Source organism: Achromobacter sp. ESBL13 (genome assembly GCF_036668755.1).
GTDB lineage: Bacteria > Pseudomonadota > Gammaproteobacteria > Burkholderiales > Burkholderiaceae_B > Achromobacter.
This window is the reverse complement of record NZ_JAZEVT010000002.1, coordinates 282,306-394,244: the sequence shown is the minus strand read 5'-3', so window position 1 is coordinate 394,244 and position 111,939 is coordinate 282,306. Positions and strand designations below refer to the sequence as shown.

107 protein-coding genes and 4 tRNA genes (2 of these 111 running past the window's edge) are annotated in these 111,939 nt (G+C 61.9%); 41 read left to right on the top strand and 70 right to left on the bottom strand.

Features of this window, described 5'->3' with window-relative positions:
* The 4 genes in view from V6F88_RS10595 to V6F88_RS10580 are tightly spaced (at most 10 nt apart) and all read left to right on the top strand, a layout consistent with a single transcriptional unit that may run on beyond the window.
* On the top strand, positions 1 to 446 hold the 3' portion of the coding sequence (locus V6F88_RS10595; RefSeq protein ID WP_332609402.1) for an ABC transporter ATP-binding protein. 325 nt of this gene lie to the left of the window's left edge; the window shows 446 of its 771 coding nt (coding positions 326–771); its start codon lies off the left edge, out of view; it ends in the stop codon at positions 444 to 446.
* Positions 443 to 1,195 (top strand): ABC transporter ATP-binding protein, encoded by a 753-nt coding sequence (locus V6F88_RS10590; RefSeq protein WP_332609400.1) that lies wholly within the window; start codon positions 443 to 445, stop codon positions 1,193 to 1,195. Before V6F88_RS10595 ends, V6F88_RS10590 begins: the two co-directional genes overlap by 4 nt.
* Positions 1,192 to 2,202: a branched-chain amino acid ABC transporter permease gene (locus V6F88_RS10585; RefSeq protein WP_332609398.1), complete on the top strand. Its 1,011-nt coding sequence runs from the start codon at positions 1,192 to 1,194 to the stop codon at positions 2,200 to 2,202. The genes V6F88_RS10590 and V6F88_RS10585 overlap by 4 nt, the downstream gene beginning before the upstream one ends.
* A 10-nt stretch (positions 2,203 to 2,212) precedes the next feature.
* Complete coding sequence (locus V6F88_RS10580; RefSeq protein ID WP_332609396.1) at positions 2,213 to 3,280, top strand: branched-chain amino acid ABC transporter permease; 1,068 nt, start codon at positions 2,213 to 2,215, stop codon at positions 3,278 to 3,280.
* 59 nt (positions 3,281 to 3,339) lie between these two features.
* Here the strand turns inward: V6F88_RS10580 and V6F88_RS10575 are convergent, their stop codons facing one another.
* From V6F88_RS10575 to V6F88_RS10500, 16 genes are all read right to left on the bottom strand, one after another.
* Positions 3,340 to 3,780: a hypothetical protein gene (locus tag V6F88_RS10575; protein ID WP_332609395.1), complete on the bottom strand. Its 441-nt coding sequence runs from the start codon at positions 3,778 to 3,780 to the stop codon at positions 3,340 to 3,342.
* Positions 3,781 to 3,932: 152 nt separating this feature from the next.
* Positions 3,933 to 4,418, bottom strand: a complete 486-nt coding sequence (locus V6F88_RS10570; RefSeq protein ID WP_332609394.1) for a hypothetical protein — start codon at positions 4,416 to 4,418, stop codon at positions 3,933 to 3,935.
* A 110-nt stretch (positions 4,419 to 4,528) separates the two neighbouring features.
* Positions 4,529 to 4,810 carry a 30S ribosomal protein S17 gene (gene rpsQ, locus V6F88_RS10565; RefSeq protein ID WP_006216549.1) on the bottom strand — a complete coding sequence of 94 codons (282 nt, stop codon included), beginning with the start codon at positions 4,808 to 4,810 and terminating at the stop codon, positions 4,529 to 4,531.
* A 2-nt stretch (positions 4,811 to 4,812) separates the two neighbouring features.
* A complete protein-coding gene (gene rpmC, locus V6F88_RS10560) occupies positions 4,813 to 5,004 on the bottom strand; it encodes a 50S ribosomal protein L29 (protein ID WP_003806912.1) in 192 nt (63 codons plus the stop codon).
* An 11-nt stretch (positions 5,005 to 5,015) separates the two neighbouring features.
* Positions 5,016 to 5,432 carry a 50S ribosomal protein L16 gene (gene rplP / locus V6F88_RS10555; RefSeq protein ID WP_006216552.1) on the bottom strand — a complete coding sequence of 139 codons (417 nt, stop codon included), beginning with the start codon at positions 5,430 to 5,432 and terminating at the stop codon, positions 5,016 to 5,018.
* Positions 5,433 to 5,434: 2 nt separating this feature from the next.
* Positions 5,435 to 6,229, bottom strand: a complete 795-nt coding sequence (gene rpsC / locus V6F88_RS10550; RefSeq protein ID WP_006216553.1) for a 30S ribosomal protein S3 — start codon at positions 6,227 to 6,229, stop codon at positions 5,435 to 5,437.
* Between the two features lie 9 nt (positions 6,230 to 6,238).
* Positions 6,239 to 6,568 carry a 50S ribosomal protein L22 gene (gene rplV / locus V6F88_RS10545; protein WP_006227021.1) on the bottom strand — a complete coding sequence of 110 codons (330 nt, stop codon included), beginning with the start codon at positions 6,566 to 6,568 and terminating at the stop codon, positions 6,239 to 6,241.
* A gap of 3 nt (positions 6,569 to 6,571) precedes the next feature.
* Entirely contained in the window at positions 6,572 to 6,847 is a 276-nt protein-coding gene (gene rpsS, locus V6F88_RS10540) for a 30S ribosomal protein S19 (protein WP_006216555.1), read from the bottom strand.
* A gap of 12 nt (positions 6,848 to 6,859) precedes the next feature.
* Complete coding sequence (rplB, locus tag V6F88_RS10535) at positions 6,860 to 7,687, bottom strand: 50S ribosomal protein L2 (protein WP_006216556.1); 828 nt, start codon at positions 7,685 to 7,687, stop codon at positions 6,860 to 6,862.
* A complete protein-coding gene (gene rplW, locus V6F88_RS10530) occupies positions 7,688 to 7,984 on the bottom strand; it encodes a 50S ribosomal protein L23 (RefSeq protein ID WP_006216557.1) in 297 nt (98 codons plus the stop codon).
* On the bottom strand, positions 7,981 to 8,601 hold the full coding sequence (gene rplD, locus V6F88_RS10525) for a 50S ribosomal protein L4 (RefSeq protein ID WP_006216558.1): 621 nt from the start codon (positions 8,599 to 8,601) through the stop codon (positions 7,981 to 7,983). The genes rplW and rplD overlap by 4 nt, the downstream gene beginning before the upstream one ends.
* Before the next feature lie 4 nt (positions 8,602 to 8,605).
* Positions 8,606 to 9,295 carry a 50S ribosomal protein L3 gene (gene rplC / locus V6F88_RS10520; RefSeq protein WP_052946063.1) on the bottom strand — a complete coding sequence of 230 codons (690 nt, stop codon included), beginning with the start codon at positions 9,293 to 9,295 and terminating at the stop codon, positions 8,606 to 8,608.
* A gap of 385 nt (positions 9,296 to 9,680) precedes the next feature.
* Complete coding sequence (locus V6F88_RS10515) at positions 9,681 to 10,448, bottom strand: ABC transporter permease (protein WP_332609391.1); 768 nt, start codon at positions 10,446 to 10,448, stop codon at positions 9,681 to 9,683.
* Entirely contained in the window at positions 10,449 to 11,237 is a 789-nt protein-coding gene (locus V6F88_RS10510) for an ABC transporter ATP-binding protein (RefSeq protein ID WP_332609389.1), read from the bottom strand.
* Positions 11,230 to 12,237, bottom strand: coding sequence for an ABC transporter substrate-binding protein (locus tag V6F88_RS10505; protein ID WP_332609387.1), 1,008 nt, complete (start codon positions 12,235 to 12,237; stop codon positions 11,230 to 11,232). The genes V6F88_RS10510 and V6F88_RS10505 overlap by 8 nt, the downstream gene beginning before the upstream one ends.
* A gap of 81 nt (positions 12,238 to 12,318) precedes the next feature.
* Positions 12,319 to 12,918 carry a cupin domain-containing protein gene (locus V6F88_RS10500; protein ID WP_332609385.1) on the bottom strand — a complete coding sequence of 200 codons (600 nt, stop codon included), beginning with the start codon at positions 12,916 to 12,918 and terminating at the stop codon, positions 12,319 to 12,321.
* Positions 12,919 to 13,201: 283 nt separating this feature from the next.
* Here V6F88_RS10500 and V6F88_RS10495 point away from each other — a divergent pair, with 283 nt between their 5' ends.
* Together V6F88_RS10495 and V6F88_RS10490 are read left to right on the top strand one after the other, a co-directional pair.
* Positions 13,202 to 14,107, top strand: coding sequence for an alpha/beta fold hydrolase (locus V6F88_RS10495; RefSeq protein WP_332609383.1), 906 nt, complete (start codon positions 13,202 to 13,204; stop codon positions 14,105 to 14,107).
* A 174-nt stretch (positions 14,108 to 14,281) separates the two neighbouring features.
* A complete protein-coding gene (locus V6F88_RS10490; RefSeq protein WP_332609381.1) occupies positions 14,282 to 15,091 on the top strand; it encodes an aspartate dehydrogenase in 810 nt (269 codons plus the stop codon).
* 104 nt (positions 15,092 to 15,195) lie between these two features.
* Here V6F88_RS10490 and rpsJ read toward each other — a convergent pair whose 3' ends face one another.
* The 6 genes from rpsJ to V6F88_RS10460 form a co-directional block, all read right to left on the bottom strand.
* Positions 15,196 to 15,507, bottom strand: coding sequence for a 30S ribosomal protein S10 (rpsJ, locus tag V6F88_RS10485; RefSeq protein ID WP_003806903.1), 312 nt, complete (start codon positions 15,505 to 15,507; stop codon positions 15,196 to 15,198).
* A gap of 74 nt (positions 15,508 to 15,581) precedes the next feature.
* Positions 15,582 to 16,772 carry an elongation factor Tu gene (gene tuf / locus V6F88_RS10480; protein ID WP_006221899.1) on the bottom strand — a complete coding sequence of 397 codons (1,191 nt, stop codon included), beginning with the start codon at positions 16,770 to 16,772 and terminating at the stop codon, positions 15,582 to 15,584.
* Positions 16,773 to 16,847: 75 nt separating this feature from the next.
* Complete coding sequence (fusA, locus tag V6F88_RS10475; protein WP_332609378.1) at positions 16,848 to 18,950, bottom strand: elongation factor G; 2,103 nt, start codon at positions 18,948 to 18,950, stop codon at positions 16,848 to 16,850.
* A gap of 18 nt (positions 18,951 to 18,968) precedes the next feature.
* The gene (gene rpsG / locus V6F88_RS10470) at positions 18,969 to 19,439 is read right to left on the bottom strand and encodes a 30S ribosomal protein S7 (RefSeq protein WP_006216561.1); all 471 of its coding nucleotides are present in this window, start codon (positions 19,437 to 19,439) and stop codon (positions 18,969 to 18,971) included.
* Between the two features lie 166 nt (positions 19,440 to 19,605).
* Positions 19,606 to 19,983 (bottom strand): 30S ribosomal protein S12, encoded by a 378-nt coding sequence (gene rpsL, locus V6F88_RS10465; protein WP_005017264.1) that lies wholly within the window; start codon positions 19,981 to 19,983, stop codon positions 19,606 to 19,608.
* Positions 19,984 to 20,527: 544 nt separating this feature from the next.
* Positions 20,528 to 21,229 carry a response regulator transcription factor gene (locus tag V6F88_RS10460; protein ID WP_332609375.1) on the bottom strand — a complete coding sequence of 234 codons (702 nt, stop codon included), beginning with the start codon at positions 21,227 to 21,229 and terminating at the stop codon, positions 20,528 to 20,530.
* Between the two features lie 259 nt (positions 21,230 to 21,488).
* Here V6F88_RS10460 and V6F88_RS10455 point away from each other — a divergent pair, with 259 nt between their 5' ends.
* From V6F88_RS10455 to V6F88_RS10445, 3 genes are read left to right on the top strand one after another with little or no spacing between them, the layout of a single operon-like run.
* Positions 21,489 to 22,205, top strand: a complete 717-nt coding sequence (locus V6F88_RS10455) for a response regulator transcription factor (protein ID WP_332609373.1) — start codon at positions 21,489 to 21,491, stop codon at positions 22,203 to 22,205.
* 33 nt (positions 22,206 to 22,238) lie between these two features.
* Positions 22,239 to 23,348 carry a FecR domain-containing protein gene (locus tag V6F88_RS10450; protein WP_332609371.1) on the top strand — a complete coding sequence of 370 codons (1,110 nt, stop codon included), beginning with the start codon at positions 22,239 to 22,241 and terminating at the stop codon, positions 23,346 to 23,348.
* A gap of 9 nt (positions 23,349 to 23,357) precedes the next feature.
* Complete coding sequence (locus tag V6F88_RS10445; protein ID WP_332609369.1) at positions 23,358 to 25,706, top strand: CHASE2 domain-containing protein; 2,349 nt, start codon at positions 23,358 to 23,360, stop codon at positions 25,704 to 25,706.
* Between the two features lie 18 nt (positions 25,707 to 25,724).
* Here the strand turns inward: V6F88_RS10445 and V6F88_RS10440 are convergent, their stop codons facing one another.
* The gene (locus V6F88_RS10440; protein WP_442880305.1) at positions 25,725 to 27,023 is read right to left on the bottom strand and encodes a serine/threonine protein kinase; all 1,299 of its coding nucleotides are present in this window, start codon (positions 27,021 to 27,023) and stop codon (positions 25,725 to 25,727) included.
* 154 nt (positions 27,024 to 27,177) lie between these two features.
* On the opposite strand from V6F88_RS10440, the gene V6F88_RS10435 reads away from it, so the two are divergent.
* A complete protein-coding gene (locus V6F88_RS10435; RefSeq protein WP_332609365.1) occupies positions 27,178 to 27,573 on the top strand; it encodes a TssQ family T6SS-associated lipoprotein in 396 nt (131 codons plus the stop codon).
* Positions 27,574 to 27,682: 109 nt separating this feature from the next.
* Here V6F88_RS10435 and rpoC read toward each other — a convergent pair whose 3' ends face one another.
* The 20 genes from rpoC to V6F88_RS10335 all read right to left on the bottom strand — a co-directional run bounded on the left by rpoC (position 27,683) and on the right by V6F88_RS10335 (position 50,396).
* Positions 27,683 to 31,927: a DNA-directed RNA polymerase subunit beta' gene (gene rpoC, locus V6F88_RS10430; RefSeq protein ID WP_046806048.1), complete on the bottom strand. Its 4,245-nt coding sequence runs from the start codon at positions 31,925 to 31,927 to the stop codon at positions 27,683 to 27,685.
* On the bottom strand, positions 31,927 to 36,039 hold the full coding sequence (gene rpoB, locus V6F88_RS10425) for a DNA-directed RNA polymerase subunit beta (RefSeq protein ID WP_050450098.1): 4,113 nt from the start codon (positions 36,037 to 36,039) through the stop codon (positions 31,927 to 31,929). Before rpoB ends, rpoC begins: the two co-directional genes overlap by 1 nt.
* 161 nt (positions 36,040 to 36,200) lie before the next feature.
* Entirely contained in the window at positions 36,201 to 36,581 is a 381-nt protein-coding gene (gene rplL, locus V6F88_RS10420; RefSeq protein ID WP_006216571.1) for a 50S ribosomal protein L7/L12, read from the bottom strand.
* 81 nt (positions 36,582 to 36,662) lie between these two features.
* Complete coding sequence (rplJ, locus tag V6F88_RS10415; RefSeq protein WP_006216572.1) at positions 36,663 to 37,187, bottom strand: 50S ribosomal protein L10; 525 nt, start codon at positions 37,185 to 37,187, stop codon at positions 36,663 to 36,665.
* A gap of 255 nt (positions 37,188 to 37,442) precedes the next feature.
* On the bottom strand, positions 37,443 to 38,144 hold the full coding sequence (rplA, locus tag V6F88_RS10410; RefSeq protein WP_006392088.1) for a 50S ribosomal protein L1: 702 nt from the start codon (positions 38,142 to 38,144) through the stop codon (positions 37,443 to 37,445).
* Between the two features lie 2 nt (positions 38,145 to 38,146).
* Positions 38,147 to 38,578, bottom strand: a complete 432-nt coding sequence (gene rplK, locus V6F88_RS10405; RefSeq protein ID WP_046806050.1) for a 50S ribosomal protein L11 — start codon at positions 38,576 to 38,578, stop codon at positions 38,147 to 38,149.
* A gap of 63 nt (positions 38,579 to 38,641) precedes the next feature.
* Positions 38,642 to 39,175 carry a transcription termination/antitermination protein NusG gene (nusG, locus tag V6F88_RS10400; RefSeq protein ID WP_006216576.1) on the bottom strand — a complete coding sequence of 178 codons (534 nt, stop codon included), beginning with the start codon at positions 39,173 to 39,175 and terminating at the stop codon, positions 38,642 to 38,644.
* A 9-nt stretch (positions 39,176 to 39,184) separates the two neighbouring features.
* Complete coding sequence (secE, locus tag V6F88_RS10395) at positions 39,185 to 39,565, bottom strand: preprotein translocase subunit SecE (protein ID WP_046806052.1); 381 nt, start codon at positions 39,563 to 39,565, stop codon at positions 39,185 to 39,187.
* Between the two features lie 64 nt (positions 39,566 to 39,629).
* Positions 39,630 to 39,705: transfer RNA gene (locus tag V6F88_RS10390), tRNA-Trp, on the bottom strand.
* Between the two features lie 140 nt (positions 39,706 to 39,845).
* Positions 39,846 to 41,036, bottom strand: coding sequence for an elongation factor Tu (gene tuf, locus V6F88_RS10385; RefSeq protein WP_006221899.1), 1,191 nt, complete (start codon positions 41,034 to 41,036; stop codon positions 39,846 to 39,848).
* 56 nt (positions 41,037 to 41,092) lie between these two features.
* Positions 41,093 to 41,167: transfer RNA gene (locus V6F88_RS10380), tRNA-Thr, on the bottom strand.
* A gap of 12 nt (positions 41,168 to 41,179) precedes the next feature.
* Positions 41,180 to 41,253, bottom strand: a tRNA-Gly gene (locus tag V6F88_RS10375).
* A gap of 149 nt (positions 41,254 to 41,402) precedes the next feature.
* Positions 41,403 to 41,489, bottom strand: a tRNA-Tyr gene (locus V6F88_RS10370).
* 112 nt (positions 41,490 to 41,601) lie between these two features.
* Positions 41,602 to 42,765, bottom strand: coding sequence for an iron-containing alcohol dehydrogenase (locus tag V6F88_RS10365; RefSeq protein ID WP_332609357.1), 1,164 nt, complete (start codon positions 42,763 to 42,765; stop codon positions 41,602 to 41,604).
* 38 nt (positions 42,766 to 42,803) lie between these two features.
* The gene (locus V6F88_RS10360) at positions 42,804 to 44,192 is read right to left on the bottom strand and encodes an aldehyde dehydrogenase family protein (protein ID WP_332609355.1); all 1,389 of its coding nucleotides are present in this window, start codon (positions 44,190 to 44,192) and stop codon (positions 42,804 to 42,806) included.
* A 37-nt stretch (positions 44,193 to 44,229) separates the two neighbouring features.
* Complete coding sequence (locus V6F88_RS10355) at positions 44,230 to 45,615, bottom strand: glutamine synthetase family protein (RefSeq protein WP_332609353.1); 1,386 nt, start codon at positions 45,613 to 45,615, stop codon at positions 44,230 to 44,232.
* 194 nt (positions 45,616 to 45,809) lie between these two features.
* Positions 45,810 to 46,850: a Bug family tripartite tricarboxylate transporter substrate binding protein gene (locus V6F88_RS10350; RefSeq protein ID WP_442880277.1), complete on the bottom strand. Its 1,041-nt coding sequence runs from the start codon at positions 46,848 to 46,850 to the stop codon at positions 45,810 to 45,812.
* A 170-nt stretch (positions 46,851 to 47,020) separates the two neighbouring features.
* Positions 47,021 to 48,616 (bottom strand): rhodanese-like domain-containing protein, encoded by a 1,596-nt coding sequence (locus tag V6F88_RS10345; RefSeq protein ID WP_442880304.1) that lies wholly within the window; start codon positions 48,614 to 48,616, stop codon positions 47,021 to 47,023.
* Between the two features lie 8 nt (positions 48,617 to 48,624).
* The gene (gene metC / locus V6F88_RS10340) at positions 48,625 to 49,806 is read right to left on the bottom strand and encodes a cystathionine beta-lyase (RefSeq protein ID WP_332610241.1); all 1,182 of its coding nucleotides are present in this window, start codon (positions 49,804 to 49,806) and stop codon (positions 48,625 to 48,627) included.
* Between the two features lie 2 nt (positions 49,807 to 49,808).
* Positions 49,809 to 50,396, bottom strand: a complete 588-nt coding sequence (locus tag V6F88_RS10335) for a cysteine dioxygenase family protein (RefSeq protein WP_332609347.1) — start codon at positions 50,394 to 50,396, stop codon at positions 49,809 to 49,811.
* Positions 50,397 to 50,513: 117 nt separating this feature from the next.
* On the opposite strand from V6F88_RS10335, the gene V6F88_RS10330 reads away from it, so the two are divergent.
* Complete coding sequence (locus V6F88_RS10330) at positions 50,514 to 51,407, top strand: LysR substrate-binding domain-containing protein (protein WP_332609345.1); 894 nt, start codon at positions 50,514 to 50,516, stop codon at positions 51,405 to 51,407.
* An 11-nt stretch (positions 51,408 to 51,418) separates the two neighbouring features.
* Here V6F88_RS10330 and V6F88_RS10325 read toward each other — a convergent pair whose 3' ends face one another.
* The 6 genes from V6F88_RS10325 to mnmG are packed head-to-tail and all read right to left on the bottom strand — an operon-like array spanning position 51,419 to position 57,642.
* Positions 51,419 to 52,423 carry an asparaginase gene (locus V6F88_RS10325; RefSeq protein WP_332609343.1) on the bottom strand — a complete coding sequence of 335 codons (1,005 nt, stop codon included), beginning with the start codon at positions 52,421 to 52,423 and terminating at the stop codon, positions 51,419 to 51,421.
* Positions 52,416 to 53,339, bottom strand: a complete 924-nt coding sequence (locus V6F88_RS10320; protein ID WP_332609341.1) for a ParB/RepB/Spo0J family partition protein — start codon at positions 53,337 to 53,339, stop codon at positions 52,416 to 52,418. The genes V6F88_RS10325 and V6F88_RS10320 overlap by 8 nt, the downstream gene beginning before the upstream one ends.
* 44 nt (positions 53,340 to 53,383) lie before the next feature.
* Entirely contained in the window at positions 53,384 to 54,205 is an 822-nt protein-coding gene (locus V6F88_RS10315) for a GNAT family N-acetyltransferase (protein WP_332609339.1), read from the bottom strand.
* A gap of 10 nt (positions 54,206 to 54,215) precedes the next feature.
* Entirely contained in the window at positions 54,216 to 55,016 is an 801-nt protein-coding gene (locus V6F88_RS10310; protein ID WP_046806063.1) for a ParA family protein, read from the bottom strand.
* On the bottom strand, positions 55,013 to 55,726 hold the full coding sequence (gene rsmG / locus V6F88_RS10305) for a 16S rRNA (guanine(527)-N(7))-methyltransferase RsmG (protein ID WP_332609336.1): 714 nt from the start codon (positions 55,724 to 55,726) through the stop codon (positions 55,013 to 55,015). The genes V6F88_RS10310 and rsmG overlap by 4 nt, the downstream gene beginning before the upstream one ends.
* Positions 55,723 to 57,642: a tRNA uridine-5-carboxymethylaminomethyl(34) synthesis enzyme MnmG gene (gene mnmG / locus V6F88_RS10300; RefSeq protein ID WP_332609333.1), complete on the bottom strand. Its 1,920-nt coding sequence runs from the start codon at positions 57,640 to 57,642 to the stop codon at positions 55,723 to 55,725. Before mnmG ends, rsmG begins: the two co-directional genes overlap by 4 nt.
* A gap of 1,604 nt (positions 57,643 to 59,246) precedes the next feature.
* Here mnmG and V6F88_RS10295 point away from each other — a divergent pair.
* Entirely contained in the window at positions 59,247 to 59,693 is a 447-nt protein-coding gene (locus tag V6F88_RS10295) for a hypothetical protein (RefSeq protein ID WP_332609331.1), read from the top strand.
* 273 nt (positions 59,694 to 59,966) lie between these two features.
* Here V6F88_RS10295 and V6F88_RS10290 read toward each other — a convergent pair whose 3' ends face one another.
* The gene (locus tag V6F88_RS10290) at positions 59,967 to 60,173 is read right to left on the bottom strand and encodes a cold-shock protein (protein WP_094809336.1); all 207 of its coding nucleotides are present in this window, start codon (positions 60,171 to 60,173) and stop codon (positions 59,967 to 59,969) included.
* 246 nt (positions 60,174 to 60,419) lie between these two features.
* Positions 60,420 to 61,445 carry an AbrB family transcriptional regulator gene (locus tag V6F88_RS10285; RefSeq protein ID WP_332609323.1) on the bottom strand — a complete coding sequence of 342 codons (1,026 nt, stop codon included), beginning with the start codon at positions 61,443 to 61,445 and terminating at the stop codon, positions 60,420 to 60,422.
* Between the two features lie 122 nt (positions 61,446 to 61,567).
* Between V6F88_RS10285 and V6F88_RS10280 the strand changes: the two genes are divergently transcribed.
* Positions 61,568 to 62,734 (top strand): pyridoxal phosphate-dependent aminotransferase, encoded by a 1,167-nt coding sequence (locus tag V6F88_RS10280; RefSeq protein ID WP_332609321.1) that lies wholly within the window; start codon positions 61,568 to 61,570, stop codon positions 62,732 to 62,734.
* Between the two features lie 99 nt (positions 62,735 to 62,833).
* Here the strand turns inward: V6F88_RS10280 and V6F88_RS10275 are convergent, their stop codons facing one another.
* From V6F88_RS10275 to V6F88_RS10255, 5 genes are all read right to left on the bottom strand, one after another.
* A complete protein-coding gene (locus V6F88_RS10275) occupies positions 62,834 to 64,360 on the bottom strand; it encodes a tripartite tricarboxylate transporter permease (RefSeq protein ID WP_332609319.1) in 1,527 nt (508 codons plus the stop codon).
* Positions 64,357 to 64,794, bottom strand: coding sequence for a tripartite tricarboxylate transporter TctB family protein (locus tag V6F88_RS10270; RefSeq protein WP_332609317.1), 438 nt, complete (start codon positions 64,792 to 64,794; stop codon positions 64,357 to 64,359). Before V6F88_RS10270 ends, V6F88_RS10275 begins: the two co-directional genes overlap by 4 nt.
* Before the next feature lie 120 nt (positions 64,795 to 64,914).
* Positions 64,915 to 65,862: a Bug family tripartite tricarboxylate transporter substrate binding protein gene (locus V6F88_RS10265; protein ID WP_332610240.1), complete on the bottom strand. Its 948-nt coding sequence runs from the start codon at positions 65,860 to 65,862 to the stop codon at positions 64,915 to 64,917.
* Positions 65,863 to 66,031: 169 nt separating this feature from the next.
* Positions 66,032 to 67,528 (bottom strand): sensor histidine kinase, encoded by a 1,497-nt coding sequence (locus V6F88_RS10260; protein ID WP_442880276.1) that lies wholly within the window; start codon positions 67,526 to 67,528, stop codon positions 66,032 to 66,034.
* Positions 67,518 to 68,195, bottom strand: coding sequence for a response regulator (locus V6F88_RS10255; protein WP_332609315.1), 678 nt, complete (start codon positions 68,193 to 68,195; stop codon positions 67,518 to 67,520). Before V6F88_RS10255 ends, V6F88_RS10260 begins: the two co-directional genes overlap by 11 nt.
* A 510-nt stretch (positions 68,196 to 68,705) precedes the next feature.
* Here V6F88_RS10255 and V6F88_RS10250 point away from each other — a divergent pair.
* The gene (locus tag V6F88_RS10250) at positions 68,706 to 70,079 is read left to right on the top strand and encodes a ClcB-like voltage-gated chloride channel protein (RefSeq protein ID WP_332609313.1); all 1,374 of its coding nucleotides are present in this window, start codon (positions 68,706 to 68,708) and stop codon (positions 70,077 to 70,079) included.
* A 117-nt stretch (positions 70,080 to 70,196) separates the two neighbouring features.
* On the opposite strand, the gene V6F88_RS10245 is transcribed toward V6F88_RS10250, so the two are convergent.
* The 3 genes from V6F88_RS10245 to V6F88_RS10235 are packed head-to-tail and all read right to left on the bottom strand — an operon-like array spanning position 70,197 to position 71,142.
* A complete protein-coding gene (locus V6F88_RS10245; protein WP_332609311.1) occupies positions 70,197 to 70,640 on the bottom strand; it encodes a hypothetical protein in 444 nt (147 codons plus the stop codon).
* Positions 70,640 to 70,915, bottom strand: coding sequence for a hypothetical protein (locus tag V6F88_RS10240; protein WP_332610279.1), 276 nt, complete (start codon positions 70,913 to 70,915; stop codon positions 70,640 to 70,642). The genes V6F88_RS10245 and V6F88_RS10240 overlap by 1 nt, the downstream gene beginning before the upstream one ends.
* Complete coding sequence (locus V6F88_RS10235) at positions 70,870 to 71,142, bottom strand: helix-turn-helix transcriptional regulator (protein WP_332609309.1); 273 nt, start codon at positions 71,140 to 71,142, stop codon at positions 70,870 to 70,872. The genes V6F88_RS10240 and V6F88_RS10235 overlap by 46 nt, the downstream gene beginning before the upstream one ends.
* A 975-nt stretch (positions 71,143 to 72,117) precedes the next feature.
* Between V6F88_RS10235 and V6F88_RS10230 the strand changes: the two genes are divergently transcribed.
* Positions 72,118 to 73,110: a hypothetical protein gene (locus V6F88_RS10230; RefSeq protein ID WP_332609307.1), complete on the top strand. Its 993-nt coding sequence runs from the start codon at positions 72,118 to 72,120 to the stop codon at positions 73,108 to 73,110.
* Positions 73,111 to 73,113: 3 nt separating this feature from the next.
* The gene (locus tag V6F88_RS10225; protein ID WP_332609304.1) at positions 73,114 to 73,788 is read left to right on the top strand and encodes a hypothetical protein; all 675 of its coding nucleotides are present in this window, start codon (positions 73,114 to 73,116) and stop codon (positions 73,786 to 73,788) included.
* Between the two features lie 2 nt (positions 73,789 to 73,790).
* On the opposite strand, the gene V6F88_RS10220 is transcribed toward V6F88_RS10225, so the two are convergent.
* Both V6F88_RS10220 and mnmE read right to left on the bottom strand, forming a co-directional pair.
* Entirely contained in the window at positions 73,791 to 74,993 is a 1,203-nt protein-coding gene (locus tag V6F88_RS10220) for a tyrosine-type recombinase/integrase (protein WP_332609302.1), read from the bottom strand.
* Positions 74,994 to 75,174: 181 nt separating this feature from the next.
* Positions 75,175 to 76,527, bottom strand: coding sequence for a tRNA uridine-5-carboxymethylaminomethyl(34) synthesis GTPase MnmE (gene mnmE / locus V6F88_RS10215; RefSeq protein WP_332609300.1), 1,353 nt, complete (start codon positions 76,525 to 76,527; stop codon positions 75,175 to 75,177).
* A gap of 115 nt (positions 76,528 to 76,642) precedes the next feature.
* Between mnmE and V6F88_RS10210 the strand changes: the two genes are divergently transcribed.
* The 10 genes from V6F88_RS10210 (at position 76,643) to V6F88_RS10165 (ending at position 87,438) form a co-directional block, all read left to right on the top strand.
* Positions 76,643 to 78,229 carry an ABC transporter substrate-binding protein gene (locus V6F88_RS10210; RefSeq protein WP_332609298.1) on the top strand — a complete coding sequence of 529 codons (1,587 nt, stop codon included), beginning with the start codon at positions 76,643 to 76,645 and terminating at the stop codon, positions 78,227 to 78,229.
* Positions 78,230 to 78,251: 22 nt separating this feature from the next.
* Positions 78,252 to 79,226, top strand: a complete 975-nt coding sequence (locus V6F88_RS10205; protein WP_332609296.1) for an ABC transporter permease — start codon at positions 78,252 to 78,254, stop codon at positions 79,224 to 79,226.
* Positions 79,223 to 80,152: an ABC transporter permease gene (locus tag V6F88_RS10200; RefSeq protein ID WP_332609294.1), complete on the top strand. Its 930-nt coding sequence runs from the start codon at positions 79,223 to 79,225 to the stop codon at positions 80,150 to 80,152. Before V6F88_RS10205 ends, V6F88_RS10200 begins: the two co-directional genes overlap by 4 nt.
* 11 nt (positions 80,153 to 80,163) lie before the next feature.
* A complete protein-coding gene (locus V6F88_RS10195) occupies positions 80,164 to 81,174 on the top strand; it encodes an ABC transporter ATP-binding protein (RefSeq protein WP_332609292.1) in 1,011 nt (336 codons plus the stop codon).
* Positions 81,171 to 82,190 (top strand): ABC transporter ATP-binding protein, encoded by a 1,020-nt coding sequence (locus V6F88_RS10190; protein WP_332609290.1) that lies wholly within the window; start codon positions 81,171 to 81,173, stop codon positions 82,188 to 82,190. Before V6F88_RS10195 ends, V6F88_RS10190 begins: the two co-directional genes overlap by 4 nt.
* A gap of 130 nt (positions 82,191 to 82,320) precedes the next feature.
* Positions 82,321 to 83,520, top strand: a complete 1,200-nt coding sequence (locus V6F88_RS10185) for a M20 aminoacylase family protein (RefSeq protein WP_332609288.1) — start codon at positions 82,321 to 82,323, stop codon at positions 83,518 to 83,520.
* 187 nt (positions 83,521 to 83,707) lie between these two features.
* Complete coding sequence (locus tag V6F88_RS10180; RefSeq protein ID WP_046806082.1) at positions 83,708 to 84,616, top strand: TauD/TfdA dioxygenase family protein; 909 nt, start codon at positions 83,708 to 83,710, stop codon at positions 84,614 to 84,616.
* A 51-nt stretch (positions 84,617 to 84,667) separates the two neighbouring features.
* Positions 84,668 to 85,705, top strand: a complete 1,038-nt coding sequence (locus tag V6F88_RS10175; RefSeq protein WP_442880275.1) for an ABC transporter substrate-binding protein — start codon at positions 84,668 to 84,670, stop codon at positions 85,703 to 85,705.
* Between the two features lies 1 nt (position 85,706).
* The gene (locus tag V6F88_RS10170; protein WP_332609283.1) at positions 85,707 to 86,543 is read left to right on the top strand and encodes an ABC transporter ATP-binding protein; all 837 of its coding nucleotides are present in this window, start codon (positions 85,707 to 85,709) and stop codon (positions 86,541 to 86,543) included.
* 16 nt (positions 86,544 to 86,559) lie between these two features.
* Entirely contained in the window at positions 86,560 to 87,438 is an 879-nt protein-coding gene (locus tag V6F88_RS10165; protein ID WP_332609281.1) for an ABC transporter permease, read from the top strand.
* A 92-nt stretch (positions 87,439 to 87,530) separates the two neighbouring features.
* On the opposite strand, the gene V6F88_RS10160 is transcribed toward V6F88_RS10165, so the two are convergent.
* The 5 genes from V6F88_RS10160 to rpmH form a co-directional block, all read right to left on the bottom strand.
* Positions 87,531 to 88,976 (bottom strand): catalase, encoded by a 1,446-nt coding sequence (locus V6F88_RS10160; protein ID WP_120157358.1) that lies wholly within the window; start codon positions 88,974 to 88,976, stop codon positions 87,531 to 87,533.
* 282 nt (positions 88,977 to 89,258) lie between these two features.
* Positions 89,259 to 90,938, bottom strand: a complete 1,680-nt coding sequence (gene yidC / locus V6F88_RS10155) for a membrane protein insertase YidC (protein WP_332609276.1) — start codon at positions 90,936 to 90,938, stop codon at positions 89,259 to 89,261.
* A gap of 48 nt (positions 90,939 to 90,986) precedes the next feature.
* A complete protein-coding gene (gene yidD / locus V6F88_RS10150; protein WP_082134561.1) occupies positions 90,987 to 91,259 on the bottom strand; it encodes a membrane protein insertion efficiency factor YidD in 273 nt (90 codons plus the stop codon).
* Positions 91,259 to 91,630 carry a ribonuclease P protein component gene (locus V6F88_RS10145; RefSeq protein ID WP_046806088.1) on the bottom strand — a complete coding sequence of 124 codons (372 nt, stop codon included), beginning with the start codon at positions 91,628 to 91,630 and terminating at the stop codon, positions 91,259 to 91,261. The genes yidD and V6F88_RS10145 overlap by 1 nt, the downstream gene beginning before the upstream one ends.
* A gap of 115 nt (positions 91,631 to 91,745) precedes the next feature.
* Entirely contained in the window at positions 91,746 to 91,880 is a 135-nt protein-coding gene (gene rpmH / locus V6F88_RS10140) for a 50S ribosomal protein L34 (RefSeq protein WP_003816025.1), read from the bottom strand.
* A gap of 405 nt (positions 91,881 to 92,285) precedes the next feature.
* Between rpmH and dnaA the strand changes: the two genes are divergently transcribed.
* From dnaA to gyrB, 3 genes are all read left to right on the top strand, one after another.
* Complete coding sequence (gene dnaA / locus V6F88_RS10135) at positions 92,286 to 93,743, top strand: chromosomal replication initiator protein DnaA (RefSeq protein WP_104142377.1); 1,458 nt, start codon at positions 92,286 to 92,288, stop codon at positions 93,741 to 93,743.
* Positions 93,744 to 93,745: 2 nt separating this feature from the next.
* Complete coding sequence (gene dnaN / locus V6F88_RS10130) at positions 93,746 to 94,855, top strand: DNA polymerase III subunit beta (RefSeq protein ID WP_006227714.1); 1,110 nt, start codon at positions 93,746 to 93,748, stop codon at positions 94,853 to 94,855.
* A 97-nt stretch (positions 94,856 to 94,952) separates the two neighbouring features.
* Positions 94,953 to 97,400, top strand: a complete 2,448-nt coding sequence (gene gyrB, locus V6F88_RS10125) for a DNA topoisomerase (ATP-hydrolyzing) subunit B (RefSeq protein WP_332609270.1) — start codon at positions 94,953 to 94,955, stop codon at positions 97,398 to 97,400.
* 498 nt (positions 97,401 to 97,898) lie between these two features.
* Here gyrB and V6F88_RS10120 read toward each other — a convergent pair whose 3' ends face one another.
* Positions 97,899 to 98,312, bottom strand: a complete 414-nt coding sequence (locus tag V6F88_RS10120) for a hypothetical protein (protein WP_332609268.1) — start codon at positions 98,310 to 98,312, stop codon at positions 97,899 to 97,901.
* On the opposite strand from V6F88_RS10120, the gene V6F88_RS10115 reads away from it, so the two are divergent.
* Positions 98,302 to 99,267, top strand: coding sequence for a WG repeat-containing protein (locus V6F88_RS10115; RefSeq protein WP_332609266.1), 966 nt, complete (start codon positions 98,302 to 98,304; stop codon positions 99,265 to 99,267). The genes V6F88_RS10120 and V6F88_RS10115 overlap by 11 nt on opposite strands.
* A 146-nt stretch (positions 99,268 to 99,413) precedes the next feature.
* On the opposite strand, the gene V6F88_RS10110 is transcribed toward V6F88_RS10115, so the two are convergent.
* Positions 99,414 to 100,346 carry a LysR substrate-binding domain-containing protein gene (locus V6F88_RS10110; protein ID WP_332609264.1) on the bottom strand — a complete coding sequence of 311 codons (933 nt, stop codon included), beginning with the start codon at positions 100,344 to 100,346 and terminating at the stop codon, positions 99,414 to 99,416.
* Between the two features lie 171 nt (positions 100,347 to 100,517).
* On the opposite strand from V6F88_RS10110, the gene V6F88_RS10105 reads away from it, so the two are divergent.
* The 6 genes from V6F88_RS10105 to V6F88_RS10080 all read left to right on the top strand — a co-directional run bounded on the left by V6F88_RS10105 (position 100,518) and on the right by V6F88_RS10080 (position 105,838).
* The gene (locus tag V6F88_RS10105; RefSeq protein ID WP_332609263.1) at positions 100,518 to 101,429 is read left to right on the top strand and encodes an amino acid ABC transporter substrate-binding protein; all 912 of its coding nucleotides are present in this window, start codon (positions 100,518 to 100,520) and stop codon (positions 101,427 to 101,429) included.
* A gap of 88 nt (positions 101,430 to 101,517) precedes the next feature.
* Positions 101,518 to 102,300, top strand: coding sequence for an amino acid ABC transporter permease (locus V6F88_RS10100; RefSeq protein WP_332609261.1), 783 nt, complete (start codon positions 101,518 to 101,520; stop codon positions 102,298 to 102,300).
* A 9-nt stretch (positions 102,301 to 102,309) separates the two neighbouring features.
* Positions 102,310 to 102,999, top strand: coding sequence for an amino acid ABC transporter permease (locus tag V6F88_RS10095; RefSeq protein ID WP_332609260.1), 690 nt, complete (start codon positions 102,310 to 102,312; stop codon positions 102,997 to 102,999).
* A gap of 33 nt (positions 103,000 to 103,032) precedes the next feature.
* Positions 103,033 to 103,767, top strand: a complete 735-nt coding sequence (locus V6F88_RS10090) for an amino acid ABC transporter ATP-binding protein (protein WP_332610236.1) — start codon at positions 103,033 to 103,035, stop codon at positions 103,765 to 103,767.
* A gap of 5 nt (positions 103,768 to 103,772) precedes the next feature.
* Positions 103,773 to 104,831: a threonine aldolase family protein gene (locus V6F88_RS10085; RefSeq protein WP_332609259.1), complete on the top strand. Its 1,059-nt coding sequence runs from the start codon at positions 103,773 to 103,775 to the stop codon at positions 104,829 to 104,831.
* 101 nt (positions 104,832 to 104,932) lie between these two features.
* On the top strand, positions 104,933 to 105,838 hold the full coding sequence (locus V6F88_RS10080; protein WP_314355908.1) for an EamA family transporter: 906 nt from the start codon (positions 104,933 to 104,935) through the stop codon (positions 105,836 to 105,838).
* 147 nt (positions 105,839 to 105,985) lie between these two features.
* On the opposite strand, the gene V6F88_RS10075 is transcribed toward V6F88_RS10080, so the two are convergent.
* Positions 105,986 to 106,282, bottom strand: coding sequence for an acylphosphatase (locus tag V6F88_RS10075; RefSeq protein WP_268080410.1), 297 nt, complete (start codon positions 106,280 to 106,282; stop codon positions 105,986 to 105,988).
* Between the two features lie 158 nt (positions 106,283 to 106,440).
* On the opposite strand from V6F88_RS10075, the gene V6F88_RS10070 reads away from it, so the two are divergent.
* Positions 106,441 to 107,337: a phytanoyl-CoA dioxygenase family protein gene (locus V6F88_RS10070; RefSeq protein WP_332609256.1), complete on the top strand. Its 897-nt coding sequence runs from the start codon at positions 106,441 to 106,443 to the stop codon at positions 107,335 to 107,337.
* 208 nt (positions 107,338 to 107,545) lie between these two features.
* Positions 107,546 to 108,709 carry an alpha-hydroxy acid oxidase gene (locus tag V6F88_RS10065; RefSeq protein ID WP_314355906.1) on the top strand — a complete coding sequence of 388 codons (1,164 nt, stop codon included), beginning with the start codon at positions 107,546 to 107,548 and terminating at the stop codon, positions 108,707 to 108,709.
* Positions 108,710 to 108,855: 146 nt separating this feature from the next.
* Here the strand turns inward: V6F88_RS10065 and V6F88_RS10060 are convergent, their stop codons facing one another.
* Entirely contained in the window at positions 108,856 to 109,698 is an 843-nt protein-coding gene (locus V6F88_RS10060) for an IclR family transcriptional regulator (RefSeq protein WP_332609255.1), read from the bottom strand.
* Between the two features lie 213 nt (positions 109,699 to 109,911).
* On the opposite strand from V6F88_RS10060, the gene V6F88_RS10055 reads away from it, so the two are divergent.
* The 3 genes in view from V6F88_RS10055 to V6F88_RS10045 are tightly spaced (at most 16 nt apart) and all read left to right on the top strand, a layout consistent with a single transcriptional unit that may run on beyond the window.
* A complete protein-coding gene (locus tag V6F88_RS10055) occupies positions 109,912 to 110,982 on the top strand; it encodes an ABC transporter ATP-binding protein (protein ID WP_332609254.1) in 1,071 nt (356 codons plus the stop codon).
* 1 nt (position 110,983) lies between these two features.
* Positions 110,984 to 111,865: an ABC transporter permease gene (locus V6F88_RS10050; RefSeq protein WP_332609253.1), complete on the top strand. Its 882-nt coding sequence runs from the start codon at positions 110,984 to 110,986 to the stop codon at positions 111,863 to 111,865.
* Positions 111,866 to 111,881: 16 nt separating this feature from the next.
* Positions 111,882 to 111,939, top strand: the 5' portion of a protein-coding gene (locus tag V6F88_RS10045; protein WP_332609251.1) for an ABC transporter permease. It continues 737 nt past the right edge of the window; the window shows 58 of its 795 coding nt (coding positions 1–58); its start codon is at positions 111,882 to 111,884; its stop codon lies off the right edge, out of view.

Below are 111,939 nucleotides of genomic sequence, written 5' to 3'. Positions count from 1 at the left end.
GCTGGCGTCAGATTCGCTTCTGGCGGACTTGGGACGATGATCGCAAGCTGCTGGCACGCGCTGATGCACTGCTTGAACGAACCCGCTTGTCCGCACGCCGCGACCAGGCTGCCGCCGACCTGCCGCACGGCGATCAGCGCAAGCTGGAAATCGCCATGTTGATCGCGCTAGAGCCACAAGTGTTCATGTTTGACGAGCCCACGGCCGGGATGAGCGTAGACGACGTACCCGTGGTGCTGGAGCTGATTCGCGAGCTGAAAACCGACCCGTCGAAAACGATCCTTCTGGTAGAGCACAAGATGGATGTGGTGCGGGAATTGGCCGACCGTATTGTGGTGCTGCATAACGGCCAATTGATGGCTGATGGCGAACCCGCCGCCGTCATCGCCTCGCCCATCGTGCAGCAGGCATACCTGGGTATCGCGCCCGTGGAGACCCCGGCATGAGCCCGCCGCCGCTGCTGGAATTGAAGGGCGTGCACACGCACATCGGCGCGTATCACATCCTGCACGGCGTCGATCTTGCCGTGCCCGCGTCGGCGGTCACCATGCTGCTGGGTCGCAACGGCGCAGGCAAGACCACGACGCTGCGCACGATCATGGGATTGTGGCGCGCGTCGCAAGGCCAGGTTCAGTTCGACGGCGCGCCCGTCGGCGGGCCGGGCACGCGCACATCGCCGCCCGACATGGCTCGCATGGGCATGGCCTACGTGCCCGAGAACATGGGCATCTTTGCCGACCTTTCCGTCAAGGAAAACATCTTGCTGGCCGCGCGCCAGGCCCGAACCGTGGCGCAGTTGGATACGGTGCGATTGGAATGGATTTTCGGATTTTTTCCGGCACTGAAGAAATTCTGGCTGCACCCCGCCGGCAAGCTGTCCGGAGGGCAGAAGCAGATGCTTGCCGTCGCGCGCGCCATCATCGAACCGCGCCGGCTGCTGCTGATCGACGAGCCCAGCAAGGGCCTGGCGCCCGCCATCATCCAGAACATGATCGACGCCTTCATCGAGCTAAAGCAGGCGTCCACCACCATTTTGCTGGTCGAGCAGAACTTCAACTTTGCGCGCCGGGTCGGCGACCATGTGGCCGTCATGGATAACGGCCGCGTCGTTCATGCGGGCGACATGCAGGCGCTGGCGCAAGACGACGCACTACAGACGCGGCTGCTGGGCCTGTCGCTGGGAAGCCATCAATGAGCACGCTGGATATCGATACACCCTTGCCGCGCGTACGTGCGGATCTGCGCCCCGTTCTGCTGGTGCTGGCGCTGGCCGCGCTGGCGCTGCCCTTGGTGGGTTCGTTCTCAACCTGGATCACGCTGACGCTGGCGGGCCTGGCAATGGGCATGATCATCTTCATCGTTGCGTCAGGCATGACGCTGGTGTTCGGGCTGATGGACGTCCTGAACTTCGGCCACGGCCTGTTCATCGCCATTGGCGCCTACATGGCGGCGACCGTGCTGGGCGCGATGTCCGACTGGACCCAGACAGGCAGCCTGTGGATGAACCTGGCCGCCGTACTGCCGGCCATGATCGTGGGCATGCTGGTGGCGGGCGCCGTCGGTCTGGCCTTTGAACGTGTGATCGTGCGCCCCGTGTATGGGCAGCATTTGAAGCAGATCCTGATCACGATGGGCGGCATGATCATCGGCGAAGAGATCATCAAGATGATCTGGGGTCCGCAAACCCTGTCACTGCCGCTACCCGAGGCGCTGCGTGGCGCGTTCCTGCTGGGCGATGCGGCCATCGAGAAATTCCGTATCGTTGCCTTGGCTGTCGGCGTGCTGGTGTTAGGTGGGATGCTGTGGCTGCTGAACCGTACCAAGCTGGGGCTGTTGATCCGCGCGGGCGTCGAAGACCGCGAAATGGTCGAAAGCCTGGGCTACCGCATCCGCCGTCTGTTCGTGGGCGTGTTCGTCGCGGGGTCGATGCTGGCGGGGCTGGGCGGCGTGCTGTGGGGCATGTACCAGCAGTCGATCGTGCCGCAACTGGGTGCGCAGGTGAACGTGCTGATCTTCATCGTCATCATGATCGGCGGCCTGGGTTCGACGGTCGGCTGCCTGATTGGTGCGTTGCTGGTCGGCTTGATGGCCAACTACACCGGCTTTCTGCTTCCCAAGGCGGCCCTGTTCTCGAACATCGCGCTGATGGTCGCCATTTTGTTGTGGCGGCCGCAAGGCGTGTATCCGGTCACCAACCGCTAGGAGCCCAGACATGTCATTTCGCCTGCTCTCCGGCGACCCGCCTCGCAGCCCGCTGCTGGCGCTTGCGCTGATTGCAATCGTCGCCCTGCTTGCTGCCGCGCCCTTTCTCTTTCCCGGTCCCAAATCGCTGGCGGTGGCGGCCAAGATCCTGGTGTTCGTGATTCTGGTCGCCAGCTATGACCTGCTGCTGGGCTACACCGGCATCGTGAGTTTTGCGCACACCATGTTCTTCGGCATTGGCGCCTATGGCGTGGCAATCGCCAGCATCCGGATGGAACCGGGGTGGACGGCGGTGTTCGCAGGGGTGGGCGCGGGCCTAGCGGTATCGCTGGCTTTCGCCTTGCTGATCGGCCTGGCCAGCCTGCGGGTGCGCGCCATTTTCTACGCGATGATCACGCTGGCGGTCGCAGCCGCGTTCCAGACATTGGTGTCGCAATTGTCGGACCTGACAGGCGGCGAAGACGGGCTGAACTTCAAGGTGCCGCAGCTGCTGCGGCCGGCGTTCCGGCCCTTTTCCGAACCGGTGTTTGGCGTCACGATCGACGGCCGCATCATCACTTACTACCTGATTGCCGCGGTCTGCGTGGTGTTGTTCCTGATGCTGCTGCGCATCGTCAATTCGCCGTTCGGCCGCGTGCTCCAGGCCATTCGCGAAAACCCCTTCCGCGCCGAGGCCATCGGCTACCGCACCGTGCTGTACCGCAGCCTGTCGAACCTGCTTGCCGCCGCGTTCGCCACGCTGGCCGGCGCGCTGTACGCGCTCTGGCTGCGCTACAACGGCCCGGACACCACGCTGTCGTTCGAAATCATGCTGAACATCCTGCTGATGCTCGTGATTGGCGGCATGGGCACGATGTATGGTGCGGTGGTGGGCGCCAGCCTGTTCGTATTCGCGCAAAGCTATCTGCAAGACGGCCTGCAAATCATCCACGACGCGGTGACGGGCGTTGCGCCATTGGCGTTGTTATTCGAACCTGACCGCTGGCTGCTATGGCTGGGGATTCTATTCGTGGTGTCGGTGTATTACTTTCCGACGGGAATCGCGGGGCGATTGAGGGAGTTCGCGCGGCGGCGCTAACGCCCTCAAGGGCCTCCGCGTGCCGGCATGCGCCCATGCCCCGCGCTAGGCTTGTCGCCTTATTTCACCTTGCTGCTTACGCGATCCAGGTCGCGGCTAAGCTGGTCAATCTGACGCTGCATCGCGCTGAACTGCCGCTCGTTCGCGCTGTTGCTGTTGCTGCTGCTACTGCGGCTGCTGTCGCTTTGCTTGCGCTCCAGTGAGGCAATCTTTTTGTCCTGATCGTCCACCTTGCGTTGCAGCGCGCGGTTCTCGTTTTTCAAATCGTCCAGGGTACGCGTTTGATCCCGGACCTGATCCATCGTCCTCTGCAACTCCCTGACTTCCATGCCGGCGCGCGCCCGGCTATCGCTCCCAACGACCAGCACGCTGTCGTGGATGGGCCGAGAGATCTCCACATCCTTGAAAACAATGTTTTGTGCGCTTGCGAATGTTGAGAAACCCGCGCCCGCCAACACCATGAAACCTGCTATGCCAAGCTTGCCCGCGGACCTGATCATGTTGCCACTCCTGTGGTCAGAATTGTCAGCGCAATGGGTGCGCTGGCTGGATTTATATCAGGAGCCATGGGGGGTTGTAACAACGCAGGCACCAATAGTGGCTACGCTGCGTTTCAAAGCCGGCAAGGACCAGGCAGCAACCGCGGCGACGGTCACTTTCCGCTCTGGCGCAGCGTGTCCGCCTCGCGCCGCAGGCTGTCGACTCGCCGCTGCATCTCGTCGATCTTGCCTCGGTCAAGCTGCGAGCCAGCCGGCGTAGGCTGCAAGGGCCGCATCGTCGAACCCGTATTCAACGGCATCATGGCGGGCGCAGCCCCAGCGGCGTTGGCCGGCTTCTGGGTGAACAGGCGCTCCAGCAATAGCATTTGATTGCGCTGATTCTCCAGGGTCTGTTCCTGCGAGGCCAGCGCTTGCTCGTCCTCGTCATCCGATCCGAAGATGGCGGCGTGGTCACGGGACCCGGGAGGCAGCTTCACGCGAGGCTCGGGCCCGGCGTTCAAGACGTTCTTACCGACACGGGCGTCATCGGGTGGCGCCGCCGGGCCGTTACCTGCGCCCGCATCCACCGCTTGCGCGGCGGCGGTACCAGCCAAACAAAAGGCGGCCACAAGCACATTGGCCCGTACGGTACTGCGCATGATGTTCCTGACCCGCATCGGCATCGATCTCAAGGACAAAAAAAACGGCAAGGGGTTTAGCCCTTGCCGTTTTATATCAGAACGGCGAACCGTTCCGATGACTGCTTCACTTAGATGATACGTGCGGCTTCAACCAGACGCACCACACGCCACGACTTCGAGCGCGAGATGGGACGGCCTTCAGCGATTTCAACCGTATCGCCTTCGTTGTATTGGTTCGATTCATCGTGCGCCTTGTACTTCGCGGAGCGCATGATGATCTTGCCGAAGATGGGGTGCTTGACGCGGCGCTCAACGAGCACAACGACAGTCTTGTCCATCTTGTTGCTGACGACCTTGCCAACCAGCGTACGCTGGCGCTTGGCCACTTGGGTGTTTTGAGTTTCGCTCATGTTTATTTCCCTGCCTTCTCGGTCAGCAAGGTACGAACGCGCGCAATGTCGCGACGCACGTTGCGCAGCTGGCTGGTGTTGGCCAGTTGCTGCGTGGCCTTCTGCATACGCAGACCGAATTGTGCCTTCAGCAGGCTTTCGAGCTCTTTGCCGAGCTCGGCGGCGTCTTTCGAACGGAGTTCGCTAGCTTTCATGTTAGTACTCCTTAAGCACCGATATGACGCGCGACGAACGTGGTCGAAATCGGCAGCTTGGCAGCGGCCAGGCGGAAAGCTTCACGCGCGATCTCTTCGCTCACACCTTCCATTTCGTAGAGCACTTTGCCGGGCTGAATTTCAGCGACCCAGTACTCAGGATTGCCCTTACCGTTACCCATACGGACTTCGGCGGGCTTTTGCGAGATGGGCTTATCCGGGAAAATGCGAATCCAGATACGGCCGCCACGCTTGATGTGACGATTGATAGCACGACGAGCGGCTTCGATCTGGCGAGCGGTCAGACGGCCACGGCCGGTGGCCTTCAGACCGAATTCGCCGAACGACACGTGGGTACCACGAGTCGCCAGACCGGTGTTGCGGCCCTTCTGCTCTTTGCGATACTTTCTGCGAGAGGGTTGCAGCATGGTTATTCTCCTTCAGGCGCCGGAGCAGCGTCCGCCTTGCGGGGACCACCACGACCACGACCACCCGGACGACCGGTGCGAGCACCGTCCGGACGATCACCACGCGGAGCGCGGCGCGGACGACGTTCTTCTTCGCGCGGGGCAGCGGTTTCCGGCGGCAATTCGCCGTTAGCCAGCATGTCGCCCTTGTAGACCCAGACCTTGATGCCGATCACGCCATACGTGGTGTGGGCTTCGGAGGTGCCGTAGTCGATGTTGGCCTTGAGGGTGTGCAGCGGCACACGGCCTTCGCGATACCACTCGGTGCGAGCAATTTCGATACCGTTCAGACGGCCCGAGCTCATGATCTTGATGCCTTGGGCACCCAGACGCATCGCGTTTTGCATCGCGCGCTTCATTGCGCGACGGAACATGATGCGCTTCTCGAGCTGTTGCGAGATCGAGTCGGCGATCAGTTGAGCATCGGTTTCCGGCTTGCGGATTTCTTCGATGTTGACGTGCACAGGCACGCCCATCAGACGCTGCAGATCAGCCTTCAGGCTTTCGATGTCTTCGCCGCGCTTGCCGATCACCACGCCCGGACGAGCCGAGTAGACGGTGATGCGGGCATTCTTGGCCGGACGCTCGATGATCACGCGACCAACGGAGGCGCTCTTGAGCTTCTTTTTCAGGTACTCGCGAACGCGAATGTCTTCGGCAAGCATCGTGCCGAAGGCCTTGTCGTCGGCGAACCAACGCGAGGACCAATTACGGGTGACCGCGAGACGGAACCCAGTGGGGTGAATTTTCTGACCCATCGTGACTCCTTAAGCTCCGACCTTGACCGTGATATGGCAGGTCTGCTTCTCGATACGGTTGCCGCGGCCCTTGGCGCGAGCGGAGAAGCGCTTCATCGACTGAGCCTTGTCCACAAAAATCGTGGTGACTTTCAGTTCGTCGATATCGGCGCCGTCGTTGTGCTCGGCGTTGGCGATGGCGGACTCGACAGCCTTCTTCAGGATGACGGCAGCCTTCTTCGGCGAGAAGGTGAGGATTTCCAGGGCACGGCCGACCTTCTGGCCACGGATCAAGTCCGCAACCAAACGGGTCTTCTGTGCCGAGATGTGCACCCCACGGATAATGGCAGTAGTTTCCATCGCTTACCTCTTCGCCTTCTTGTCCGCAGCGTGGCCCTTGAACGTACGGGTCAGCGCGAACTCGCCCAGCTTGTGACCGACCATGTTCTCGTTGATGTACACGGGGACATGTTGCTTGCCGTTGTGGACCGCGATCGTCAGACCGATGAACTCGGGCAGGATCGTGGAACGACGCGACCAGGTCTTGATCGGCTTCTTGTCTTTGCCCGCGACGGCCGTGTCCACCTTTTTGATCAGGTGAGCATCGACAAACGGGCCTTTCTTGATCGAACGTGACATAGTGTTCGCCTCTTACTTGCGCTTGCGCCGTTGGACGATCATATTGTTCGTCCGCTTGTTGCGACGGGTCTTGAAACCCTTCGCCGGGGTGCCCCACGGGCTGACCGGCTCGCGTGCTTCACCGGTACGGCCTTCGCCGCCACCGTGCGGGTGATCCACCGGGTTCATGGCAACGCCACGAACCGTCGGGCGGATACCACGCCAACGCATTGCACCGGCCTTGCCGATTTGGCGCAGGCTGTGTTCTTCGTTACCGACTTCACCAATGGTGGCGCGGCATTCGATGTGCACACGGCGAACTTCACCCGAGCGCAGACGAACCTGAGCGTAGATGCCTTCGCGAGCCAGCAGGACGGCGGAAGCGCCGGCCGAACGGACCATTTGAGCACCCTTGCCAGGCAGCATTTCGACGCAGTGAATCGTCGTACCCACCGGGATGTTGCGGATCGGCAGCGTGTTACCAGCGCGGATCGGAGCATCGGTGCCCGACAGCAAGGTAGCACCCACTTCCAGACCACGCGGAGCGATGATGTAACGACGTTCGCCGTCGGCGTAGCACAGCAGAGCAATGTGCGCCGTACGGTTGGGGTCATATTCCAGACGCTCGACCTTTGCCGGGATACCGTCCTTGTCGCGACGGAAGTCGACGACGCGGTAGTGTTGCTTGTGACCACCACCACGGTGGCGGATCGTGATGTGACCGTTGTTGTTACGGCCAGAACCACGGGTCTTCTTTTCCAGCAGCGGCGCGTAGGGCTCACCCTTGTGCAGGTTCGGGCTAACAACCTTCACCATGCCACGGCGGCCAGCCGATGTCGGCTTAACTTTTACGAGGGCCATTTACTTCACCTCCGCAAAGTCGATTTCCTGGCCGTCCTTGAGCGACACGTAAGCCTTGCGCTCATTACGGCGACGGCCAACGAATCGGCCAAAGCGCTTGACTTTGCCCTTACGGTTGAGGACCTGCACGGACTCGACCTGCACTTTGAAGAGCAGTTCGACGGCAGCCTTGATTTCCGGCTTGGTAGCGTCAGCCACGACACGGAAAGCGACTTGCTGATTCTTCTCAGCGACGAACGTGGCCTTTTCGGTCACGATCGGAGCCAGAATGACTTGCATCAAGCGTTCAGCGTTCATCCCAGCATCTCCTCGAGTTGAGCGATGGCCGGCTTGGTGATCAGCACTTTCTTGTAGTGGACCAGCGACAACGGATCGGCATAACGGGGCTCGACAACAGCAACGTGCGGCAGGTTGCGGGTGGCGAGGTAAACATTCTCATCAACGCTGTCGGTGATGATCAGGACAGAGTCCAGGCCCAGGCTCTTCAGCTTTGCAGCAGCAGCCTTGGTCTTGGGCGATTCCAGATCAAACGATTCGACAACGGCGATACGGTCTTCACGAGCCAGTTGCGACAAGATCGAACGGATCCCGGCGCGGTACATCTTCTTGTTGACCTTCTGGCTGAAGTTCTCTTCGGGCGAGTTCGGGAAAATCCGACCACCGCCACGCCACAGCGGCGACGAAGTCATACCAGCGCGTGCGCGGCCGGTACCCTTCTGGCGCCAGGGCTTCTTGGTCGAGTGCTTAACTTCGGCACGATCCTTCTGAGCGCGGTTGCCGGCACGGGCATTGGCTTGGAAAGCCACCACGATCTGATGAATCAGCGCTTCGTTAAAGTCACGGCCGAAGATCGTATCGGGCGCGCTGAACGTAGCAGCGGCCTGACCTTGGTCGTTCAGGAGCTTGAGATCCATTTACTTACGCTCCCTTCTTGGCCGGGGCCTTGATGGCCGGGCGCACGACGATGTCGGCGCCAGCGTGGCCGGGGACAGCGCCCTTGACCAGCAGCAGGCCGCGCTCAACGTCAACGCGAACGACGTCGAGGTTTTGAACGGTGCGGGTGACATCACCCAGGTGACCAGCCATCTTCTTACCCGGGAACACGCGGCCCGGATCTTGAGCTTGGCCAATCGAGCCCGGGACGCGGTGCGAACGGGAGTTACCGTGCGACGCGCGTTGCGAACCGAAGTGGTGACGCTTGATGGTACCGGCGAAGCCTTTACCAATGGTCGTGCCCGTCACGTCGACCTGTTGGCCGGCTTCGAACACGGATTCCACGGCGATCACGGAACCGGCTGCAAATTCAGCAGCGCGAGCGGGATCAAGGCGGAATTCTTTGAGGATGCTACCGGCTTCAGTGCCGGCTTTGGCGTAGTGGCCCGTTTGCGGCTGAGCCACACGCGAGGCACGACGAGTGCCATAAGCCACTTGGATCGCGGCGTAGCCGTCGGTTTCCAGCGACTTAACTTGGGTCACGCGGTTGTTAGACACGTCCAGCACGGTTACCGGGATGGATTCACCTTCCTCGGTAAAAATGCGGGTCATGCCGACCTTGCGACCCACCAGCCCCAGCCGGTGAGCGGCGGGCGTGGGTGTCGAATTCGACATCGTTTTCTCCATTCCTGACTGCGATTGGTCAGGGCTAATCAGGCAAAAGGTAACGGCCTTTGCCCTACGACTATGTTCAACCTGGTTGGTTTTGCCTTAGAGGTGCCTTTGCCTTGCAGCAAAGATTCAAGCCAATCCGCCCATAGTTAGACTCGCCACAAAATGGCAAGCTTGGCATATTAGCATGATTTTTTTAGGTGGCACAAGCACTTAGCCCGCTTTGGACAGGGGAAAGTGGGCTGTTTTGCCACACCTCAAACAGGAAGAATCGGTTGCCGAAACCGTTCCCGATTGGGTGCCCGACGGGCCGCCCCGCGAACTGGGCGCCCATGGGACAGTGAGTGGCCGCTTACCGGGCAACGGCACGCGCCTCCGAGCCAACGAATCACGCCACTTTCCCGGCCCTGCCCGACTCGTGCCAGGGGATCAGCACCTTGCGAAGCGATCCCACCGCGAAGTAAAGCACAAAGCCGATCATCGCCAGCAGCAGTACTACGGCGAATAGCGTGTCGACCTCCATGTCCTGCAACTTGACGGTGGCCAGGTAACCCAGCCCGCGCGAGCCGGCCACAAACTCCGACACCACCGCGCCGATGATGGACAACACGATCGCCATTTCCATACCCGTCAATATATAGGGCAGCGACGCCGGTATCACCAACAGGCGGAAACGTTTGCGGCCGGTCGCGTTGCCCACCTGAAAGACCTCGACCAAGCCGGTGTCGACCGATTTCGCCCCCAGGTAGCTATTGGCAAACACGGGAAAGAACGCCAGCAGCGCCGAGATCACGATCTTGGATTCGATGCCAAAGCCGAACCAGAGGATAAAAAGCGGGATAAGCGCGACCTTGGGCGTCAGTTGCAAGGCGACGACGAACGGCTTGAAGATCGTATCCAGCAGTTCGACCCTGCCCAGCACCTGGCCGATAAACGTACCCAACACCACCGCGATCACGAACCCGCCCAGACACTCGACCAGCGTCGTGTAGATGTGGAAATAGGTATCAGGCCGCTGCATCAACTGCACCAGCGCGGCCAGCACGTTCTCGGGCGGAGGCAGCACCAGCGGCGACACGTCAAAAAGCGTCACATAGCTTTTCCACAGGACAAAGAACACCAGCACGGAACCGAGTTGAATGGCGATGCGTGTCATTCAGATCTCCAGGTGTTTGCGCAGTTCGGCGCACAGCCGCGCGTATTCGGGGTGTTCGCGCAGCTTGGTACGCGGACGCGGCAAATCCACGCGGATCTGCGCAGCCACACGGCCCGGACGGGCGGACATGACGATGACGCGGTCGGCCAGATGCACGGCCTCGCTGATCGAGTGAGTAATGAGGAACGCCGCAAAGCCCTCGCGCATCCAGATGCGTTCGGCGTCCGCAATGATCTGCTCGCGGGTCAGTGCATCCAACGCACCGAAGGGTTCATCCAGCAACAGCAACTCGGGGTTTGAGAACAGCGCCCGCGCGAAGGACGCGCGCTGGCGCATGCCGCCCGATAGCTCCGACGGATTGCGCTTTTCGAATCCGCCAAGGCCCACCATGGCGCACAACTGGCGAGCGCGTTCCAAGTCTGCGCGCGTAGCCCCCGTAGTCATCAGCTTGGGCAGTGCCACGTTCTGCTCGATATTCAGCCATGGCAGCAGACGATGTTCTTGAAAGGCGACGCCAAAGCGAACCGGGTTGGAAGCACCCCGCCCCGGCCAGGCGATCTGGCCTTCGCTGGGCGACTCCAGGCCACACAGCAGCCGCAGCAAGGTGGACTTGCCGCAGCCTGACGGCCCGATGATGGCCACGAATTCGCCCGGCGCGATATGTTGGTTCACCCCTTGCAAGGCGATGGTCACGCCCGAGTCGGTCTTGAATTTCTTGGTGACGTCGATGAAGCGGACGATCGCCGTGCCCGCATCCACCGCCGGCGCTATGGATAGGGCTTCAGGCAACAGCGCTCTCCCAGATGTCGTTGGTATAGAGCTTGCGATCGGTCGTGCGCATCAGGCCGGCGTCCAACAGCAGTTTGCTGCCTTCCTGCCATTGCTTGGGATCGTTGCGCACCGCCTGTTCCGCGCCATGGCTCAGCCAAAGTTCGCGGTTGCCGCGCAGGTCTTGCAGTGCGATATCGGCCTTATCGATACCTGGGATATCGAACGCGTCGCCCATCAGCGCGATAGCTTGCATCAAGGCTGCGTCATCCATCGCGGCCAGTTCCCTCACGGCTTGCACCACGCCACGGGTGAAGGCGACATAGGCGTCACGGTTTGCCGCCAGTTCGCTTTCGCGCGCCACATAGACCTGGCCGGGCACGCCATCGTCGGCATGCATGACCGAGATCGCCAGCTTTTGCGCCCGCAAACGCGACACCGTGCTGGTATTGCCGAAGAAGGCATGCACGCGGCCTGCCTCGATCATCGCGAACGATGCGGGACCATCGGCGACCCGTTCGCGGCGCACCGATGTCGGGTCGACGCCCGCGTGCACCAGCATCAGGTTCAAGGTGGCTTCCATCGAGCCCCCAAACGAGGCCAGTCCGACGATCTTGCCGGCCAACTCGCCAGCGTCCGCGATCGGCGCGCGCTCGGCGGACACCACGACGAACGGCGAAATCTGGGCGATGGTGCCGAACGCGACGACGTCGGAGTTGCCTTGCGCGCGAGCGGACATATAGTTGGCGGCGCCCGTGCGGCCGGCGTTGACCTGGCCCGCAGCGGCCAGTTGCACGACTTGCGCCGCGCCGCGGCCAACCTCCACGCGCAGGTCCAGGCTTTGCGCCTTGAACTTGCCGGACGCCGATGCATACAGCACGGGCGCAAAGGCCAAGGACAACGTGAACGGCGTCAGGAACGTAAACTTGCCGCCCGGTGCGGCGCGCACGACACCCGCCGCGGGCAACATCAGGGCGCCCGCCATGCCGGCGGCCGCCCCCAGGAAAGATCTGCGGTTCATCAAGGGTCTCCAAACGGGGACTTCATCCAGGGGCGAAATTCGGGGAGGCCGAATACGGCAGATGCTGCTAGGACACGCGCATCACGCCTTCGCCGCCGCCGCGGCGCGTTTGCGCTCCACCTTGGCGATGGCGATCGGATGGTCGGCGGGATAGTCAGGCAAGTCCGGGCGGTTCGCGCCGAGCATCACGCACATCAGCGCCTCTTCCTGGCCTTCGTTACGCAGGCCTCGATAGATGCCCGGCGGCACCGAGATCACATCGCGTTCGCTCAGTTCGGTTTCGAAGGTCTCGCCCTGGTATTCCAGGAACAAACGGATGTTGTGGCCGCGCAGGATGAAGAAGGCCTCTTCGACATCCGGGTGTACGTGCATGGGACCCTCACAACCGGCCGGCAGCACCATGGTGGAGAACGTGAAGTGCTCTGCCGGAATCGAGTTCTGGTCCTCCCGCACGCCGGCTGCGCCGGTGCCGATGTAGCGCGTTTGCGCACGACGATAGACGGGGTCGACTTCGGCCTGCCAGCCCAACGCGCTCCAGTCGTAAGTACGCGTCGCACGGCGGGCGACCCGAGTTTCCATCCATTCGCCCAGCGTCTTGTCCTTAGGACGTTTCCAACTGGCGAACTGGGGATGCTCCTGATCGGGAACGGGGGTCTCTTCGGTGTGGGTTACAGCATTCATGGCGTTTCCTTTTTAGTCGCGTTCGGCCAGGCCATTCCTGGCGGAAACGACGGGGGTTGCGATCAGAACGAGCGCTGGATGCCGGCGCCGAACTGGCGGCGGCTGATGTCGTCGCCAGCGGTGGGGTCGCGCACGTCGGTGTTGTTGAAGAGCATGTCCAGGTTCTTGGCGCAGCCGCCGCGACACCGATGGCCTATGTTTTATATATGAGACACAGCTTTACCGATGAGACGAACGAAGTATAATAGTGCGGCATCCCAAACCATTCCCGGGGATTACCCGTATGCGCTCTGCATTCGCTTCTTCCGCGTCGCCAGTGGGGCTCGGCCTGCTGCCCGACCCCACGCGCGCCTTGTCCGCCCGACTTGAAGACCTGGATAAAGGCTTCCCTTTGCACCAGATGCCCCTGGGGTTCGGCACCCTTGCCTACCGAATCGCGGGTGCCGGCCCCACCGTGGTTTTGCTGCACGGGATCGGGTCCGCCGCCGGCTGCTGGCTGGATGTCGCGCTGACGTTGCGCGACCGATTCCGCATCCTGGCCTGGAATGCGCCGGGCTATGCCGGATCCACGCCGCTGCGCCAAGCGCATCCGTCGGCCGACGATTACGCCGCCGCCTTACATCAGTTGCTGGCACACACGGGCGTGTCGGAATGCGTGATGGTCGGCCATTCCCTTGGTGCCATCGTGGCGGGCGCTTATGCGGCACGCGACAGGCGGGCGGAGGTTCAGCGGTTAGTGCTGCTCAGTCCGGCACAGGGGTATGCAAGCCATGACGCGGCACGGCGCGAGGCCGTACGCACGCGCCGCTTGACCTTATTGGAGACAGAAGGCATCGACGGCATCGCCGCGCAAAGGGCTTCTGCACTGCTATCGAATGCGGCGACGCCCGCCATGCAGGAATGGGCGAGTTGGAACATGCGCCAGATCTCGCCGGCCGGTTACCGCCAAGCGGTCAGCCTTCTGTGCGATAGCGACCTCTTGTCCCGCCCCGCACCCGCCATGCCGGTGGACGTGCGGGTAGGCAACCACGACGTCATCACGCCCGCCGCTCACGGCCAAGCCGTCGCACAAGCGTGGAACGCTTCGTTTGCACTGATCGACGGTGCAGGCCACGCCTGCCATATCCAGTGCCCAGCACAAGTTGCCGAGATCGTGTGCCGGGCGCTCCCGAACCGGCGGGCCGGTTGAACCCACCCTAGGCCGCGAGCAACCGACGATCGACGGAGCCTGCGTCATGCATGCGGTATGCGACGCTGCGGATGAACTATCCACCTCATTCGATTATGTGCCCGCATAGACCGGGCGCAACGTCGCCGTTGGAAGAACCCGAACCTGAACCCGTACCAATTCAAGGACGTACCGATGTTGAAGATAGCCATGGTGGGCTGCGGCGCAATCGGCGTTGCCGCGCTGGAGTTGCTTGCCTGCCGGACTGACTTGGTGGTGACCACGGTGCTTGTGCCCCCGCCGCACCGGGCCGATGCGCGCCAGCGTATCCAGCCTTGGGCGCGGCGAGCCACCATTCACGCCAGCCTAGACGAGGCGCCTACGCGGCCGGACTTGCTTGTGGAATGCGCCGGACACGGCGCCATCGTCGAGCATGTGCTGCCCGCCCTGCGGGCCGGGATTCCGTGCGTGATCGCGTCAGTGGGCGCCTTGGCGGCGCCCGGGCTCATTGAAGAGTTGGAGCAGGCCGCGCGGGCCGGTCAGACGCGCGTGCAACTGCTGTCCGGGGCCATCGGCGCCATTGATGCGCTGGCTGCGGCACGGCACGGGGGTCTGGACGAGGTCGTGTACATCGGCCGCAAACCACCGCTTGCCTGGAGCGGCACGCCAGCGGCTCAGCAGTTCGATCTGACGTCCTTGGCCCAAAGCCCCACGGTCATTTTCGAAGGCAGCGCACGTGAAGCCGCATCCGCGTACCCAAAAAACGCGAACGTGGCAGCCACGCTCGCACTGGCGGGACTTGGTCTGGACCATACGCGTGTGCGGCTGTGGGCGGATCCCGGGGTACAAGACAACGTGCACCACGTTCACGCCAGAGGCGCGTTCGGGGAGTTTGAGTTGACGATGCGCGGCAAGCCCTTGGCCGCGAACCCCAAGACCTCGTCGTTGACGGTCTACAGTTTGGTCCGGGCCATCTGCAATGCCGTGGAGCCGCTGGTGATCTGATCACGCAGCAACAAACACCGCCGCAAAACAAAATGGCCGCATTCCCTTGGGAACACGGCCATTCTTTACGAGCCTACCGGCGAAGGTAGCAGGCCCGAATCGCCTTACTGCAGCGCGATTTCGACGTCAACGCCGGCCGGCAGGTCCAGACGCATCAGAGCGTCAACGGTCTTGTCGGTGGGATCAACGATGTCCATCAGGCGCTGGTGCGTACGGATTTCGAACTGGTCGCGCGACGTCTTGTTGACGTGCGGCGAACGCAGAACGTCGTAGCGACGGATACGCGTGGGCAGCGGCACCGGGCCGCGGACGACGGCGCCGGTACGCTTGGCGGTGTCGACGATTTCAGCGGCCGATTGATCGATCAGCTTGTAATCGAATGCTTTCAAGCGGATACGGATCTTTTGGTTTTTCATGGCGTTTCCTAAAGAACGAGAGGCGAAGGCGACGAGGCGCCCTCGCTGGTTGTTTGCTGCTTAAGTGATCCGAATTACTTCAGGATCTTGGCGACGACGCCGGCGCCGACGGTACGACCGCCTTCACGGATAGCGAAACGCAGGCCTTCTTCCATGGCGATGGGAGCCAACAGCTTGACCGTCATGGCCACGTTGTCGCCCGGCAGAACCATTTCCTTGTCGGCCGGCAGCTCGATCGTGCCCGTCACGTCCGTCGTGCGGAAGTAGAACTGGGGACGATAGCCCTGGAAGAACGGAGTGTGACGGCCGCCTTCTTCCTTGGACAGGATGTACACCTCGGACGTGAAGTCCGTGTGCGGGGTGATCGAGCCCGGCTTGGCCAACACTTGGCCGCGCTGGACGTCTTCACGCTTGGTGCCGCGCAGCAAAATGCCCACGTTGTCGCCGGCTTGACCTTGGTCCAGCAGCTTGCGGAACATTTCAACGCCCGTGCAAGTCGTCTTGACCGTCGGCACCAGACCCACGATTTCGATTTCTTCGCCGACCTTGACAATGCCGCGTTCGATACGGCCCGTCACCACCGTGCCACGACCCGAGATCGAGAACACGTCTTCAACCGGCATCAGGAACGTGCCGTCCACGGCGCGCTCAGGCGTCGGGATGTACGAATCCAGTGCAGCGGCCAAAGCCATGATGGCTTGCTCGCCCAGCTCGCCCTTGTCGCCTTCCAGCGCCAGCTTGGCCGAACCCTTGACGATCGGGGTGTCATCACCCGGGAAGTCGTACTTGGACAGCAGTTCGCGAACTTCCATTTCCACCAGCTCGAGCAGCTCGGCGTCGTCAACCATGTCAGCCTTGTTCAGGAAGACGATGATGTACGGCACACCAACCTGGCGGCTCAGCAGAATGTGTTCGCGCGTTTGCGGCATCGGGCCGTCAGCGGCCGACACAACCAGAATCGCGCCGTCCATTTGCGCCGCGCCCGTGATCATGTTCTTCACATAGTCAGCGTGGCCCGGGCAGTCAACGTGAGCGTAGTGACGCGCTTCGGTTTCGTACTCGACGTGGGCGGTGTTGATCGTGATGCCGCGAGCCTTTTCTTCAGGAGTCGCATCGATCTGGTCGTAGCCCTTGGCTTCGCCACCGAACTTGTTCGACAGAACGGTCGTGATAGCTGCCGTCAACGTCGTTTTGCCGTGGTCAACGTGACCAATCGTACCCACGTTCACGTGCGGCTTGGTACGTTCAAACTTGCCTTTTGCCATGATCTCTATCCTTTAACTTTCAAGGAAACTTGAATCTGCCAGGCCACCCGGATGGGCGGACCTGGCTAGGGTTATTTACTTGGCCCGAGCGGCGATGACTTCGTCAGCGACGTTCTTGGGAGCCTCGGAGTAATGCTTGAATTCCATCGTGTACGTGGCACGACCTTGCGTCAACGAACGCAGGTTCGTGGCGTAACCGAACATCTCGGCCAGGGGAACTTCAGCCTTGATGGTCTTGCCGCCACCGACCATGTCGTCCATGCCTTGGACCATGCCGCGACGCGAGGACAGATCGCCCATCACGGTACCAGCGTAGTCTTCCGGCGTTTCGACTTCAACGGCCATCATCGGTTCCAGCAGCACGGGGCTGGCCTTGCGCAGACCTTCCTTGAATGCCATGGAGCCGGCCATCTTGAACGCGTTCTCGTTCGAGTCCACATCGTGGTACGAACCGAAGAACAGCGTGCACTTGACGTCGACGATCGGGTAGCCAGCCAACACGCCCGAAGGCAGCGTTTCCTGAATGCCCTTGTCCACCGCGGGGATGTATTCGCGAGGAACCACACCGCCCTTGATGGCGTCCACGAATTCGTAGCCACCGCCAGGAGGCAACGGCTCGACCTTCAGCACCACGTGACCGTACTGGCCACGGCCGCCCGACTGCTTGACGAACTTGCCTTCAACTTCGTCGCAGGTCTTGCGGATGGTTTCACGGTAGGCCACTTGCGGCTTGCCGACGTTGGCTTCAACGCCGAACTCACGCTTCATGCGGTCGACCAGAATTTCCAGGTGAAGCTCGCCCATACCCGAAATGATGGTTTGGCCGGATTCTTCGTCGCTGCGCACGCGGAACGACGGATCTTCCTGAGCCAGACGCGACAGCGCCAGACCCATCTTTTCCTGGTCAGCCTTCGACTTCGGTTCCACGGCCTGCGAAATCACGGGCTCGGGGAAAATCATGCGTTCGAGCAAGATGTGCGAATCGGTGTCGCACAGCGTTTCGCCGGTGGTCACGTCTTTCAGACCCACCACGGCGGCGATGTCGCCTGCCAACACTTCCTTGATTTCTTCGCGGTTGTTCGCGTGCATCTGCAGAATGCGGCCGATACGTTCTTTCTTGCCCTTGATGGGGTTGTAGACCGTGTCGCCCGACTTCAGGACGCCCGAGTAAACGCGCACGAAGGTCAATTGACCCACGAACGGATCGCTCATCAGCTTGAATGCCAGTGCCGAGAACTTCTCGCCGTCGTCCGCTTCACGCGTGACGGGATTGCCATCGTCGTCCTGGCCGTCAACCGCGGGAATGTCCACGGGCGAAGGCAGGTAGTCGATGACCGCGTCCAGCATGCGCTGCACGCCCTTGTTCTTGAAGGCGGTGCCGCACAGCATCGGCTGGATTTCGCCAGCGATGGTGCGTTGGCGAATGGCCAGGTTGATTTCGGCTTCTTCCAAGGAACCCGTTTCCAGGTACTTGTTCATCAGCTCTTCCGACGACTCAGCGGCGGCTTCAACCAGCTTTTCACGCCATTCGTTGGCCAGGCCTTCCAGCTCGGCGGGAATATCGTGGTAGTCGAACTTGATGCCTTGGCTGGCTTCGTCCCAAATGATCGCCTTCATCTTGACCAGGTCGACCACGCCTTGGAACGTGTCTTCGGCACCGATCGGGATCACGATCGGCACGGGATTGGCGCGCAGGCGGTTCTTCAGCTGGTCATAGACCTTGAAGAAGTTGGCGCCGGTGCGGTCCATCTTGTTGACGAAGGCCAGACGCGGCACGCCGTACTTGTTGGCTTGGCGCCAAACGGTTTCGGACTGCGGCTGAACGCCACCCACCGCGCAATAGACCATGCAAGCACCGTCCAGGACGCGCATGGAACGTTCCACCTCAATGGTGAAGTCCACGTGACCCGGGGTGTCGATGATGTTGATGCGGTGTTCGGGATAGTTCTTCGCCATGCCACGCCAAAACGCCGTCGTAGCTGCCGACGTAATGGTGATGCCACGCTCTTGCTCTTGTTCCATCCAGTCCATGGTGGCTGCGCCATCATGCACTTCGCCAATCTTGTGATTGACGCCGGTGTAGAACAGGATACGTTCGGTCGTGGTGGTTTTCCCTGCATCGATGTGCGCAGAGATACCAATGTTGCGATAGCGCTCGATCGGGGTTTTGCGGGCCATGGTGGATTAGTCCTTAAATTACCAGCGGAAATGGCTGAAGGCCTTGTTGGCCTCTGCCATCTTGTGCGTGTCTTCGCGCTTCTTCATCGCGGCGCCACGACCTTCGGAGGCGTCGATCAGTTCGCCAGCAAGACGCAGATCCATCGACTTCTCGCCACGCTTCTTAGCGGCTTCACGGAGCCAACGCATAGCCAGGGCCAGGCGGCGCACGGGGCGCACTTCAACCGGCACTTGGTAGTTGGCACCGCCAACGCGGCGGCTCTTCACTTCGACGATCGGCTTGATGTTGTTGATCGCCAGGCTGAAAACTTCGATCGGCTCTTTGCCGGTCTTGGTTTGCACTTGCTCGAGGGCACCGTAGACGATGCGCTCGGCGACGGCCTTCTTACCGTCCAGCATGACGACGTTCATGAACTTGGCGAGCTCGACGCTGCCGAACTTGGGATCGGGCAGAATCTCGCGCTTGGGTACTTCGCGACGACGGGGCATTGTTGCTTCCTTGTGTCTGTTCAGTTGAACCGTGTTTCATTACACGGCCATGGCCGCCCATTGGGACGACCCCTTACGTGCCGCGCTCCTTCCCAAAATCCGGAGGGCGCGGTCGCACTTCCCTAGTGACGGGCTTCCGCCACACGGGGTTACTGCTGACTCGTTATTAAGCCTTCTTCGGGCGCTTGGCGCCGTACTTCGAGCGGGCTTGCTTACGATCCTTGACGCCTTGCAGGTCGAGGGAACCGCGCACGATGTGATAACGCACACCGGGCAAGTCCTTCACACGACCGCCACGCACCAGAACCACCGAGTGCTCTTGCAGGTTGTGGCCTTCACCGCCGATGTACGAAATGACTTCGTAACCGTTGGTCAGACGCACTTTGGCAACCTTGCGCAGAGCGGAGTTCGGCTTCTTGGGGGTGGTGGTGTACACGCGAGTGCACACGCCGCGGCGTTGCGGGCAGTTTTCGAGCGCGGGGCTCTTGCTTTTGATGATGCTGACTTCGCGCGGCTTGCGCACGAGTTGGCTAATGGTAGGCATGACCTTTGAAATCCCTTTTACGTACCACTGGTAAGTACTTACGTACTCGTCTCCTCAAGCAGTGAATTCTCTCGGAGAAGGCAGTTCGCGCAAAACCGCCTCAAACGTTCATATACGTAAAAGAGCGGGCTTGCCAACAAACCATGACAAACGCACAAAACTGATAGCGGCCGGCATTCAAGGACGAAGTCGCAACTGATGGACCGAAAACCGAAGGCTCGTGACGCACCTGGTTTCAGATCCTGGACTAAGTTCTTGAACTGTTTGCCTTTTGCGTACAGATTTTGCGCGCGAAATAAAGCAGTAAGCCCTTTAGCATAACTGAGATCAAGGCGTACTGTCAAAGTTTTTTGTAAGCCCCCGCACGCCGCGCGTTGGCGACAAAAAGGCGGCGACTTAGGGCCGGCTGGCGCAAAATGGGGTCATGTAGCCGGACGGATCCGACCCTTTGAAACACGCCAAGCCGTACTCGTCGGACGTTGCCGTCCTGGGGTAAACCATGAGTATTTTTTGGCCTACCGCGCAGTGTAGCCCCAGGCGCGGGCTAATGGTCGGCGAACAAGTAACCGCTGCCGTAGACGGTGCGGATGGGCAACATCACGCCGGCCAATTCCGCCTTGCGCCGCAGCCGGCTGACGATCACGTCGATGCTGCGCGATCCGCTTGATCGCACGCCGCCGCCTTCCACCCGAAGCTCGTCGCCCAGTTCCGAGCGTCCCACTGCCCTGCCCGCCACTTCCAGCAATGAGCGCACGATAAGGCGCTCGTTAGCCGACAGCGAAATCGTGGCGCCCGACGGGGCGGCCAGCGTCCACCCCTGGTCGCGCAATTCCCATTGGCCGGTGACCGGCTCCTCGTCGACCTGGTCGGCTGGGGTTGCGGGCAGGCGGCGCGCCAGCGCCAACAGGATGCAGGACAGTTCGCGCGGATCCTGGGGTTCCGGCAGACAGGCGTCGGCGCCGCTCTGCAAGCAACGCAGCCGGCTGTCCACGGACATGCCCCGGCCGGTGACCACGATTCCCATCGACGAAGATCCGTGCAAGCGGGCAACCAGGGCATAACCGATTTCGCCCATCGCCCCCACATCGAGGATCACGGCATCGTAGGTGCCGCTATTGAGCAACCCGAAAAGCTCAAGGGATGTCGAACATCCGCGCGCGGAAATTCCAGCTTGCAGCAAGGCGGACACGGCGGCGTTTTGGGCGACCTCGTCCGGCGACATCATAAGTATGCGCAATTGATTCATAGCTAATTCCACCTCTGACCCGAGCCCGCGCACCCGACGTTTGTAACGTCGGCGCAGGGGACGGTTGAGACAGTGTGGCGCGGTGTTACGCAACAACTCCAGTCAAGATTCGTTAACTTTGCAATGTTTGACAGTTCTTGCCACAACGTAGCCAGACACGGACCTCAGCGAGTTATCATTCGTTTACACAAATTCGCTCACCTTTGCATCAGGCCGCCAACGCGCGCGCAGAAGTGGCAAAACTCCGCGAGAACTTCCGATGAAAATCGCGTCGCTGGAAGACGATCTAGACCAAGCCCGGCGCATTCACCAAGTGCTGACCGCTGCGGGTTACACGTGCCTCAGTTATCACCAGAGCCGGGACCTGTTGGCCGCGTTGCGCACCGAGAATTTTGATCTGGTGCTGCTGGATTGGCACCTGCCAGACATTGACGGTGACGATGTGGTGCGCTGGCTGCGCGCCAATATCGGTCCGCGCGTACCGGTTATCTTCTTGACCAATCGCTCGTCGGAAGATGATCTGGTCGAAGGGCTGCGCGCGGGCGCCGACGATTACATCGTCAAGCCGCTACGTCCGCTGGAGTTGCTGGCACGCGTGGCAGCGCTGTTGCGACGCAGCCAGATCGCCGAGCCCGCCAAGGATGCAATTGAGGTCGCGCATTACCGCATCGAGCCCGCGGCGCGCGTCATTTCATTGCACGGCGCCCCCGTGTCGCTGGCGCCCAAGGAATTCGAGCTGGCGCTGCTTTTCTTTCGCAACCTGGGCCGGCTGATGTCGCGCGACGTGCTGGCCGAATGCGTCTGGAACCGCGAAATCCCCGCCACGTCCCGCACGCTGGACACGCATCTGTCCAACATCCGTCAAAAGCTCCAGATCCGCCCCGAGCACGGCGTGCGCCTGAGCTCGTCGTATGCCCTTGGCTACCGGTTGGAATTGATAAGCGCCGCTGACGACAGCGTCACCAACCCGTCATAGACGCTACGCGCGCTTTCCTGGAGAACCCGACCTATGAGCCGCTGCCGCGCGCTTTCTTCGCTTGCCCTGCTCTGCTGCCTGACCGTGTCCGGCGTGGCGCATAGCCAGCCCGCGGGCGCATTGGGCGATGATTTCATCTACCGCATCCGCCCGGGTGACACCCTGATAGAGCTGGCCACGCAATACACCCGCAACCAAGCCAACTGGACGCGGCTGCAAACGGTGAACAAGGTCGACAAGCCCGAGCAATTGCCGATCGGCCTTGAACTGCGGATCCCGCTGTCGATGATTCCGGTACGGCCCGCGCCGGCGCGCGTTGTGCATGTCAGCGGGCAAGCGGATGTGAATGGCAAGGCACTGCAAGCGGGAACAAGCGTCTCGGAAGGCAGCAAGGTCGTGACCTCGCCAAACGGCTTTGTCACGTTAGAACTTGCGGACGGATCCAAGCTGACGTTGCCTGCCGGGGGGGCCGTTGAATTGTCCCGGCTGCGCCAGTTTGAAGGCACCGCGCTGACCGACTCGGTCATCAACGTCCAGCGCGGCGGTGTTGAATCCACCGTCGCCCCCACCGGACAAGGCGTGGGCCGTTTTGAGATCCGGACGCCGGTCGCCGTGACCGGCGTGCGCGGCACACGGTTCCGCGTGCAAAGCGGCACCGGCGGCGTGCAAAGCGAAGTGTTGGAAGGCAGCGTGCGCTTGCAAGCGCATGCGCAGGGCACGGCACCCAGCAAGCCGGTCGCGGTGGCTCGTGGCTATGGCGCCGCAGTGCGCAACGACGGCAGCATGTCGGGCGTGCGCCTACTGCTGGCCGCGCCAGAACTCGGCCAGCCCACGCGTCGGGGCGGTGGCGCATGGACGAGCGCGTTCGCACCGGTGCCGGGCGCCCAAAGCTACCTGGTACGTGTTTCGCGCGATGCGGAAGGCGCCCTGCCCGTGTCATCCGAAAGCTTCGCCGCAAACGACATTCAGTTCCGGGCCCCTGGGCCCGGTACGTACTACGTATCCGTGCGCGCGGTCGACGAGCTGGGCTTGCGCGGCCAGGACGCGGTTGCAACGTTCGAAGGCGCAAACCAATTGATGACGTCGTCCGGCCTGGGCGTCAGCAGCGGCAGCGGCGGATTCATCACGCTGACCGAGTACTAGGGCCCACCCATGGCCGACGCCACCGACGCCCTCGACCGGACCTCGCGCTCAGGGCTGTGGCTGACGGTGATTCTGGGGGTTTTGGCGGCGCTGCTGGGCTTATTGAACGGCTTGGGCCGCGTCGATCAGATACTTTACGACCGCGCCCTCACCCTGACGGGACGACCCGCCGACCCCGACATTCTGATCGTCGCGATCGACGATGTCAGCATAGAGACACTGGGCCGATGGCCATGGCGCCGCGCGATCCACGCCGCCTTGATGGACCGCCTGCAAGGTGCCCGCGCGGTCGGCCTGGACTTGATCTTCGCGGAAAGCGACACGGTCAATCCCAACGACGACGCCATCCTGGCCCAGAGCATTTTGCGCAACGGCAGAACCGTCTTGCCGGTGGTGCTGGACCGCTTGAACAATCCATCGGCCATGTCCTCACCCATTGCCGTCGTGGGCAATGCCGCGGCAGCCAGCGGCTTTATCAACGCGCGCGTAGACCCGGACGGCGTTGTACGAGAAGCGTCGCTGACCGCCCAGTTCGCGGGCGCGCCCTACATGCACATGGCCCTGTCCATGTTGGACATCGGCGGACAGGCCGACCAGGTGGAACGCCTGCTGCAACGCGCCGCCCCCAGCAGCGACATCCTGATTCCCTACGCCGGCCCGGCGGGTCACATGCGCACCGTCTCGTACCTGGCGGTGCTGCGCGGCGACATCCCGCCTGAAGAATTGCGAGGAAAGTACGTGCTGGTGGGTGCGTGGGCAACGGGGCTGGGTGACGCGTATCCGACACCGGTGTCGCACGACCTTAGCGGAATGTCGGGCGTTGAAATCATCGCCAACCTGATGCAGGCGGGGCGCGACGGCCTGTTCTACCAGCGGCCGGCAGCCGCCTGGAACGCACTGTTTTCTGTTCTACCGGTGTTGCTTGCTTGCCTGGCGCTGTGGCGGCTGTCGCCCAAGCGCGCCCTGCTGGTCAGCATTGCACTGATCGCCTGCGTACTGATCGCGTCGTGGTTGCTACTGGCGTACGCCAGCCTATGGTTCGCGCCGACCGCCGCGCTTGTCGGCGTTGCGCTTTGCTATCCACTGTGGAGCTGGCGCAGCCAGGAAGCCGCCTTGCGCTACATGGACTACGAACTGCGGCGCCTTCAACGTGAATATCCGCCGGTGCTGAACGAAGCGCGGGCCCAGCTCACCGGCCCGAACGCGTCGCTGGAAAGCCGCGTGGGCGAGCTTCAACGTGCATTGGAACGCGTGCGCAACCTGCGGCGCTTCCTGGCTGACGGGCTGGATGGCATGCCCGACGCCACGCTGGTGTTCGACCAGGACGGGCGCATGCAGTTTCGTAACCAGGCCGCGGTCATGTATTTTCAGCGGCTTGGCATGCGGCCACCCCGCGTGGGCCACCCCGCCACGCACTTGTTGGAAAAGACCATATCCGACGCCACGACGCGACAGCGCGTGGCCGACGCGTTGCGCGGCCAACTGCCGACGGACGATTCGACGCGCTGGACCGCCGATCTGGAAGTGCGCGACTACGCCGGTCGGGACCTTATCCTGAAGTGCGCCCCCATCCATACCGCCGAAGGCGATTTTGCCGGCACGGTGGCTACCCTGACCGATATTTCCCGCATTCGCCAGGCCGAGCGCCAGCGCGAAGAGACGCTGCGATTCATATCGCACGACATGCGCGCGCCGCAAAGTTCCATCCTGGCGCTGGTGGAGATGAAGCAGGAAAGTGGCGTGCACGATGGTCAGGGCGAGACGCTGGCGCGCATTGCAACATTGGCCAACCGCACACTGCATCTGGTGGACGACTTCGTGCATCTGACGCGGGCGGAATCCATGACGATCAGCGCCGTCGAGCTTGATCTGGGCAGCCTGCTGCAAGACGGCGTGGACGAGTTCTGGGCATCGGCGCACAAGCGCGGCATTACGCTTCGGCTGCGCACGCCGTTGCCCGTGGCCTACATACGCGGCGACCAGACGCTGTTGATGCGCGCGCTGTGCAACCTGATCGACAACGCGATCAAATACAGTGCGCCTCAGACCTGCATCGAGTGCGCGATCGACGCATCGCCGGGGTTCTGGTGCGTGACCATCCGGGATCAAGGCCAGGGCATCGCCGAGTCCGATCTTGCGCGCCTGTTCGAACCCTTTTCGCGCGTGGGCGTGGAAAACCGGAATGATGTGGGCGGCGCCGGCCTGGGCCTGGCGTTCGTGCGTACCGTGGCCGAGCGCCACGGAGGATCGGTGCAAGTCAGCAGCACGATCGGCGTCGGATCGGTGTTTACCTTTTGCCTGCCCGTCGCGCCGGACGCGGCTTCAGAGGCCGCTGCGCCGGCCGCGGAATCAGCGTGACGGAGCTTGCCCCAGCGCCTACTGGAAAACGTGAGAAATCACCGCGGGCTTGCCGGCCTTGATTTCGATCGTCGCCCGATAAGGTGGCAGGTCTGCATTGCGCAGGACCACCTGGTACTTGCCCGGAATCAGGCGTATTTCCTTGACGGGCGGACTGATTCCGCGTGCCACCCCATTTACCCAGACTTCGCCCCAAGGGCGAATATCCAGTCGCACGGTGACCGGTACTGCCAGAGGCTTGGGTTTGGGCGCTTCTTCGGTCGGCGTCGCTGCGTTTGAAGCGGCCGCGCCTTGCGTCGGAGCCGGCGGGCCGGCGGCAGGCAAAACAGACGGTTCGGCCGGAACGTTTGCCGTCGCGGCGCTATTCTGGATGGTCGGCTGCGTCGTCGATTCCGCTCCCGCTCCCGACACAACTGGCGGCGGTGTCGGCGCCTCTTGCGCAGCGGTGGCAGGCGGCAAGCTGGAAGCGGCAGGCGGCGCCGCGGGCTGCGGCATCGGGCGCACGGCCGGCGGGTTCGGCATGACGACTTCCGAACTGGTGATCAGCGCGTTGGGCGCGCCCGCGCCCCAATGAAACCAGCCATACGCCGCCAGGCCGATCAACGCCAGAAGGGCAAGCAAGGCAAGTAGCGGGCGGCGGTTGCGTGCCGGCTTGCGCATTGCCGACGCGGCGGCGGGCGGCACGGAATGACCGTCCGCAGCCGTGGGCTCGTCTTCACTTGCCGCCGGTTCTATGTAGGCGGCCACGCCCAGCAAGGCCGCCATTTCGGCTAGCGTCTGCGGTCGGTCAGCCGGCGACATGGCCAGGCCGCGATCGATCACGGCCAGAAAATCCGGGTTGTATTTCGACAGGCCCAACGAAGTCAGGGGCTCGTAGGAATCAGTTGCCCGACGCTCGGGCGCTGGTGGGGGCCGGTGGCCTGTTACCAATGCATGCATCACGGCGCACAGCGCGTAGATGTCGCTCCACGACCCCCGAGGCCATTCCATCGAATCCGTATAGAGTTCAAACGGTGCAAACCCTGGGGTCGGGCTGCGGCTGGCACGGCGCGAGCGCGCCACGACAAGCTCGGGCAGCAGATGCGCCCGCGCGTTTTCGTCCATGCCCACCGTATCCAGCGTGATATCGCCGCAGATCTCGCTTTGAGCGTGCAAGGCGATCAGGGACGGCAGCAGGTCGGAGACCAGCCGCTTGATACGCGATTCCGGCACACCACCCGCCATGCTGGCGGCAATAGCGCTAAGTGGACGCAAAGCCAGGGGCGCGGCGCCAGAGAAAGGGCCACGCGGCGTCAGCAGGCCGGTGGACGTAGACATCATGGGAATTGCGCTCATGCGCGGACTGGTGCGAAGATGGAATAGCGTGAATATTATCCAATTCGCAACACCAGGACATTGCCGAAAATGTCCGAGCGCATCAGGCTGTGGCACGATGGCGTTTCACCCATTCTTCCTACCCCCCTTATAAGCTATGAAAAATCGCCTTCTGAGCAGTCTGCTCGGCGCGACAGTGATGCTGGCGGGCTGCGCCGGGATCTCGTCCCAGAAACCGGAAAGCCCCCCCACCGCCGACGCCCTGGCGCAATTGCAACAAGTCCGGGACACCTACGGCGCGGGCCGGTATGGGGAAGTCATCCGAACGGTCGCTACCTCGGATACCTTGGCCTCATCCACCAAAGCCGTCCGCATCGAAGCTTACAAGTTGCAGGCGTTCAGCTATTGCGTCAGCCGCTACACCCAATTGTGCGAAGACAGCTTCGCCCGGATCCTGGCGCTGGACCCTGCATTCGAACTCGCTCCCAACGAAGCCGGCCATCCGTCCTGGGGGCCCGTCTTCCAACGCGCCCGCAGCCAGGCAGCCAGATAATCGCTACCTGCCCGGGAATAAAAAAAAGGCCGCTGATTCGCATCAGCGGCCTTTTTGCTTGCAGCCCCCCGCGCCAACCCAGCGCGCGGGAAACTGTACGGGATTCCGCTTATTCGGCGGAATCGTCCGTGCCGGCGTCGGAAGCCGGGGCCTGATCGTCCGCACCCACCGTAACCGGCGAGTCTTCGAACGGGTTGGCCTGCTGGCGAGCGGCTTCGCGTTCCGCGGCCTCCAGCTCTTCCTTGTCGCGGCGTGCGTGGTGGTAAGCCAGGCCGGTACCCGCCGGGATGAGGCGGCCGACGATGACGTTTTCCTTCAGGCCACGCAGATCGTCGCGCTTGCCCATGATGGCGGCTTCGGTCAGGACACGCGTGGTTTCCTGGAACGAAGCGGCCGAAATGAACGAGTCGGTCGACAGCGAGGCCTTCGTGATACCCAGCAGCACGTTGTCGTAGGTTGCCGGGATGCGGTCTTCGGCAGCCATGCGATCGTTGGCGTTCAGCAGTTCAGAGCGCTCGACTTGCTCGCCCGGGATGAACTCGGTGTCACCAGCGTCAACGATGTTCACACGACGCAGCATCTGACGAACAATCACTTCGATGTGCTTGTCGTTGATCTTCACGCCTTGCAGACGGTACACGTCCTGCACTTCGTCGACGATGTACGTCGCCAGCTTCTCGATGCCTTGCAGGCGCAGGATGTCGTGAGGATCGGCCGGGCCGTCCACGATCATTTCGCCCTTGTTCACCACTTGGCCGTCGTGCACCAGAACCTGCTTTTCCTTCGGAATCAGGAACTCGTGGCTCACGCCTTCCAGGTCGGTGATGACCAGACGCTGCTTGCCCTTCGTGTCCTTACCGAACGACACCGTACCGGTAACGTCGGCGAGCATGCCGGCGTCCTTCGGCGAACGGGCTTCGAACAGTTCTGCCACACGCGGCAGACCGCCGGTAATGTCGCGGGTCTTTTGCGATTCTTGCGGAATACGCGCCAGAACTTCACCCACGGCAACCTGCTGGCCGTCACGCACGGTAATCAGCGCGCCCACCGGGAACGAGATGTTCACCGAGTGATCGGTGCCGGCGATCTTGACGTCTTCGCCGGCCTCGTTGACCAGCTTGATCTGCGGACGCATGACGATCTTGCCGCCACGGGTCTTCGGCGTGATGACGACGAGCGTCGACAGGCCGGTGACTTCGTCCACCTGCTTGGCAACGGTCACGCCTTCTTCGATGTTCTCGAAGCGGACGGCGCCACCGTATTCCGACACGATCGGACGGGTCAGCGGGTCCCACGTCGCCAGACGCGCGCCAGCCTTCACGGCTTCGCCATCGCCCACCAGCACGGTCGCGCCGTACGGGATCTTGTGGCGTTCGCGTTCGCGGCCGTTGTCATCGAAGATCGCCAGTTCGCCCGAGCGCGAAATCGCAACGCGTTCGCCCTTGGCGTTCGTGACATAGCGCATCGTGCTGGCAAAGCCAACCAGACCGCTGGACTTCGTTTCCACCGCGCTGGCCAGGGCCGAACGCGACGCGGCGCCGCCGATGTGGAACGTACGCATCGTGAGCTGCGTGCCCGGTTCACCGATCGACTGGGCAGCGATAACGCCCACTGCCTCGCCTTGGTTGACCGGCGAACCGCGACCCAGATCGCGGCCGTAGCAGTGTGCGCACAGACCGTGACGCGTTTCGCACGTCAGCGGGGTGCGGACCTTGACTTCGTCCACGCCGATGCGGTCGATGGTGTCGACCAGATCTTCGTCCAGCAGGGTGCCGGCAACGATGGCCGTTTCCTGCGTGTCCGGGTTGATGATGTCCACGGCGGCAACACGACCGAGGATGCGGTCGCGCAGCGGTTCGATGACTTCACCACCTTCCACCAGGGCCTTCATGTTGTAGCCCAGCGACGTACCGCAATCGTCCTCGGTGATCACCAAGTCTTGCGTCACGTCGACCAGACGACGAGTCAGGTAACCCGAGTTCGCGGTCTTCAGTGCCGTATCGGCCAGACCCTTACGCGCACCGTGAGTCGAGATGAAGTACTGAAGCACGTTCAGACCTTCACGGAAGTTCGCGGTAATGGGCGTTTCGATAATCGAGCCGTCCGGCTTGGCCATCAGGCCGCGCATACCGGCCAGCTGGCGGATCTGGGCGGCCGAACCGCGGGCGCCCGAGTCAGCCATCATGTAGATCGAGTTGAACGATTCCTGGCGCACTTCTTCGCCATGACGGTTCACAACCGGCTCGGTAGCCAGTTGTTCCATCATGGCCTTGCCGACCTTGTCGCCAGCCTTGCCCCAGATGTCCACAACGTTGTTGTAGCGTTCCTGGGACGTGACCAGACCCGACGAGTACTGCTTGTCGATTTCCTTCACTTCGCGGCTGGCTTCGGCCAGGATGCCTTCCTTGGCGGTCGGGATCAGCATGTCGCCCATGGCGATCGAGATACCACCGCGCGTGGCCAGCTTGAAGCCGGACTGCATCAGCTTGTCGGCGAAGATCACCGTGTCGCGCAGGCCGCAACGGCGGAACGACTGGTTGATCAGGCGCGAGATTTCCTTCTTCTTCAGGGCCTTGTTCAGGACCGTGAAGGGCAGACCCTTCGGCAGAATCTCGGACAGCAGCGCGCGGCCGACCGTCGTTTCATGACGGCGGATCACGGGTTGCCATTCGCCAGCCTCGTCGCGCTCGTGCTCTTTCAGACGCACGGTCACGCGGGATTGCAGTTCGACTTCGCCGTTGTCATAGGCGCGCTGCACTTCAGCGACGTCGGTGAAGAAAATGCCTTCGCCGCGGCCGTTGATGCGCTCACGCGTCGTGTAGTACAGACCCAACACGATGTCTTGGGACGGCACGATCGACGGTTCGCCGTTGGCCGGGAACAGCACGTTGTTGGACGCCAGCATCAGCGTGCGCGCTTCCAGCTGGGCTTCCAGCGACAGCGGCACGTGGACAGCCATCTGGTCACCGTCGAAGTCGGCGTTGAACGCCGCGCAAACCAGCGGGTGCAGCTGGATGGCCTTGCCTTCGATCAGGACCGGCTCGAACGCCTGGATGCCCAAACGGTGCAGCGTGGGGGCACGGTTCAGCATGACCGGGTGTTCGCGGATGACTTCTTCCAGGATGTCCCAGACCACCGGTTCCTGGCTTTCCACCAGCTTCTTGGCAGCCTTGATGGTCGTGGCCAGGCCCATCATCTCCAGACGATTGAAGATGAACGGCTTGAACAGTTCCAGGGCCATCAGCTTGGGCAGACCGCACTGATGCAGCTTGAGCTGCGGGCCCACCACGATGACCGAACGGCCCGAGTAGTCGACGCGCTTGCCCAGCAGGTTCTGACGGAAACGACCGCTCTTGCCCTTGATCATGTCGGCCAGGGACTTCAGCTGGCGCTTGTTGGCGCCCGTCATGGCCTTGCCACGGCGACCGTTGTCCAGCAGCGAGTCTACGGCTTCCTGCAGCATCCGCTTTTCGTTGCGCAGGATGATTTCCGGCGCCTTGAGCTCCAGCAGGCGCTTCAAGCGGTTGTTGCGGTTGATGACGCGGCGGTACAGGTCGTTCAGGTCGGAGGTCGCGAAGCGGCCGCCGTCCAGCGGCACCAGCGGACGCAGGTCCGGCGGCAGCACGGGCAGCACTTCCATGACCATCCACTCGGCCTTGATGCCCGACTTCTGGAAGCCTTCCAGCACCTTCAGGCGCTTGGAAATCTTCTTGATCTTGGCTTCAGAGCTGGTGGCCTTCAACTCGCCGCGCAGCGTTTCCACTTCGCGGTCGATGTCGATGGTGCGCAGCAGTTCGCGCACGGCTTCCGCGCCCATCAGGGCACGGAAATCGTCGCCGTATTCTTCGGTCTTGGCGAGGAAATCGTCGTCCGACATGATCTGGCCGCGCTTGAGCGGCGTCATGCCAGGTTCGATCACGCACCAGGCTTCGAAGTACAGAACGCGTTCGATGTCGCGCAGGGTCATGTCGAGCACCATGCCCAGACGCGACGGCAGGCTCTTCAAGAACCAGATGTGCGCGACGGGGCTGGCCAGCTCGATGTGGCCCATGCGTTCACGGCGAACCTTGGCAACGGTAACTTCAACGCCGCACTTTTCGCAGATCACGCCACGATGCTTCAGGCGCTTGTACTTGCCGCACAAGCACTCGTAGTCTTTGATCGGGCCAAAGATCTTGGAGCAGAACAGACCGTCGCGTTCAGGCTTGAACGTGCGGTAGTTGATGGTCTCGGGCTTGCGAACTTCGCCGTAAGACCACGAACGGATCTTCTCGGGCGAGGCGATGCCGATCTTGATGGCATCGAATTGCTCGTCTTGCGAGACTTGCTTAAATAGGTCGAGTAGCGCTTTCATTAGTTACGCTCCAAATCCATGTCCAGGGCCAACGAGCGGATTTCCTTCACCAGCACGTTGAACGATTCCGGCATGCCGGCGTCGATGACGTGGTCGCCCTTGACGATGTTTTCGTATACCTTGGTACGGCCGGTGATGTCGTCCGACTTCACCGTCAGCATTTCTTGCAGGGTGTACGCGGCGCCGTATGCTTCCAGCGCCCACACTTCCATTTCCCCGAAACGCTGACCACCGAACTGCGCCTTACCACCCAGCGGCTGCTGCGTGACCAGCGAGTACGGACCCGTCGAACGCGCGTGCATCTTGTCGTCGACCAAGTGGTGCAGCTTCAGGTAGTGCATGTAGCCAACCGTCACGGGGCGCTCGAATTTCTCGCCCGTGCGGCCGTCAAACAGCCATGCCTGCGTACGCGAAGGCGTCAGTGCCATGCGCTCGGCGACGTCGTCCGGATAGGCCAGCTCCAGCATCGTGGTGATTTCCTCTTCGGTCGCGCCGTCGAAGACGGGCGTCGCGAACGGCACGCCGTTCTTGAGGTTCTGGGCCATTTCCATGACTTCTTCGTCGGTCAGCTCGTCGATGCGGGCGCCGGAACCGGTCGTGTTGTAGACCTTGTCCAGGTAGGCACGGACGTTCTTGACCTGCGCAGTGCGCTCGTCGCGCAGCAGATCGGCAATGCGGTGGCCCACGCCCTTGGCAGCCCAGCCCAAGTGCACTTCCAGCACCTGACCGACGTTCATCCGCGAGGGCACGCCCAGCGGGTTCAGAACGATGTCGGCCGGCGTGCCGTCAGCCATGTGCGGCATGTCTTCCACCGGGGTGATACGCGAGACCACGCCCTTGTTACCGTGACGGCCTGCCATCTTGTCGCCAGGTTGCAGACGACGCTTCACGGCCAGGTAGACCTTGATCATCTTCAGCACGCCCGGGGGCAGCTCGTCGCCCTGCGTCAGCTTCTTGCGCTTCTCTTCGAAGGCCAGATCAAACTGGTGACGCTTTTGCTCCAGCGATTCCTTGGCTTGCTCCAGCACGACAGCGTGCGGCTCATCGGCCAGACGGATGTCGAACCACTGCCAGCGGTCCAGATCAGCCAGGTAAGCCTTGGTGATCGTGGCGCCCTTGGCCAGCTTGCGCGGGCCGCCGTTGACGGTCTTGTTGACCAGCATCTTTTCGATACGGTCGAACTGGTCGTTTTCAACGATGCGCAGCTGGTCGTTCAGGTCTTGGCGATAGCGGCGCAGTTCATCGTCAATGATGGACTGGGCGCGCTTGTCGCGCACGATGCCTTCACGCGTGAACACTTGCACGTCGATCACGGTGCCGGTCATGCCCGAAGGCACGCGCAGCGAGGTGTCCTTAACGTCGGACGCCTTTTCACCGAAGATGGCGCGCAGCAGCTTTTCTTCCGGCGTCAGCTGGGTTTCGCCCTTGGGCGTGACCTTGCCGACCAGCACGTCGTCGGCGCTGACTTCGGCGCCGATGTACGTGATGCCCGAATCGTCCAGACGGTTCAGTTGCGTCTCAGCCAGGTTGCTGATGTCGCGCGTGATTTCTTCCGGACCCAGCTTCGTGTCGCGGGCGACAACCGTCAGTTCCTCGATGTGGACCGAGGTGTAGCGGTCATCGGCAACAACCTTTTCGGAGATCAAGATCGAATCTTCGAAGTTGTAGCCGTTCCACGGCATGAACGCGATCAGCATGTTCTGACCCAGGGCGAGTTCGCCCAGGTCGGTCGATGCGCCGTCAGCCAGCACGTCGCCCTTGGCGACCTTGTCGCCACGCTTGACGATAGGACGCTGGTTGATGTTCGTGTTCTGGTTGGAACGGGTGTACTTGATCAGGTTGTAGATATCGACACCGACTTCGCCGGCGACGTTTTCTTCGTCGTTCACGCGAATCACGACGCGCTCGGCGTCAACGTGGTCGACCAGGCCGCCACGCAGTGCTTGCACGGTCGTGCCCGAGTCAACGGCCACGGTGCGTTCGATACCGGTACCCACGACCGGCTTTTCCGGACGCAGGCAAGGCACGGCCTGACGTTGCATGTTGGCGCCCATCAGTGCGCGGTTCGCGTCGTCGTGCTCAAGGAACGGAATCAGCGAAGCGGCCACCGACACGATCTGCGACGGGGCAACGTCCATGTAATGCACGTTGGCCGGCGAGGTCAGCATCGTTTCGCCTGCTTCACGGCAAGCGACAAGGTCGTCAACGAAGGCGCCCTGCTCGTCCAGCGCGGCGTTAGCCTGTGCAATGACGTAGTGGCTTTCTTCGATGGCCGACAGGTAATCGATCTGCTCGCTGACGCGGCCGTCGATAATCTTGCGGTAAGGCGTTTCCAGGAAGCCGTACTCGTTCAAGCGAGCGTACAGCGCCATGGAGTTGATCAGACCGATGTTCGGGCCTTCCGGCGTTTCGATCGGGCAGACGCGACCGTAGTGGGTCGGGTGCACGTCGCGGACTTCAAAGCCGGCGCGCTCGCGGGTCAGACCGCCCGGGCCCAGTGCGGAAACGCGACGCTTGTGCGTGATTTCCGACAACGGGTTGGTTTGGTCCATGAACTGCGACAGCTGGCTCGAACCGAAGAACTCCTTGATGGCAGCCGAGATCGGCTTGGAGTTGATCAGGTCGTGCGGCATCAGGTTTTCGGTCTCGGCCTGGCCCAGACGTTCCTTGACGGCGCGCTCGACACGCACCAAGCCGGCGCGGAACTGGTTTTCGGCCAGTTCGCCAACGCAACGCACGCGACGGTTGCCCAAGTGATCGATGTCATCGATCTGGCCACGGCCGTTACGCAGTTCAACCAGCACCTTGATGGTCTCAAGGATGTCTTCGTTGGTCAGCGTCATCGGACCGGTGATGTCTTCACCACGGCCCAGACGGCTGTTGACCTTCATACGGCCCACGCGCGACAGATCGTACGTCTCTTCGCTGTAGAACAGACGTTGGAACAGCGCTTCCACCGCTTCTTCGGTGGGCGGCTCGCCAGGACGCATCATGCGGTAGATGGCAACACGCGCGGCCATCTGGTCGGCGGTTTCATCGGTGCGCAGGGTTTGCGAGATGTACGGACCACGGTCCAGATCGTTCGTGTAGAGCGTCTGGATGTCGTAGACGTTCGAGGCGCGCAGGGCGCCCAGCACGCTTTCCGTGATTTCGTCGTTGGCGTTGGCGATGACTTCGCCGGTATCTTCGTCAACGATGTTCTTGGCCAGCACGCGGCCGTACAGGAAGTCTTCCGGCACGGAGATGCGCTGGATGCCGCCGGCAGCCAGGTCGCGCAAATGCTTGGCATTGATGCGCTTGTCTTTTTCGACGATGACCTTGCCATCGCGGTCCGAGATGTCGAAACGGGCCATTTCGCCCTTCCAACGCTCGGGCACGAATTCCATCATCGCGCCTTCGCTCTTGAGTTCGAAGTTATCGAAGTCGAAGAAGTTGGCCAGGATGGATTCCGGCGTCATGCCGATGGCCTTGCACAGGATCGTGACAGGCATCTTGCGACGACGGTCGACGCGGAAGAACAGAACGTCCTTCGGGTCGAATTCGAAGTCCAGCCACGAGCCGCGGTAAGGAATCACGCGGGCCGAGAACAGAAGCTTGCCGGAGCTGTGCGTTTTGCCGCGGTCGTGTTCGAAGAACACGCCAGGCGAACGGTGCAGCTGCGACACGATGACACGCTCGGTGCCATTGATGACGAAGGAACCCGTGCCCGTCATGAGCGGAATTTCGCCCATGTAGACTTCTTGTTCCTTCACTTCTTTCACGGTCGGCTTGCTGACTTCGCGGTCAAGCAGCACCAGGCGGACCTTGGCTCGCAGGGGCGAGGCATAGGTCAGACCACGTTGCTGACATTCCTTGACATCGAACACCGGTTCGCCGAGCACGTAGCTCACGAACTCCAAGCGCGCCATACCGTTGTGACTAACGATCGGGAAAATCGACGAGAACGCCGCCTGCAAACCGTCGGCTACGCGATCGGACGGGGCGGTATCCGCCTGCAGGAAAGTTAGGTAGGATTGAAGCTGTGTCGCCAAAAGGAAAGGAACGTTTTGAACGTCTTCACGCTTGGCGAAGCTTTTGCGGATGCGCTTTTTTTCGGTGTACGAGTAAGGCATGAGCACTCCGACTCGAGGTTGCATGGGCCGTCAACCACGGCCCTAGGTGATACGACTCCAGGAAACCCCCCTGAAAGGGCATACCCCCAGTAGGGGTTTCCTGGAAACGCAAAAGCCCGGGGACTGCAAACTGTGCTGTCCCCGGGCAGTTGACGCAGGTCTTACTTGACTTCGACCTTGGCGCCAGCTTCTTCCAGCTTCTTCTTGGCGGCTTCGGCGTCAGCCTTGGCCACAGCTTCCTTGACGGGCTTCGGAGCGCCGTCAACCAGGTCCTTGGCTTCCTTCAGACCCAGACCGGTCAGCTCGCGCACGGCCTTGATGACGCTGACCTTGTTCGCGCCGGCTTCCAGCAGGACGACGTTGAACTCGGTTTGCTCTTCAGCAGCGGCAGCAGCGCCACCAGCGGCGGGAGCAGCAACAGCGACAGCGGCGGCAGCAGCCGACACGCCGAACTTCTCTTCCATTTCCTTGATCAGCTCGGACAGCTCGAGCACGGTCATGCCAGCGATGGCGTCAAGGATTTCAGCTTTGTTAAGTGCCATTTTTAAGAACTCCAAATATTTTGGTAATGCCAGGGTTTGGGTGTCGCTTCGTCGTTCAGCGAATTCCGGACAGCAGGGCGATTAGGCCGCTGCCTTTTGGTCGCGCACAGCCGCGAGGCCACGGGCGAACTTGGTCGGAACTTCGTTGAGCGTACGCACGAATTGCGCGATCGGGGCTTGCATGGTGCCAAGCAGTTTCGACAGCAACTCTTCGCGGGACGGCATGGTGGCCAAGGCCTTCACACCATCTTGAGTCAGCAGGCTGTTGGGCAATGCGCCCGCCTTGATGACCAGCTTGTCGTTGCTTTTCGCGAAACCAGCGATAACCTTGGCCGCCGAAACCGGATCAGTGCTGATGCCATAGATCAGCGGACCGGTCAGTTGCTCAGCCAACGGCTCGAAAGCCGTGCCGGCAACAGCACGACGGGCCAGCGAGTTCTTCAGAACTCGCAGATACACGCCCGATTCACGCGCAGTTTTGCGCAGTACGGTGACAGAGGCGACGTCCAGACCACGGTACTCAGCGATAACAATCGATTGTGCCTTGGCGACTTCAGCCGAGACTTCCTCGATTACCACCGCTTTCTCTTGACGATTGAGACTCACGGTTTGAACACTCCATCAAAAGACGCCTGGGGCCGGAGCCTTGCGCGTCAACCGAATGCGGCGCCTGGTCGAGTTCTTCGTGTAAAGAAATCTTCCTGGGGACGCCGTCTACGCTGGATCCGAACTGGATAAGCTTCGGGATTAAGCGGGGCAGCGGGGGTGCGGACACCGTTCCACTACCCTGCTCCAGCGGTCTTTGACAGCAACATCCGGAGGAATCCGGATGCAGCCCAAAGTACGTTTACTGCTGTTGGCTTAGTTGGAAGCCGACAGCGAGGCAATTTCAACGCGAGCACCGCCGCCCATCGTGGACGAGACGGCCAGCTTGCGCAGGTAAATGCCCTTGGCAGCTGCGGGACGGGCCTTTTGCAGGGCGTCGACCAGAGCAGCCAGGTTGGTTTGCAGCTGTTCCACGCCGAACGACGCACGGCCGATCGTTGCGTGGATGATGCCAGCCTTGTCGGTACGGTACTGAACCTGACCGGCCTTGGCGTTCTTGACAGCGGTCGCGACGTCAGGCGTCACGGTACCGACCTTCGGGTTCGGCATCAGGCCACGGGGACCCAGGATCTGGCCCAGGGCGCCCACGACACGCATCGTGTCGGGCGAAGCGATGACCACGTCAAAGTCCATTTGACCGGCCTTGATCTGGTCAGCCAGGTCGTCCAGGCCAACGATGTCGGCGCCGGCGGCCTTGGCGGCTTCAGCCTTGTCGCCTTGGGCGAACACGGCAACGCGAACCGACTTGCCGGTGCCGGCGGGCAAAACGACCGAACCGCGAACCAGTTGGTCCGACTTCTTCGGGTCGATGCCGAGCTGCACGGCCACGTCAATGGATTCATTGAACTTGGCGACGGCGGTTTCCTTGACCAGGGTCAGGGCTTCAGCGACCGGGTACAGCTTGGTGCGGTCGATCTTTTGCGCAATAGCGGCTGCGCGCTTGGACAGTTTTGCCATGATTAGATCCCCTCAACCGTGATGCCCATGCTGCGGGCGCTGCCAGCGATCGTGCGCACAGCGGCGTCCAGATCAGCGGCGGTCAGATCGGGGCCCTTGGCCTTGGCGATTTCTTCAGCTTGCGCGCGGGTCAGCGTGCCGACCTTGTCGGTATGCGGCTTGGGCGAACCCTTTTGCACGCCAGCAGCCTTCTTGATGAGGACCGTCGCGGGCGGGGTCTTCATGATGAAGGTGAAGCTCTTGTCCGCGAAGGCGGTGATCACCACCGGAATCGGCAGACCAGGCTCCATGCCTTGGGTCTTGGCGTTGAACGCCTTGCAGAATTCCATGATGTTCAGGCCGCGTTGACCCAGTGCCGGGCCAATCGGGGGGGAGGGGTTAGCTTTACCAGCCGGTACTTGCAGCTTGATAAAGCCGACGATCTTTTTCGCCATGCTTTGCTCCTTGCGGGTTATATCGCCCCGGCGTTTTCAGCCTGGGCTCCCCGGGGGTTGAAATCAGGTCTTTTCGACCTGGCTGAAATCGAGTTCGACGGGTGTGGCACGACCAAAAATGGTGACCGACACGCGCACCTTGCTCTTTTCGTAATTGACTTCTTCGACGTTGCCGTTGAAGTCCGCAAACGGACCTTCCTTGACCCGAACCATCTCGCCCACTTCGAACAGAATCTTGGGGCGGGGTTTCTCGACACCCTCTTCCATCTGGGAGAGGATCTTCTCGACTTCCTTTTCGGAAATCGGGGTCGGACGGTTGCCCGAGCCACCCAAAAAGCCGGTGACGCGGTTCGTGTTCTTGACCAAATGCCACGTTTCGTCGGTCAGGTCCATTTCAACCAGGACATAACCAGGAAAAATGCGGCGTTCGGTGATCGACTTTTGACCACCCTTGACCTCGACGACTTCCTCGGAGGGCACAAGAATGCGGCCAAAGGACGTTTGCAAGGCCGCGCGCTCAATGCGCTCAACCAGGGCCTTGTGAACGCTCTTTTCCATGCCGGAGTACACATGGACGACATACCAACGCTTACTCATTCGCCGTCCTTATTTCCAGCCCAACAGCAGGCCGTAAAGAATCCATTCGATGCCCTTGTCGAGCACCCACATGAAAATGCCCATGACCGCCACGAACGCAAAAACGATACCCGTCATCTGGGTCGTTTCCTTGCGGGTGGGCCACGCGACACGCTTGACTTCGTTGTAGGACTCGCTGGCAAAGCTCAGGGTGCGGCGGCCGGGCTCGCTGAACCAGGCAATTGCGGCTGCAATCACAAGGCCGCCGACAAACACGCCGATACGTGCAGGCATCGGCTGTGCGCTAAGCACGGAAAACCCGACGATGCCAGCAATAACGACGAGAACCGCCAGGCCGAGCTTGACCCGGTCGGCGGTGCTAGTTACGGTTTCTACGCTGGTATTAGACATATTGCGACGCGAGCCGCCGTGAATGCGTAACTCGCGATGATCTCCCGCGGGTTTATCCTGGCGGTGGCAGGGGCAGTAGGAATCGAACCTACAACCTTCGGTTTTGGAGACCGACGCTCTGCCAATTGAGCTATGCCCCTAAAACACTACACTTGCACTACATTCACTGACTTTCCGCTCAGCGCCTACGCGCAGGGTCACGGAACCGAACATCATACTACTTTTACAGCAAAGATGGATAGAGGGACTTGAGAGTCCACTCTACCCATCTGGGTATTGCTTACTTCAGGATCTTGGCGACGACGCCGGCGCCGACGGTACGACCGCCTTCACGGATAGCGAAACGCAGGCCTTCTTCCATGGCGATGGGAGCCAACAGCTTGACCGTCATGGCCACGTTGTCGCCCGGCAGAACCATTTCCTTGTCGGCCGGCAGCTCGATCGTGCCCGTCACGTCCGTCGTGCGGAAGTAGAACTGGGGACGATAGCCCTGGAAGAACGGAGTGTGACGGCCGCCTTCTTCCTTGGACAGGATGTACACCTCGGACGTGAAGTCCGTGTGCGGGGTGATCGAGCCCGGCTTGGCCAACACTTGGCCGCGCTGGACGTCTTCACGCTTGGTGCCGCGCAGCAAAATGCCCACGTTGTCGCCGGCTTGACCTTGGTCCAGCAGCTTGCGGAACATTTCAACGCCCGTGCAAGTCGTCTTGACCGTCGGCACCAGGCCCACGATTTCGATTTCTTCGCCGACCTTGACGATGCCGCGTTCGATACGGCCCGTCACCACCGTGCCACGACCCGAGATCGAGAACACGTCTTCAACCGGCATCAGGAACGTGCCGTCCACGGCGCGCTCAGGCGTCGGGATGTACGAATCCAGTGCAGCGGCCAAAGCCATGATGGCTTGCTCGCCCAGCTCGCCCTTGTCGCCTTCCAGCGCCAGCTTGGCAGAACCCTTGACGATCGGGGTGTCATCACCCGGGAAGTCGTACTTGGACAGCAGTTCGCGAACTTCCATCTCCACCAGCTCGAGCAGCTCGGCGTCGTCGACCATGTCAGCCTTGTTCAGGAAGACGATGATGTACGGCACGCCAACCTGGCGGCTCAGCAGAATGTGTTCGCGCGTTTGCGGCATCGGGCCGTCAGCGGCCGACACAACCAGAATCGCGCCGTCCATTTGCGCCGCGCCCGTGATCATGTTCTTCACATAGTCAGCGTGGCCCGGGCAGTCAACGTGAGCGTAGTGACGCGCTTCGGTTTCGTACTCGACGTGGGCGGTGTTGATCGTGATGCCGCGAGCCTTTTCTTCAGGAGTCGCATCGATCTGGTCGTAGCCCTTGGCTTCGCCACCGAACTTGTTCGACAGAACGGTCGTGATAGCTGCCGTCAACGTCGTTTTGCCGTGGTCAACGTGACCAATCGTACCCACGTTCACGTGCGGCTTGGTACGTTCAAACTTGCCTTTTGCCATGGCTGACTCCTGACCTGGATTGCGCTTCAGACTGAAGAAAAGAACTTGGAAATTTGTGGTGCCCATGGCGCGGATCGAACGCGCGACCTCTCCCTTACCAAGGGAGTGCTCTACCACTGAGCCACATGGGCATTTAAAAATCTTGGAGCGGGTGAAGGGAATCGAACCCTCGTCGTAAGCTTGGAAGGCTTCTGCTCTACCATTGAGCTACACCCGCGGCATACCCATTCACCATCTCTTTATCCCAAACCCTCAAAATCAAGGCCCGGGGAACCTTACAACCTTCTTTGCGAAGGCCGCCCAGTTCCCTAGGCCTAATTTTAAAAATCCAGGCAGACATCGCCTGGATTTATAGAGTTGGGTCTCTGGTGGAGGAGATTGGATTCGAACCAATGTAGGCGCAAGGCCAACAGATTTACAGTCTGCCCCCTTTAACCACTCGGGCACCCCTCCAGCGGAGAACTTGAGATTATGAACACTTTCGAATCCGGTGTCAAACGCTTCGGATGAAAATATTCAAAACTTTTGTTCAACCACTCGCGTTTCCGCGCAGAGGGGCCGAAGTTTACAGGTTTCCGCGAATTGCTGCTTGCAAAAGTTGCGAATAGGCGTCGGCGGTGAAATTTACGGGGCTGGTCCCCCCTGAGGGATCTTCGCTGGCCATGCGCCCTACCCGCTCGACCTGCCCCTCATCGATGCCGATCTCAGCCAGCGTGTGGGGGATGCCCACCGCCTGGCGCAGCCGCAGCACCCAGTCCAGCACCGCGCCCGGGCCATCGCCGGGCAGATCCAGGTAACGGGCAAGCGCCTCCAATCTTGGCGCGACGGCATGCTGGTTGGCTTTCAGCACATAAGGCATCAGGATCGCGTTGAGCATGCCGTGATGGGCGTCGTATAGCGCGCCCAAGGGATGCGCCAGTGCGTGCATGGCGCCCAGGCCGCGTTGGAATGCCGTGGCGCCCATCGTCGAGGCCACCAACATTTGCTGGCGCGCCTGCAAGTCGGCGCCGTCGGCCACGGCCTGCGGCAGGTATTCCTTGATCATGCGCATGCCTTCAACCGCAATGCCCGCCGCCATGGGATGAAAGAACGGCGAACAATACGCCTCAAGGCTGTGCGACAGCGCGTCCATACCGGTGGCGGCCGTGATTCTGGCAGGCAGGCCGACGGTGAGTTCGGCGTCCAGGATCACGACGGCGGGCAACATGCGCGCGTGAAAGATGATGCGCTTGACCTGCGCGGCCTCGTCGGTGATGACCGATGCACGGCCCACCTCCGAACCCGTGCCGGCCGTGGTCGGCACTGCCACCACCGGCGCCATGCCCGCCACGTTCACGCGCTGATAGTTATCGCCGATGTCTTCGAAGTCCCACAACGGGCGGTCTTGCCCCACCATCAGCGCGATCGCCTTGGCGGCGTCCAAGGCCGACCCGCCCCCGAATGCAATAACGCCGTCGTGCCCGCCCTGGTGATAGGCAATAACGCCGTCGTCCACGTTGCGCCCCGTGGGGTTGCCCTTGATCTCGTGAAATACCTCGCAGTCCAGCTTCGCCTGGCGGCAGGTTTGCACGGCGTCGGACACCATGGGCAACGGCGCCAGGCCCGGATCGGTGACAAGCAACGGTCGGCGCATGCCCAGTTCGCGGCACCATTCGGGAAGCTCTTTGACGCGACCCGGCCCGACTTTCATCGCGGTCGGGTAATTCCAGTTGACGCTGGGCACAGTCATGGTTTCATTCCTGATTACGGTCGTGTCAAAGCGCTGTCTCAGACGCTGCGCAGATGAAAGGATTTGGCTTGGGTAAGCTGCTCGTAGCCGACAACGGACAGCGATACCCCCCGCCCCGAGTGCTTCACGCCGGTCCAGGCCAGGGCCGGGTCCAGATGGTCGCAACGGTTCATGAAGAACGTCCCCGCCTGCACCTGTCGGCCAAGCGATAACGCCGCGTCTTCGTCCTGCGTGTAGACCGCGGCCGTGAGTCCGTAGGGGCTGCCATTCATCAGGGCGACCGCCTCGTCATCACCATCGACCGGCATGACGCCCACGACGGGGCCAAAACACTCGTCGCTCATCACGCGCATGCGATGATTTACTCGCGTAAGAATGGCGGGCGCTACATAACACGAGCTTTCGCTTGCATTTGTAAAATGTGAGGGATCAATCGCGTTCTGCGCGCCCGCCGATATCGCTTCTGCGATGACCTCGCGAATTTCCGCCGCCGCGCGCGTGCGAACCACCGGCCCCAATGTCGTGTCGGCATGCAACGGATTACCCAGTACATAGTCTTGAGTCAGCGCAACGGCGCGCTCGACAAATTCGTCGTACCGCGACCGCGCCACGTAGATGCGCTGGATGCCGCAGCACGATTGCCCCGAGTTGAAGAACGCTCCATCTACCAGGGATTCCACCGCCTGATCCAGCTTGGCGTCCTCGCGCACGTAGGCGGGGTCGTTGCCGCCCAGTTCAAGTCCCACGCCGATAAACCGTCCGGCCGCGCTTTCCTCGATACTGCGCCCCCCACGCACTGAACCCGTGAACGACACATAGCCGATCTCGGGTGCGCGGACCAGTCGCTGCACGGTGTCATGGTTGGCATGGAGATACTGGAACACACCAGTGGGTGCGCCGGCGTCGCGAAACGCGCGTTCGATCAATTCGGCGCACAGCGGCGTCTGGTCCGAGTGCTTGAGAATGACGGTGTTGCCCGCCATCAGCGCCGGCACGATGCTGTTCACGGCGGTCAGCAGCGGGTAGTTCCACGGAGCAATCGTCAGTGCGACACCGATCGGCTCGCGGCTGATAAAACGGGTGAAGCCCGCCAGGTCGGGCACGGTGATCGGCGCCAGCGCTTCATCGGCAATCGCAATCATATGGCGTGCCCGCGATTCGAAGCCTGCCACTTCACCGGGCGTGTACTTCAAGGGCCGGCCCATCTGTATGGTGATTGCCCGCGCAATTTCTTCACGTGCCGCGACAAAGCTGTCGACCGCCGCCGACACGATGCGCCCCCGCTCTGCGATGCTTAGCGCGTGCCACGCGCGCTGCGCCTGCTGGGCCTGTTCAAGCGCACGCCCGATCTGCGCGTCGCTGGCGTAGGCGCGGCGCACAATCTCGCGCCCGTCGATGGGACTGATGGTGATGAGTTCCTGGGTCATGGTCGCCCTATGCAAGCGTTGGCCTTGCGATCAGATATCAGATGATCTCGAAATAACGCGCCAGCTCCCAGTCGGTGACGTGGCGCCGGAACTGCCGTTCTTCCCATTCGCGCGTTGCCGCGTAATGCTCGACGAACGCATCCCCGAACAGATGGCGCGCTGCGGCCGACCCGCGCAGGCGCTGCGCGGCCTCCCACAACGTGGTGGGCAGGTGCAGATGCGCGGGAAATTGTTGCGTATAGGCGTTGCCCTGCACCATGGGTTCCGGGGTCAAGCCTTGTTCGATGCCGTGCAGGCCGGACGCCAGCGCCGCCGACAAAGCCAGATAAGGATTGGCGTCCGCCGAGCCGATGCGCACTTCCACCCGCTGCGATTTGTCGCTGCCGGGAATAAGCCGCAGCGCGGTGGTGCGATTTTCCATGCCCCACGTCGCGTCCAGCGGCGCCCAATAGCCCGGCACAAGTCGCGAATAGCTGTTGATATTCTGCGCGTACAGCACCATGAATTCCGGCAGGTAACGTTGCACGCCCGCCATGAACGCAACTTGGGTCGCGCTCATTCCATGCGGCTGCGACTTGTCATAGAACGCAGACTGCCCGCTTTTCTTGTCGCGCAAAGACAGATGGATGTGGCCGCTTTGGCCCGGATGCTCGTGCGACCACTTGGCCATGAACGTGGCCATCAAGCCGTTCTGCTGCGCCAGGGCCTTGGCGAAGGTCTTGAACAGAAATGCCTTGTCGCCAGCCAGGGCAGCCTGGTCCACCGCCAATGCCGCCTCCAGCACGCCCGGCCCCGTCTCGGTGTGCAGGCCCTCGATCGGCATGTCCATGCGTTCACACAGGTCCAGCAGCTTGCGGTAGAAGTCCCCTTCGACCGTGCTGCGCAGCACGGAATAGCCGAAGTTGCCCGGCGTCCAGTTTTCCATGTTGCGATAGTGCTTGGCACGCACCGAGTGCGGCGTTTCGCGGAACATGAAGAATTCATATTCCAGCGCGGCGTAGACATCGAACCCCATGTCCGCCGCACGGTCCAGCGTGCGGTGCAGCAAGCGACGCGGACAGATGGCGGCGGCGTCGCCCTCGAACTCCGCCAGGAACAACAACATGTCTTCGCCGTTCGGGCCTTGCTCAAGCGGCAGGCGGCGCGCGGTTTGCGGCACGATACGCAGTTGCGCGTCGGGATAGGCGGTGTGCCAGCCCGTGTACTGCGTGTTGTCGTAGAGCTGGTCGTCCAGGTCCCAGCCCAGCACCACGTCGCAGAACGCCAAACCGGACCGCAGCGCGCCAAGGAACTTGTCACGCCGCAGGTACTTGCCCAGCATGACGCCATCGACGTCGGACAAGCCCACCTTGATGTGCGAAAGCGCGCTGGCCTGCACCAGCCGCTCCGCGTCTTCCACCGATGCTACCCCTAGCGAATGCATGCTTGTTCACCTTGTGACTGAAGCCTTGCGTGGGACTGCGGGCAAACGCCGCGGCCCCCGCTTGCGGGACAAGGGAAACCTACCGGCGTGCTCTCAGGGTTTTTCCGAGTCTAGACACCTTGCCGCGAATTTGCAGCCCTGTGCGTGCAGTATTTTCCCTAGGTTGCAGGGCCGGTAGCAGCCGCGCCATGGCCTCAGTCCAGTGACACGCCGGCCGTTTTCACCATGTCGGCCCAGTACACGGTGTCTTCCTGCAAGCGCGTCTTGAAGGCGTCAGGCTGGCTGCCCACCGGCCAACTGCCGCCGCTGTTGATCTTGGCGATCACGTTGGGTGACTTCATCGCCTGCGCCACGGCCTGGGCCAGGTACGCCACGCGCTCGGGCGGCGTGCCCGCCGGTGCGAAAAGGCCATACCAGTCGTCTGCCGTAATGCCGTCCAGGCCACTTTGCTTGAGGGTCGGCGCCCCCTTGAAAATACCGATGCTGTTCTCGTGGCTCAGGGCCAGGATGCGCAGCTTGCCGGCGGCCACCATCGGTTCAGCGGACGCGGGCGATGTGATCAGCATGTCGACCGTGCCGCCCATGAGATCCGTGATGGCCGGGGCGGCCCCACGATATGGCACGTGCACCAGGTTCACGCCGGCCTTCTTGGACACCAGCGCGCCCATCAAATGGCTCATGGTGCCGTTGCCGGGGGTCGCGTACGTGATGATGCCCGGTTGCTTGCGCGCGGCGTCCAGGTAGTCGGAAAGTGTCTTGTACGGGCTTTCGGTGCGAGCCACCAAGACCAGCGGCGCGGACGTGATCTGCGAGATCGGCGTGAAGTCCTTGACCGGATCAAAGCCGACGTTCTTGTACAGGCGCGGGTTGACCGCCATGACGCTGGTTTGCGACATCACCAGCGTGTAGCCGTCGGGCTTGGCACGGGACACCTGCGCAGTCCCCACGTTGCCGCCAGCGCCCGAGCGATTTTCAACCACCACGCTCTGGCCCGTGATGGCACCCAGCTCTTGCGCGATCAGCCGGGCGACATTGTCGTTGCCGCCCCCGGGCGGAAACGGCGACACGACCGTAATGGCCTGCTTGGGATAGTCAGCCGGCGCCTTCAGCGTCTGCGCCTGGACCTGGACTTGCAATGCGCCGGCCAGCAGCAAACTGGCGGCAGTCAATGCGGCCCAGCCGCGTGCGTGTGGTACGTGTTGTTTGTGTTCTGCATGTTGTGCCTGGTGCTTCATCTGGATTTCCCCTTGTGTCGGCGGCCGGATACTCGGCCGTCCCCTGCATGTCGGTTCGCCATGAACCGTCCGCACCCCGGCGGCAAGCGCCGGGGCGTAATGATCGATCTGATGCGTGGTAGAAACCGCGCGGCCTCTGCGGACCGTCGCGGCAACGTCAGGGCGGCGGCTCAGCCCGCCGCGAAGCGATAGCCCGCCAATTCGCGGTCATCAATCTGCTTGACCAGGTTGGTCTCCCACGACAGGTATTGCCGCGCCGCTGCCTTGTTGCCGTCGTGGCGGTCGTGCACAAAGAACAGATAGTCGATGCACTCGCTATCGGCTGGCCGGTCGGGCGTGGATTCCTGCGGGATGCCAGCCGCGGACCAGCTCGCTGGCGTACCGGTGTTCACCTTGATGTCGGTGACGCCCATTGCCCGCAGGTCCTTGGCGGCCCATGCGGCCAGCGCCGCGTCCTCGGCCAGCAGGATGACGGGTTGGTCGGGGTGCAGCGCCACGCGGTCCAGACGCGGCCGAATGGACCAACGCGCCCCCGCGATGTGCCCGGCGCGATAGCGCATGCCCGGGCGGATGTCGATGGCTTGTGCACCGCCGCGCAATGCCGCCGCAATTTCCTCGTCGGACAACATCGAAACAGCCGGCGTGTCCGCCAGCGGTGCAACGGGGTCAAGCACGGCGCGAGTGCCCTCTTTCAACACGCAGGCGTCCCAACCCATCTGCCGCAACCAGCTTGCCGTCACGGGCGCGCGCACGCCTTCCGCGTCAAACACGACGATACGCGCGCCGCGCACGGCCAGGTACTGGTCGGTGGCCTGCACCAGTTGGCCGCCGGGCGCATGCTGCGCGCCGGGCAGCGACCCTTGCGCGAACTCCTCCGCGCTGCGCACGTCGCACAGGAAGGTCGTGCGCGTCTTGTCGCGCAACCATTGCTGCACGGTGGCGGCATCCACGATCGGCACGCCGTGGCGCGCGGCCAGCCGCGATGAACGTTCGGCAAGCGCAGGCAGGGCGTCGGGTTCGATTCCGTCGTCGTAGCGGCGGCGCGCGCCGTGTTCCAGTTGCAGGTCTTCCAGATACCAACCTTGCGTGCCGTTTTCCAGCGCATAGACGGGGTTGGGCACGCCCAGGTTGATCAGCGTCTGTGCGCCGATGATGCTGCGGGTACGGCCCGCGCAATTGATCACGATCGTGGTTTTTGGATCCTTCACCAGCGTATGCACGCGCAGCGCCAGTTCACCGTTGGGGCAGCAGATGCCGCCCGGAATGCTCATCTTCTGGTATTCGGCATAAGGCCGACCGTCCAGCACGATCAGATCATCGCCGCGCTGTTGGCGCGCAGCCAATTCCCGCGCGCCGATACGGGGGGTGTGGAAAACTTCTTCAGCCAGCTCGCCGAAGGTTTTGCTGGGCACGTTCACGCCGGCAAAGGCGGCGTAACCGTCGCGCTGCCACTGCGCGATGCCGCCGGCAAGCCGATGCACCTGCCGATAACCCAGGTCGCCCAGCGCGCGGGCGGCGCGCCCGGCCGTCTGATCCTCGCCGCCCTCGTCGTACACCACCACCCGCGCATTGCGTCGGGGGGCCAGACGCACGATGTCCACTTCAAGCCGGCTGTATGGCACCGGTGCGGCGTAAAAAAGGTGCGATTCACCATACTGGCCGTGTTCGCGCACGTCCAGCAAGGCAATTTCCTGCCCATCGTGCAGCCATTGCTTAAGCGTGTGCGCGTCGATGTCGGCGGCGGGGGAAGCGGAAGTTGCGTGCATCATGGAATTCAAAGGGTACGAGAAATTTGGGTCATGGCGGACAGCCCTTGTTCAAGGTCGCCGATCAGGTCTACGGGGTCTTCAAGGCCGATATGCAGGCGCAACATGGCACCGCGCGGCGTTGCGTCGGGCAGCGCACGCGTGTCCAGCCGCACGGGAATCACCAGGCTTTCAAAGCCGCCCCACGACGCGCCGATACCGAACAGGTTCAGGTTGTCGATCAGGCAGTCGGCATCCGCCGTGGTGTACGCGCCATCCAGTTCAATCGTCAGCAGCCCGTTGGCGCCGGTGCAGTCGCGGCGCCAGATCGCATGCGAGGGGTCGCCAGGCAGCGCCGGACACAGCACGCGCGTTATTTCGGGGCGGCCTTCAAGCCAGGCGGCAACCCGCGCCGCATTCGCCGCGTGTTGGGCCATGCGCAACGGCAAGGAGCGCATGCCGCGCAGTACCAGGAAGGCGTCATCCGCGCCCACGGTCTGGCCGAAGTCGATATTGGCGCGTTCCAACGCGCGCCAGGCCCGCGCATTCGTGACCACGGCGCCCATCATCACGTCGGCGTGGCCGCCCAGGTACTTGGTCGCCGCCATCACGGAAATATCCGCGCCCAAGGTCAGCGGTTTGTATATCAACCCCGACGCCCACGTGTTATCCACAGCCAGCCAGCAATCGTGTTTTTTCGCAGCTGTGGATAAGTCGCGTAGGTCCGGCATGTCGTAAGTCAGCGAGCCCGGCGCCTCGGCGTAAATCATGCGCGTGTTCGGTCGGATCAGTGTTTGGACACCCACGCCATCGGGCCGATAGAACGTGAACTCAATGCCCAGCCGGGTCAGGTGCTCGACGCAGAAGCGGCGCACGGGTTCATAGACGGCGTCGGTGACCAATACGTGATCGCCCGAGCGCAAAAACGCCAGCAGCACCATCGCAATGGCCGCCTGGCCGGTGGGATACAGCGCGGCGCGGTGGCCCTGCTCCAGTTCAACCAGTGCGTCTTCCAGCGCGTGCGTGCTGTCGGTGCCGCGCGCGCCATAGGATGGCAAGCGCTCTTGTTCGCGGCGCGTGCGCGTGTCGCGCCACGCGGCAACGCTGTCGAACACGTACGTGCTGGCGCGCGTCACGGGGGTGTTGACCCACCCCCGATGCGGGCGCCCGGCACGCAACAGCCGCGTTGCCGACTGGTAGGGCTTTTTCATGATCAGCGGCGCGTCTTCACGCCAATCGGCATGATCTTGCACGTGCCCGCTTCCAGGTCGAAGCCCAGGCGCTGGTCCAGGGTTTCCAGCGCGCGGCCGTACATGTGCAGGTGGCGGATGACGCTGTCGCCCTGGATTTCCACGGCGTGGATATCGTCGGGCATCAACGCAATGCCGGCCCCAGGCCCCACCACCACGGTGCCCGTCTTTTCCAGGCGGCCCACGCCCGGCTCGGAGCCGTCATCCAGGCGGTCATAGACGTAGTTGTATTCCACCCCTTCCACGGCCGCGATACAGGCCCAGGTGGTGTGGTTGTGCGGCACGATCTTGTTGCCCGGGCGCATGACGTTCAGGTACAGCGCGTAGCTTTTGTCGTCGTCTTCGGCGATCAGGTAGCGCGCTTGCCGTTCGCCGTCCTCGGGTGGCGCGTACCGTTCACCCGTCCACCAGTCGGTGTTGGCAGCCAGGCCGATCAACTCTTGCAGGACCGCGTCAAGGCTGTCCCGATTCAGGCCCTTATTCCCTACAGTTTTTTTAATATTTTGAATAGCGGCATCAATGCCGGCCTGATGTGGATGTGCGTTGCTCACGTTGCGTTTCCCTCTTGGTGCATGTGTTATTGCAATTACTGTATCGCCGTGAACCGGCATCAACAATTTAAATTGCCTTAACATTTCATTAGCATCGCTAATACGTAGAGGGGACATATGCGCAATCTGGATCTGGACCTGCTTCGCACGCTGACGGCGATCGCGCAGCACAGCACTTTCTCCGAGGCGGCTAGCCGGCTGCACAAGACGCAGTCGGCCATCACGCAGCAGATGCAGCGACTGGAATCCACCATCGGGCTGCCGTTGTTTGAAAAGCAGGGGCGCAACAAGGTGCTGTCGTCCCATGGACGGCGCCTGGTGGAGTACGCACGCCACATGCTGGCCATCAACGATGAGGCCCTGCGCGCGTTGCAGGACGGGCCGCTGGAAGGCGACCTGCGCCTGGGCGCGCCGCTGGATGTGGCGGACACCATCCTGCCGACGCTGTTGACGCACATCGCGCGGTCGGCGCCGCGCGTGAAACTGGAGATCCGGGTGGATCGCAGCCCATTCCTGATGGACGCGCTGCGCGCCGGCGAAATCGACCTGACGATCTCCACGCGGTTTGACCAGGACTTTGAAGGCGTTGCGCTGCGCACGTCGCCAACGGTGTGGTTGGCGTCAGCCGACTATGTGCATGACCCGCACGCGCCCGTCCCGCTGGTGCTGGCCGACGAGCCCAGCATTTTTCGCCGCTTGGCCTTGAACGCGCTGGAACAGGCGCGCGTACGCTGGCATACCAACTATGTGGCGCCGAATCTGGTGGGGATCAAGGCGGCGTTGCGTGCCGGCCTGGGCGTGACGGCACGCAGCGTAGAGCTGTTAGGGCCCGAAATGCGCGTGCTGGGCGAAAAGGAAGGCTTGCCACCCTTGCCGGACGTGACCTATTTCCTGTGGATAAGGCGCGACTTGATCAATCCGCTGACGCGGCAGGTCTACGACATGTTGCGCAGCAACCTCGGCTTGGCGCAGCAGCCCGACGCGGCGGCGCAACCGCCCCGCGCGTCGTAGCCGGCACGCGTTTAGTAGCGGTCGAAGATGGTCTGGATCTGCGCCGTGTCGCACGTGACGGACAAGGCCAGCATCAGCAGGATGCGCGCCTTTTGCGGGTTCAGGTCGCGCGCGGCGATGAAGCCCAGCCGGCCATCGTCCAATTCGACATCGCGGGCCACGAAACCGCTGCCGGTACGGCTGGACCGCACCACCGCCACGCCGTCGGCCACGGCACGACCCAGCGCATCGATGGCCAGGTCCGTGGCATTGCCATCGCCCACGCCGGCCAGCACGATGCCATCGGCGGCTTGCGCAAGAAAGTCGATCACGTCGCCTTGCATATCGGCATGGGCGTAAACCACGTCCACGCGGGGCCAACCGGCCTTTTCCAGCAATGCGAGTGAAAACTCGCTTTGTGCGGAATGGGCGGTGGTGTTGCGAGAATAAAAGCACGGCTCGCCGCCATGCATCACGCCGGCGCGGCCACGGTTGGGCGACGCAAAGGCGCACAATCCCGCGCTGGCGGTCTTCTGGATTTCACGCGCGTAATGCACGTCTTCGTTCATGACGACCAGCGGCCCACGGCCGCGAGCATCGGGGTGACGCGCCAGCGCCACCGCGTTGTAGAGATTGGCCGGACCCTCGGCGCCCAGGGCCGTCGCCGGGCGCATCGCGCCGACCAGCACCACGGGCTTGTCATGTTGATTGACCAGGCTGAGGAAGTACGCCGTCTCTTCAAGCGTATCGGTGCCGTGCGTAATGACGATGCCGGCCACCGAGGCATCCTGGCAAAGCGTATCAACGCGCGCGGCCAAGGCATGCCAGACCCCATGCGTCATGTTCTGGCTGCCTACGTTGGCGATTTGTTCCGCGCGGATATCCGCAATGCGGGCCAGCTGCGGCACGGCGCCCAGCAGGTCATTGACCGAAAACGATCCCGCCTTGTAACCCGCTGACGTCGCGTCGGATTGAGCGCCCGCAATGGTGCCGCCCGTGGCCAATACGGCAATGACCGGCAACGCGTGCTCAGGCATCCACGACTCCGGACAAGCCCTGGCGTTCAAGCAACGAATTCAGGTGTTCCCAACCATGGAAGTCGATGACGATCTGCCCTTTTTCCTTGGCGCCCACCTTCAATGCAACGCGCGTGCCCAGATGGTCGGACAGCGCTTCTTCAAGACGCGTCAGATCGCGCGAGGCGCCGTTGGCCTTCTTGCGCGGCGACGAGGCAGACTCGGCATCCTTGGCGGTCTTGGCAACCAGCTTTTCGGCTTCGCGCACCGACAGACGACGCGCGATGATCTGGTTGGCCAACTGGATCTGCGTCGCCGCATCCACCGCCAGCAGCGCACGCGCGTGGCCCATGTCTACGTCGCCGGCCAGCAGCATCGTCTGCACCGGAGCCGCCAGGTTCAACAGGCGCAGCAGGTTGCTGGTGGCCGATCGCGAACGCCCAATTGCCTGCGCGGCCTGCTCGTGCGTAAGACCGAATTCGTCCAGCAGCCGGCGCACGCCGTGCGCCTCTTCAAGCGGATTCAGGTCTTCGCGCTGGATGTTTTCGATCAGCGCCATGACGGCCGCGTTCTCGTCGGCCACTTCGCGCACCAGCACGGGCACTTCCTTCAAGCCGGCCAGCTGCGCAGCGCGAAAACGGCGTTCGCCCGCGATGATCTCGTAATGGCCAGGCGCCGACTCGCCCAGCCCGCGTACCAGGATGGGCTGCATGATGCCTTGCGTGCGGATCGATTCGGCCAACTCACCCAGGGCGCCCTCGTCCATGCGCGTGCGCGGCTGATACTTGCCGGCGCGCATCTTCGAGATGGGCAAGGTGGATGGCGGACCCTCGGGCTTGGCCGCGACAGCCTTGCCGATGTTGTCGATCGCTGGCGCGTCCGCGCCAAGCAAGGCGTCCAGTCCGCGACCCAATCCCTTGGGTTTCTTGGTGGCCATAGTTAAATCCTCTTTCCTTCTGTTTTTGTATCCTGGGCCGAAGCTCAGGCGTGCCGCTGCTCGGCGGGCAAGCGGTACCAATACGCGTAACAGTCTTTGAAGCCGTAGCGGCCATACAGGGCGCGCGCGGCGGTATTTTCCGGCTCGACTTGAAGATACGCCGTGGTGGCGCCGCCGGAGGCGCCCTGGCTCAATAAGTGATCCATCAAGGCATCGGCATAGCCTTTACGCCGTTGCCCGGGATCGGTGACGATGTCGAACAGGCCCACCAACTCGTCGTCGCGGACCGCCAGGCCCGCGGCAACGCATTGCCCGGCGGCATCGAAAGCCAGCACGGGCAGCTTAACAGCGAGTCCTTGCAGCCGCGCCTGATGTTCGCCGATGTGCTCGGGCGTAGACCCACGCATGGCGCCGACCGCTTGCGCGAAGCGTTCGGTGTTGACGTTCCTGAAAGACAGGCCGCCCCGGGCGCTGAGTCTGGGGGCGAGCGACATGCTCATGACTCGGGTCTCACCGGTGTAGGTATAGCCTCGGGCCTCCAGCTCGGCGTCCAGCGAAAAATCGGGGCCGATGGAGGTAATGCGCAGCACCATGGGCAAGCCCTGGCGCGCATACAACGAAGAACAATACGCCAGCCGCTCGTCCAGCGGACGTGTGGATAACCCCAGCACGTTCACGCTGCGCACGCGTTTGGCGGGCGACGCTGCAAAACGCACGAGCCAGCCGTCATAGAGCAGCTGCGCACGCACCGCCGTGGCGTTCAACGCGGCCTCTTCCAGGCGCACGCGCAGGCGGTCGCGCTCGTCGGCGGGAGGCCGGCGAAACGTGGGCGATGCGGGGCAAGAAAAGAGCGCGGTGACGGACATGGCGAAAGGCTTAATCCAAGTCCTTTCTGACGCGCTCGATCATTTCGGCGCCGAACGAGATATAGGCTTGCGCGCCGCGTGACGCCCGGTCATACACCACGCCCGGCATGCCGTAACTAGGTGCTTCTGCCAGGCGGACGTTGCGAGGCACGACCGTCTTGAACACCTTGTCGCCAAAGTGCGCTTCAAGTTGCGCGGACACTTGCTGTTGCAACGTCATACGCGGATCGAACATGACGCGCAGCAATCCGATTACGCGCAGGTCATCGTTGATGTTGCGGTGAACGCGCTTGATGGTGTTGACCAGGTCGGACAAGCCTTCAAGGGCGAAGTATTCGCACTGCATCGGGATGATGACGCCGTGCGCCGCGGCCAGGCCGTTAAGCGTCAGCAGCGACAACGTGGGCGGGCAATCGATCAACACGAAATCGTACTGGCCCGAGACGGTGTCGATCGCCCTCTTCAACTGGCGTTCGCGCTCTTCCATTTGGACCAGGTCGATCTCGGCGCCGGAAAGCTCGCGGTTGGCCGGCAGCACGTCATAGCCGCCAGATTCCGACTTCACGCGGGCCTGTTCAATGGTGGCCTCACCGATCAGCACCTGGTACAGATTCGATTCCAGCGCGTTCTTGTCGATGCCACTGCCCATCGTGGCATTGCCTTGCGGGTCCAGGTCCACCAGCAGCACGCGTTGGTTGTGCGTGGCAAGGCCCGCCGCCAGATTGATGGCGGTCGTCGTCTTGCCCACACCGCCCTTTTGGTTAGCGATGCAGAAGACGCGGGCGGCTGTGCTGGGGGGTAAGTTCTTCATAGGGTTCCTTGACTGCGTCCTTCGCCGCGCCCGTCATTGCGGCGCATCCAGATCAGGCAGCGTTCTGCTTGCAGCTCCGGCACGCGAAGCGGCTGAATGTGATCGACCTGCCAATCCCCGCGCGCGTGCAGCGCAAGAATTTCTTCTTCGGGGACCTTGCCCTTCATCGCGACGAGGGTACCATCGTTGCGCACGTGGCGACCTGCAAGCTGCGCAAAATCGTCCAGGGAAGCGAAGGCCCGCGAGGTCACGATGTGACACTCGGCGGGCTCCAGCGTTTCGATACGGGCGTGCAGCGCGTGCAGGTTCGGCAGGCTTAGTGCGCCGCTCATCTGACGCACGAATGCGGTTTTCTTTTCAACGGCGTCGATGCAGGTCACGGACCACGCGGGCTGCATGATGGCCAGAACGACGCCTGGCAGGCCGCCGCCGGATCCCACGTCGTAGACCTTGGCCGATATGCCCGCGTCGCCCAGCGCCTTGTGGAATGGCGCCACAGCCGACAAGCTATCGAACAGATGCTGAATCAACATCTGCTGCGGATCGCGGATGGCGGTAAGGTTGTACGTGCGGTTCCAGCGCTGCATCTGCGCCATGTAGTTCAGCAGCTTGGCTTGCTGGTCCGCATTGGCATGCAGCCCCAACTGCTCGCACGCACGAGAGAGGCGGCCGGCCATGTCAGCGCCGGCCTGATCGGTGTGGGCGGTCATGCGGCTTGCTTGCGCGAGCCGTAGTGCAGGCGCTTCAGGTGAATAAGCAGCAGCGAGATCGCGGCCGGGGTCACGCCCGAGATACGCGCGGCCTGGCCGACGGTTTCGGGGCGATGCGTCTTGAGCTTCTGGCGCACTTCGAACGACAGGCTGGTCACGGCGTCGTAGTCGACGTCCGCCGGAATGGGCTGGAGCTCGTGCGAGATCTGCTTTTGCACTTCGTCCTGCTGCCGCGCGATATAGCCGGCGTACTTCACCTGAATCTCAACCTGTTCGGCCAGAACGTCGTCGGCGACCACGCCGGGCCCGGCCAACAGCGACCCGTCAACATTCTGCACAGCCATCAATGCTTCATAGGAAACATTCGGACGCTTCAACAGGTCCGCTAGTGAGTACTCACGTTCAATCGCCTTGCCCAGCAACGGTTCGGCAATCTCGACCGGCATCACTCGCGGGTTCACCCACGAGGACTTTAACCGTTCCACTTCCGCCGCCACAGCGTCCCGCTTGCGGTTGAAGGCGTCCCAGCGCGCATCGTCGACAATACCCAGCTGACGGCCAATTTCGGTCAGGCGCAGGTCGGCGTTGTCTTCGCGCAGGCTTAAGCGGTATTCGGCACGCGAGGTAAACATGCGATAGGGCTCGGTCACGCCGCGTGTCACCAAGTCATCCACCAGCACACCCAGATAGGCTTCGTCGCGACGCGGTGTCCATTGATCACGGCCCAGGGCAAGCAGCCCGGCATTGACGCCGGCCAGCAAACCTTGCGCGGCCGCCTCTTCGTATCCGGTCGTACCGTTGATCTGTCCCGCGAAGAAAAGACCGCCAATCGCTTTGGTCTCAAGCGTGCTTTTCAATGCACGTGGATCAAAGTAGTCGTATTCGATCGCGTAGCCGGGACGCATGATGTGCGCATTTTCCAGACCGCGAAGAGAATGGATCAGGTCCAGCTGCACATCGAAAGGCAAGCTGGTGGAAACGCCATTGGGATAGACCTCGTGCGTGTCCAGCCCCTCGGGTTCCAGGAAGACCTGATGCGATTCCTTGTCGGCGAAACGATGAATCTTGTCTTCGATGGACGGGCAATACCGGGGACCCACCCCTTCGATCACGCCGCTGTACATCGGCGAACGGTCCAGGCCGCCACGGATGATGTCGTGGGTGCGGGCGTTGGTATGCGTGATCCAACACGGCAGCTGCCGGGGGTGCATGGACACATTGCCCATGTAAGAAAACACGGGGATCGGGTTCAGATCACCCGGCTGCTCTTCCAGGATGCTGGTGTTGATGGTCCGCCCGTCGATGCGTGGAGGCGTGCCCGTCTTCAGGCGCCCCTGCGGCAGCTTCAGTTCTTTCAGGCGTTGCCCCAGGGAATTGGCGGGAGGATCACCCGCCCGACCGCCCGAATAGTTTTGCAGCCCCACGTGAATCAGGCCGTTCAGAAAGGTACCGGCCGTCAGGACAACGGTCTTTGCGCGAAACTTCAGGCCGACCTGCGTCACAGCGCCAACCACACGATCCCCTTCCACCATCAGGTCTTCTACCGCTTGCTGGAACAGCCACAGATTCGGCTGATTCTCCAGACGGCCACGGATCGCTTGACGGTATAGGACTCGGTCGGCCTGGGCGCGCGTGGCGCGCACAGCCGGCCCCTTCGAGCCGTTAAGAATGCGGAACTGGATCCCCGCCTCGTCCGTGGCCAAAGCCATCGCGCCACCGAGGGCGTCGACTTCTTTAACCAGATGGCCCTTGCCAATCCCGCCAATGGAGGGATTGCAAGACATTTGGCCTAGGGTTTCGATGTTGTGCGTCAACAGCAACGTGCGCGCGCCAGCGCGGGCAGCAGCCAGTGCCGCTTCAGTGCCGGCGTGGCCGCCACCGACGACGATGACATCGAATTCGCGGGGATAGTCCATGATGGGGAAGGAAAGATAAGAAGGCGTTCGGTGCTCATTATAGAGGCAGCGATTGCATGTTTCACGTGAAACATTCGGGCACCCACGCCAAGCCGGTTATCGCGGGCCGAGCGTTGGGCAATGACGACGAGGGTCGGCCAAGATCGACGAATATGTCGGCAGGTGCCGGCGTCCGGCTCGATGTTCCACGTGGAACATTTCACCGAAACCGGCTCAGCAAGCCGGGAAGTTGGCGAAGCGTCGGCGTACCTCATGCCTGGGTAGGGTCGCTGTCGAGCAGCCTTCTTCCATCGGATGTTTCACGTGAAAGAACGTTGACGCGCATATTTCGAATGGAACATTACGCTATCGTGCCGTCGCCAAAAAACGCAGCGCGCTTTGCATTGTTCCACGTGAAACATAGGCGCTATACAGATATGTCCGCCACTCGGCGGCTGAGCGATGTTTCACGTGAAACACCGGCCAGCACTGGGACGCTGCTTAGCGCCGCCATGGCCAATCGCAAAACTAGCAAAGTAGTGTTTCACGTGAAACGGCTCCCCTAAGGACGAGGGCACGTCATGAACAGAAAACGCAGTGTTTCACGTGGAACATTCCAAGGCCTACACCCCCGCAAACCCGCGTTCAGGACATCTCATGAACTCGATTCCGCTCCACGCGCGAAAAAATGGACGTGTATCCCGACGCACGCGCCACCGCGTTCTTCATAAAAAAAATGGGGTTTTTTCCACCCTACCCTACCCCTTACCCAAAACAACACATCTTTTTGGCATTGGGCACCGCCCACAAGGGCTGCGGGCAAGGTCGGGGCCAAACCTTGCTATACAGCAAAAATCGGGCCCAAGAAGTCTCGGTTCTAGCGCAAGCACGGCAGGGGTAAAGGTGAATGTCGTGCTGCAAGCCGAGGCCGAGATCCGTTAGACACGCTAGCGCGAAACTCTCTACAGGAAGTGCCCCGCCGGATGGCCGCGATCGGCACCCCAGGTTATGCACGCGATGCTGTGGATAAGCCCCTATCCATTCTCTAAACGCGAACATCCGACTTATCAACAAACAGCCGGCCGACCATTCAATAAACGACAGCGAATTCACGTGGAACAACTCTGGGGATAACTTCGCGGAGCACAGAAAATCCCCCTCCGTCGCGCCGTCGAAATTAGCCAGTTCTCGACGTCGGCAGCCAACTTGCCGGTTGGACAATCAAGGCGGGCTTCATAGGAGAACCGGCTTCAAACCGAAGGAAATCCTCTCAACCCGTAAGAGCAGCCCGACATCCTTCTAAATCGGGACAACCGCTATTTTTCACGTGGACAACTTTGTGGATAAGGTTCCAAGGCACACACATTACCGCCCACCGGTTCTGCCAAACTTTTAATCTGAAGCGATCGCCATTAACGGGAACTAGATCCCTATCGGCAAGTCAAATTGCGACGAAAACGGATGCGCGGTTTGTCCACAAACTTGTGCAGACTTAGCGTTTTTGTCACGCGTATTTTCCGCAGTCAGCGACCCGCAATTATTGATTGCACAAGTATCTTGCCCGGCGCTACCGCGCCGCGCCATCATCCATTTGGACGAGAGGCTAGCGGTTTCATGTGAACCCTGTGGAAAACTCGAAGGGTGGATCCCATGCCGGTTACGCGCCGCTCGCGTACCTATACGCGCGATCCAATCAGCTGGGACTGGAAACGCCGGCCGGATTCACAACCAGAATGACAATCGCGCCGGCTTCAAGCGATATCGAAAGGGCCGGTCGGGTTTCATATCCCCAAAGCTATCCACAGGCAGCGCAGTCTATTTTTGGCATTTTCGGCCAACAACCTGTGCATAACCGGGATGGGGATATCTTTGTGAACAACCGCGCCGAAATGAAAAAAAGGCCGGCACAAACGGCCGCTAAACCGCTCGCCAGCGGCAAGCCTGCTCTGCCGACAAGCACGCTGAAAAGCCGCGCTGCGGTCCTCTTCCCCTGGGAAAACGCCCTTTCCCCTTGCTCGCGTGCAAGTATCACACCGCCGTTCCCGCCGCGCTTGGCGAGGCTGATCACGTAAATGGCGAAAATACAAAATCTGTGCAAAACCCCGTATATACCAAGCCGTGTGCTTCATTAATGAGCATCCAAACCTTGATGCTCAAAAATAATTATCCACAGAGTTATCCAAGGCTTGAGAACAAGTTAGTGAACACTAACGCAGGTGCCAAAATGCTAAACCCAGCGCGTGTAATGCGCGGCACGCCCAGATGAAACAACGCCCCAGATCCGGAGATCTTGGGGCGTTGTAGCCAGGTTTGGACCTGGCAGACGGGAAAAGGGATTTCCCGATTTAGAGCGGGCGAATTTCGGCCGCTTGAGGTCCTTTCGGACCATCCTTAACTTCGAATTCGACTTCCTGGCCTTCGTTCAGGCTGCGATAGCCGCGGCCCTGGATGGCGGAAAAGTGTGCGAAAACTTCGGTTCCGCCAGCATCCGGGGTGATGAAACCATAACCCTTGTCAGCGTTGAACCACTTAACTTTGCCCTTCTGAGCCATTTTCTCTAGCGTCCTGTAATTAACTTGAAATGCAATGAATCAAGGGGGACGCCGTGAGAACTGAACGACCGGTATAAAACCCTGCGTTGCTGCTGTGTTCTCGCTCGTCGCCAAGCAACAGAACGAGTCCGCGCGCTGCTTGAATCAACTGCGGAATCAGCATACTCATCCGGCATTGGCGACTCATATTGTTGTTTACCCCAATGTCGCTTTTTTCAGACTCGGCCGAAGAACCGCAGCGCGGAATTAGCCTTGCCGCCGAGCCAGAATCGCGTAGATCGGCCCCGTCACCATCACCACGAAAACCATGCGCGTAACGTGAAACGCCGTCACCACCGGCACGCCCAATTGCAGCACCTTGGCGGTGATGGCCATCTCGGCGATACCGCCCGGTGTCGTCCCTAATATCAGCGTCGGAGCCGGGGCCGCCGACCAATACGAGAGCAGTGCGCCCAGGCCAAAAGCCAGCGCCAGGGCGCCCAACGTGAAGGCAGCCACCACCGCGATGAAACGCGGCGCCGCGCGAAAGAAATCCGGGCGGTAACGGTCCCCCAGCGACCAGCCGATCAGCAGCTGCCCAGCCTTGGGCACGTAGTCGGGCAGCGCCGACAGCTCAATGCTGAAAACCGTCAACAGCATTGCCACCAGCATGGGTCCCAGCACCCACGGATTCGGCAAGCGCAGCTTCATGAAAGCCAGCCCGCCCATGCACGTCAACAGCACCAGTGCGGCCAGGCCCGCAACGTCCACCGTTGTGGGCCCCGGCACCGTCGGATCCAGGCCCGCCACACCCCACCACTGGAAAATAAACGGCACCGTTATCACCACCAGCAGGACGCGCACGCTGTGGGCCGTGGCCACTCGGTCGATGCGCGCGCCGTGGCGTTCCGCCAGGCTGGCCATCTCGCTGGCTCCGCCGATGGCCGAAGAAAACCACGCGGTCTTGAAGTCGGCGTCCGTATAACGACGAAGCATCGCAGTGCCCATGAACGCCAGCGCCAGCGCGAACATCATGCCGACGATGATGGGGCCGGCATTGCTGCCGATATGTTCCACCACTTGCGGCGTGAAATACAAACCCAGCGACGTCCCGATCACCCACTGGCCGCCATTGCGTGCGGGTCGTGGGCAGGCGGTGCCCACACCCGAGATGCGCGTTGCCGCCGTCAGCAGCAAGGCGCCCAACATCCACGGCAGGGGCATATGCGCCCACACCGCCAACAGCGCGCCCATCACCGCAATCAAAAATCCGGCCGTCACCCTCAACAACATGTTTTGCCGCACCATTCCATCTACCTTCATCGCTTTCGCTCATCGCGAAAAAAACGAATTATGAGTTAGTGGGATACTTACGAAAACTCTCTTCGCCCATCGCGCATTCCTTCGCATCCACCATGATCCGATCCAAACTTCCCGACGTTGGCACCACCATCTTCACCGTCATGAGCCGCCTGGCCATCGAGCACAAGGCCATCAACCTGGGCCAGGGCTTTCCCGACTTCGATCCCGATCCGGCACTGTGCGCCCTGGTCACGCAGGCCATGGCGAACGGGCATAACCAGTATCCGTACATGCCCGGCGTGGCGCAGCTGCGCGAAGCCATCGCGGCAAAGGCCCAGGCCCTGTATGGCCACGCCTACGATCCGGAAACCGAAATCACGGTGACCAGCGGCGCCACGGAAGCCTTGATGGCCACGGTGCTGGCCGCCGTTGGCAGCGGCGACGAAGTGGTGGTCATCGAACCCTGCTATGACTCGTACCTGCCCGCGATCCGCCTGGCCGGCGGCACAGCCGTCCCGGTGCCGTTGCGCGCGCCCACCGAAGCCGATCCCTACTACCGCATCGATTGGCAGCGCGTGCGTGACGCCATCACGTCCAAGACGCGCCTGTTGATGCTGAACTTCCCGCACAACCCCACAGGCGCCGTGCTGGATGACAGCGACCTGGACGCACTGGAAGCCATCGTCCGAGACACCGGCGTGCTGCTGGTCTCTGACGAGGTCTATGAACACATCGTGTTCGACGGCAAGCCGCACGCCAGCGTGGCGCGTCGTCCGCTGCTGGCCGCACACGCTTTCGTGATTTCTTCTTTCGGCAAGACGTATCACACCACCGGCTGGAAAATCGGCTACTGCTGCGCGCCCCGCCAACTCAGCGCCGAATTGCGCAAGGTGCATCAGTTCATGGTGTTCACGGTGCCCTCGCCAATGCAATTCGCGCTGGCCGAGTTCATACGGGATCCCAAGCCTTATCTGGATCTGCCGGCGTTCTACCAAGCCAAGCGCGATCGTTTGTCGGAAGGTCTGGCCAAGACCCGGTTCCGGCCGCTGCCCAGCCCGGGCACGTTCTTTTTGCTGGCAGACTACAGCCAGATTTCCAAGCAGAACGAAGCCGACTTCGCCCGCGACCTGACCGTCAACCACGGCGTGACCGTGATTCCCGTTTCGGCTTTCTATCGGCAACCCGACGCAGCCGAATCCAACCACCGTATCGTCCGCTTCTGCTTTGCGAAAAAGGACGCGACCTTGGATGCCGCTTTGGAACGATTGGCGCAGGTCTAGCCAGAGGCAAGACCCAGACCACAACACCTGAATATGAGCGATCGCTCATATTTATAAATCGAACAACAGGGGCGCCAGCGAGCGCCCCTGTTGCATGCATCAAGCCGCGTTCGCCGCTGCTTTTCGCGCACGCCGTACGCGGCGTAGTATCTGGGGCACCACCACGACCGCCGCCGCCGCCACCCACATCGATACCGATACGGGGCTGGCGAACAACACGCGCACATCGCCGTCGGTCATCGACAAGGCGCGGCGCAGGTTCTGTTCCATCATGTTGCCCAGCACGACGCCCAACACCAGCGGCGCCATCGGCACGCCGAACTTGCGCAGGAAATATCCCAGCGCGCCGATGCCCGCCACCAGCAGCAGGTCGAATGTGCCGGCATTGATGGCATAGACGCCGATATAGCTGATGCACAAAATGCCCGGCACCATCAGCCAGCCCGGCACCGACAGCACTTTCGAGAACAGCCGCACCAGCGGCACGTTCATGATGAACAACAGCACGTTGGCCACGAACAACGACGCGATCAAGCCCCACACCAGTTCGGGCTTGGTGTCGAACAGCACCGGCCCGGGCGTGATGTTGTAGAGCGTCAGCGCCCCCATCATGACCGCCGTCGTGCCCGAACCGGGCACGCCCAGCGTCAACATCGGCACAAAGGAACCGATCGCCGATGCCGTGGCCGCCGCTTCCGGCGCGACCAGGCCGCGCATGTCGCCCTTGCCGAACTTGGCGTCGGGGTCCTTCGCTTCGATGATGCGCTTCTCCTGCGAATACGCGACCGCCGCAGCCACGCTGGCACCCGCCCCCGGCAATACCCCCACGCCAAAGCCCACCAGTGCACTGCGCACCACGCTCCACCACGTAAATGCCAGCTCTTTCAGATTGAAAATCTTGCGCCCGCTGGGCGTGACCTCGACGCTATGCCCGGCCATCACCTTTTCCAGCATCTCCAGCATTTCGCTGACGGCAAACAGCGCGATCACGACGACCACGAAATCAATACCGTCAGCCAGGTGCACGGATTCAAACGTGTAGCGATACACACCCGAGTTCGCATCCACGCCCACCACCGAAATCGACAAGCCGATCATCGCGGCCAGCACGCCTTTGACGGGTTGCTTTCCCAACAGGCTGGTCAGGCAGCAGAAGGCGAATATCATCAACACGAAGTACTCGGCCGGCCCGAACGCCAACGCCCATCTGGCCAACAACGGCGCCAGCAGGATGATGCCCACCACCGACACGATGGCGCCAAAAAACGCCGACCATGCCGACAGCGACAACGCCACGTTGGCCATGCCCTGCCGCGCCAGCGGGTAACCATCAAGCGTGGTCATGATGGCGCTGGCCTCGCCGGGCACGTTAAGCAAAATTGCCGTGATACGGCCGCCGTACTCGGCGCCCACGTACACCGCGGCCAACAGGATCAAGGCGGTTTCCGGCGGCAGGTTCATCGCGAATGCAATGGGGATCAGCATCGCCACGCCGTTGACGGGCCCCAGGCCAGGCAGCACGCCCACCAGCGTGCCGATAAACGAACCGATCATGGCAACCAGAATGTTGGTCAGCGAAAACGCAACGCCAAAACCGATCGAAAGATGATCAAGAATGCCGTTCATAGCAGGGTCTCCAGCAAGCCGCCCGGCAGGACGACGTCCAGCACTTTGTCGAACAGCACGAAAAAGAGAAGGCTCATGACGATGCCGCCGATGGCGCACTTGATCCAGCCGCCGGCGAACAGCCGACCGACGAAGATCGTCATCAAGCTTGTCGCAACGATGAATCCCAGCCACTGGAACAGGAAGGCGTAGGCCACGGTAAACGCCATCATCAGCGCGATGCGTCCGTTGGCCCCGGGCGGGTTCGCTTCAACAGGGTGGCCACCCTTGTAGACCAGCCACAGGCCGCATAGTCCGATGATGGCCGCCACCAACAAGGGAAAGGCGCGCGGGCCGACAGGTTCGTAGGCGAATGGGGCTTCGATGCCCCATCCGGCCGATGTCATGAAGGCGGCCAGCGCCAGTGCGCCGATGCCCAGGATTCGATCGTTCATGATCCTCTTTCCGTTGTGAATGAACGCGCGGACGCGGCCGCCCCCGCGCGCCAGCGAAAAAAAGGGGGTGGCGCGAGGGCGCCGGCGAGGCGCGATCGATGGGTAGGCCTTGCGGCCGGCTTACTTCTTGATCAGGCCGAACGAATCCGCCAGTTCGCCATAGACCTTGACCTGGCTCTTGACGTAGGCGTCCAGGTCGGGTCCGGTCTTGTTGAACGGAAACAGGCCCTGTTGCTGGCGCAGCTTGTCGAATTCAGGCGAGGCGATCGCCTTGTTGAAGGCGTTGACCCAGAACTGGTAGTCGCTGTCGGACACCTTTGGACCCACGTAGAAGCCGCGGATGATGGGCCAGACGATGTCGTAGCCCTGTTCCTTGGCCGTGGGCACCGCGCCCAGCTTGCCGGGCAGGCGCTGGTCGTTGAACACGGCCAGCACGCGGATCGGCGCGCCGCCTTCCAACATGGTGAACGCTTCGGCCGCATCGCCCATGTACGCCTGGATATGCCCGCCGCGCAGCGCGGTGACCGCTTCGCCGCCGCCTTCGAATGCCACGAAGCGCATTTTCTTGAAGTCCACACCCGCCGCCTTGGCGGTCAATGCCGCCTTCATCCAGTCCTGGCTGCCCACCGTACCGCCGGCGCCCAGCACGATCTTGGTGGGGTCCTGCTTGAACGCGTCCATCAAGCTTTTCAGGTCGGTATACGGGGAATCGTTGCGCACCACCGCCACGCCGTAGTCCGTGCCGATTGCCGCCAGCCAGCGCACGTCGTCGACGTTGTACTTGCCGAACTTGCCCTGCGCCAGGTTCAGCAGCGACCCACCCGAGAACGCGACGATGGTGCCGGGTTCATTAGGATGCTGCGCCACGATGTTGTTGTAGGCCACCGCGCCGATGCCGCCCGGCATGTAGACGATGCGCATCGTGTTCTTGATAGCACCGCTTTGCTTCAAGCCCTCGGTCGCCAGGCGGCAGGTCAGGTCGAAGCCGCCGCCGGGCTGAGCCGGTGCGATGCATTCGGGGCGGCGTGGCTCGTCGGCGGCGTGGGCGGCGCCCAGGGACAAGGTCATCACGCCAAGTGCCGCCACGGCGGCCAGGCGCAGCTTCAGGCTGGTCTGCATTTGTCTCTTCTCCAGGTTTTATAGGTCTAGGTATGGCTGATGCCGCCAGGCCGGCGATGCCTTGCCTGCATGGGCCCAGCGAACCCTACCGTACAAAATCGAAGCTTTCCAAACCCTTTCAATTCCGGCCGATTTCGTGACGCGGCGCAGCATCCGGATCGCCGTTGCGCGCAAGCGCCAGGGAAAACACCAGGGCCGCCCGCAAGCCGGGCGAGGGGGCGCGGTTTTCCAGCACGAGGCAGGCGCCCAGATTCCCGGCAATGGTGCCGACAATGGCCAGGCCCAGGCCGGCCCCCGAGGTGTTCTTGCCCGCCGCCCCACGGCGAAAGCGTACGCAAGCCCGCTCGATGTCTTCGGTGGACATCCCGGGGCCGTCGTCTTCAACGGCCAGATGCGCCTGGTTCCCCTCCACCCGCACCGTGACGGTGACCTCGCCCGCCGGCCGCGCGTAGCGGATGGCGTTATCGACCAGGTTCGTGATGGCCTCACGCAGCAGCCAATCCGCGCCGCTGACGCACACCGGCCGGATTTCCGCTTCCAATCCGATGTCCAGCTGGCGCGCTCGCGCAGCGGGCAACAGGCTACGGATGACGGTATCGGTAAGTTCAACCAGATCCACCGGCTCGGCCGCAAAACCGCCTTCGGCCAGGGAAGCGTCCTTAGCGCGCGCCAGGGCGAGCATTTGGTTGGTGGTGCGCACGGCCCTGTCCAAGCCCTCCTGCATCGCCAGAAGGGCTGTACGGACCTCCTGGGGGTCTGTTTCGCGCAGGGCATAGGCCGTTTGGGTACGCAAAACCGACAAGGGCGTGCGCAATTGGTGCGAGGCGTCGTCCAGGAACTGGCTCTGCACCCTCGCCTGGGCCGCAAAACGGGCCATGTGGAGGTTTACAGCCGAAACCAGGGGCAGGACCTCACCTGGCATCTCGGACGCGCTGACGGGGCTTAAATCGTCTCCGGAACGCCCTTCTACCTCCTGCCTGAGTCGAACCAAGGGGCGCAGCGCCATGAAAACCCCCAGGATGATGACCAGAACGCTGATCAGAATCACGGCCAGGTCCCGTTCCACCGAGCGCAACAGCACCTGGTGCATGAACGCCTGGCGGCCTTCCAACCCCTCGGCCACCTGCACGATTACCCGTCCCCCTTTGTTTGCATACAGGGGCGGATCCATCGGCCGGGCCAGGGCGGCGACGCGCACGGGAGCGCCCTGGTAGGTCGCGTAAAAAAAACGCGGTTCGCCCGATTCCAGCGGCTGCTCGGGCATCGGCAAGCCGGGATGCCCGATTTCGGCCAGCCCGTCTTCGGTTGCCACGCGATAGAAAACGCTGCCATTGGCCGTCAGCTCAAAAAATTCAAGCATCAGGTAAGGCTGTTCCATGGCTAATCCACCGCTGGCTGTGGATATGTTGTGGTCGATCGCGCGAAGCGCGCCAGCCAGCGACCGGTCATAGGCAATGTCGACCTGGTTGCGCAGTTGATGGTTGGACAGCCACAGCGCGCCCATCATCACCAGCACCAAGGTGGGGATAAGCCACCAGAGCAACTGCGTTTTCAGCGTGCGATTACGTTTTTTTCCCGCGAAAAAACCCGTTTTTTTCGGATTTCTAGTTGTCAACAAGGTTCTCCAGGCAGTAGCCCATGCCGCGCATGGTCACGATCTGCACACCGGTATCCGCCAATTTCTTGCGCAAGCGGTGCACCAGCACCTCGATGGCTTCCAGGTTGATGTCCGCATCGTCCGTGACGATGCGGTCAAGAATTTGCTGCTTGTTGATGGGCTCGCCACTTTTCTGAATCAACACCCGAAGTACGGCATGTTCACGTGGGGATAACTGCAAAGTCTGTCCCGAGACCATGAATTTTTGAGCCGCAGTCTCAAAAACCAGGTTTCCCAGAGACAGACGCGGATGTTCGCGTCCCCGGCTGCGCCGAATCAGTGCGATCAAACGCGCTTCCAACTCTTCCACAACAAACGGTTTCGGCAGGAAATCGTCTGCACCCAGGTGCAGCGTTCCAATTTTTTCGGCCAAGGAATCGCGCGCGGTCAAGACCAACACCGGCGTTCGATCGTCTCGCGCGCGAATTTTTGCCAACAGAACATGGCCGTCCATCCCGGGAAGACCCAGATCCAGGATGACGGCATCGAATTCTTCGATTGCCAACCGTCTTTCGGCGATCAATCCGTTGTCAGCCCATTCGACAACAAAGCCCGCGTGTCGGGCCAGGCTTCTTGACAGCCAGCGAGCAAGTTCGGCTTCGTCTTCTATCAGAAGGATGCGCATGGACGGAGTCCGGGGGGGAGTGGCTGGGCGGAATGGGAAAGCATGTTTGGCTTTTCCTTTATTTCTCTTTATATAAAGACTAATGATTAATAAGGCCTGTGGATAACTACCTTAACCTTGAAAACCTCATTCTTTTCATCAGCTTGCAGCGGTTTTTGCCTGTGCAAGAACTCTGTGTGGGAAAAAAGTTGAAGTTGGACAACATTTCGGCCTCCCCCAAAAACACCACCTTGTTCAACTTGCCTCCACACAATGTGCACAACCTGGCTACTTAGGAGTTATCCACAGGGTCGGCCATGGGAAATGGGATGGAAAGCGGCACTTTTACCCCGAAAAACCGGCCGTTGCCTACCGGGTTTTTCGCCCTTGCAGGGGGTCAAAATCGCCTTTTGAGGCATTTGGGCAACCGGGCATTCGAGGGGGCGCGCCGGCGCTTTCTTGACAGGGGACTGAACAAAAAGTGAGCAGCTTCCGCCGTAAAATCCGGCGATGGCTATAGAAAAAAGCTTCATGAAATCCAGGGCGAAACACGGCTTGGTGTACCGGTTAAGGGCCCGCTTGGTGGCCAACAATCTGCCCGCCACCTTGTGTGCGGCGGCGCTGATGGGGCTGTTCGGCGCCCTGGCAACCGTGGTGTTTCGCGAACTGCTGGGCTGGACGCAAATGTTGCTGGGCGGCGAAGAGGTTCCGCGCGGCATGGTGTCGCTGGCGCGGGGGCTGGACCCCTGGCAACGGTTTCTGTTGCCCGCTGCGGGGGGCGCCGTCGCCGGTCTCGTCCTGCAAATGGCTGCCCGGTGGCTGCCAAAGCGGGGCGCAGCCGACTATATGGAAGCCATTTCCATTGGCCGCGGCGTCATTGGCCTGCGCCAGACACTCGCGCGCAGCCTGTCGTCCATTTTTTCCATCGGCTCCGGGGCATCGATCGGGCGCGAAGGCCCGATGGTCCAGCTGGCCGCCATGTTTTCATCGCTGACCGGCCGATTCCTGCTGCTGCCGCCACGCCATCTGCGGCTATTGGTCGCCTGTGGGGCCACGGCAGGCATCACGTCCGCCTATAACGCCCCCATTGCGGGCGCCTTGTTCATATCCGAGATCGTCTTTGGCGTGATTTCGTCCGCCACGCTGGTGCCGCTTGTGGTGTCGTCGGTGGTGGCCAACATCGTCACGCGGCAGATCCTGCACTACGACGCCGTCTTCCATATGCCCCATTTTGAATTTGTGTCGGGGTGGGAAGTGATCAATTACCTGGGACTGGGCGTCGCCGCCGGCCTGTTCGCGCCCCAATTCTTGCGCTTTCTGGATTTGTCGCGCGCCGCGTTTTCGCGGTTGCCCCTCCCGCTTTGGCTCCGGATGGCATTGGGCGGACTGGTGGTCGGTGCCTTATCGGTCGTCAACCCCCAGGTCTGGGGCAATGGTTACAGCGTGGTCAACAGCATGCTGCATACGCAATGGGCCTGGCAGGCAGTGGCGGCCATCTTGCTGATGAAGATAGTGGCCACGGGCGCCAGCGTGGGGTCTGGCGCGGTCGGCGGCGTGTTCACGCCGACGCTGTTCGTGGGAGCGGCCCTGGGTGCGCTGTATGCGAGCGGCCTGCAAGTGCTGTTGCCGGCGGGTGATGTGTCGGCAATTTCCAGCTATGCCGTTGTCGGCATGGGGGCGTTGCTGGCCGCCACCACGTATGCGCCGCTAATGTCGACGCTGATGATTTTTGAGATGACGCTGAGCTATGAAGTGATGCTGCCGCTGATGTTGGCCTGCATTACGGGATACGTCATTGCACATCGGATACGGCCGGAATCGGTGTATGCGAAATCACTGGCGAACAACGAACGCGCGCAGCGGGCGGCGTGGAAAGTGGCGGCAAAAACTGACGTCGAGAGGTGACGCCGAAAGGCGGAACTTAGCAAGGGGAATTGAAAGCTGAATGGATAATGTGAGCAAAAGCTCATGTTGTTAAGTCAGACGTTAGATCCCCCTGTCTGTCATACGCCCAGCAGCATGTCATAGATCAATGCGCTCCCCGTTCACGCGGATCACCGGCTTGCGCTTCTCGTCGAAGTCGCACAACTTATCGATCTCCTTGGGAAACAGCGTGTACGGCACGTTGTACTGGATGCCTTCATCATCGGGGCCCGTGAGAATCAAACCCGCTTGCAGGAAAAACCAGTGATCGAGCCCGAAGGTAAACAGCGACTCGTCAAGCGGCACCAACATCGGCCCCTGACGATAGCCAGGAAAACCGTATTCCCAAGCTGTGTCGCGCCACACCCAGCGATAGTTAAAAGCCCTGGCTATAGCCAGCACATCTGTTTCAAGAGTTTCGCTGTGTGCTCCGTTTAGCCAAAGCCAAGGGCGTGCACCTTGTTGTAGCTTGGCCCAGCACATGTCAGGCAGCAGATTCACCCCTTGACGCGACCAATGGGGCTGGTCGGGCAACGTGTTCATCACGTCGCTCTCGGTGGGCTTGTAGCCTTGAACGTAGCCTTGAGTAATCGCTGAATGGTGGTTGTGGGAAAGTCAGATGGTGAGGGCATGGCGTGCTCTTGGGGACGCGCGGCGAGTGAGGTGTTGCGTGGATCGAAATCCTGCCAGCCGGGAGCAAGAGAAAACGCCGAGAAGACGTCATCGCTTTCCATGGAGCTTCTGTTTGCAAGAAAGTGATCGCGTACCTTTGTCAGAACAATCTGAATCGCCCTGTCGGTCGCGCTTTCATAACCCATGGTGACTGCTTCGGAGATCCGGGGTACGCCAACCACGCTACGCTTTTGGGGCCTAGCTGTACTTGAGCCGCGAAAAGGCCAAGCTTGATGCGACCGTAAATCGCTGATCGGGACAGGCCACACATTTCGCAGACCTGGTGCATACGGAGGAAGCGATCTTGCGCGGCAAGTCCGGGGGAATGGTGGCGCGGTGCGACAGGTGCTGCATGCGGTACTGATTGCGTCATGGTGGTTCTCATTGGTCTCTGTCCAAGCAAGTAATTGCGGATTTGCGTAGACAACGCTGGACATGAATCCATGATGCAAAGGCCTTGATGGGCCGACAATGACGGGCGGTTGTAGAAGCGCCTTGTACAAGACGAGCTGGCGAAATCGCGGCGCAATGTGGATTCGCGGCGACGAATGCATCGCCCGGGCGAACCGCCCAATTCAAAAGGAAGCCGCATGATGCGCATGAAGTACCCAGCGCGAAGCGTTTCCGCGCTAGGCAGCCGACGCCCCTGAAGGACCCGACAACGGTGCGCAGCGATTTCACGTTTGCTAGTCGGGGCGTTGTTGACCTTTTGGGAGCCGCTGCGTGCGGATGGCCGTCAACAAGGTGATGCCCCTGCGCGCGCACTTCCCCCTCCCGCCTGCGCGCTCGCTAGATGTGTGAGATCTGACGCACGAGTCAGTTTCCTCGGAAGCCCATGCATGCAGGCCTTCCGAGGGCAATGACCAGTGCCAAAGGAGACGCAAAATGACGCAGTTGCGACTCACTTTGGAAGGGACGGTGAATCGGTGCTAAAGGCCGAGAGCCGACACGATTGAATCTCATTTTTAACGGCAGGCGCTGCTAATGCAGGGCAATGGGCAGTTGGAGATCGCGAAATCACTGAGAAAAATTTTCACGCCTTATGCGCACTTTTGCTAGGAGCCCGAACGAAGCACTTTATGGCCGTGCGGTTGAGCATAAGAGACGGAACTAAATGCCAGAATTTTCAGTCCCCGACGGTCCGTCCGCGACGCGACTTAAATCGGAGCCATTAACAGGTGATCATTTGGCTATCGACTATGCGGAATTTGACCCTGACGTTCGTCAGAACTACAGGAGTCAAGGTAACTAAATGTTGACCTAAATCGCGAAAAAATAGTACATTTACCGGAATAATATCAACGAAATCTAAGGTCGAAATATGAAGAACTGCAAGATATTCGTAATCATGCCGTTTGTCTCAGCAAACGGGAGAACCGAATCAGACCTTACCAGTTTTTTTAACGACTACATTCGCCTTCCGATAGAAGAAAATCGAGAGCTGGATAATAGCTATGCGGTGATTCGTTCTGGGAATTCGCTGGCGATGCTAGATAAAATAATCGAAGATATTGCCAGTGCAGATGTTGTCATCTGCGACTTGTCTGGCGAAGCTGCAAACCCGAACGTAATGTTCGAATTGGGCCTCAGGTTGGCCACTTCGGCAAAACCCACCATTTTGATTCGAGAAGATCACCCAAATAACAAAAGAATATTTGACGTCAATGGACTTTTCACTTTTCCGTATAAGGTGACCAGAACTCGCGATCTTGAGCGATTTCTCATTGATAAATTGAAGGAATACGAGAAAGAGCCGGACGTATATGAGTCTCCAGTGCTGAAGGTTCTCAATCAACGAGCAGCATTTTGGATGACTTTGCCTATTCGGAAGGCATCTGCCTTTCTTGGGGGCATAGCCAGTGCTGCTGAATCTTGTTTAATAGCATTCGCTCGAGCACTCGAGCTTCATTACGAATTGAAGGGTAAGATCGTCCGGATAGAAGATCCCATGACGGTTTATCGGATGTTGCAGGACGCGGACGACGAAAAAAAATCGCAGCTTGAAGATTTTGGTTATGTAGTAACCTCAATTCCATCGCTCGACTCCTATCTGTCTTCAATATATTTGCTAGGTCTTATCGAAGATAACGTCGAGAAGGGATTTCGTAGCCATGCTATGGCATACGCGCTGAATTTTAATCGCGGAAATTCTTCATTTTTTGCAAAAAGTCGATATGAAGAATTTCTGATGTATTCGTACGAGACGCTGCTATTGATGAACCTGTCCAGAATAGTTATTAATATTCTGGATAAGCGTCAAGGTAGTTCGGAAAGGACGCAACTAGTTGAAAAGTTTTTTAATACTGTTAAAAATAGCCAGTTTTACAAGGTTGAGGGCTAAGAGATGGCGGATTATGTAAGAAAAACGATCCTATCCCAAGGCTACGCTCATATTCTCAATATTTCTTTGGATGCGGAAGAAAAGACGGAATATGAAGTAAATCTGAAGACGTATCAGGAAAGTCGCGCTAAATTGATGATGTCTTCGTCGATTGTCCCGGAGGTGAAGACAAAAGATGGCTCACTCAAAGTCTACGCGACCGTTTACGGATCATTAAGCGACGCTCTGGGTGACGTATCGGGTGGGTTTATGGAAGCTCTAAACTCACTGTATGTTTCGTCTAAGATGTTGGCTGATGCTTGTATTCTTGAAGGGTTGTTCTTGTCAAAAGCCGCGCGCCGAAATCTTGTACGATCGGAAGCACGGACAGGCGTTGTTAAGACAACCAAGGACCTGTTCGACATGACAGCCGGAGCGGTAGCCGCGTTTCAGCAAGATGGATTCAAAAAGATTAGTGCGACGCTGGAGAAAATCGAACAGCGCGCAACTTTCTTAAATGATCAGTTTGACCAAGAGAAAGATAAGAAGTTAGTGTGGACGTATTTCTTTAAGGCATTTAATGAGCTACCAAAAAGCCCTACGCGGCTGGCTAGTTCGGCGGATGGCACCCAGTTGAAGCTATATCAATCGCGGCTACTTACATTGCAAAAAAGAATTGCCGCGATGCGAGACGCTTGATATTAAAGGCTGCTAGTTAAAAGCACTGAGCTTTCGGCAGAAATGGATTGAATGTAATCTGCCCATTTCTGCAGCATTGCACGCCGTTGCTCACTATATTTCGCTCTGTTATAGACACCGCGGACGCCGGGAATAGTGTGATTTAGTGCAATCTCAATTATGTCCGACGGCCATCCCATTTCATGGAGTCGCGTAGCCGCCGTCCGTCTAAGATCGTGAATAGTGAAGGCTGGGATGCCTTGGCCAACGAGAGCGGTTTTAAGTGCACTATTTATTGCATTGTCAGCAAACGGTTTTGTGACAGTTCCACGCCCCGGCAAGACCAGGTTGCTGCCCACTGCCAATTTTTTTAGTTCGAGGAAAGCGGCCGTGGCCTGGGACGAGAGATAAACGGTATGTGGTTTACGTGTTTTCGAGTTTTCCACGGGGATGTACCACTCTCCGTTTTCAAGGTCAACGTCCTTCCAGTCCGCACGGAATAGTTCAGACTTTCGCACCAGCGTGAGCAGTAAGAGATGCAGCGCCAGCTTGAATTGTCGACGGATGTTGGACTGCATGGCGGCGAGGAGGAACAGGCGTATCTCTATCGGATCCAATGCGCGATCTCGGCTTTGCGCGCGATGCACATGCCGCATAGGTAGGGCTAGAACTGGATTGGTCGCGATAAGCCCGCAGGTCATGGCATAGTCGAACATTCGCTTTAGCACGCCGCGCACGGCGCCGGCAGCGGCATCCCGCCCGTGATCCTTTTTCTCCCAGATGATGGCGCGAACATCTTCCACGGTGACCTCGCTCACGGCCTTGTTGCCGATGGCGGGCAGAATGGACTTATCCACATACCGTTTCGGAAGCGTAATGTCCTTGCGGTCTCGGGCAACGATGTCTCGCAAGTATCTATCGCTGAAGTCGCGCACTGTCGTGGACTCCGATAGCGCTGCCCTGCTCTTCTTCTTTTCTTCGGCGGGTGACTTCCCAAGGCTGACCTGCATCGCGGCGAGGTCCCGTTGCGAGCGCGCCAGCTTGAGTGACATATCAGGATAACGGCCTAGGTTGACCTTGTGCTGTTTCCCATTCAGCCGATACCTGTAATGCCATAACTTCCCGCCAGTGGGGAAGACTTCGACTATCAAGCCACGTTCATCCGTCACGCTGTAGCGTGTGTCACGGGGTTTGAGTGCCTTGATGCTCGCTTCGGTGAGGGCCATATTAGCTTGTGAGTACACATTGGAGGAAAGGCGAGTATAGCGGCCTATGTGTACTCATATGTGTACTCAAAAAAGCTGGATTTGTCTGGACAGTGCTGGACGTATATGGACAAAAAGTCCTGTATTTATGCAGGTTTCAAGCCGATTCTATGGGCGGTGCGGGACGTCCATGGAACTACTATTATTTCCCAATACAAAAGCTGGAGAAAATCTCGCCCAGCAAATCATCGCTGGTGAATTTTCCGGTGATGCTCGTCAGGCTTTCATGCGCCAGCCGCAGCTCTTCCGCAAACAGGTCCAGCACTCGGTCGTCCTGACCCGCGTGTTCGCCGGCCAGTTCCAAATGTTCAGCCGCTTGTTGCAAGGCATGCAGGTGACGTTCGCGCGCCAGCCAGGGCGATTCGGCGCCGGGGTTCCAGCCGGCGATGTTCAAGAGTTCGGCGCGCAGCGCGTCCAGGCCGGCCCCGCGCTTGGCGGAGATACCCAGTTCGCCCGCGCCCGGCGTGAACGCTGTGGATAACAAATCTACCTTGTTGAACACCTTCAACACCGGGGTACGGGGCGGCAGGCGCGCGGTAATTTGCGCGTCCAGTTCATCGCCCGGTTGCGTTGCATCCTGCAGATGCAAAATAACGTCGGCCCGTTCGATTTCCTGCCAGGTGCGCGCGATGCCGATGCTCTCGACCGTGTCCTCGGTTTCGCGTAATCCGGCCGTGTCCACAATGTGCAATGGCACGCCGTCGATATGGATTTCCTGCACCACTTTGTCGCGCGTTGTGCCCGCAATGGGGGTGACGATGGCGATGTCGTCGCCCGCCAGCGCATTGAGCAGACTGGATTTGCCCACGTTAGGTTGGCCGGCCAACACCACGTGCAGGCCCTCGCGCAGGATGACGCCCTGGCGGGCTTGCGCGATCAGTTTGGACAGGTCGGCCGTCAGCGCGTCCAAGGTGGGGCGCGCCTGATACTTTTCAAGGAAGTCGATTTCTTCTTCAGGGAAATCCAGCGTTGCCTCGACCAGCATGCGCAGGTGAATGATGCGGTCGGACAGGTCGTTCACGCGCGATGAAAATTCGCCTGACAGGGACGCCATGGCGCCTCGCGCCGCCGCCACGGATGACGCATCGATCAAGTCCGCCACGGCTTCGGCCTGCGCCAGATCCATGCGGTCGTTCAGAAAGGCGCGACGCGTGAATTCGCCGGGTTCGGCCAGGCGCACGCCCAGGTCGCGCCCGGCCGCCAGGCAGCTTTCCAGCACGCGCCGCAACACGGCGGGGCCACCGTGGCCTTGCAGTTCCAGCACGTCTTCACCGGTATAGGAATGCGGTGCGCGAAAGTAGAGGGCGATGCCTTCGTCCAGCAGTTCGCCGTCGATGGATTTGAACGGCAGATAGTGCGCGTGGCGCGGCCTGAGTTCGCGTTGGAAAATGCGCCGCACCAATTCGGACAGGTCCGCACCAGAAACGCGCACGACGCCAATGCCACCTCTTCCGGGGGCGGTGGCAATGGCGGCAATAGGGGCGTAAGCGGACATATCTGAGAGGCGGGGAAGCGAGAACAATAGGGGAATATAACTGTTGCGCGGCTCCTTGTTTGCTGGTTAATGTGGCCCCGAGGTTCAAAACCCGAAACAACTCTGGGAGATCACGATGGCATCTCGGTTTTCGCGTGTCTTGGCCTGCGGCTCGGCCGCGGTGATGTTGGCCTTTGGCACATTCAGTTCCGCTATGGCTCGCGATCTGGTGATCGCTTTGAAGACCGAGCCCTCATCGATGGATCCGCAGTACCACGCGTTAACGCCGAATACGCAAATCTCCCAGACCATTTTCGACACCCTGGTTGCTACCGACGCCCAGTTAAAGCCCCAACCCGCGCTGGCCGAATCGTGGACCGTTGACGGCAAGGTGTGGACGTTCAAGCTGCGTCCCAACGTCAAGTTTTCAGACGGCACGCCGTTCACCGCGGAGGACGTAGCGTTTACCTACGACCGCGTGCCCAAAGTGCCCAACAGCCCCTCGCCGTTCACGCTGTACCTGGGGTCGGTCGCCAAGACGGAAGTGGTGGATCCCATGACCGTGCGCATCACCACGAAGGAAGTTGCGCCGAACCTGCTGGTGAACTTGGCGCAGTTGCCCATCATGTCGAAAAAGGCCGCGTCGGGTGCGGCTGCCGAAGGCAAGACCACTACTGAATTGAACAGCGGCGACGGCCTGGTGGGCACGGGCCCGTACAAGTTCGTGTCGTGGAAACGCGGCGCCGAATTCGTGCTGGCGCGCAATGATAATTACTGGGGCAAGAAGCCCGAGTGGGACCGTGTGGTGTATCGCCCGATCAGCAATGCCGCCGCGCGCGTGGCCGCATTGCTTGCCGGTGACGTCGACATGATCGAAGACCCCCCAACCGACGACTTGCCCAAGCTCAAGGGCGACAAAAAGCTCTTTGTGGAAGAGACGCCGTCGGTGCGCGTCGTGTATGTGGCGCTGGACCAGTACGCCGAGCCGTCACCCGGCATCCAGGGCACCGACAAGAACCCCATGAAGGACAAGCGCGTGCGTGAAGCGCTGTCGTTGGCCATCAATCGCGATGCCCTGGTGGAACGCGTGATGGGAGGCGTGGCGCTGCCCGCCGGCAACCTGCTGCCCTACCCCATGTTCGGCTCCAGCAAAGAGCATTCGAAGGCGCCCAAGGCCGATGTGGAAAAGGCCAAGGCTCTGCTAAAGGAGGCGGGTTATCCCAACGGCTTCTCGATCACGCTGGGGGCGCCGTCGGGCCGCTACGTGAACGATTCGAAGGTGGCGCAAGCCATCGCATCGATGTGGACACGCATCGGCGTGAAGACCAGCGTGGACGCGATGGCGCCGCCGGTGTTCTTCAAGAATCGCGACAGCTATCAGTTCTCGGCCTATCTGGCCGGGTGGTCCGTGACCAGCGGTGAAATGTCCAACGCGCTGACGTCCTTGCTGGTCACGCGCAACCCGGAAGCGGGTCTGGGCACGACCAACCGCAGCCGCTATTCCAATCCCAAGATGGACGAGCTGGTCAAGCAAGCGTCTTCCACCATGGACGATGGCAAGCGGGCCGAATTGCTGTCCAAGGCCAGCAATATGGCGATGGACGATTACGCCATGCTGCCGGTTCACTTTGAACTGTCGGTATGGGCCATGAAGGGCGACATCCGCTATCAGGGCCGCCCAGACCAGGTCACGCTTGCGCAGTTCGCAACCCTGAAGAAGTAACGCGCAACGCGGGCGGTCTCCAGTGCTGGCAACAATCGTAAGAAGGCTGCTGCAAACCATCGTCGTCATGCTGGTCATGTCGGCGTTGGTCTTTGCAGGCATCTACATGGTGGGCGACCCGGTGTCGATGCTGGCCAGCCCCGAGGCGACCGAGGCGCAGCGCGCCGCCATCAGCGCATCGCTCGGTTTGGATCTGCCGCTGTGGCGGCAGTATCTGATCTTCATGGGCCAGGCGGTACGCGGTGACTTCGGCAACAGCTTCCTGACGGGCGAGCCCGCCATGCACCTCATCCTTGAGCGCATGCCGGCCACCGTGGAACTGGCCTGTGTGGCCATGCTGCTGTCCGTCTTTATCGGCGTGCCGCTGGGCATTCTTGCGGGCTTGAAGCCGCAGGCGCCTGGCTCGCGCGCCATCATGACGGGGTCGGTGCTGGGCTTTTCCTTGCCCAACTTCTGGGTCGGGCTGATGCTCATCATGGTGTTCGCCGTGATGCTGGGGTGGGTGCCCGCGGGCGGGCGCGGCAAGACCGTCAGCATCGGCTCGTTGCAGCTCAGCGTGTTGACGTTAAGTGGCTGGATGAGCCTGGCGCTGCCCGCCGCCACAATCGCCATCGCCAAGTGCGCCATGATCATCCGCGTGACGCGGGCCGCCACGCGCGAAGCACTGCCGATGGATTACATCAAGTTCGCGCGCGCCAAGGGCTTGTCGGAAAAACGCGTGCTGGGCGTGCATCTGTTGAAGAACATCCTGATCCCCGTCGTGACCGTCGCGGGCCTGGAATTTGGTCAGGTGATGGCGTTTGCCGTGGTTACCGAAACGGTTTTCTCGTGGCCCGGCATGGGCAAGCTGCTGATCGATTCCATCATCAACCTTGACCGCCCCGTGGTCGTGGCCTATCTGCTCTTGATCGTGTTCTTTCTGGTCATGTTGAATCTGGTGGTGGACATCATCTACACGGTGCTGGACCCCCGCGTACGCTTGGACAGCCGCCGATGAATAGCCCCGCCAACCCCGCCAGCGCCGCCGCTACCTTCGTCGCCCAAAAAGAACAAACGCCCTGGCGCCGCTTCGTCTCTGACTTCTTTGCCAGCAAGCTTGCCACGCTGGGCCTCGTGATGTTGCTGATCATCGTCGGCGCGGCGCTGTTGGCGCCGTGGATCGCGCCGCAGAACCCGTACGACCTGGCATCGCTGGACATCATGGATTCCAAGCTCAAGCCCGGCAGCGAAAGCAGCGACGGGTCCATGCATCACTGGCTGGGCACGGATGGCCAAGCGCGAGACTTGCTGTCGGCCATCCTGTACGGCATGCGCACCAGCTTGATGGTGGCCACGATCTCGGTGCTGGCCGCGTTTGGCATCGGCGCCACCGTGGGCCTGATCGCCGCCTATTTTGGCGGCCGCATCGATGCCTTGCTCATGCGGATTGTGGATATCCAGTTGTCCTTTCCCGCCATCCTTGTTGCGCTGATGCTGTTGGCGATTCTAGGCAAGGGTGTGGATAAGGTGATCATTGCGCTGATCGTTGTGCAGTGGGCGTACTTCGCGCGCGCCGCGCGTGGCGCGGCCTTGGTGGAACGCGGCAAGGAATATGTCGAGGCGGCGCGCTGTATGTCCTTGTCGTGGGGCCGCGTGCTGTTTCGCCATGTGCTGCCCAACTGCATGCCTCCTCTGATCGTCATCGCGACCATCGACCTGGCGCACGCCATCGCGCTGGAAGCCACGTTGTCGTTCCTGGGCGTGGGCGTGCCGGTGACCGAGCCGTCGTTGGGCATGCTGATCTACAACGGCTTTGAATACCTGCTGTCCGGCCAGTACTGGATATCGTTTTTCCCCGGCATTGCGCTGGCGCTGGCCATCATCGCCATCAATCTGGTGGGCGACCACCTGCGCGACGTGCTTAATCCGCGTCACGCAAATTGAGAACGAACGCGATGCAGACAAACGCCGTGCAATCGCCCTTGGCCGTGGCCCAGCCTGTGCTTGAGGTCCGGGGACTTAAAACGCATTTCTTCACGCGCAATGGCGTGGTGAAGGCCGTGGATGGGGTGGACCTGACCTTGGCCGAGGGTGAGATCCTGGGGCTGGTCGGCGAGTCGGGATCGGGCAAGAGCATCACGGGCTTCTCATTGATGGGCCTGCTGGATGAACCCGGCCGCATCGTTGAAGGCCATCTGCGCCTGAATGGCGAAGACCTGCGCGGCGCGACACCCGCGCGCTGGCGTCAGTTGCGGGGCGAGGAAATCGCGATGATTTTCCAAGACCCGATGATGACGCTTAACCCCGTGCTGCGCGTGGATACGCAGATGATCGAAGCCGTGCGCGCGCATCACAAGGTATCGCGCGAGCAGGCGCGGGCGCGGGCCTTGCAGACGTTGACGATGGTGGGCATCCCGTCGCCACAAGAGCGCCTGCGTGCCTATCCGCATCAACTGTCGGGCGGCATGCGCCAGCGTGTCGCGATCGCCATCGCACTGCTCAATTCCCCGCGCCTGATCATCGCCGACGAGCCCACCACCGCGCTGGACGTCACCATTCAGGGGCAGATTCTTTTTGAAGTGCAGAAGCTGTGCCGCGAGACCGGCACCGGCCTGATCTGGATTACCCACGACCTGGCGGTGGTGGCGGGCCTGGCGGATCGCGTGTCGGTGATGTACGCGGGGCGTGTCGTGGAAACCGGCAGCACGCGCGACGTCATCACGCATCCCATGCATCCGTACACGCATGGCTTGATCGCATCCATCCCCACGCCGGAATCGCGCGGCAAGCCGTTGGTGCCGATTCCCGGCATGACGCCTTCGCTGTTGAACCTGCCGCAAGGCTGTGCGTTCCGGGGGCGCTGTCCGCGCGCCACCGATGCCTGTCTGACCGAACCGCGGCCCGTTGAAGTTCGCCCGGCGCAATGGGTGCGCTGCTGGCATGCCGGAGACCCAGACCCCAAATGAGCGAAGCACAACGCGACGCCGCCACCCCTATCCTGTCCCTGCGCGATGTGGCGCTGCGCTTTGTGCAGCCCGTGGACCTGGCCGGCCGCATCGCCAACCTGCTGGGCGCGGGCTTGAAGACGCAAGTGGTGCACGCCGTGGCCGGCGTGGACCTGGACGTGCAGCCGGGTGAAGTCATCGGCATCGTGGGTGAATCCGGCTGTGGAAAATCCACGCTGGGGCGCGTCGTGTCCGGCATTTTGCCACCCACATCCGGCGATGTGCTCTACCAAGGCAAGCCGGTGAAATCGATGACCGGCACCCTGCGGCGCGCCTACGAGCTTGGCGTGCAGATGATCTTCCAAGACCCCTACGCATCCCTTAACCCACGCATGCGCGTGCGCGAAATCATCGGCGAGGCGCCCGTTGCGCATGGCTTGATTCGATCCCGCGACAAGGCCGACTACGTGGCGGGGTTGATGCGGCAGGTGGGGCTGGACCCGTCCTTCGCGCAGCGCTATTCGCATCAGTTTTCGGGCGGGCAACGCCAGCGCATCGGGATTGCGCGGGCGCTGGCCTTAAAACCATCCGTGATCGTGTGCGACGAAGCCGTGGCGGCGCTGGATGTGTCCATCCAGGCGCAGGTGCTGAACCTGTTTGAACAGCTGCGCGACGATCTGGACCTGACGTATCTGTTCATCAGCCACAACCTGAGCGTCGTGAGCCATATCTCGGACCGCGTGGCCATCATGTACCTGGGTCGCGTGGTTGAGCTTGCCCCGACCGACACCGTTTTTCAACGCGCCAACCATCCATACACGCAGGCCTTGTTAAAGGAACTGCCGACGTTGACGCCCGGGCGGCGCGCGTATCAGCCGATCAAGGGCGAGCTGCCGTCGCCGCTGGATCCGCCCAGCGGTTGCGCGTTTCATCCGCGTTGCCCGCATGCGATGCCGCGCTGCAAGGAAGAGCGGCCGTTGTTGCGAGAGATCTCGCCAGGCCAGTTCAGCGCCTGCCACTTGAACGATATGGCCTAGGCCGCATGCATGGCCGTACTGGACGTGAAAGAAGTGAAGCGCGAGAATCTTGCAACGAGAACGCATAGTTGCATCGCGCGCCGGCTATTGAAAGCCCTACCTGAATCCACTCATTCTTAAATCCAACGCCATGAAAACCATAGACGAAATCGAACGCGCGCACGGCGAATTGACCGCCTTGCGGCGGGATATCCACGCCCATCCCGAACTGGCCTTCCAAGAGACGCGCACGTCCAATCTGGTAGCGGAACGCCTGCGTGCGTGGGGCCTGGAAGTGCACACGGGCTTGGGCAAGACCGGTGTGGTCGGCGTATTGCGCGGCGGCAGCGGCAAGAAGACGATCGGCTTGCGCGCCGACATGGACGCGCTGCCCATGCCGGAGCACAATCGCTTCGCGCATAAGTCCACCATCAGCGGCCGCATGCACGGCTGTGGCCATGACGGACACACCGCCATGCTGCTGGGTGCGGCGCAATACCTGTCCACGCATCGCAATTTCGACGGCACCGTCGTGTTCATTTTTCAGCCGGCCGAAGAAGGCGGCAACGCCGGCGCGCGCGCCATGATGCAGGACGGGCTGTTCGACAAATTCCCGTGCGACGCCGTATTCGGCATCCACAACATGCCGGGCATGCCGGTCAACCAGTTCGGCTTCCGGGCCGGGCCCACCATGGCCTCCAGCAACCGCTGGGACATCGTCATCAAGGGGGTAGGCGGCCACGCCGCGCAACCGCACGCGTCGGTTGACCCCATCATCGTGGCGGCCGACATGGTGCACGCCTTGCAGACGGTGATCTCGCGCAGCAAGAACCCCTTGGAACAGGCGGTATTGTCGATCACGCAGATTCACGCGGGCGATGCCTATAACGTGATTCCCGGCGAAGCCGTGCTGCGCGGCACCGTGCGCACGTACTCGGTGGAAACGCTGGACAAGATCGAGTCCGACATGCGCCGCATCGCCACGACCTTGCCGCAGGTTTATGGCGGCACGGGCGAGCTGGATTTCGTGCGCGCCTATCCGCCGCTGGTGAACTGGGAAAACGAAACGGCCTTTGCGGCCAAGGTGGCCGAAGACGCGTTCGGCGCGGAAAACGTGCTGCGCGACATGCCGCCTTTCATGGGCGCGGAAGATTTTTCATTCTTCCTGGAAGCGATCCCCGGCGCGTATCTGTTCCTGGGCAACGGCGATGGCGATCACCGCATGGAAAGCTATCACGGCATGGGTCCGTGCCAGCTGCACAACCCGAACTATGACTTCAACGACGCGTTGTTGCCGGTGGGCGCGACGTATTGGGTGAAGCTGGTCGAGGCCTATTTGCCGGCCGCGTAAGGCCCGCCAATAACCGATTGGCTATTTGCTAATAGACGGCGGGCATGAAGCCGCGAGCCTTTGTCTCGCGGCTTTTTCTATATGACGTGCAGCTTTGATCAAACGCCGATAACTTCGTTTGAGATACAGGGCGCGGTTTCCATAATCGATCGTTCCAGATAGGCCGCAAGGCAACACGGAGCGATCGATGTCCCAGAGCAACGCCCTGCGGCGCGAAGTAGACGCCGCCCCCGCCCTTCGGGCGCAGTCATTTGATATCAAGCCCCTGCCCGGCCCCGTCGGCGCGGAGCTCATTGGCCTGGATCTGTCTCAGGCGCTAACCACGGCGGACTTCTCTCGCGTGCATCAGGCGCATCTGGACCACCACCTGCTGGTGTTCCGCGACCAACGCATCACCCCGCAACAGCATATCGATTTCAGCCGCCGCTTTGGCCCGTTGATGATCCATGTGCTGCATCAGTTTCATCTGCCCGGCCATCCCGAAATCCTTACCGTGTCCAACATCGTGGAAGACGGCAAGCCGATTGGCCTGGGGGACGCGGGCAAGTACTGGCATTCGGATATTTCGTACAAGGAATTGCCCAGCCTGGGCTCGTTGCTGCACGCGCAGGAATTGCCCTCCGAAGGCGGCGATACCTTGTTCGCCAACATGCACCTGGCGTATGACACGCTGCCCGCCGCGTTGCGCAATGCCATCGTCGGCAAGCGGGCCGTGCACTCGTACCTGGCGCAGTACGGGCAGCTGCAAAAAGAAGGCAACTGGCGGCCCAACCTTAGCGCGCAACAGATTGCGCAGGTGCAAGAGGTGGTGCATCCGGTCGTGCGCACGCATCCCGAAAACGGTCGTCGCGCGTTGTTCGTCAGCGAAGGATTCACGACGCGCATCGTCGGACTGCCGGAGGACGAAAGCCGCGCCTTGCTGGCGGAACTGTTTGCGCATAGCGTGCGCCCGGAACACATCTATCGCCACCGGTGGCAGCCACACGATCTGGTGTTCTGGGACAACCGTTCGCTGATCCATCTGGCGGGCGGCACGCCGGACCACCTGCGCCGAAAGCTGTACCGCACGACCATCGAAGGCGATGTGCCGTTCTGAAAACGCGCTTCCGTCGACACAAAGCACTTATCCACAGGGAACACCATGCGCATGTCATCCGCACTTCGCGATCGTCTGATCCAAACCGCTACCGGGGCGGGCTTGGCGTTGATCTTGGCGGTGTTGGCGTTGGCCTCGCCCACGCCAGCCCTGGCCGAAGGGCGCATCCGCATCGCGGAACAATACGGCATCGTGTACCTGCTGCTGAATGTGGCGCGCGACCAGCAACTGATCGAAAAGCACGGCAAGGCCGAAGGTGTGGATATCTCGGTTGAATGGGCAAAGCTGTCAGGGGGCTCGGCCGTGAACGACGCGCTGTTGTCCGGGGCTGTGGATATCGCGGGCGCAGGAGTGGGACCGTTGCTGACGATCTGGGACCGCACGCGCGGCAAGCAGAACGTGAAGGGCGTGGCGTCGCTGGGCAACTTTCCCTATTACCTGGTCACCAACAACCCCAATGTGAAAACCATTGCCGACTTTACCGACAAGGACCGCATCGCGGTGCCCGCGGTGGGCGTATCGGTGCAGTCGCGCGTGTTGCAGCTGGCGTCGGCCAAGCTGTGGGGCGACGCGCAATTCAACAAGCTGGACAAGATTTCCGTGGCGTTGCCGCACCCGGATGCCGCCGCCGCCATCATTGCAGGGGGCACCGAAATCACCGGGCATTTCGGCAACCCGCCGTTCCAGGAACAAGAGCTGGCTGAAAATCCCAAGGCGCGCATCGTGCTCAATTCCTACGACGTGCTGGGCGGACCCAGTTCGTCCACCGTGTTGTTCGCCACCGAGAAATTCCGTCGCGACAACCCCAAGACGTACAAGGCGTTCCAGGCAGCATTGAAAGAAGCGGCCGAGTTCGCCGCCGCCAATCCCGAGAAGGCCGCCGACACGTACTTGCGTGTGACGGGCGCCAAACAGGACCGCGAGTTTCTGATCAAGGTCATCAAGAACCCCGACGTGCAATTCAAGCTGGAACCGCAGAACACGTACGCGCTGGCGCAATTCATGCATCAGGTGGGAGCCATCAAGAACGCGCCGGCCAGCTGGCGCGACTACTTCTTCGACGACGCGGTGACCGCGCAAGGAAGCTGACATGTCATTGATCGCGCCCGGCCCTGTGGATAACGTTCAAAAAGCGTCGCCCTTGCTGGCTGTGGATAAGGTGACGATCGAATATAAGACGCGTGAAAGGCGCGTGCGAGCCACGCACGAAGTGAGTTTTGACGTCCATGCGGCGGATCGCTTCATTCTGCTGGGGCCGTCGGGTTGCGGCAAATCTACGCTGCTCAAGGCCATAGCCGGCTTCATCCCGCCCACCGAAGGCCGCATCGCGATAGACGGGCATACCGTGTCGGGGCCGGGTCCTGACCGCATCGTCGTGTTCCAGGAATTTGATCAGTTGCCGCCTTGGAAAACCCTGCGTCAGAACGTGGCGTTCCCGTTGGTGGCGTCGCGCAGGCTGGGTCGGCGGGAAGCGGACGAACGGGCCATGCACTACCTGGACAAGGTGGGCCTGGCCGGCTTTGCCGACGCCTATCCGCACACACTATCCGGAGGCATGAAGCAACGCGTGGCGATTGCGCGGGCGTTGGCCATGCAACCGCGCGTATTGCTGATGGACGAGCCCTTTGCCGCGCTGGATGCCCTGACGCGGCGACGCATGCAGGAAGAGTTGATGGCGCTGTGGGAAGACGTGCGCTTCACGCTGCTGTTCGTCACGCATTCAATCGAAGAGGCGCTGGTATTGGGTAGCCGTGTGCTGCTGCTGTCACCCCACCCCGGCCGGGTGCGGGCGGAACTGAATGCGCACGCCTATGGCTTGCAGACGCAGGGCTCTGCCGGCTTCCAGTCCGCCGCGCGCCGTATCCACGACCTCTTGTTCGAATCACCGGTGTCGACTCCGGCGGTGGCCGAGCGCGCGGCGGCTTAAGGCAAGGGCACAATCGATGAATACGCTACACGCCGCCACACCCCCGATTCGCCCTGAAGTGGAATACGACCTGCCGCCCTTGCCTGCGCAGACAGCCGAGACGCCCCTGCCCTGGCAAGAGCGGCTGTGGCAGCACGCCGCCTTGCGCAAGACGTTCATCCTGGCGTTGCTGGCGTGCGTGTGGGAACTGGCTGCGCGCTACACCGACAACGACCTGTTGCTGCCCGGCGCCTGGCAAACGGCGCAGGCTTTTGTACAGGGCATTGCCAATGGCGAACTACTGGCGCGCGCCGGTCAGTCGTTGCGCGTCTTGGTACAGGGCTATCTGGCAGGCGTGGTGCTGGCCTTTGTGTTGACCACGCTGGCGGTATCCACCCGCTTCGGCCGCGACCTGCTGTCCACCTTGACGGCCATGTTCAACCCGCTGCCGGCTATTGCGCTGCTGCCGCTGGCGCTGCTGTGGTTCGGCCTGGGCGAAGGCAGCCTGGTGTTCGTGCTGATCCACTCCGTGCTGTGGGCGCTGGCGCTGAACATGTATGCGGGCTTTCTGGGCGTGTCTGAAACGCTGCGCATGGCCGGTCGCAATTACGGGCTGACGGGGTTGCGGTATGTGTTGCAGATTTTGGTGCCGGCCGCGCTGCCAGCGATTCTGGCCGGGCTGAAGATCGGCTGGGCATTCGCGTGGCGCACCTTGATTGCCGCGGAACTGGTCTTTGGCGCGTCCAGCGGCAAGGGCGGCTTGGGCTGGTACATCTTTCAGAACCGCAACGAGTTATACACAGATCGCGTGTTCGCCGGGCTGGCCGCGGTGGTGGTTATCGGCCTGCTTGTGGAAAACCTGGCGTTCGACACGTTGGAGCGTTTGACGGTGCGTCGCTGGGGCATGCAACGTTGAAACAAAAAGGGCGGCTCCGGGTGGAACCGCCCTTTTTTCTTGTGCCACGGAATGGCAGCTTTCCAGGCTTGTCGCCTTGTCGCCTTGTCGCGTTACAGCGTCAGACCCAGCGCCTTGGCCACGCCCGCCGCGTAGGCCGGATCGGCCTTCTTGAAGTGTTCCAGCTGACGGCGCTGGATTTCTTCCGGCACGCCCGCCATATGGCGGCCGATGTTGCCGAACAGCAGCTCTTGCTTTTCCGGCGTCATCAGGCGGAACAGGTTGCCCGGTTGCGAGTAATAGTCGTCATCCACGCGATGGTTCCAACGTGCCGCGGCCTGACCGTCCAGTGCCAGCGGCGGTTCGCCGGCGGACGGCGTTTCCTTCCACTCGCCAGCGCTGTTGGGCTCGTAGTTCAGCGTACCGCCCACGTTGCCGTCGACACGGCCGGCGCCGTCGCGGTGAAAGCTGTGGAACGGGCAGCGCGGCGCGTTCACCGGGATCTGATGGTGATTGATTCCCAAGCGGTAGCGGTGCGTGTCGCCGTATGAGAACAAGCGGCCCTGCAACATCTTGTCCGGCGAAAAATCGATGCCCGGCACGATATTGGCCGGCGTGAAGGCGGCTTGCTCGACTTCGGCGAAGTAGTTTTCGGGATTCTTGTTCAGTTCCAGGACGCCCACTTCAATTAGCGGGTAGTCGCCATGCGGCCAAACCTTGGTCAGGTCGAACGGGTTGATGTGATACGTCGCGGCTTCGGCCTCGGGCATGATCTGCACCTTCAGCGTCCACTTCGGGAAGTTCTTGTTTTCGATGTTCTCGAACAGGTCGCGCTGCGAGCTTTCGCGGTCATGCGCGACGACCTGGGCGGCTTCTTCGTCGCTCATACAGACCACGCCCTGCTGCGACTTGAAGTGGAACTTCACGTAGAAGCGTTCGCCGTCCTTGTTGACGAAGCTGAACGTGTGCGAGCCAAAGCCGTGCTGCTGGCGCAGGTTGGCGGGAATGCCGCGGTCGCTCATCAGGATGGTGACCTGGTGCAGCGATTCAGGGCTGAGCGACCAGAAATCCCAGGCGGCGGTGGCGCTGCGCAGGTTGGTCTTGGGATCGCGCTTTTGCGTGTGGATAAAGTCGGGAAACTTCAGCGGGTCGCGGATGAAGAAGACCGGGGTGTTGTTGCCGACCAGGTCCCAGTTGCCTTCATCCGTGTAGAACTTGATGGCAAAGCCGCGCACATCGCGTTCGGCGTCCGCCGCGCCGCGTTCCCCGGCCACGGTGGAAAAGCGCAGGAACAGCGGAGTTTGCTTGCCGACCTGCGAAAAGATGCTGGCGCGCGTGTAGCGCGAGATGTCATGCGTGACGGTGAAGGTGCCGTAGGCGCCGGAGCCCTTGGCGTGAACCACGCGTTCGGGGATGCGTTCGCGGTCGAAGTGGGCCAGTTTTTCAATCAGCCAGAAGTCCTGCAACAGCGCGGGGCCGCGCGGGCCGGCGGTGAGCGTGTTGTTGTTGTCTGCCACCGGTGCGCCTGAGGCGGTGGTCAGATTCTTCTTGTCGGTCATAGCACACTCCGTACGTAATTCTGGAAGGCGCGAGCCGCTGCGGGCCCGTGCTGTGTTGTGGATACTGCCCGGCACGGGGCGCTGGGCAGTATGTGGGACACATCATAGGGGCCAAGGTTGCGTTTGTGAAGTTGATTGAAACAGCATTGTCGATTACTAAAACCTATCGACTATGGCCTCATCTCCAGGAACAGGTTCGGGCGTCGGGCGCTTGGCGCGCATAAAAAAACCGGCCGCAAAGGGCCGGTTTTTTTCAGACTTGAAAGCTCGGGCAGATCGGTTTTACCGGTTTGCCGCCGCTTCGGTCTTACGTTGCATGGCGCGGGTGATGGACCACTGCTGCGCAATCGACAGGGTGTTGTTCACGCACCAGTACAGCACCAGACCGGCCGGGAAGAAGAACATCATCCCGCCGAACACCAGCGGCATGATCATCATGACCTTGGCCTGGATGGGATCCGGGGGCGTCGGGTTCAGTTTGATCTGCAGGAACATGGTGGCCATCATGATGGCGGGCAGAATGAAGTACGGGTCACGGATCGACAGGTCATGGACCCACAGAATCCACGGCGCGCCGCGCATTTCAACGCTGGCCAGCAGCACCCAGTACAGCGAGATAAACACCGGGATCTGCACCACCATCGGCAAGCAGCCGCCCAGCGGGTTGATCTTTTCGGTGCGGTACATCTCCATCATGGCGGCGTTCAGCTTCTGCTTGTCGTCGCCGAACTTTTCCTTCAGGGCCTGCAGGCGCGGGGCCACTTGCTTCATGCGGGCCATCGAGCGGTAGCTTGCGGCGGCCAGCGGGTAGAAGATGGCCTTGATCAGCACGGTCAGCGCAACGATCGTCCAGCCCCAGTTGCCCAGCAACGAGTGCAGCCAGGTCATCAGCGTGAACAGCGGCTTGGCGATGATGGTCAGCCAACCGTAGTCCACCACCAGCTCCAGGCCGGGGGCGAGCGCCGCCATGGCCTTTTGGTCTTGCGGGCCGACCCACAGGTGCGAGTCCACGCGCGAGGCGGAACCGGGGGCGATTTCGCCAACGGCTTCAATGCTGCGGGCGGCGTACAGGTTCTTCTGCACTTCCAGCAGTTCGTTCGTGCGCGGCTTGCCTTGCGGCGGCACCCACGCAGTGGCGAAGTAGTGCTGCACCACGGCGATCCAGCCGTTGTCCGCCTGCTTGATGTAGTTAGCCTTCTTCTTCTCGATGTCGCTGAACGTGCTCTTCTGGAACTTGTCCTGCTCAGAGTAGACGGCGAAACCGGTGAACGTGTGATAGAAGCTGGACGTGTCGGCCGGGTCGTTGCCGTCGCGTTCCAGCTGCAGGTACAGCGAGGGCGTAACGGGGGCGGAACCGACGTTGGCCAGGTCGTGGCGCACGTCGATGTCGTAGCGGCCCTTGTGCAGGGTGAACGTCTTGGTGACCTTCACACCGCCCGATTCCCCTTCGAACGACACAACCAGGTTGTCGCCGGTCATCTGGCGTTCGGTGGACGTGACGCGGAAAGGCGTCTGGTGCGTGGGGAAGCTCTGGCCATTGGGCGCGCCGACCACGCCGGACTGCACGACGTAGTTCAGGCCGGCCGAACGGTCCAGCAGCACGGTGGGCTTGTCGGCCTGGCCGGTTGCCGGGTACTTCAGCAGCTCGGCGCGCACCAATTGGGCGCCCATGGTGTCGAACGTCAGGCGCAGCACGTCCGTAGTGATGACGACTTCTTCCGAACGCGCGGCAGCGGGTGCGGCGGCGCCGGGCACGGCCGACGGCGCGGTGGCCGTGGAAGTGGGGGCGCTGGGCACCGAAGGCGTGGCGTTATTGGCGCCGGCGTGCGGTTCAGCCGTGCTGGCCGCGGGCGTCGGGCCCCCGAACAGGGACGGCTTGCCGTTATGGATTTGCCAGTTGTTCCAGAGGAGCAACAGCGAAAAGGAAAAAATCATCCAGAGGACGGTTCGTCGGATATCCATGGTGCCTACTGAAGTGAATACGGGCCAGCAAAGCCCGCCAGTTTAGCGTCAATCGTGCTCGGTGCGGTGGCTGTGGGAACAGCACGGGGGGCCATTGGTTCCCTTGGATTGCGGAACCGGATCCCAGCCGCCGGGCGACCATGGATGGCAACGGCCTATACGCCGGACCGCCAACCAAAAGCCGCGCCAGGCGCCATGGCGTTCGATTGCTTCAATCGCGTACGCCGAGCAAGTGGGGGTAAAACGGCACTGCCTGCCGATCCAGGGGCTCAGGAAGAACCTGTAGAACCGAATCGGAAGAATAAGCAGTGCTTTGAAAATCATCGCAAGATCCGCTCAAAGTGAGCGTCCACTTCTGCTCTGACCAAGCGTTTTAGCGAGGTCAGCGATGTGGGCGCGACTTTGCTATGCAAACGCACGACGTAGTCCTTCGCCGGCAACGCCAGACGCCGGTGGCGGAACGCTTCGCGGATGACCCGCTTGATGGCGTTGCGCGTACTGGCGTGGGCGGCGAAGCGCTTGGCGATGATCAGCCCCAGTCGGGCACAGGCATCCTGGCCGGGGGGCAGATCATTGGGAGCCGAAGTCACAATGAATAACGCCCCTCGAGCAAGACGCCGGCCTTTGAGGGCAGCGGCGAACTCGGAGGGGCGATGCAGCCGCGCCTCCGGGGGAAGCGTGGAGCGCGGCATGGACTGCGGGTCAGGCGTTTGCGCGGAACCAGAACGAGATTGCGAGAGGTCTTGCAATATGGCCGGTCCGTGCAAATAGTCAGGTTTTTCCGGAAAGGAACCGGAAAACCAGAACTTAGACAGCCAGACGCTTGCGGCCCTTGGCGCGGCGGGCGTTCAGGATGGCGCGGCCAGCGCGGGTTTTCATGCGCACGCGAAAGCCATGGGTGCGCTTGCGGCGGGTGACGGAAGGTTGGTAGGTACGTTTCATGGACGATCCACAAAAAGAACAAAAGTCAGAAGGGACCTGCCCGGAGGGTTCCAGGTCGCGGATTCAGAAGCGGGTATCTAGTGAGCATTTTTGCAACAGGTGCAAAAAACAACGCATAGACGGGGCTCTGGACAAGGGATTTCTCCCCAGGCGACCTATTCAGCAAAGCTAAAAACCGGACAGTGCAGTAAGCGCCCAAACCTATGAAAGGAGGGTACTTGCCACAACTCCGGCTAAGCTCTCTGTGAAACCTTCTGACAGACAGAATTCGGAAAAGCCCACCATTTCAGCAAGTTTTCCCTGTCTTGTCAAACAGTTAAGCCTGGGCAGTGTAGACGCTTATGTCCTACCCTGTGGATAACCCCAGCCCAGGCAAGGTAGAATCGAGGTTTGAATAAGAGCGACATGAAAGAATTCTGGCAGACCTGCGTCAGTCGTCTTGAGCAGGAACTCCCCCCCCAACAAATCAGCGCGTGGATACGACCGCTGGTCCCGCTTGCGTACGACGAAACGCAGGCGGTGCTGCGCGTTGCCGCGCCCAACCGCTTCAAGCTGGATTGGGTGCGCAAGAACTTTTCCCACCAGATCGAAGCGTTGGCCGCGGAGTGGTTCAAGCGACCGGTACAGGTCTTGTTCGAGTTGCCTTCTCATGGAGCCGCCCCGCGCATGCCGGTCGCGCCCGTGCGTGCACCGCAGCCCGATCAATCACACCTGTCCGCTGCACAGCCCGCGGGCGGCGCGCCGCCCATGCAGGCCCCGGCTACGGCCGCCCCTCCCCCGCCCGCCACCACGGTGGCTGCGCAGGCGGTCAACGCCGACGCAGCCAACATCGTGTACGAGCGTTCGCGCCTGAATACGGATCTCACGTTCGAGAATTTCGTGACGGGTAAGGCGAACCAGCTCGCGCGCGCCGCGGCGTTGCAGGTGGCCGAGAACCCCGGCACGTCCTATAACCCGCTGTTCCTGTATGGCGGCGTGGGCCTGGGCAAGACCCACTTGATCCACGCCATCGGTAACGCGATGGTCGCTGCCGGCACCGGCGTGCGGGTGCGCTATGTGCATGCCGATCAATACGTGTCCGACGTGGTGAAGGCGTACCAGCGCAAGGCGTTCGACGACTTCAAGCGCTACTACCATTCGCTGGACTTGCTGCTGATCGATGACATCCAGTTCTTCTCCGGCAAGAACCGCACGCAGGAAGAATTCTTCTACGCGTTCGAAGCGATGGTCGCGCAGCGCAAGCAGATCATCATCACCAGCGATACGTACCCCAAGGAACTGTCGGGCATCGACAGCCGTCTGATCTCGCGCTTTGACTCCGGCCTGACGGTGGCGATCGAGCCGCCCGAGCTCGAAATGCGTGTGGCGATTCTGCTGCGCAAGGCCGAGTCCGAAGGCGTGCCCATGCCCGAGGAAGTGGCCTTCTTCATTGCCAAGCATCTGCGCAGCAACGTGCGCGAGCTGGAAGGCGCGCTGCGCAAGGTCCTGGCCTACGCCCGCTTCCACGGTCGCGACGTGCTGACGGTGGATGTCTGCAAGGAAGCCCTGAAAGACCTGCTGTCCGTGTCCAACGGCCAGATCACTGTGGAAAACATCCAGAAGACGGTGGCGGATTTCTACAAGATCAAGGTCGCGGACATGTACTCGAAACGCCGGCCCGCCAATATCGCCTTGCCGCGTCAGGTTGCGATGTACCTGGCCAAAGAGCTGACGCAGAAAAGCCTGCCGGAAATCGGTGATCTGTTCGGGGGGCGCGATCACACCACCGTACTGCATGCCGTACGCAAGATTTCCGACGCCCGCGCAAAACAAGCGGAGCTCAACCATACCCTGCACGTGTTGGAACAAACTCTAAAAGGATGAACATGCAACTCGTACAAACCACACGCGATGCATTGCTGAAACCGCTGTCGACTGTGGCGGGCATCGTCGAAAGACGCCATACCCTGCCCATTCTTGCGAACATCCTGATGCGCAAGGAAGGCAACAAGGTTGCCTTCATTGCGACCGACCTGGAAGTACAGATCACCACGCACGCCGACTTCGGCGTGGGCCAGGACAACGAGTCCACCACGGTTGCCGCGCGCAAGCTGCTCGACATCCTGAAAGCGCTGCCGGACACCGGCGACGTGCGCCTGGCGCTGGCCAGCAACAAGCTGTCGGTGCAGTCGGCCAAGAGCCGCTTCGCGTTGCAGACGCTGGCCGCCAGCGAGTTCCCCACCGTCGCTCAGCCCGAGCAGTGGGACGTCTCGCTGACCATGCCGCAACGCACGCTGCGCCATCTGTTCAACATGGTGCACTTCGCCATGGCGCAACAAGACATCCGTTACTACCTGAACGGCATGCTGCTGGTGTTTGAACCGGGTCGTGTGCGCGCCGTCGCCACCGATGGTCACCGCCTGGCGCATTGCTCGACGGAAGCCGACGGCATCGCCGAACGCCACGAAGTGATCGTGCCGCGCAAGACCGTGCTGGAAATGCAGCGCCTGCTGGAAGACTCCGACGAAGTGGTCTCCATTGATGTGGCGCCGGGCCAGATCCGCTTCCGTTTCGGCGACGTGGAACTGGTGTCCAAGCTGGTCGAAGGCAAGTTCCCCGATTTCACGCGTGTAATTCCCACGAACTACACGCGCCACTTCATGGTGGGCCGCGAAGCGCTTCAGGGCAGCCTGCAGCGCGCCGCCATCCTGACCACCGACAAGTTTAAGGGCGTGCGCCTGCAACTTGCGCAGAACCAGATGAAGATCTCGTCTTCCAACGCCGAGCAGGAAGAGGCGCAGGAAGAAATCGACATCGACTACGGCCATGAAGCATTGGACGTGGGCTTTAACGTGGGCTATTTGCTTGATGTGCTGGCCAACGTGAAAGTCGACAATATCCAGTGGTCGGTCATGCCCGATGCCAATGCATCGGCGCTCATCACCCTGCCCGAAGACGACCAGTTCAAGTACGTCGTCATGCCCATGCGGATTTGATCCGCACCCCTCTTGTGGGTTTGTGCCGCTTGCGGGCCTGAGGGCTCGCGGGCGGTCCGGCCGCCAGGCCGTTCTTTAAAGCGTTATCGAACCAGACATGTCAGATCAGCAGAACACCACTCCCGAGACCAGCGGCTACGGCGCTGACTCGATCAAGATGCTCAAGGGGCTGGAGGCCGTGCGCAAGCGCCCCGGCATGTATATCGGCGACACGTCCGACGGCACCGGCTTGCACCATATGGTGTTCGAAGTGGTGGACAACGCCATCGACGAAGCCCTGGCCGGCCATTGCGACGACATCGTCGTCACGATCCACACCGACAACTCGATCTCGGTCACGGACAACGGCCGCGGCATCCCCACGGACATCCACAAGGACGACGAATTTCACCGCAGCGCGGCCGAAATCGTCATGACCGAGCTGCACGCCGGCGGCAAGTTCGACCAGAACTCGTACAAGGTGTCCGGCGGCCTGCACGGCGTGGGTGTGTCTTGCGTGAACGCCCTGTCCGAGTGGCTGCGCCTGACCATTCGCCGCAACGGCCAAGTCCACCAGATGGAATTCCGCCAGGGCGCGCGCGTGGCGCCGCTGGCCGTGACGGGCACGACGGACATGCGGGGCACGGAAGTGCGCTTCCTGGCCGACCCGATCATCTTCAACAACATCGAATACCACTACGAGATTCTCTCCAAGCGCTTGCGCGAGCTCTCGTTCTTGAACAACGGCGTGAAGATCCGCCTGGTGGACCAACGCCACGGCAAGGAAGAGAACTTTGCGTTCTCGGGCGGCGTGAAGGGCTTTGTTGAATACATCAACCGTGCCAAGACCGTGCTGCACCCGAACGTGTTTTCGGTCAGCACCGAATCGGCCGCCGGTGGCGTGTCGGTGGGCGTGGAAGTGGCGATGCAGTGGAACGACAGCTACAGCGAAAGCGTGCTGTGCTTCACCAACAACATCCCGCAGCGCGACGGCGGCTCGCACTTGACCGGCCTGCGCGCGGCGATGACCCGCATCATCAACAAGTACATCGCCGACAACGAACTGGCCAAGAAGGCCAAGGTGGAAACGTCCGGCGACGACATGCGCGAAGGCCTGGCCTGCGTGCTGTCGGTGAAGGTGCCCGAGCCCAAGTTCAGCAGCCAGACCAAGGACAAGCTGGTCTCCAGCGAAGTGCGCCCGGCCGTTGAAGAAGCCGTGGCCCGCACGCTGGAAACGTGGCTGCTTGAAAACCCGAACGACGCCAAGGCGCTGTGCAACAAGATCGTGGAAGCCGCCCGCGCGCGTGAAGCCGCACGCAAGGCGCGCGAAATGACGCGTCGCAAGAGCGTGCTGGAAGGCGCGGGCCTGCCCGGCAAACTGGCCGACTGCCAGGAAAAAGATCCGGCGCTGTGCGAGCTGTACATCGTCGAGGGTGACTCCGCGGGCGGCTCGGCCAAGCAAGGCCGCGACCGCAAGTTCCAGGCCATCCTGCCGCTGCGCGGCAAGGTGCTGAACGTGGAAAAGGCGCGTTTCGACCGCCTGATCGCCAGCGAACAGATCGCCACGCTGATCACGGCGCTGGGCACCAGCATCGGCCCTGATTTCAACGTGGAAAAACTGCGTTATCACCGCCTCATCATCATGACTGACGCGGACGTTGACGGCGCGCACATCCGCACCCTGCTGCTGACGCTGCTGTATCGCCAGATGCCCGAGCTGGTGCAGCGCGGCTACGTGTATATCGCCCAACCGCCGCTGTACAAGGTGAAGGTTGGCCGCGAAGAACGCTATCTGAAGGACGACCAGGAAGAAGCGCAGTTCATGCTGCAACTGGCGTTGAAGGATGCCGAGATCATCTCGGGCGGCAACATCATCCGTGGCGACGAGCTCACCGATCTGGCCAGCCAGTACGTGGCGGCCGACGGCGTCATCGCGCGCTTGTCGAAGGTGTTCGATGTGGGCGCGCTGTCGGCCATGGCCGAAGGCGTGGAGATCAACCTGGAAACGGCCGAATCCACCGCCGATTCCGCCAAGCGCCTGGCCGACGCCATGCGCGACCCGGTCAGCGGCAACGGCGTGGAAGTGGTGCCGCAATTTGACGAAGCCACCGAACGCCATCGCCTGTCGGTGCAGCGCATGCACCACGGCAACGTGCGCGTCAGCATCATCGACGCCGACTTCATCAACGGCTCGGACTACGCCATCCTGTCCAAGGCCGCCAAGAGCTTCCTGGGCAAGGTCGGTTCGCGTTCGCTGGCCGCGCGCGGTGAAGGCGACAAGCGCAAGGAACAGACCGTGTCCGACTTCCGCGAAGCCATGCAATGGCTGCGCAGCGAAGCCGACCGCAGCATCTCGAAGCAGCGCTATAAGGGTCTGGGCGAAATGAATCCGGAACAGCTGTGGGAAACCACGATGGACCCGAAGGTGCGCCGCCTGTTGCGCGTGCAGATCGAAGACGCCATCGCCGCGGACGAAGTCTTCACAACCCTGATGGGCGACGACGTGGAACCGCGCCGCGCGTTCATCGAACGCAACGCGCTGTCGGCGGGCAACATCGACGCGTAAGCGTTTGCCTGCGCCAGTTCAAGGCCAGCCTGAAAGGGCTGGCCTTTCTTTTTTGACGGGTCACGCGCGGACGGCGCGCGGCCAGCGTGCTTCAAGGATGCAGTGATGGGTAATCGCGCGTGGTTGTCGTTGCAGGCGGAACGGGATGGTCGCAAGGTGTCATCGGAAGAAATCGCCGCCGCCAACGGCAATCTGCCCACGTTATGGCAGGTGTTGCTGGCCGACGGAACCTTGCGGGATGCTGATGCGTCCCAGCGCGTGTTTGGCGATGCGGGTACGGCGGCGCTAGCCGCCCCCGCGCAAGCCGGGCTTGATCGATTGCGGCAGGTGGCGGACTTCGTGCGGGGCCGCGCGGCAAGCGGCGATGCGCCGCATTGTGTGCAGCTGGATGCGGCGGTGGCATACCTGGACGAACGGATCGATGTGCGAACTGGCAGGAGAGTCGGGGCTGGGCCGACCGGGCCGGGCGGCGCGGCCTGCCTGTGGATAAGCGCCGAGCTAGATGAACTGGCATGGCTGCATGCGGATGGCGCGGACGCGTATTTGCCTCACGCGCGGACGCTGTGCGCGGATCGTTGGCAGGCTTTGCAGGACGGCATGCGGGCGGACGATATCGCGGCAGTGTTGCGCTTGCTGGGCGTACAAGATGCCGACGATGAATCCGGATGGGCTTGGCGTGTCGGCTTGGGCGGTTTGGCGCATCCGTACTTCGATCAGCAGGAGCCCGCGCGGCGAGAGCGCTATGAAGATTTCGACGGGTATGAGGAAGAGGACGACGTCGAGGGCGGCGCCGATGCCCAAGACGACTCCGACGACAACAACCCCGACAACCCCGACAACGACGACAACAACGCCTCCAACGGCTCCCACGCCGTCATGCGCCACGACACGCACCTTGGCGATGGCCTGCATCGCTTTGCTGTGGACAACTTGTGGGGCGTGGGCGATACCCGCCGCTTTCGAGTCAGCCGGCGACTTTTCCCCAGGGGGTCTGGCGCCCGCGTTTCAAGCCGAATGCTGGGGCCTGATCGACCGGCGCGGCGCCTGGGCCAGCGCGCCCGTGTGGGACGACATCAACTGGGACGACGCGCTGCACGCCTATGTGACGCAACGCGGCGACCTGTGCGGCCTGATCGACGCCCAGGGCAGCCTGGTGCTGGACGCCCTGTACGCCGGGCTGGCGCCCGTGGATACGGAGTCCGATCCCGCCAGCTTGTGGATAAGCGGCACGATGCGAATACGCGTCCTGACCGATGACGATCGTCGCGGCATCGTGGACGGCAAGGGCGATGTCGTCGTTCCCGTGGCGTATGGCGATCTGGCTGACATCATCTGGCTGCCCGCGCCCGACCCCGCCGACATCACGCCACCTCCCGCAGGCCAGGCCGGCCGCTATGTACGCGTGCTGCGGTGCGTGGATCATGGCGAATGGAACCAGTGGTTCCAAGGCGTTTACGACATGGTCGAGCGCCGCGAGACACTACCCTGCACGCAGCAGATGCTGTTCGGCCTGATGTGGAACGACACCTACGGCTGGCTGGGCGCGGTAGCGCCGGAACACGCCTGCGAACCACCCCGCGAACCACCCCGCGAACCACCCCGCGAACCAGCCAGGGAACCAGCCAGCGAGCACAGCCCGGATGGCCTGCACATCGGCATCGCCGATGCGAACGGCGCGTGGCTGCATGAACCGATCTATGCGTGGATCGGCGTGCCGGCGGCCCTGCATACGGCGGACGGTGTGCATGGCGTGCCCTGCGCAATCGCGAAATGCTGGAGCCAGGGACAGGCCGTGCCGGCCATGCATGCCGACGGTGCGATGCGTTATCTGCACGCGGACGGGCGAGTGCAGGCAGCGCCGCGGTAGCACCCAGCCGCGCCCCCGCGAGCCCCCCCGCGAGCCCCCCCCGCACGCCCCCCCGCGCCCCCCCCGCGGCGCCACGCGGCGGCGCGCCGCTAGCCGCGCGCCGCTAGCCGCGCGCCGCTAGCCCCACGCCTCGCTCCACAGCGCCTTCACCGAGCCGGCCGCGCCTTCAGATCCGCCATCTCTTCCTGCATCAGCTGATGCGCGTAGCGCGAAAACACGCTGACCAGCCGCGTTCGCGTGTGATACGGCGGGTACAGCAGCGCCACCGTCACCGGCACCGACGGGCTGAACGGGCGCACTTCCACGCCGTTGGCCTCGTACTCTTCGCGCGCGGCCAAGGGGTTGATCAGCGCCACGCCCAGGCCCGCGCCCACCAGCGCGCACACCGATGAACCCAGGCCCGCTTCGGCCACCGTCTGCCGTTCCACCTTGGCCGACTTGAAGACGGCGTCGATCTTTTCGCGCAGCGGCGTGGCGCTGGGAAAGGCGATGAAGGGCTCGCCCGCGAAGTCGGCCGGTTTCAGCTTCTTCAGCTTGGTCAGCCGGTGCCCCTTGGGCAGCACCGCCACGCAGCTCATCGTCAGCACGGGTTCGACCTGGATGCCCGGGCTGTCGCCCGACAGCATCGCCAGCCCCGTGTCGCAAAAGCCCGAGCTGATCCAGTTGTGCACGGCGCTGGCGCTGCCTGAATGGATGGACACCATCACGTCCGGGTACTCGGTCTTGAAGGCGGCGACGATGCGCGCCAGCATGCCGCCCGCCAGTCGTGGCATGGCGGCCACGCTCAGGCGGCTGGCGCTGAACGAGCGGATGCTGGCCGCCGCCGACTCCAGGCCGGCCAGGCCGATAAAGGTTTTTTCGACCTCCTGAAAGAAGCGCGAGCCGTCTTGCGTGGGGCTCAGGCGGCTGCCATTGCGGTCGAACAGGGGAAACTGGGTGATCGCTTCCAATTGCGCTATTAAGCGGCTAACGTGCGGCTGCGAGGTGTGCACGCGCCGTGCTGCGGCCGTCATCGAGCCGGTCATCATGACGGCTCGGAAGGCCTCGATGTGTCTTAAGCCCATCCGTGGAATGGCCATATCAAATCCGTATAGAGGAATACTTGATTGGAACTGGATAAAACCATACTGCTAGTTGATACTTTTTGCCAGCCGCGGGGCTCATCGCGGGACGTGGCGGACGCCGGCCAAACCGGTGCCGCCGATCGTGAATACAAATACGCGTCGATTGCACGGCGCCAAGGGAATCAGATGAAAGCACTTGCCGCGATCTCCGTCGCTGCCGCCCTGTTGGGCAGCGCGGCCACCGCCCACGCCGAAGGCCCCAGCCGCCTGGACAAGATCCGCGAAACCGGCGTGATCACCATCGGCCACCCCGAGACCTCGGTGCCGTTTGCATATCTGGACGGCAACCAGAAGCCCGTCGGCTACACCGTGGAGATCTGCCAGGAAGTGGCCAAGCATATCCAGGCCGCGTTGAAGCTGCCCAAGCTGGAAGTGCGCTACAACCCGACGACCTCGGCCACGCGCATCCCGCTGTTGGCCAATGGCACCATCGACCTGGAATGCGGCAACACCACCAACAACCTGGACCGCCACAAGCTGGTGTCGTTCGCCCCCACGACGTTCGTGGCGCAGGTGGTGCTGGTGGCGCGCAAGGATGGCGGCGTCGATCCCAACAACCTGGAATCGTTTCGCGGCAAGACCATCGCCGCCCAGGCCGGCGGCCAGACCTTCCGCCTGATCTCCGGTCTGAACGCCAAGGGCAATCTGGGCATCACGATGGCGCCCACCAAGGACACCGCCGAAACCATCCTGATGGTGGAATCGGGCCGTGCCGCGGGTTCGGCCAACGATGACGGCATTGCCTACGGCGCCGTCGCTTCGTCCAAGAACCCCGACGCGTTCGTGATCGGCAAGAAGGGCCTGGAAATGGCGCCCTACGGCATCATGGAACCCAAGGACGACCCCGCCTTCAAGAAGGTGGTAGACGACGCCGTGCTCGATCTGATCAAGACCGGCAAGGTCGCGGCGATCTACGACAAGTACTTCAATTCGCCGATTCCCCCGAAGCAGATCAACCTGAAGTACCCGATGAGCGACGCCCTCAAGCGCGCGCTGGCCAACCCGACCGATTCGGGTGACCCCAAGGCGTACGAGTAATCAGCAGGTAGCCCGCGGGACGCCCAGGCGTCCCGCGGCGGTTTTGGGGCAAGGCGCCGTGGCCGGCGCCGCCATCTAGGGCACGGGCATGAATTACAACTGGAGTTGGAGCGTATTCCTGGAGATGTCGCCGGACGGCGTGCACACCTTCCTGGAAACCATCCTGATCGGCGTGGGCTGGACATTGGCGCTGGCGCTGACGGCGTGGGTCTTTTCGCTATTGCTGGGATCCTGTCTGGGCGTGATGCGCACCGCGCAATCGCGCGTGATGAATGTGCTGGGCGCGACCTACGTCGAGCTGTTTCGCAACGTCCCGCTGCTGGTGCAGATGTTCCTGTGGTACTTCGTGCTGCCCGAATTGTTGCCCCATGCGTGGGGCTTGGCGATGAAGCAGATGCCCCAGCCGTGGGGGCAGTTTGTGCCCGCCGTGCTGTGCCTGGGCTTCTACGGGTCGGCCCGCGTGGCCGAGCAGCTTCGCGCCGGCATCCAGTCGTTGCCGCGCGGCCAGTTCCAGGCCGGCACCGCACTGGGGCTGACCGAGGTGCAGGTGTACCGCTACATCATCCTGCCCGAGGCGTTTCGTATCGTGCTGCCGCCGTTGACCTCGGAATTCATGGGCACCATCAAGTATTCATCGGTGGCGTTGACCATCGGCCTGCTGGAGCTGACCGGCCAGGCGCGGTCCATGCAGGAATTCACCTTTCACATCTTCGAGGCGTTTTCCGCCGCGACGGTGATTTACCTGATCCTCAACGGCATGGTGGTGCTGGGCATGCGCCAGCTTGAGCGGCATATCGCGGTGCCCGGCCTGATCGGCGCGGCCGGCAAAAGCGGTCCGGCCGCGGTCAAGGCCGTCGGCCTGAGCCGATAGGGGATCGCGATGGGTAAATTCGATTTCGACGTCATCTGGACCGCGCTGCCCTACCTGTTCCAGACGGGCATGACATTCACCTTGACGCTGACGGCGCTGGCCGCCGTGATGGGCCTGGCGCTGGGCACGCTGCTGGCGATGATGCGGCTGTCGCGCTTCAAGCTGCTGTCGGTACCGGCGGGCATCTACGTCAACGTGATGCGGTCCATCCCGCTGTTGCTGGTGATCTTCTGGTTCTACTTCCTGGTGCCGTACATGGCGGCGTGGGTGGTTGGGTCGCCGACGCCGCTGCGCGTGGGGGCGTTCAATTCCGCGGTCATCACGTTCACGATGTTCGAGGCCGCGTACTTCTGCGAAATCATGCGCGCGGGCATCCAGTCCATTGCGCGCGGCCAGGTGTCGGCCAGCATGGCGATCGGTCTTACGCCATGGCAAGGCATGCGCTATGTGGTGCTGCCGCAGGCGTTTCGCAACATGGTGCCGGCGCTGCTGACCCGCGTGATCATCCTGTTTCAGGACACGTCGCTGGTCTACGTGCTGTCGCTGACCGACTTCCTGGGCGCGGCCTCCAAGATCGGTCAGCGCGATGGCCGCCTGGTCGAGCTCTACCTGTTCGTGGCGGTGGTGTATTTCGTGATCTGCTTCACGGCGTCCCGCCTGGTCAAACTGCTGGAAAAGCGCACCCGCGTGCTGCGATAGGGTTTAACGATGCAACTGTTTCCGAATACCTCGATGATCGAGATCAACCAGGTCAGCAAGTGGTATGGCTCCTTTCAGGTGCTGGATGAATGCACGACGAAAGTCGGCAAGGGCGAGGTCGTGGTGGTGTGCGGGCCGTCCGGCTCGGGCAAGTCCACGCTGATCAAGACCGTGAACGCGCTTGAACCCTTTCAGAAGGGCGACATCGTGGTCAACGGCATTTCGGTGGGCGACCCGCGCACCAACCTGCCCAAGCTGCGTTCGGTGGCCGGCATGGTGTTCCAGCACTTTGAGTTGTTCCCGCATCTGTCGGTGACCGAAAACCTGTGCCTGGGCCAGGCCAAGGTGCTGGGGCGCGGCAAGCAAGAGGCCCGCGCGCGGGCGCTGACGCTGCTGGAACGCGTGGGCCTGTCGGCGCACAAGGACAAGCATCCCGGCGAACTGTCGGGCGGCCAGCAGCAACGCGTGGCGATTGCGCGTGCGTTGTCGATGGACCCGGTCGTGATGTTGTTTGACGAGCCCACCTCGGCGCTGGACCCCGAGATGGTCAACGAAGTGTTGGACGTCATGACGGACCTGGCCGGCGAAGGCATGACGATGATGGTGGTAACCCACGAAATGGGGTTTGCCCGCCGCGTTGCCGACCGTGTGATTTTCATGGACGGCGGCAAGATCGTCGAAGACTGCGTCAAGGACGAATTCTTCGGCAATGTCGAGGAGCGTGCCCCGCGCACGCGCCAATTTCTTTCCAAAATTTTGCAGCATTGATTCCCATGACCCAGCGGACTCCCGCCGACACCCCGACCGTGCCTGTCGACCTGCGCAGCGACACCGTCACCCACCCCACCCCGGCCATGTACGAGCGCATGCGTACCGCGCCGATTGGCGATGACGGCCTGGATGGCGACCCGTCGGTGCGCGCGCTGGAAGCGCACGTGGCCGCACGCCTGGGCAAGGAAGCCGGGCTGTTCGTGCCCAGCTGCACCATGGCCAACCTGCTGGCGGTGTTGGCGCAAACCCAGCGCAACGAACAGGTGGTGCTGGAATCGTCGGCCCACATGTATACGTCGGAGCGCGGCGCGGCCACCTTCACCGGCTTGTTCTATCAAGGCGTGTCCGGCACGGACGGCGCGATGGACCTGAACCGGCTTGAAGAGGCGCTGCTGTCAGGCGGTCACCGCTTGAAGACGTCGTTGGTGGCGATGGAAACGTCGCACAACAACGCCGGCGGCGCGGTGCTGCCGCTGGAGCATATGCGCACGGTGCATGGCATGGCGCGGGCGGGCGGTATCCCCGTGCACCTGGACGGCGCGCGCCTGTTCAACGCAGCCGTGGCGCTGGGCGTTCCCGCCAACGAGATCACGCAGTACGCCGACACGGTGTCGCTGTGCCTGTCCAAGGGCCTGAGCGCGCCCGTGGGCGCGGTTCTGGTGGGCGGCAAGGCCGTGATCGCCAAATCGCGCACGCTGCGGCGCATGCTGGGCGGCACGCAGCGCCAGTCGGGCATCATGGCGGCCGCCGGCCTGGAAGGCGTGCAGACGATGACGGACCGCCTGGTCGAAGACCACGTGCGCGCGCGCCGCTTGAGCGACGGCATCAATCGTCTGGCGCCGGCGTTGTCGGCCACGGTGCCGCAGACCAATATCGTGCAGGTCGAGACGGCGGATTCGGGCATGACCAATACGCAGTGGGTCGCCGCCTTGCAAGCCGAAGGGCTGCTGACGCGCCCGTGGGGCCGCTCGCGGCTGCGTTGCGTCACGCATCGCCACATCGCGGACGAGGACATCGACACCGCGGTGCAAGCCTTTGCGGCAGTGCTGAAAAAACGCTGAAAAGGCGCTGAATAAACCCTGCGGTCCGGCGCTGAAAATTGCGCTTGAAACCTCGTGTTGATCGACGCCGCCGGCACGTTCCGGCGGTGCGATAATGCCGCATGTCCACGACTCATCTCACCCGAAAAGACTATTTCTGCGCACTGGCGGTCGTGGTCATCTGGGGCCTTAATTTTGTTGTCATGAAGGTCGGCATGCGGGGCTTGTCCCCCATGATGCTGGGCGCGCTTCGGTTCGCGCTGGCAGCCTTCCCCCTGATCCTTTTCGTGCGTCGGCCGCAGCTGCCGTGGCACTGGATCGCCGCCTACGGGCTGGTGCAGGGGTTGGGCCAATTCGGCCTGTTGTTCACCGCGTTGAAATTCGGCATGCCGGCCGGCATGGCCTCGCTGGTCATCCAGACGCAGGCGTTCTTTACCTTGCTGCTGGCCGCGCCGGTGCTGGGCGAGCGCGCGCGGCGGCATCACTGGATCGGGCTGGGCGTGGCCGCGCTGGGGCTGGCCGTGATCGCCGGCGGGCGGGGCGAGGGGCCGGGCCAGATGACGATGCTGGGCTTTGCGCTGACGCTGGGCGGCGCGTTCATGTGGGCGGCGTCCAACATGATCGTGCGGCTGGCCAGCCGCAAGGCGCCCGGTTATGACCCCTTTGCGTTCATCGCCTGGAGCAGCGCCGCGCCGGTGCTGCCGTTCTTGCTGCTGGCCGTGCTGATCGACGGCTGGGAGCCGGTGGTGGGCATGATTACCGGCATGGGCTGGGGCGAGGCGCTGTCAGTGCTGTACCTGGCGGTGCTGGCCACGCTGGTGGCCTACACGCTGTGGACCCGCCTTCTGACCCGCCACCCCGCGGCCAAGATCGCGCCGTTTTCGCTGCTGGTGCCGGTGGTGGGCCTGTGGGCGGCGTCGATGGCCTTTGGCGAACAGTTGCAGCCGTTGCAATGGCTGGGGGCGGCCGGTGTGCTGGCCGGCCTGATCATCAACCAGGTGGGCGGGCGGTGGCTGCGCAACCGGTGATCGAAATTCGGTGATCGAAATCCGGTGATCGAAACCCGTGACCGGAACGGGTCACAACCCCGCCCCGCCGGCCTGCCAAACCCGGTAATGCAACACTCATCCCTCGGCCGGCCGGACTAGCCCTTCACGGCGAGCCGGTTTTGTTGCTTACACCTGCTCAAATCGGATGTAACGCTTGTCGGTGTACTCGCGGCGCGTCGTGATTTCTTGCACCGACGCACCCGGCGGGCCGCGCCGCAGCCATTCAAGCATGTGGTCAACCTGGTCTGGCGTGCCCTGCACCAGGGCCTCGACCGTGCCGTCCAGCAAGTTCTGCACCCAGCCCGTCACACCCAGCATATGAGCGCGCCGCACGGTCGCGTGGCGATACCCCACGCCTTGCACCGTGCCGCTGACTGACACAAGAACGGTTTCGATATGGGAGTCGGTTTTAGGGTCTTGCATGGATTTTCCTTCGGATGATGCGCCGCCATTGGGATGAATAGGCGGATATGGCTACAGCGGATGGTCTATAGGCCCCGTGGGCATCGAAGCGATACGTTAGTGCTCATGTCAAAACGTGCCAACGGGAACACCCGCTACCAGAGCTTGGAGAAGCCATTATGGAAGAGACCAGTTTGTTGTCGGAAGCTGAGACAGCGCGCTACAGGGATCAGGGTTACCTGGCCCTGAAGGACATGTGTCCGCAGGACGAGGTGGGCTATATCCGCCGCACCCTGCTGGATCTGTTCGCGAACAAGACGGGATACAACGAGGGTGCGCAGTACGACTTCGTGAGCCGGGACGATCCGTCCAAGCCCGCCAAGTTTCCCAGCCTGCACGATCCGCGTCATTATGCCCCCGGTCTGCTCAAGACGACTTACCACGAGCGCACGCTGGACCTGGCGCGGCAACTACTGGGCGAAGAGGCGGCGCTGTACGGCGAGCACGCCCTGCTCAAGCCCGGCCCGTTCGGCCCCGAGACGCCGTGGCACCAGGACGAGGCGTTCCGTTCGCCCGACTTTGTCTACAACGAACTGAGCATTTGGCTGGCGCTGCAACCGGCGACCGTGGAAAACGGCTGCATGCAGTTCATTCCCGGGTCGAACAAGTGGGACGTGCTGGAACACCGCTCGCCCGGCGGCGACAAGACCCTGCATCCGCTGGAATGCTGCGGCGACTTCCGCCGCGACCAGGCCGTGGCCGAACCGCTGGACCCGGGCGGCATCACCGTCCATGACGCGCGCACGCTGCATTTCACGGGGCCGAATACGTCGCCGTCGCCGCGTCTGGCGTACATCCTGATCTACAACACGCCGCCGGTCTACAAGCCGGGGCGCCGTGAATTTCCGTGGCTGGAAGGCCGCTGGACCGACAGCCAGACGCGTAAAAAACAATGGCACAAGCGCGGCGGTCTGGCCGTGGATGTGATGCGCCGGCTGCCGGGCGCGCGGCTGACCAGCCCGCGTTGGGTGGCGTGGGCAACGATCCGCGCGGTCAGCAAGGTCTGGCCGCGATAGCTTGGGTGGACAGGGGGCCGAAAGAGCCCCGGTCAGAGGGGGGCGAACGGGGCCGGCAAGCAGCGCTTGCCGGCCTCGGCGCGTATACTGGGCGGCGCCGCAGGTCCTGTCACCCAGGCGTTGCGGCGAGGCCGCCCGCAGCCGGCGGCTCCAGATTCTAAAAATACGAAACGCAGCTGGCGCACCTCTATCACTCCTCAGACCTCTCATGACCGCTAACCTTTCTACGATCACCTGCATCGAAGATTTGCGCGCCATTGCGCAAAAGCGCGTGCCGCGCATGTTCTACGACTACGCCGATTCCGGCGCCTGGACCGAAGGCACCTACCGCGCCAATGAAAGCGATTTTCACAAGATCAAGCTGCGCCAGCGCGTGGCGGTGAACATGGAAGGCCGGTCGTTGCGCACCACGATGGTGGGCCATGACGTGGTGATGCCGCTGGCGATTTCGCCCACCGGCCTGACCGGCATGCAGCATGCCGACGGCGAGATCCTGGCGGCCAAGGCGGCGGCGGATTTCGGCGTGCCGTTCACCTTGTCCACGATGAGCATCTGCTCGTTGGAAGACGTGGCAGAGGCCACCAAAAAGCCGTTCTGGTTTCAGCTGTACGTGATGCGCGACCGCGAATTCGTGGCCAACCTGATCGATCGCGCCAAGGCCGCCGGCTGCACCGCGCTGGTGCTGACGCTGGACTTGCAGATCCTGGGCCAGCGTCACAAGGACATCAAGAATGGCCTGTCGACACCGCCCAAGCCCACGCTGCGCAACCTGATCAACCTGGCCACCAAGCCGCGCTGGTGCATGGGGATGCTGGGCACCAAGCGCCGCACGTTCGGCAATATCGTCGGCCACGCCAAGGGCGTCAGCGACCTGTCGTCGCTGTCCTCCTGGACGGCCGAGCAATTCGACCCGCGCCTGAGCTGGGACGACGTGGAATGGATCAAGCAGCGCTGGGGCGGCAAGCTCATCATCAAGGGCATCCTGGATGTGGAAGACGCGCACCTGGCCGCCAATAGCGGCGCGGACGCGCTGATCGTCAGCAACCACGGCGGGCGCCAGCTGGACGGCGCCATGTCGTCGATCGCGGCGTTGCCGGCGATTGCGGATGCGGTGGGCTCGAAGATCGAAGTCTGGATGGACGGCGGCATCCGGTCCGGCCAGGACATCCTGAAAGCGGTGGCGCTGGGCGCGCGCGGCACGATGATCGGCCGCGCCTTCCTGTACGGCCTGGGCGCGTACGGCCAGGCGGGCGTGACCCGCGTGCTGGAACTGCTTTACAAGGAAATGGATACGACGATGGCGCTGTGCGGCCGCCGCAACCTTGAAGTGGGCGACCGCAGCATCCTGCTGCCGGGTACGTACCCGACCTGAGGCGCGGCGGCCGTGCGCGCCATGCGATGTGATTGAACCGCCGTTCGCGGCGGCCCCTTTCTACATACCGCGCACCCCGCGCACCCCGCGCACCCCGCGCACCAAGCGCACCAAGCGCACCAAGCGCACCGCGCGGACGACGCGGACTACGCCCCGTTGCCGGCGCCCAGGTACTGGCTGGGCCGCCGCAGCGCCGGGTCGAACGGATTGATCTGCGCCCCCACGGCGTCCGCTTCCCGGCGCAGCATTTCAACGATCAGCGGCAGCCGCTCGTCGTTGATGCGTTCGATGGGGGCGGCCACGCTCAGCGCCGCCACCGTGACGCCGTTGCGGTCATGGACCGGCACCGCCAGCCCCGCGATGTTCGGAAACACGCCCTGCCCTTGGCTGCGCGCGTACTGCAATTGCTGGCATTCCTGGATGCGCACCCGCATCGAGATTTCATCGACGAAACCCAGATGGTGCAGCCGTGGAATGTTGAAGCGGATGACCTCTTCGCGCTCCGCCTCCGGCAAGCTGGCCAGCAGCACCAGGCCGCCCTGGCCCATGCCCAGCGGCACGCGTCCGCCGATGTCTCCGGTATGCGAACGCACCGGAAAAGCCCCGTCCACCCGGTCTACGCAGACCGCGTCAAAGCCGCTGCGCACCAGCAAAAAAATGGTGTCGTTCAGCATGCCCGACAGGCGCAGCATCGCGGGGCGGTACAGCGTGCGCAAGCTGGACTGATGCGTGCCCGCCGCAGCCGCCAGGGCAAAGAAGGCCACGCTCAGCTGGTACCCCTTGCTTTGCGCGGGCTGCTCCACCACGCCTTCCTGCATCAGCCCTTGCAGCACGCGATGCACCGTGGCCTGCGCCTGGCCGGTACGCGCGGCGATGTCGGTCAGCCGCAGCTTTTCACCCTTGGCATCGGCCAACACGCGCAGCACCGCAAACGCACGTTGCAGGACGCCCTGGCCGCTGGAATCGTCCGCTGTCTCAGTTTTCTTCATCCGCTGATTCCGTTAAACAAAATAACCAGCGTCATTTTTAGCAGTAAATTCGGCTCAATGGAAATCTCGGACTAAAAATTCGATTCTTCGGAAAACCCTAATTGACCACGCATTTTGGCAAATCCTAGACTGCCCCATCGATAAGCGCCAACGCGCCCGGCAACCGGGCCAACGCGCGGCACAACGCCCGCATCGGGCGACGGGGTTTGGAAAATGTCATTTCTGCGGCTGGACAACGTCTCGAAGAACTACGGCGACCTGCGCGTCGTTTCCGACCTGAACCTCACCGTTGAAAAGGGGGAATTCGTCTCGCTGCTCGGCCCGTCCGGTTGCGGCAAGACCACCACCTTGCAGATGATTGCCGGCTTTGCCGACGTCACCCAGGGCGTCATCACGCTGGATGGGCGCGACATCACCCACGCCAAGCCCAACACGCGCGGTCTGGGCATCGTGTTCCAAAGCTACGCCCTGTTTCCGCACCTGACCGTGGCCGACAACGTGGCCTTCGGCTTGAAGATGCGCAAGGTGGAACGCGCCGAGCGCGCCGAACGCGTGCGCGAGGCCCTGGCGCTGGTCAAGCTGGACAAGCACGCCGACCGCTATCCGCGCGAGCTCTCGGGCGGCCAACGCCAGCGCGTGGCGCTGTCCCGCGCACTGGTCATCCGCCCGCCCGTGCTGCTGCTGGACGAGCCGCTGTCCAACCTGGATGCCAAGCTGCGCGAAGACATGCAGTTTGAATTGCGCGGCATCCAGAAGAAGATCGGCACCACCACCGTGATGGTCACGCACGACCAGGCCGAAGCGCTGTCCATCAGCGACCGCGTCGTCGTCATGCAGGACGGCCGCGCCACGCAGGTCGACGCGCCGTTTCGCATGTACGAACATCCGCAAACCGAATTCATTTCGCGCTTTGTGGGCAAGACCAACCTGTTGCCGGGCCGAGTCACACGCTGCGGCGCGCAGGCCGAAATCGAAACCGGCGCGCTACGCGTGCTGGTCGACGGCGAAGGCCTGCGCCACGGCGACAACGTGCAGCTGTCGCTGCGCCCCGAAAAACTGGTGCCCGTACCCGCCGGCCAGGGCAAGCTGGCCTGTGTGGTCAGCACGCGCTACTTCCTGGGCAGCCAGTGGATGTACGACCTGGATTCGCCGGTGGGCACGCTGACCGTGCTGACGCCCAACGACGGCCGCCGCCCGCATGACGACGGCGAGGCCATCGGGCTGGACTGGGCCGAAGGCGTGCTGCGCGTGCTGCGCGCGCCAGCCGTGGAAAAGGCCGCCTGACATGGCAACGCTGACTCAAGCCGCCACCGGCCCCAAGCCGCGCAACGACGGCCTGCTGGCCATCCTGGGCTCCATTCCGCTGGCCATTGTCTTTGTGACGCTGGTGCTGACCCCGCTGGCGCTGACCTTCGTGCTGTCGTTCCGGCCGTTCGACTACGGCGCGGGCATCTTGCCCGGCCACACGTTCGAACACTATCTGGCCGTGGTCACCGACAGCTACTTTCTGGAAATCTTCTGGCGCACCTTCTGGATCGCCGGCCTCACCACGCTGATCTGCGTGCTGATCGGCGCGCCCGAAGCCTACATCCTGTCGCGCATGGGCAAGCCCTGGCGGTCCATTTTCTTGCTGGTCGTGCTGTCGCCCTTGTTGATATCGCTGGTGGTGCGCGCGTTCGGCTGGAGCATGCTGTTGGGTCCAAGCGGTGCCATCGGCCGCGCGGCCGCCGCCCTGGGCATGGGGTCGCTGCTGTACACGCCCACCGCCGTCATCATCGGCCTGGTGCACGTGATGCTGCCCTTCATGGTGATTCCCGTGTGGACGTCGCTGCAAAAGCTGGACCCCACCGTCGAGCACGCCGCGCTGTCGCTGAACGCATCGCGCTTTCAGACGCTGACGCGCATCGTGTTGCCGCAAGCCATGCCCGGCATTCTGTCGGGCAGCCTGATTGTGTTCGGCCTGTCGGCCAGCTCGTTTGCGATCCCCGCGCTGTTGGGCGGGCGGCGGCTGAAGATGGTCGCCACCGTCGTGTACGACGAATTCCTGACCGAATTGAATTGGCCGCTGGGCGCGGCCATCGCCATCGTGCTGCTGGTGCTCAACGTCATCATCATGATGGCGTACAACCGCGTCGTCGAGCGCTCTTACCGACGCAGCCTGGGCTAGCCGACAAGGAACCAACATGCAGAAAAACGGCCCTTTCGCGCTGGCATTCAACTTTCTGGTGGTGGCGTTCGTGC

What these genes read in the sequence shown, in the direction of transcription:
- V6F88_RS10590 (WP_332609400.1), top strand. Translation starts at nt 443, where the DNA reads ATGAGCCCGCCGCCGCTGCTGGAATTGAAGGGCGTGCACACGCACATC.
- V6F88_RS10585 (WP_332609398.1), top strand. Translation starts at nt 1,192, where the DNA reads ATGAGCACGCTGGATATCGATACACCCTTGCCGCGCGTACGTGCGGAT.
- V6F88_RS10580 (WP_332609396.1), top strand. Translation starts at nt 2,213, where the DNA reads ATGTCATTTCGCCTGCTCTCCGGCGACCCGCCTCGCAGCCCGCTGCTG.
- V6F88_RS10575 (WP_332609395.1), bottom strand. Translation starts at nt 3,780, where the DNA reads ATGATCAGGTCCGCGGGCAAGCTTGGCATAGCAGGTTTCATGGTGTTG.
- V6F88_RS10570 (WP_332609394.1), bottom strand. Translation starts at nt 4,418, where the DNA reads ATGCGCAGTACCGTACGGGCCAATGTGCTTGTGGCCGCCTTTTGTTTG.
- rpsQ (WP_006216549.1), bottom strand. Translation starts at nt 4,810, where the DNA reads ATGAGCGAAACTCAAAACACCCAAGTGGCCAAGCGCCAGCGTACGCTG.
- rpmC (WP_003806912.1), bottom strand. Translation starts at nt 5,004, where the DNA reads ATGAAAGCTAGCGAACTCCGTTCGAAAGACGCCGCCGAGCTCGGCAAA.
- rplP (WP_006216552.1), bottom strand. Translation starts at nt 5,432, where the DNA reads ATGCTGCAACCCTCTCGCAGAAAGTATCGCAAAGAGCAGAAGGGCCGC.
- rpsC (WP_006216553.1), bottom strand. Translation starts at nt 6,229, where the DNA reads ATGGGTCAGAAAATTCACCCCACTGGGTTCCGTCTCGCGGTCACCCGT.
- rplV (WP_006227021.1), bottom strand. Translation starts at nt 6,568, where the DNA reads ATGGAAACTACTGCCATTATCCGTGGGGTGCACATCTCGGCACAGAAG.
- rpsS (WP_006216555.1), bottom strand. Translation starts at nt 6,847, where the DNA reads ATGTCACGTTCGATCAAGAAAGGCCCGTTTGTCGATGCTCACCTGATC.
- rplB (WP_006216556.1), bottom strand. Translation starts at nt 7,687, where the DNA reads ATGGCCCTCGTAAAAGTTAAGCCGACATCGGCTGGCCGCCGTGGCATG.
- rplW (WP_006216557.1), bottom strand. Translation starts at nt 7,984, where the DNA reads ATGAACGCTGAACGCTTGATGCAAGTCATTCTGGCTCCGATCGTGACC.
- rplD (WP_006216558.1), bottom strand. Translation starts at nt 8,601, where the DNA reads ATGGATCTCAAGCTCCTGAACGACCAAGGTCAGGCCGCTGCTACGTTC.
- rplC (WP_052946063.1), bottom strand. Translation starts at nt 9,295, where the DNA reads ATGTCGAATTCGACACCCACGCCCGCCGCTCACCGGCTGGGGCTGGTG.
- V6F88_RS10515 (WP_332609391.1), bottom strand. Translation starts at nt 10,448, where the DNA reads ATGACACGCATCGCCATTCAACTCGGTTCCGTGCTGGTGTTCTTTGTC.
- V6F88_RS10505 (WP_332609387.1), bottom strand. Translation starts at nt 12,237, where the DNA reads ATGAACCGCAGATCTTTCCTGGGGGCGGCCGCCGGCATGGCGGGCGCC.
- V6F88_RS10500 (WP_332609385.1), bottom strand. Translation starts at nt 12,918, where the DNA reads ATGAATGCTGTAACCCACACCGAAGAGACCCCCGTTCCCGATCAGGAG.
- V6F88_RS10495 (WP_332609383.1), top strand. Translation starts at nt 13,202, where the DNA reads ATGCGCTCTGCATTCGCTTCTTCCGCGTCGCCAGTGGGGCTCGGCCTG.
- V6F88_RS10490 (WP_332609381.1), top strand. Translation starts at nt 14,282, where the DNA reads ATGTTGAAGATAGCCATGGTGGGCTGCGGCGCAATCGGCGTTGCCGCG.
- rpsJ (WP_003806903.1), bottom strand. Translation starts at nt 15,507, where the DNA reads ATGAAAAACCAAAAGATCCGTATCCGCTTGAAAGCATTCGATTACAAG.
- tuf (WP_006221899.1), bottom strand. Translation starts at nt 16,772, where the DNA reads ATGGCAAAAGGCAAGTTTGAACGTACCAAGCCGCACGTGAACGTGGGT.
- fusA (WP_332609378.1), bottom strand. Translation starts at nt 18,950, where the DNA reads ATGGCCCGCAAAACCCCGATCGAGCGCTATCGCAACATTGGTATCTCT.
- rpsG (WP_006216561.1), bottom strand. Translation starts at nt 19,439, where the DNA reads ATGCCCCGTCGTCGCGAAGTACCCAAGCGCGAGATTCTGCCCGATCCC.
- rpsL (WP_005017264.1), bottom strand. Translation starts at nt 19,983, where the DNA reads ATGCCTACCATTAGCCAACTCGTGCGCAAGCCGCGCGAAGTCAGCATC.
- V6F88_RS10460 (WP_332609375.1), bottom strand. Translation starts at nt 21,229, where the DNA reads ATGAATCAATTGCGCATACTTATGATGTCGCCGGACGAGGTCGCCCAA.
- V6F88_RS10455 (WP_332609373.1), top strand. Translation starts at nt 21,489, where the DNA reads ATGAAAATCGCGTCGCTGGAAGACGATCTAGACCAAGCCCGGCGCATT.
- V6F88_RS10450 (WP_332609371.1), top strand. Translation starts at nt 22,239, where the DNA reads ATGAGCCGCTGCCGCGCGCTTTCTTCGCTTGCCCTGCTCTGCTGCCTG.
- V6F88_RS10445 (WP_332609369.1), top strand. Translation starts at nt 23,358, where the DNA reads ATGGCCGACGCCACCGACGCCCTCGACCGGACCTCGCGCTCAGGGCTG.
- V6F88_RS10440 (WP_442880305.1), bottom strand. Translation starts at nt 27,023, where the DNA reads ATGTCTACGTCCACCGGCCTGCTGACGCCGCGTGGCCCTTTCTCTGGC.
- V6F88_RS10435 (WP_332609365.1), top strand. Translation starts at nt 27,178, where the DNA reads ATGAAAAATCGCCTTCTGAGCAGTCTGCTCGGCGCGACAGTGATGCTG.
- rpoC (WP_046806048.1), bottom strand. Translation starts at nt 31,927, where the DNA reads ATGAAAGCGCTACTCGACCTATTTAAGCAAGTCTCGCAAGACGAGCAA.
- rpoB (WP_050450098.1), bottom strand. Translation starts at nt 36,039, where the DNA reads ATGCCTTACTCGTACACCGAAAAAAAGCGCATCCGCAAAAGCTTCGCC.
- rplL (WP_006216571.1), bottom strand. Translation starts at nt 36,581, where the DNA reads ATGGCACTTAACAAAGCTGAAATCCTTGACGCCATCGCTGGCATGACC.
- rplA (WP_006392088.1), bottom strand. Translation starts at nt 38,144, where the DNA reads ATGGCAAAACTGTCCAAGCGCGCAGCCGCTATTGCGCAAAAGATCGAC.
- rplK (WP_046806050.1), bottom strand. Translation starts at nt 38,578, where the DNA reads ATGGCGAAAAAGATCGTCGGCTTTATCAAGCTGCAAGTACCGGCTGGT.
- nusG (WP_006216576.1), bottom strand. Translation starts at nt 39,175, where the DNA reads ATGAGTAAGCGTTGGTATGTCGTCCATGTGTACTCCGGCATGGAAAAG.
- secE (WP_046806052.1), bottom strand. Translation starts at nt 39,565, where the DNA reads ATGTCTAATACCAGCGTAGAAACCGTAACTAGCACCGCCGACCGGGTC.
- tuf (WP_006221899.1), bottom strand. Translation starts at nt 41,036, where the DNA reads ATGGCAAAAGGCAAGTTTGAACGTACCAAGCCGCACGTGAACGTGGGT.
- V6F88_RS10365 (WP_332609357.1), bottom strand. Translation starts at nt 42,765, where the DNA reads ATGACTGTGCCCAGCGTCAACTGGAATTACCCGACCGCGATGAAAGTC.
- V6F88_RS10360 (WP_332609355.1), bottom strand. Translation starts at nt 44,192, where the DNA reads ATGACCCAGGAACTCATCACCATCAGTCCCATCGACGGGCGCGAGATT.
- V6F88_RS10355 (WP_332609353.1), bottom strand. Translation starts at nt 45,615, where the DNA reads ATGCATTCGCTAGGGGTAGCATCGGTGGAAGACGCGGAGCGGCTGGTG.
- V6F88_RS10350 (WP_442880277.1), bottom strand. Translation starts at nt 46,850, where the DNA reads ATGAAGCACCAGGCACAACATGCAGAACACAAACAACACGTACCACAC.
- V6F88_RS10345 (WP_442880304.1), bottom strand. Translation starts at nt 48,616, where the DNA reads ATGCACGCAACTTCCGCTTCCCCCGCCGCCGACATCGACGCGCACACG.
- metC (WP_332610241.1), bottom strand. Translation starts at nt 49,806, where the DNA reads ATGAAAAAGCCCTACCAGTCGGCAACGCGGCTGTTGCGTGCCGGGCGC.
- V6F88_RS10330 (WP_332609345.1), top strand. Translation starts at nt 50,514, where the DNA reads ATGCGCAATCTGGATCTGGACCTGCTTCGCACGCTGACGGCGATCGCG.
- V6F88_RS10325 (WP_332609343.1), bottom strand. Translation starts at nt 52,423, where the DNA reads ATGCCTGAGCACGCGTTGCCGGTCATTGCCGTATTGGCCACGGGCGGC.
- V6F88_RS10320 (WP_332609341.1), bottom strand. Translation starts at nt 53,339, where the DNA reads ATGGCCACCAAGAAACCCAAGGGATTGGGTCGCGGACTGGACGCCTTG.
- V6F88_RS10315 (WP_332609339.1), bottom strand. Translation starts at nt 54,205, where the DNA reads ATGTCCGTCACCGCGCTCTTTTCTTGCCCCGCATCGCCCACGTTTCGC.
- V6F88_RS10310 (WP_046806063.1), bottom strand. Translation starts at nt 55,016, where the DNA reads ATGAAGAACTTACCCCCCAGCACAGCCGCCCGCGTCTTCTGCATCGCT.
- rsmG (WP_332609336.1), bottom strand. Translation starts at nt 55,726, where the DNA reads ATGACCGCCCACACCGATCAGGCCGGCGCTGACATGGCCGGCCGCCTC.
- mnmG (WP_332609333.1), bottom strand. Translation starts at nt 57,642, where the DNA reads ATGGACTATCCCCGCGAATTCGATGTCATCGTCGTCGGTGGCGGCCAC.
- V6F88_RS10290 (WP_094809336.1), bottom strand. Translation starts at nt 60,173, where the DNA reads ATGGCTCAGAAGGGCAAAGTTAAGTGGTTCAACGCTGACAAGGGTTAT.
- V6F88_RS10285 (WP_332609323.1), bottom strand. Translation starts at nt 61,445, where the DNA reads ATGTTGTTGAGGGTGACGGCCGGATTTTTGATTGCGGTGATGGGCGCG.
- V6F88_RS10280 (WP_332609321.1), top strand. Translation starts at nt 61,568, where the DNA reads ATGATCCGATCCAAACTTCCCGACGTTGGCACCACCATCTTCACCGTC.
- V6F88_RS10275 (WP_332609319.1), bottom strand. Translation starts at nt 64,360, where the DNA reads ATGAACGGCATTCTTGATCATCTTTCGATCGGTTTTGGCGTTGCGTTT.
- V6F88_RS10270 (WP_332609317.1), bottom strand. Translation starts at nt 64,794, where the DNA reads ATGAACGATCGAATCCTGGGCATCGGCGCACTGGCGCTGGCCGCCTTC.
- V6F88_RS10265 (WP_332610240.1), bottom strand. Translation starts at nt 65,862, where the DNA reads ATGACCTTGTCCCTGGGCGCCGCCCACGCCGCCGACGAGCCACGCCGC.
- V6F88_RS10255 (WP_332609315.1), bottom strand. Translation starts at nt 68,195, where the DNA reads ATGCGCATCCTTCTGATAGAAGACGAAGCCGAACTTGCTCGCTGGCTG.
- V6F88_RS10250 (WP_332609313.1), top strand. Translation starts at nt 68,706, where the DNA reads ATGAAATCCAGGGCGAAACACGGCTTGGTGTACCGGTTAAGGGCCCGC.
- V6F88_RS10245 (WP_332609311.1), bottom strand. Translation starts at nt 70,640, where the DNA reads ATGAACACGTTGCCCGACCAGCCCCATTGGTCGCGTCAAGGGGTGAAT.
- V6F88_RS10240 (WP_332610279.1), bottom strand. Translation starts at nt 70,915, where the DNA reads ATGGGTTATGAAAGCGCGACCGACAGGGCGATTCAGATTGTTCTGACA.
- V6F88_RS10235 (WP_332609309.1), bottom strand. Translation starts at nt 71,142, where the DNA reads ATGACGCAATCAGTACCGCATGCAGCACCTGTCGCACCGCGCCACCAT.
- V6F88_RS10230 (WP_332609307.1), top strand. Translation starts at nt 72,118, where the DNA reads ATGCCGTTTGTCTCAGCAAACGGGAGAACCGAATCAGACCTTACCAGT.
- V6F88_RS10225 (WP_332609304.1), top strand. Translation starts at nt 73,114, where the DNA reads ATGGCGGATTATGTAAGAAAAACGATCCTATCCCAAGGCTACGCTCAT.
- V6F88_RS10220 (WP_332609302.1), bottom strand. Translation starts at nt 74,993, where the DNA reads ATGGCCCTCACCGAAGCGAGCATCAAGGCACTCAAACCCCGTGACACA.
- mnmE (WP_332609300.1), bottom strand. Translation starts at nt 76,527, where the DNA reads ATGTCCGCTTACGCCCCTATTGCCGCCATTGCCACCGCCCCCGGAAGA.
- V6F88_RS10210 (WP_332609298.1), top strand. Translation starts at nt 76,643, where the DNA reads ATGGCATCTCGGTTTTCGCGTGTCTTGGCCTGCGGCTCGGCCGCGGTG.
- V6F88_RS10200 (WP_332609294.1), top strand. Translation starts at nt 79,223, where the DNA reads ATGAATAGCCCCGCCAACCCCGCCAGCGCCGCCGCTACCTTCGTCGCC.
- V6F88_RS10195 (WP_332609292.1), top strand. Translation starts at nt 80,164, where the DNA reads ATGCAGACAAACGCCGTGCAATCGCCCTTGGCCGTGGCCCAGCCTGTG.
- V6F88_RS10190 (WP_332609290.1), top strand. Translation starts at nt 81,171, where the DNA reads ATGAGCGAAGCACAACGCGACGCCGCCACCCCTATCCTGTCCCTGCGC.
- V6F88_RS10185 (WP_332609288.1), top strand. Translation starts at nt 82,321, where the DNA reads ATGAAAACCATAGACGAAATCGAACGCGCGCACGGCGAATTGACCGCC.
- V6F88_RS10180 (WP_046806082.1), top strand. Translation starts at nt 83,708, where the DNA reads ATGTCCCAGAGCAACGCCCTGCGGCGCGAAGTAGACGCCGCCCCCGCC.
- V6F88_RS10175 (WP_442880275.1), top strand. Translation starts at nt 84,668, where the DNA reads ATGTCATCCGCACTTCGCGATCGTCTGATCCAAACCGCTACCGGGGCG.
- V6F88_RS10170 (WP_332609283.1), top strand. Translation starts at nt 85,707, where the DNA reads ATGTCATTGATCGCGCCCGGCCCTGTGGATAACGTTCAAAAAGCGTCG.
- V6F88_RS10165 (WP_332609281.1), top strand. Translation starts at nt 86,560, where the DNA reads ATGAATACGCTACACGCCGCCACACCCCCGATTCGCCCTGAAGTGGAA.
- V6F88_RS10160 (WP_120157358.1), bottom strand. Translation starts at nt 88,976, where the DNA reads ATGACCGACAAGAAGAATCTGACCACCGCCTCAGGCGCACCGGTGGCA.
- yidC (WP_332609276.1), bottom strand. Translation starts at nt 90,938, where the DNA reads ATGGATATCCGACGAACCGTCCTCTGGATGATTTTTTCCTTTTCGCTG.
- V6F88_RS10145 (WP_046806088.1), bottom strand. Translation starts at nt 91,630, where the DNA reads ATGCCGCGCTCCACGCTTCCCCCGGAGGCGCGGCTGCATCGCCCCTCC.
- rpmH (WP_003816025.1), bottom strand. Translation starts at nt 91,880, where the DNA reads ATGAAACGTACCTACCAACCTTCCGTCACCCGCCGCAAGCGCACCCAT.
- dnaA (WP_104142377.1), top strand. Translation starts at nt 92,286, where the DNA reads ATGAAAGAATTCTGGCAGACCTGCGTCAGTCGTCTTGAGCAGGAACTC.
- dnaN (WP_006227714.1), top strand. Translation starts at nt 93,746, where the DNA reads ATGCAACTCGTACAAACCACACGCGATGCATTGCTGAAACCGCTGTCG.
- gyrB (WP_332609270.1), top strand. Translation starts at nt 94,953, where the DNA reads ATGTCAGATCAGCAGAACACCACTCCCGAGACCAGCGGCTACGGCGCT.
- V6F88_RS10115 (WP_332609266.1), top strand. Translation starts at nt 98,302, where the DNA reads ATGGCCTGCATCGCTTTGCTGTGGACAACTTGTGGGGCGTGGGCGATA.
- V6F88_RS10120 (WP_332609268.1), bottom strand. Translation starts at nt 98,312, where the DNA reads ATGCAGGCCATCGCCAAGGTGCGTGTCGTGGCGCATGACGGCGTGGGA.
- V6F88_RS10110 (WP_332609264.1), bottom strand. Translation starts at nt 100,346, where the DNA reads ATGGCCATTCCACGGATGGGCTTAAGACACATCGAGGCCTTCCGAGCC.
- V6F88_RS10105 (WP_332609263.1), top strand. Translation starts at nt 100,518, where the DNA reads ATGAAAGCACTTGCCGCGATCTCCGTCGCTGCCGCCCTGTTGGGCAGC.
- V6F88_RS10100 (WP_332609261.1), top strand. Translation starts at nt 101,518, where the DNA reads ATGAATTACAACTGGAGTTGGAGCGTATTCCTGGAGATGTCGCCGGAC.
- V6F88_RS10095 (WP_332609260.1), top strand. Translation starts at nt 102,310, where the DNA reads ATGGGTAAATTCGATTTCGACGTCATCTGGACCGCGCTGCCCTACCTG.
- V6F88_RS10090 (WP_332610236.1), top strand. Translation starts at nt 103,033, where the DNA reads ATGATCGAGATCAACCAGGTCAGCAAGTGGTATGGCTCCTTTCAGGTG.
- V6F88_RS10085 (WP_332609259.1), top strand. Translation starts at nt 103,773, where the DNA reads ATGACCCAGCGGACTCCCGCCGACACCCCGACCGTGCCTGTCGACCTG.
- V6F88_RS10080 (WP_314355908.1), top strand. Translation starts at nt 104,933, where the DNA reads ATGTCCACGACTCATCTCACCCGAAAAGACTATTTCTGCGCACTGGCG.
- V6F88_RS10075 (WP_268080410.1), bottom strand. Translation starts at nt 106,282, where the DNA reads ATGCAAGACCCTAAAACCGACTCCCATATCGAAACCGTTCTTGTGTCA.
- V6F88_RS10070 (WP_332609256.1), top strand. Translation starts at nt 106,441, where the DNA reads ATGGAAGAGACCAGTTTGTTGTCGGAAGCTGAGACAGCGCGCTACAGG.
- V6F88_RS10065 (WP_314355906.1), top strand. Translation starts at nt 107,546, where the DNA reads ATGACCGCTAACCTTTCTACGATCACCTGCATCGAAGATTTGCGCGCC.
- V6F88_RS10060 (WP_332609255.1), bottom strand. Translation starts at nt 109,698, where the DNA reads ATGAAGAAAACTGAGACAGCGGACGATTCCAGCGGCCAGGGCGTCCTG.
- V6F88_RS10055 (WP_332609254.1), top strand. Translation starts at nt 109,912, where the DNA reads ATGTCATTTCTGCGGCTGGACAACGTCTCGAAGAACTACGGCGACCTG.
- V6F88_RS10050 (WP_332609253.1), top strand. Translation starts at nt 110,984, where the DNA reads ATGGCAACGCTGACTCAAGCCGCCACCGGCCCCAAGCCGCGCAACGAC.